We start from the raw sequence: 107,272 nt of genomic DNA, 5'->3' as shown, positions 1-107,272 counted from the left end.
GCGTCCGGCATCGAACAATGTCTCGCGCCCTGCGATGAGCATCCCCAGCGAGGAGAGCCACACCACAACTGCCATTGCAAACAGGCCACCGCCATCATTGTTGGGATCAACGCCCAGCGGCGTGAAGAGATGAAAGCTCACCGCGCCGCTCATGATGGCGGCGGCGATCAGCGCGCCGATGACCCGCAGGCGCTTCAGGCGCGGCGCAAGGCTGGCAAGCAGCAGCGCGGACGCCACAAGCTCTGCGCTGCCGATAACATACTGGCTGAAGAGACCCGTCTGCGCGAAGAGGCCCGCCGCGCCCAGGCTCGCCGCCCAGGCGTCTAGCTTGCCAAAGATGGTCTGCGTCTCCGGCGCGTTGGTAAACTTGAAGCGCAGGCTGTCGAGAAACACGCCCGCGGCGGTCAGGCTGTAGGCCGGCCCGGCAAGATTTTTAAGATGAATGGCCAAGGGCCCCTCCCCATATGTCTGGTGGCCTCATTTGCGCCCGCTTGGGTTTTTGCGGCAAAGCAAGTAGTCGTGAACAATCTACACAGCCGCGTGATGACGGCCCGTCAGTTTCCGGAGGACCGGTTTGGACAGAATTGAAGCCATGCAACTGTTCGTGCGGGTTGCCGATGCCGGCAGCTTTTCGCGCGCGGCTGCCGATCTCGAACTGGGCCAGCCGACTGTCTCGCGGCGGATCCAGGATCTGGAAGCCAGCCTTGGCACAACCCTCTTCCAGCGGACGACCCGCGCCCTCAGTCTGACCGAGGCAGGCGAACGCTTCTATCGCCGCGCGGTCGATATCCTCACCGAGTTTGATGAAGCCGAAGCCGAAGCGCGCGGGCTGGAACATTCACCGGTCGGGCTGCTTCGCGTGTCCTGCTCGCACTCCTTTGCCCGGCGGGTCGTCGCGCCTGCCGTGCCGGTCTTCCTCGCCGCCTATCCCAGCATCCGGTTCGACCTTGTCTCTGACGATTCGCTCACGGACCTTGTTGCCGAAGGGGTCGACATTGCCTTCCGCCTGGGAGAGCTGCGCGACTCGCGGCTGATGGCAAAGAAACTCGGAGAGGCGCCGCAGGTACTCTGGGCGTCACCCGATTACATTGCCCGCCACGGCGCGCCGCAGACGGTGGAAGAGGTCGTCAATCATAATGCCGTCGTCTTCCGCCACACGCGCCAGACGGTCTGGGATCTGCGGCGCGGCGAGGAACATTTCGAAGCGCGCGTCGATGGCCCTTTCCGCGCATCCTCAGGCGAGACACTGCTGGAAGCCGCCGCGGGCGGGCTTGGCATTCTGCTGGCGCCTGCCTGGCTCGCGTCTGAATGTTTCGGGGATCAGCGTCTGGTCCGTGTGCTGCCGGAATGGCAGGGCCCTTCCCTGCCGATCCATGCAGTGTGGACTTCCGGAAAGCTGCGCGGCAAGGCGCGGCTGTTCGTGGAACATATTGAACCGGCCATCGCGCATGCCTGCTCGATGGCACGGCTGGAGGCGGCTACAGCCGCGCGTTGACCGCCTTCGGGAAGACGCCGAGGATCTTCAGCGACTGAGAGAAGAAGCCAAGTTCTTCCAGAGCGAGCTGCACCGGGCGCTGGTCGGGATGGCCTTCAATCTCAGCATAGAATTGCGAAGCCTCGAACGAGCCGCCGACGAGATAGCTTTCCAGCTTCGTCATGTTGACGCCGTTGGTGGCAAACCCGCCAAGCCCTTTATAGAGCGCGGCTGGAATGTTGCGCACCTCGAAGATGAAGGCGGTCTTGGCCGGGCCATCATCGGCATCGATTTCGGCAGGCTCGCGGGACATGATGACGAAGCGCGTCGTGTTGTGGGCCGCGTCCTCGATGTTCTCCGCCAGGATTTCCAGGCCGTAGACTTCGGCAGCCAGGCGGGGGGCAATCGCGGCGATGCCGGGATCGCCGAGTTCGGAAACCTCCCGTGCCGCCCCGGCGGTGTCGGCAGCGGTCACCGGGTCAATGGCATGCTTGCGCAGGAAGTTGCGGCACTGCCCCAGCCCCATGATATGCGAACGGGCCTTCCGGACATCACCCAGTTTCGTCCCAGGCAGAGCCATCAGCTGAAACCGGATGGGCAGGTAATATTCCCCGGTGATGTGCAGCTGGGTGGTGGGCAGCAGATAGTGAATATCGCCCACCCGGCCGGCAATGGTGTTTTCCACCGGGATCATGGCAAGGTCCGCATCGCCGCGTTCCACCGCGATGAAACAGTCCTCGAACGTCCGGCAGGCCATCGGCTCGAAGCCCGGGAACGCTTCGCTGCAAGCGATATGCGAGTTCGCGCCGGGTTCGCCCTGATAGGCAATTTTGCTGGTCATGCCGGAAATCCCTGTCTGAATGACCCCCGGCATGCGTCTGATCGCCGCGACGGCGGGGGGAAGCGCCCCGAACAGGCACCCGTTATATTGTGCGCTCCCGGTTAGCGTGCCAAAAGGCGCGCGCCAAGACAGAATAACGCTACAGATTCGAAGGAATGCCTCATGGGAGAGCTCGGTCTAAACAAGATCTTCGGAGCGCTGCTCGCAAGCGCGCTCGGCATCATGTTCCTCATGCAGCTCCCGAACGTGGTGTTCGCCAGCGGCGCTGGCCATCACGGCGATGAGCACGGTGAGGCAGCCTCGCTTTCGGAGCAGATGTGCCAGAAGTTCCATTATTGCGTGGAAGTGGCCGAAGCCGCCGGTGCTGGCGCAGCTGCTGCAGAAGAAGTGTTCGACCTGGGCGCGGCCCTGGCCAGCGCGGACCTGACGCGCGGCGAGCGCCTGTTTGCCAGCCAGTGTTCGACCTGCCACACCATCAACCAAGGCGGCGCGAACGGCACTGGCCCCAATCTTTACAACACTGTAGGCGCCGACAAGGCCCACATCCCCGGCTTCGCCTATTCGGGCGCCATGAACAATGCCGAGGGCACCTGGACCTATGAGAACCTCGACGAGTGGATCAAGAACCCGGCCGCCTATCTGCGCGGTACGTCGATGTCCTTTGCCGGTATCCGCCGTGACAATGACCGCGCTGCCGTGATTGCCTATCTGGCCGCCAATACCGCAAACCCGCCTGCCTTCCCGGAGCCGCTGCCGGTGGCTGATGAAGACATCAATGCTGTTCCGAGCGATGGCGAACTGATCGACGGGGAAGCTGTTCCTGTTGAAGGCGCTGTTGTTCCGGCCGAAGGCGAAGCGGCACCGGCTGAAGAGGGCGCCGCCCCTGCCGAAGCCCCGGTGGAACCGGCTCCGGTGGAAGAAGCCCCGGCCGAGTAATCTGGCCAGCCCATACCCCATCAAACGTCAAGCCCCGGCCTCGGCCGGGGTTTTTCTTTTGGGAACAAGGGGATACACTTCAGTCTGCGAGCCAGGCCGGGCGTTTGCCGCGTTCGGCAGCCCGATCGATCCGGCGCACGCCGGTGACCGGGCCTGCGATCTTGCCAATTCGTTCAACGGCCTCGGCCAGGGGTTCTTCGGCAACGGCCATGTGATGGGCGTTGGCGTGCAGCAGCGTGTCAGGCGCGGTCAGAATACCGGCATGGCCCTCCCAAAACACGACATCGCCGCGACAGAGCCGGACATTTCCGGACACTTCGGTGCCAACCCAGGCCCCCTGCATGTCAGAATCGCGCGGCAAGAGGACACCGCACGCCTCAAACGCCTGCTGGAGGAGCCCCGAACAATCGAGCCCCAGACTTTCCCGCCCGCCCCAGAGATAGGGCGCGCCGAGAAAGCGGAGGGCGACGGCGGCGGGGTCATCCTCAAAGCTGCCGGGACTGGCAAGATGCCGCTCATGGACCCAGCCGGCCCGGGCGCACTCCACCCAGGGGCCTTCCCGGCGGCCGGTGGCGGCGACCCGGGCGCCGAGGCTGAGCATGAAATGGGGGGCAGATTTGAGATCGGCCTGCGAGAAGGCATAAGTGCGCAGGGCAGAGACCTTATGGGTGACCGGGCGGATAGGCGCCGAAAGGGCCTCCATCAGCGCCCAGCCGACATACCTGTCCCGCTGGCACTGGACGAGGCCGAACTCGCCCTCTTTCCGGAACACCTCAACGGCTTCCCCATGCAGGGCGAAGGTGGAGACGAGGCCATCCGGGGCGGGCGTTTCGCGGAGGGCGACGGCGCCGGCGGTGACCTGGAAGAGCGCCGCTTCCCCCTGGGGGCGGGCGAGGCGCTTGTCACTGAAAACCGGCATGGCGGGCGGCCTCCCTGAGGGGCAGCCCGGCCTCAGGCCACCGCAGAATTGCGGCGGGAGGGCTTGCCCGAGCCTGTTTCTTCGCCGGAAGCGGCCGCCAGCACAAGCCGGGCGAAGGCGCGCAGATAGCCCATGCCCTCAGGCGTACGCTCGACGAAGATCGAGCGCAGGTCTGTGTCGTCCGGCAGGCGGCGGATGAAATCGAGGCGCTCCAGCGCATCGAGCGCGCGGGTGACCGCCGGCTTGGCAATGCCGAGATGTTCGGCAAGGCCGCGGACGGTGTGCGGGCCGGGGGTGAGCGCGATGGTCATCAGGACCGCCTGCTGGCGCGCGGTGAGATCGGGCGCATCCGACCGGACGGAGGCCGTGACCGCTTTGCGCCAGAGTTCCAGACCATCCCGCTCCGACAATTGCATCCCGGCCATGCCTCCACGCTACGATTATTCCGCTACGAGACAGAATCTCAGGTGATTTGCCGGTAGCGTCCAGTGCCTCTTGCGGTGTTCCCCCTTCACATTCGGCACAAAACACCAGACATTAGAGCCATGGCCCAGTCACACACTCATGATCATGCTTCCGCCAACACGCCCTGCGCCCCGCAGGATGTGGACGCCTTCCTGGCCGAGGCCGAAGCACTGGTGGTCCGCAAGGGCCAGCGGATGACACGCATCCGCCGCAAGGTGCTGCGCCTGCTGCTGGAGAATGAGGGGCCGGCAAAGGCCTATGACCTCCTGGCCAATCTGGACGGGGAAGGCGCGGCCAAGCCGCCGACCATCTACCGGGCGCTGGACTTCCTTCAGGAGACGGGCCTCGTCCACAAGATCGAAAGCCTCAACGCCTATGTGGCGTGCGGCCATACGAGCCATAATCATTCGGCGGTGTTCCTGATCTGCGATATCTGCCAGAACGCCGAGGAACTTCACGCTGTGGCCACCAGCCAGGCGCTCAAAAAAGAAACCGAAGCCGCCGGCTTCCAGATGACCCGCGCCGTGATCGAAGTGCGCGGGCGGTGCAGGAGATGTCACGCATGATCCCACTCTGGCAGGGTAGCTGTAACCAGTGGGATTGCGATGAGATGGGGCACATGAATGTGCGCATCTATGTCGAAAAACAGCTGGAGGGCCTTGTGGCCCTGGCCCATGAGCTGGGCCTGCCGGAGGCTTTCCGGCAGAATGCGCCCTCGACCATCATTCCCGTGGACCAGCATATCCGCTTTGTGCGCGAGGTGCTTCCGGGCAAGCCGATTTCGATGCAGGGCTGCATCCTCGAAATCGGGGAAAGCGACGCGGTGGTGTATCAGGAACTGCGCCACTCGGACGGCGCGCTGGCGGCCTCTTTCCGCACGCGGATCCGCCATATCGATACGACCGAAGGCGAAGCCTTTCCCTGGACGCGCAAGACCCGCGCCCGGATGGAAGCCCTGAAGGGCGAGACGCCGGAAGAGGCCCTGCCCCGCAGCTTTGATCCCGATGCGCCGGGAATGCCGGTTTCGGAGATCACGCTGGATTATGCCAAATCCGTTGGCGCGCCGCGCATCGGCATGGGCGCCGTGCCGCCCGGCCATTGCGGCGTACACGGATGGATGGAACCTTCCTGGTTTATCGGGCGCCTGTCTGACATGGTGCCGAACCTGCTTTACGACTGGCGGATGCGCGTGGGCACGAGCAATGGCGGCAAGCGCATGGGCGCGGCCGTTCTGGAATACCGCCTGCGCTACCACCGCTATCCGCGCGCGGGCGACCTGTTTGTGGCGCACTCTTCCTTTGGCGGCGTGGTGGGCAAGACCCATTCCCTTGTTCACTGGGTGATGGACCCGGCCACCGGCGCTCCCTGGGCGACGAGCCAGGTGGTGGCCATCACGCTGGACCTCGACGCGCGCAAGGCCGTGGCCGCCCCGCCCGAGATGCTGGGCGAACTGGAGAAGATCGCGCCGAAGGGCCTGACGATCTGACCGCCCCAACGGCAGGGATTTACAAGCCCCGCCCTCTCCGCCGATGGTGCCGCCTGCACCAAAACGGGAGAGAAACGACATGGCCGCTTATGTAATCCTGATCCGCGAGAAACTGCGCGATGGCGAGGCGATGGCGCGCTATGGCAAGGCCGCCGCCGACGCGCGGGGCGATCACCAGATCACGCCGCTGGCCTTTTATGGCAAGCATGAAGTGACTGAAGGGGCCGATGCCGATGGCGTGGTGATCCTCTCCTTCCCGACCATGGCCGAAGCCAAGGCCTGGTATGAGAGCCCCGCCTATACGCAGGCGCGCGGCCACCGCTATCAGGCGGCGGACTATCGCGTGATCTTCGTCGAAGGCGTTTAAGGGCGCAGGCCCTCCCCGATCCTCACAATCTCCGTAAGCAGATGATCGAGATCGCTTTCCTGCGTGCGGTGATTGGTGAGGTTGATGCGGATGGCGAGGCGGCCCTTGAGCCGCGTAGTGGAAGGGGCTGCCACGCCGCTTTCCTGAAGGCGCAGCACGATTTCCTCGTTCAGCGCGTCCAGCGCGGCTTCCTCCAGCCCTTCCGGGCGCAGGCGGAAGCAGCAGATATTGAGCCGCGCCGGGGCGAGCAGTTCGAAGCGCGGATCAGCCGCTACCTTGCCTGAAAGATAAGCTGCCTGCGCGCAATTCGTCGCAATGGCGGCGCCAAGGCGCTCCGTGCCAAAGCCGGCAATCTGGGACCAGACCTTCAGGGCACGGAAGCCGCGCGACAGCTCCGGCCCATATTCCACCGGCCAGGGATTGCCCGCCGCAATGCCGCGCTCTGTGCCTTTCAGATAGTCTGGCCGATCCGAGAAGGCGTGGCGGTGATGGGCTTCCTCACGCACCAGAACGCAGCCGGCATCATAGTTTACATGCAGCCATTTATGGAAATCGAAGGCGATGGAATCGGCCTGGCTGATGGCGGCAAAGCGGCTGGCATGTTCGGGCGAGAGGCGGGCGAGCGCGCCGAAAGCGCCGTCAATATGGAACCAGAGACCTTCGGCCTTTGCGATGCCGGAAAGCTCCGCCAGCGGATCGGTTGAGCCGGTGTTGACGGTGCCGGCTGTGCCGATGATGAGGAAGGGCGTGAGGCCCGCGTCCCGGTCTGCCTGAATGGCGGCGCGCAGGGCGCCCGTATCCATCTCATAGGCATCGTTGACGGGAATACGGCGCAGCGCCTCTGTGCCCAGGCCCAGAATATCGAAGGCGCGCGGATTGCAGGCATGGGCCTCAGCCGAAGCATAGCCCACCAGCCTGTCGCCGCAGATACCTTCCTTCCGGCTGCGGAAGTCCAGCGCTGCGTCGCGCGCGGTCTTTACCGCGATGACCGTGGCGAGCGATGTGCCCGAAACGATGAGGCCGCTGGCGGTTTCGGGAAAGCCGAACATCTCGCGGCACCAGGCGATGACCTGCCGCTCGACATAAATGGCGCCATGATCGCGCCCGCCGGCATTGGCGTTGAGGGCGCTGGCCACGATTTCGGCCAGCAGGTTCTGCGGCGTGCCCGAGCCATGCACCCAGCCGAAGAAGCGGGGATGGGTGTTGCCCACGCCATAGGGGAGTAGCGCGGCGAGCTGGCTGGCAAGCTCGGCCTCGCCCTGCCCTTCCTGCGGGAGCGGGCGCGCGAAGGCGGCCTTCATCTCCGGCGGAAACGGCGTCCAGACGCGGCCTTCGCGATTGGCGGTCATCTTGTCGATGGCGGCGTCGAGCAGCTCGTGCGCGGTCTGGCGGAAGGCGGCCCAGTCGGCAGGGTCGAGCCCCTGGCCGGGGGCGGGTGATTTGGGGTCAGTCATGGGAGGACAGGCCTTTGGAAACTGGGCGCTTACTGACTCGCCCAGAGGATGCGCGCAATCCAGGCAATCTCGGAGGGCCTGAATTCCCTCGGGTCATAGGCCGGGTTGAGGGAGGCGAGTTCGATGGTGCGGGCGTTGCGCTTGGCCAGCACCTTGGCCATCACTTCCCCGGAGGTGGTCTTGGCGACGACCCGGTCTCCGATCTTCACCTCAGCGCCGGGGGCGACGATGATCCGGTCGCCGGCACGGTAGGCGGGCTCCATCGAATCGCCACTGATTTCAAGGGCGTAGACCGTCTCTGCGCCGAGGCCGGGGAAGCGGACTTCCTCCCAGCCGGCGCCGACGGGGAAGCCGGCATCGTCAAAGAAGCCATCCTGCCCGGCCTGGGCAAAGCCGATGAGGGGGGCCGAGCCCCCCCGGCGGCCTTCGACCAGGGCAGCGAAATCGTCAAAGCCGGCGCCGACCGCTTCGAGGGCGCGGGCGAGGCTTTCGGTGCTGGGCCAGCGGGGGCGGCCATCGGCGCCTTCGCGCTTGGACGGGTTGAAGCTGGTGGGGTCGAGCCCCGCCCGCCTGGCCAGGGCCGAGGGGGTGAGGCCGTGATGGGCGGCGAGCTGGTCAAGCCCCCGCCAGATGTCCTTGTGCTGCATCAGGATGCGCCATTTTGAAACGGTGGAATATATTCCTATTGCAGGAATTTTTCCCTATCGTCAACGGGTTGGGGGCGTCCAGTCGGACGGCGGCACATGGCGGCGGCGCAGGCGGATGGCGAGGCCGAGGGCGACGCCCACGCCAATGGCGATGGTGAGGTCAGCGGCGACCGTGAGCACCAGTGTCAGCAGCAGGAGCAGCCGGTCTTCCAGGGGGAGTTTTGCATAATCGCGCCATTTGTCCGGCTCGGACATGTTCCAGGCGGTGAGCAGCAAAAGCCCGGCCAGGGCGGGTAAAACGAGCTGCCCGGCAAGGTCAGAGAGGGACAGCATGATGATCAGCAGGGTCAAGGCATGGACAATTCCGGCCACCGGCGTCTTGCCGCCGGCCTTCACATTCGTGGCGGTGCGCGCAATCGCGCCGGTCGCGGGCAGACCGCCGAAAAGCCCCGATCCGAGATTGGCCGCGCCCTGGGCGATGAGTTCCGCATTGGGGCGATGGCGCCCGCCGATCATCCGGTCTGCCACCATGGCGGAAAGGAGCGATTCGACCCCGGCCAGGAAGGCGATGATGAAGGCCGACGGCAGCAGCTCGCGCAGGCGGGCGAGCGTGATCTCCGGCAGGCCGGGCATCGGCAGGCTGGAAGGGAGATCGCCGAAGCGGCTGGCGATGGTATCGACGGGGAGATGGGCGAAGGCGGCGACCGCCGAGGTGAGCCCGACGGCGGCGATGAGGCCTGGCCAGCGGGGCGCGAGGCGCCGGAAGAGGACGATCAGCAGGATGGTGGAAAGGCCGATGCCGAGGGCGGCGGGATTGAAGCTTTCCCTGCCCTCCCAGAGGGCGGGCAGCTTGTGCAGGAAATCCGCGGGCAGATTATCAATCTGCAGCCCGAAGAGATCTTTGAGCTGGCTGGTGGCGATGATCAGGGCGATGCCGATGGTGAAGCCGTTGACCACCGCTTCGGGGATGAACTGGATGAGGTTGCCGAGCCGCAGGGCGCCGGCCAGCAGCAGGATGAGCCCGGCCATCAGCGTGGCCAGCACCAGCCCGTCAAAGCCGTGATGGGCGATGACGCCATAGACAACCACGATGAACGCCCCGGTTGGCCCGCCGATCTGCACCCGGCTGCCGCCGAGGGCAGAGATGAGGAAGCCACCGATGATCGCCGTGACGAGGCCGACGCCGGGTTCCGCGCCCGAGGCGATGGCGATGGCGAGGCTGAGCGGGAGGGCGACCATGGCGACCGTGACACCGGCGAAGGCATCTGCCGCGAAGAGTTTAGGCGTGTAGGTCTTGAAGGTGGTAAGGAGTTTCGGGGTCACATCGCTGGCGGGCGCGAGGATTTGCGGGCGTCCGTACTTCAGGAAGATCTAAAGTAAGCCAGGGGCGCGCGCAACTGTGACGGTTATTCGCACCGAAACGGTCAGAGCCGCCAGCCGCCAGAGGCCGCGCCGCCGGGGCGGACATCCGGGATCAGATGTTTGCGGGGCAGCGAATAGACCCTTCCCTCCCCCATGGCAAAAGCCATGCAGCCTTCGGGGAAGACGGCAGAAAAGGCCGTATCCAGAATATTGAGGCCGCCGGCAAAGGCGCCCATGGCGGGCATGACGAGGCGGGCGCCATCGGCCGCGAAGCAGCGGCGGCGGACCGAGCGCCCGCGCCCGGAAACCTTCGCCACGGGGTGAAGGTGGCCGGCAACCTCGCCCGCCTCCCCTTCCGGCTCGTGCCGGAAGACGAGACCATCGAGGCGCAGCACCCTGGCCGCGCGCCCGCCGAGATGGGCCGGGGGATCGGGATCATGGTTGCCCTCGATCCACACCCAGTCATGCGCCGCCGTCAGCGCGCGGATGCGCTGGGCATAGGGCGGCGGCAGGCGATGTTCCGACTGGCGATCATGGAAACTGTCGCCCAGGGAGAGGATGGTTTCCGGCCGCAGGGCGGCGCAGAGGGCCTCCAGCCGCGTGAGGGTGGCGCCGGTATCATAGGGGGGCAGAAGCTGGCCGGCGGCCGCGTAGTTCGAGCCTTTTTCCAGATGCAGGTCTGACACCACCAGCAACCGCCGCGCGGCCCACCAGAGGCCGCCCTCCGGCAGGGGCGTCAGCAGCTCTCCGGCCAGATGGAGCAGCGTTTCACTGGGAAGGGCGCGGGCGGGCGTCATGCAGAGGAGGATTGGCGCGGCGCGGGGGCCGGGTCAACAGGGCGGCGGCAGGAGGAACAGGGCAAGAAGATGCCACCCCGGAACAGGGGGGAGGCGCTGGCGAAGCTGGGGCCGGGGCATTAGGCGCAGCGCTTTTGGCCCGAGAGGCGGGGCCTTCGGGGGGTTTTGCTTCGGCGGTTAGGTGGTCCCGGCTCAATCGGCGGCTTTGCCGCCTTTGGCCGGGATAACAGGTTAGGAGGTATCCGTCTGCCAGCGGAGGGAATCCTGGGCGGCGAGGTTCATATCCTGAAGGACATTGCGGAAGGGCGCATAGAGATGGCGCGTGTCGCCGGGGATGCGCGTGAAGGCGAGGCGGCGGGGCGCCCTGCCATCTGCCTCGGCGCGGGCGTAGCGGCGCAGATAGCGGCGTGCCTCGCGCCAGGGGTTCAGATAAGCCCGCTCCAGCGCGAAGAGGCGGCGCAGGAGACGGGTCTGGCTGGCAGTTTCAATTTCATCCGCTGACGGACGAGGCTTTGGCGCCGGGAGCGACGGCGTGGGCGTGTCCAGAAAAAGAATGCGGGGCAGCGCGGCCTCCGGCGCCGGGCGCGGGCGTCGGGCGCGCGGTTCAGCCTCCGTCAGGCAGAACACCGGATAGCGGATGCCCGGCTGCGCCTTGGGCGGAGCTTTCGGCGCTGGGCGCGCAGAAGCGGCCGGGCGCAGGACGGGCCGAGGCAGCGTGCCGGCGAGGACGAGGATCGCGCGGCGCACAGTCGCCTCGGCCGGCACCACGAACCGGCGCAGGATGAGCCGCGTATAGGCCGCCGGCGGGGGCGCGGCGCCAAACTGGGCAAGCGCCGCGCGCGCCATGGCCATGAGCCCCAGCGCCAGCCCGGTCGCGCGGCGCAGGAGGGCGGCGACGCCTGTTTCATCTTCCGTCTGCGGATCTGTCTCGCTCATGCGTGCAAGTATAGGCATGAGCGAGAGGGGGGTGGACAAGGGGTGGCCCGTTTTCTGTCAGCTCCCTGTGTTTGAAAGATTTTTCACGAGCAAACCTGCGGGATAAGCTGGCCGGGGGTTGCCTGAAGGACGGGGGCTGGCTAGGCCTTGCGGCCAATGCCCTGCCCCGGAGGCCTCCTTGCTCGCGCGCCGTAATGATCTGTCTGCCCTGAAGGACCGCTTTGCGCGGACCGGCCGCGTGCTGGTGCCGGGGATTTTTGAGCCGGATTTTGCCAGATCTGTGCTGGACACGGCGAAGCAGCATGATGGCTGGCTGCTGGTGACCCGCATTCAGGGGCAGCACCGGGAGTTTGACGCCGCGCAGATGGCGGCTCTGCCGGCCGAGCGGCTGGCGCCGTTCGAGGAACTGGTGGCGGCCGAGGCGCAGGCGGGGTTCCAGTACCGGTTTGAACGGCATCTGCTGTATGACAATCTGCGGGCCGGAAAGCTGCCCGATGGGCCCTTGCGGCAGATGGCCGAGACGCTGAACTCGGAAGCCTTCATTGCGCTGCTGCATGACATCATGGGCGCAGACTATGTGGCGGGCGAGACATTCTGCGATGGGCAGCTGACACGCTACCGCGCCGGGCATTTCCTGACTTCGCATGATGACGAGTTGCCCGAGTTCCGGCGGATCGCGGCGTTCGTGGTGAACCTGACGCCAGACTGGAACGCCGATATGGGCGGCCTGCTGATGTTTACCGGAAAGGACGGGCATGTGCAGGAGGCGTTCACGCCGATGTTCAACACGCTCTCCTTCTTCAAGGTGCCCCAACAGCATGCGGTGAGCGCGGTGGCGCCCTTTGCCAAGGGCGCGCGCCAGGCAGTGACCGGATGGCTGCGGCAGGGTCCACCGCCCGCCCCTACCCCATAGCGTCGCGGACGAGGTCTTCTTCGGCTTCGCGGAGGATGGCTTCCATGGCGGAGGCGCCGAAGACGGGCTCGCGGCCGACTTCCAGCATGACGGGCACGGCGAAGGGGCTGATCTTCGCCAGCGGCTTGTGGACGATGTGGCCATGGATGCGGGCCAGCATGTCTGACAGGCGGCGCACATCGAGGAGGCCGGTGGCGGCGTCGGCGCGGGTGGCCTGGAGCAGGATGTGATCCGGCTCATGGCTGCGCAGGACATCGAAGATGAGGTCGGTTGAAAAGGTGACCTGACGGGAGTTTTTCTCCGACCCCGGAAGGTTCCGGTGGATGAGGCCAGAGATTTGAGCGCAATGGGCGAAGGTGCGCTTCATCAGGGCGCTTTCATCGAGCCATTCTTCCAGATCATCGCCCAGCATGTCCGGATGGAAGATCGCGTCCATATCCAGGCCGCGCATATCCTCCATGCCCCAGACGGCCATGGCATATTCGCTGGCGACGAAGCCGACTGGCTTGGCCCCGGCGCGTTCGAGGCGGCGGGTGACGAGCATCCCCAGCGTTTGATGGGCGAGGCGCCCCTCGAAGGGATAGGAGACGAGATAGTGCCGGTCTGCGCGCGGGAATGTTTCCACGAGCAGATGATCCGGCGGCGGAATGACCGAGCGCAGTTCCTGGATCTCGAACCATTCGCGCACGGGGTCTGGTAGGTGTTTCCATTCCTCCGGATTGTGGATCATGTGGCGCACGCGGTCTGCCAGGAAGGTGCTCAGCGGAAACTTGCCGCCATTATAGGTGGGGATGGCGGGGCTGTCTGACTGGGCACGGGCGCAGAGGGCATCCATGCCGTCAATACCCAGCAGGCGGAGGATTTCACCGCCGAAGAGGAAGGTGTCTCCGGGCGTCAGCAGGCTGAGGAAGTATTCTTCCATTTCGCCGAGCTTGCGGCCGGGGCGTATTATCCTGTTGCTTGCGGCTGCTCCCTCGCCTGCGGATCGGGGCCGCTGCGCCTGCGCCTTGCTTGTGGGGGCGCCCACCTCCGATGTGGCATTGCCGGGCAGGCCTGCCTTACCCGCAAAACTGGCGAGGCGGACGCTCAGCATGGGGGCTTCGACGATGGCGCCGATGTTCATACGGTGGGCCTGTTTGTCGCGCGGGGTGCGGGCGACCCAGAGGCCGTCTGCGCGGCGGACGATGCGGTGGAACCGGTCATAGGTCTTGAGGGCATAGCCGCCGGTGGCGACGAAATCGGCGATGCGCTCGAAGGTTTCCCAGTCGAGATCGCGATAGGGCTGGGCGCGGCGGATTTCGTCATAGAGGGCGGCGAGGTGAAAGCCTTCGCCGCAGGCGCGGCCCATCACATGCTGGGCGAGAATGTCGAGTGCGCCGTTTCTTGGTCCTTCCCCGTCGATTTCCCCGGCCTCGACGGCGGCTTCGGCGGCGCGGCATTCGAGGACTTCAAACCGGTTTGTAGGCACAAGGATGGCCTGGCTGGCTTCGTCCATGCGGTGGTTGGAGCGGCCGATACGCTGGATGAGGCGGGCCGCGCCCTTGGGGGCGCCCATCTGGATGACGAGATCAACCTCGCCCCAGTCTATCCCCAGATCGAGGGTGGAGGTGCAGACGACCGCTTTCAATTGGCCCGCCGCCATGGCGGCCTCCACCCGCTCGCGCTGGTCACGGGCGAGCGAGCCGTGATGCAGGGCGATGGGGAGGCCGTCTTCATTGGCGGCCCACAGTTCCTGGAAGAGAAGCTCTGCCTGGCTGCGCGTGTTGACGAACACCAGCGTCATCGTGGCGTCGCGGATCGCCTCATAGACTTCCGGCACGGCGAAGCGGCCGGAATGACCCGACCAGGGGATACGCTCGCGGGAGACGAGGATGGAGATGTCGGGGGTGAGAATGGAGGGGGTCTCGATAATCCGCACACGGTTTTCTGGATTGCTCGCCGCTATTCCCTCGCCCGCGGCGAGGGGCGGCTGCGGCTGCGCTTTGCTTGTAAGCCCCCTCACCCCTTTGGCGGGAGGGGCGGAAGGTTGCGCGGCGGGGCTGCGCACGTCGAGCCAGCCGGCGAGGTGTTCGGGGTCTCGGACGGTGGCGGAGAGGCCGAGGAAGCGGCAGGTGGGGGACCATTCGGCCAGCGTGGCGAGGCCGAGGGCGAGGAGATCGCCGCGCTTGGAAGGCGCGATGGCGTGGATCTCGTCGATGATGACGCATTTGAGATCAGCGAAGAAACTGGCGGCGTGATCGGACGCGATCAACAGGGCGAGCTGTTCGGGCGTCGTCAGCAGGATGTCCGGCGGTGTCTTGCGCTGGCGCTGGCGGATATGGGGGGCGGTGTCGCCGGTGCGCGTCTCGATGCGGATGGGGAGCGCCATCTCCGACACCGGCGTCATCAGGTTGCGCTGAACGTCGGCGGCGAGGGCTTTGAGGGGCGAGATGTAGAGGGTGTGGAGGGAGGGAATGTCAGAGTTGGACTTGGGGCGCTCTGCAAGCTCAATCAGGGTGCCGAGGAAGCCTGCCAGCGTCTTGCCGCCGCCTGTGGGAGCGATGAGGAGGGCGCTGGTGCCGGACAGCGACGCCTCTGCCAAGGCAAGCTGGTGGGGCCGGGGCGACCAGCCGCGCGCAGCAAACCACGCCTCGAAGGCGGGCGGCAGGCGGAAGGGAAGCGGGGCGGTGTCGGCCATGGGAAGATTAAACTAGGGCAAGGCGCGGCGTCTGGCTCTTTCATTTTGCGGCGGAAAGGCAGAAGTTGCACATCGCCTGCAACCTGATGGAGCCAACCGATGCGAACCCGCCTGTTTCTGACCGGACTTTGCGTCATCCCCCTTGCCCTGCCCGCGAGCGCGGACGCGCTGCTGGAAAAGGCGCGCAAGGTGTCCAAGGAGGGCCCGGCTTATCTCTTTGACATGGCGTTTGATGACGGGGCGCAGCGCTTCACCATCAAGGTGGACCAGGCCCAGCCCGAAGGCGCGCGGGTGGTTGCGATGACGCCGGAGCCGGCCTCGCTGAGCGGGGACGCGGCCAAGCGCGGCGAGCGGCTGAAAAGCGAAACCAAGGGCGACATCTGGTGCAGCGGCTTTACCGAAAACATTCCGTCAGGGGCCAAGCGCGTTTCGGAGACGGGCAGCACGGCGACCTACAACTTCACCCCCCTGCCCGGCGACGACAAGAACATGCGCGCCATGGTGAAACATCTGACGGGCACGGCCGTGCTGGACAAGGCGACGGGCAATGTGCTGGCGTTTGAACTGGCCGCGCCGAAAGCCTTCAAGCCGGCGATGGCGGCGAAGATCGACACGTTCAGCATGAAGGTAGCGTGCAAGGCCGCGCCGGACGGGCGCAGCCATATCGACACGTTTACGATGCAGGTGGCGGGCAACGCCATGATGCAGGACTTCCGCCAGACCGAAACGCGCAAGGTGTCGAACCTGAGGGCAGCGCCGCAATCGGGCTACGGAGCGCCATAAGGGCGGCAGACGCCGGCCTCCGCGCGTGCGGAGACCGGCGCGGAAAGGTGTCAGCGCAGGCGGCGGGGGGCCGGGGCGTTTTCGGCTTCGGCGGCGCGGCGCAGGTCTTCGGCGGCCAGGCCGCGGTCTGCATCGGCCGCCTGGATGGCGCGGCTGACATCCAGCACGAAGCGCTCAATCTCGAACCGGGCGCCGCCGATCATGTCATAGCCCTGACGCACGATGACCGTGTTGAGGGTGGGTATGATGACGATATACTGGCCGCGATTGCCGGCGGCATAGAAGGTGCCTTCGGGCACGCCGGGCACATTGTTCATCAGCCAGAACTGGGCGCCATAGCCGCCTCTGGAGGCAGCGTCTGCCGGCTGGGCCGGGGCGGGTGTACGGACGAATTCCACCCAGCCTTCCGGCAGCAGGCGCTCACCGGCCCACATGCCATCCTGCAGGTAAAGCTGGCCGATGCGGGCAAGATCGCGCCCCGTGGCCCAAACCTGGCTGGAGGAGATGAAATCGCCGTTCCAGTCGATCTCCATCGTGGTGCGCACGGCGCCGATCTTGTGGAGGACGGCTTCATACGGGAAGCGGTGGAAGCGGGTGTCATCGGCCATCGCCTCACGCAGGGCGCGCATGGCGATGACGGTATCATTGTTGGCGTATTTGAAGCGGGAGCCGGGCTCCACTTCGAGGATGCCAGTGGCGGCCTGATCGACCACGCGGCCGCCGCCGAAATACAGGCGATCCGTGCGCGAACCGTTTTCGCCGCTGTCGAGGCCGCTGGCCATGTGCAGGAGGTGGCGGAGGGTGATCTCGCGGCGGGGATCTGCGCCCTTGTTCCAGGCGGCGATGACGGCGGGATAGTCAATGTCGATCAGGCCCTGGCGGCGGGCAGCGCCGATGAGGGTGGCGGTGAGGGATTTGCCGACCGACCAGGTGCGCTGGGGCGTTTCATGCTCGACGCCGCGGGCATAGCGCTCGGCCACGACCTGGCCATCGCGCACGACGATGACCGAACTGGTCCGCGTGCCGGCGCCATAGGTCATTTCATCAAAGGCGGAGATGACGGGCATTTCCAGGCGCTCGGCCTCTTCCAGGCGCAGCTCCAGCTTCACATTCGAGCCGATGGCGCTGCCCCGGTCCTGGGTGGTGTATTCGGGCCAGGCGGCAAAGCGGGGCAGAAAGTCGATCGCCTTTTCGGTGGCGCCGACGGGCAGCTGGGTGCAGCCGAAACCGGGACGGTAGGCCGCCATGCGGGGCGGCATCAGCGGGGAATAATCGACCGAGACGGTCTTGCGGGCCTGATCGATCCGCGCCGGGGGCAGCTGGTCGAAATAGCGGGCATAATCGGGATAGATGCCGGAAAGCTCGTTCTGGTCGAGTTCCTGCTGGGTCTGGCGGGCGACGAAGAGGCCCGAACAGGTGAATGTGGCCTTCCATCCGGCGGCCAGGGCGCGCTGCGTCTCCTCGGTGGTTCCACCTTCCTGGGCCATGGCCGGAAGGGCGAGCGGGATCGACAGGGCCAGCGCCGCAAGGGCTGCGCGGAATGTGGGCATGGGCGAGTCTCCTAGGCTGTGCGCAAGTGTAGGCAGGCGGGCGGTTCGGGCAAGCCCGGCGCGGCAGTTTCCGGGCGGTATTCACCACCAGTTGACCGGGGCTGCCCGCCGGGCGTTTATGAACCGACGCGATGCTTTCAGAGGGGACCATTGGAATGCGACGCACCCATTACGCCTATGCAGGCGCTGCCCTGACACTTGGCCTGATCCTGGCGGGCTGTGACCAGGTGAGACTGCCGGGGCTGAACCCGGCTTCCCCCGATCCGGCCAGCAAGGCAGACGGCGCCAGCGGCGGCTATACCGAAGCCGACCTGCAGCCGACGCCCGCGGAGATAGAGGCCGAACGCGCCGAGACGGCACGCAAGGCCGAAGAAGCGGCAGCGGCCGCGGCAGAAGAGATGCCTACGGCGGGGGCGAGCCGCGAGCCGGGCGAGGCCGCAGCCCCTGCCCCGGATGCGCCCTCAGAGGAGGAGGCGAGACTGGCGCCCGAAACGGCGCTGGCCGCGACGCTGGGCCTCGTCAATGCGAGCCGGTGCAGCCTGCCGGCCGGGGCCGCGCCCACGCCGACCGTGGCGATGGCCGCCGGGGCGACCGAACTGGAAGAACCGATGGCGGGCACCGAAGCGGTGAACGCGCTGGCCGCGACTCTGGGCGCGTTTCCCGGCATCGTGAAGATCGAGCCCCGCCGGGCCGAGCCGACGGGCGCGGTGGCCAGCGGCCATTGCGGGGCCGTGCGGGTGGCGCGCAACTGGTTTGTGACGGCGGCCCATTGCATCGACGAGCCGTTCGACGAGATCCGGGTGATCGGCGAGGCGGCCAATCTGCGCAGCCCGGAGGCCAAACGCGCCTCGGCCGAATATGCCGTGTGCCATGCAGGCTATCAGGGAACGGACAATGGCTATGCCAATGATATTGCCCTGGTGCATCTGAGCGAGGATCAGGTGGCAGGCCTTGGCAATGTGCCGGTGGCGCGGTTTGGCGCAACCAGCCGGCCGCTGGCGCCGGCGAATTATCCCATCGGCGAGATGGCCGGCTGGGGCCTCACCCGGTTTGACGGGCAGCTGTCCAACGACCTTCTGACCACGCGGCTGAAGATCACCCATGCCGGGCCGGCGGCGATCACCGTGGCGAGCGACAATGGCGCGGGCCCGTGCATTGGCGACAGCGGCGGGCCGCTTTATGTGACCGAGGCCGATGGCAGCAAGACGGCGGTGGGGATTCTCTCCGTTGTCGAACAGAACCGCACGACCGGGCATTTCTGCGAGGGGGAATATAACGGCCGCTATACCAACCTGCAGGGCTATGGCGACTGGATCACCTCGGTGATGGCGCTGTGTGACGCCGATCAGGGCGCCTGCCGCTGATCCGGGGATGGACGGAGGGGTGGGCCGGTCTATAGTTGGAAGACAGCGAAAGGGCCGCCCCATGCAAAGCCGGACACTTCCCCTTCTGGTCCTGATCGTGGGCATTCTGCAGCCGCTGGCCGGCGCGCTGGCACCGCTGACGGGCATCGGGATTCCTGTAGGCGACGCCAACCGCGCCGCCCAGGCGCCAGAGCAGCCCATGCCGCTCTTTTTCTCCATCTGGGGCGTGATCTTTGCCGTTTACATTGCCTTCGGCCTGGCCGGGCTGCGCAAGCCGGAGAGCTGGCCGCAGGCGATCGGTCTGCCGCTGCTGCTGGCGGGGGTGGGCAACATCATATGGATGCTGAGCGCCCAGCTGTTGAACCTGCAGCTTCTGAACTTCATTCTTCTGGGGCCGATCTTCCTGTTTGCCTGGCTGGCGGCGCGCAGCGCGCATGACCTGCGCGGCGGGGCAGCCTCTGCCAGCTATTATATCGGGGCGACGGCCAGCGGGCTGCTGGCCGGGTGGATTTCTGCGGCGACGGCGGTGTCCATCCCGCTGACAATCCGCAACCTGACCGGGCTGGGCGAAACGGACTTTCCCTGGCCGATGTTCTGGGCGACGCTGGGCAGCGCCGGGGTGTTTGCCTGGCTGTTTGCCAGCCGCATCAGCGCCAGCCTCTGGTATTTCGCCGCGCTGGGCTGGGGTATCCTGGGCATCGCCTTCCACAACTGGGTGGAGACGGGGATGCACCTTATCGGCCATATCGCCTTTGGCTGCCTCATTCTGCTGCTGCTGGTGAGGCTGACGCGCGGTGCAAAGCCGGTTAGACCGGCGCCATGACGATACCTGCCGACACCACGCGCCTGCTGGCGCAGCTGAACATCGATACGTCCACCTGGCCTGTCTGGCTGGCGGCGTCCTGGCCACATATGGTCAAATGGAGCCTCGTGCTGGCCTCCGTGGTGCTGATCTGGCTGCTGGCGACGGCGGTGAAGCATATCGTGCGGTTCACCGGCCAGCGGCTGACCCCCAAGGACAAGGAGTTTGAAGGCTCCGCCTGGGATCTGATGGCCTCTGTGGCGCGGGTGTTTGCGCTGATCCTCTTCTCGCCCCTGCCGCTGGGCCTGGCCGGTTATGACTGGCGGACGCTGGTGGAGACGCGGGGCCCGGGCGCGATGGCGGCGGTGGCGATCCTGTTCTTTGCGCTGATGGGCGCCAACATGATTGCCCGCTCGCTGCGCAAGTTCGGCGAAAAGGCCCACGCCCATGCCGGGGCCGACGACACGCTGATCGCGTTTTCCGCCTCGCTGATCAAATATGTGATCTTCGCCATCGCCATCGTGATGGCGCTGATCCAGCTCGGCTTTCCGGCCGCCTCGCTGGCCGCCGTGCTGGGCGCGGCGGGCCTTGCGATTGGCCTCGCCTTGCAGGACACGCTGAAATCGGTGGCGGCCGGGGTGATGCTGGCGGTGTTCCGCCCGTTCCGGATCGGGGATTTCGTGACGCTGGCAGGCCTGGACGGGGAAGTGACCAATATCACGCCCTTCACCACCTCGCTGAAGCAGATCGACAACAAGATCGTCTCCATCACCAATGACAAGGTGTGGGGATCGCCGCTGATCAACCACACGCTCCAGCCCTTCCGCCGGATCGATCTGATCTTCGGCATTTCCTATGATGATGACATCGACAAGGCGCTGCAGATCCTGCGCAGCGCGGCGGAGAACCATCCGCAGGTGATCGGCTATATGCCGATCTGGGCGGGCGTGCGGTCGCTGGATGACTGGTCCGTCTCGCTGACCCTGCGGGCCTGGGTGGCCACGCCCAATAATTTCCAGGTGCGCGCCGACCTGATGAAGACTGTCAAACAGGCGCTCGACCGGGCGGGCATCACCATCCCCTTCCCGACCTCGACGCAGTATCAGGTGGAAACACCGCCGCGCGAAAGACGGCCTGAAGATGAGAGCGAGACCGCGCCCTCACCGCCGGCCGGACGCGACACGAGCGGATAAGCCACGCCATAGAACCAACCCCCTTCAGACTGAAAAGGAACACCCCACCGCCCGAACAGCCGTATGCTGAACAATGACAGCAGGCTCACCTCAAAAGGAGACTGACATGGAAGACACAATGACGCCCCAGGCCATCTGGGAGAATTTAGGCCCCTATCTGCTGCCCTTTGGATTGAGGGCGATAGGCGCCCTGGTTCTGGTGATCGTGGGGCTGCGGATCGCAGGCTGGCTGGCCGGTCTGGTGCGAAAGCAGGCGGTTCGCAACCCGCAGATTGATGCGACCCTGTCGAACTTCTTTGCCTCGCTGGTTCAGTGGGCGATCATTGCGGCGGTCGGGATTGCCACGCTGCAGGTGTTCGGGGTGCAGGCCACGAGCTTTGTGGCGGTGCTGGGCGCGCTGACGCTGGCGATTGGCCTGTCGATGCAAGGGGCGCTCGGCAATATCGCTTCGGGCGTGATGATCATGGTGTTTCGCCCCTACAAGCTGGGCGACTATATCGAGGCGGCCGGCGTGGCCGGAACCGTGAAGGATATTTCCCTCTTCCAGACCATCCTGGCGACCCCGGACAATATCAAGGTGATCGTGCCCAACAGCCAGGCCATCGACGATGTGATCAAGAACTATTCCGGCTTCGACCGGCGGCGCGTGGATGTCACCTTTGGCATCGATTATGACGACGACATGGACAAGGCGATCCGCATCATCCAGTCGGTGATTGACGCGGACGCGCGTGTTCTGCGCGATCCTGAGCCATTTGTGCGGGTGGTCAATCTGGGCGACAGTTCGGTGGACATTGCCTCGCGCAGCTGGGTGAATTCGGCAGATTACTGGCCGGTGCGCCTCGACATCACACACAAGGTGAAGGCGGCGTTCGACCGGGAAGGCATTTCCATTCCGTATCCGCACCGCACTGTGGTTCAGAAGGTGGCGGCAGAATAAGGCGCCCTTCCGGGAAACGGGCGGCGGGATTAGACTGGAAACATGATGGACCCGTCTGATCCCCCGCGCCCCGCCGCCACGCCGGAACCCGAGCCGGTGACCGCAGCGCCGCCGCCCCCGCCTGCCGCGCCGCCCGAGAAGCGGCCGCTGCTGAAGCGCCTGTTCGGCATCAGCCTCTGGGGGGCGCTGAAGCTGCTGGGGCTGTGTATCCTCACCGGTTTTTTCGTGATGGCGGCGAATTTTGATCCCGGCAATCCGGACTTCAACCTGGCCGAAGCGCTGCGCGCGATCCTGCGGCAATCCTTTGCGGCGCTGGGCTGGGCGATCACGAATTTCTGGCAGCCGGCGCTGGCCGGGGCGCTGGTGGTGCTGCCGGTCTGGGTGATCTGGCGCGTCGTCAGCCTGCCCTGGAGGAAATGAGGGGGCAGCTTCCGCGACGTAGCGGCTGGCGGCGGGATCAGGGCGCCTGTACGCTCGTTAAGGACATATGAGGGAGGACCAGAAATGGACGTATCGAAACTGATGTTCCGCGACGGGCTGATGAAGGATGAGCGCATCCTGGTCACCGGCGGCGGCACCGGCCTTGGCAAGGAAATGGCCGAAGGCTTTCTGAAACTCGGCGCCGAAGTGCATATCTGCGGGCGCCGGGGCGGCGTGCTGGAAGAGACCGCGAAGGAATTGATGGACAAGCATGGCGGCAAGGTTGTGCCCCATGCGTGCGACATTCGCGTGGCCGAAGCGATCACCGAGATGAATGACGAGATCTGGTCCAAGCATGGGCCGCTGACCGGCCTGATCAACAATGCGGCGGGCAATTTCATTTCGCGTACGGAGGATCTGTCGATCCGCGGATTCGACGCGATTTCGAACATCGTGTTCCGCGGCAGTTTCTACATGACGCATGACATCGGCAAGCGCTGGATTGCCGAGAAGAGGCGCGGCAATGTCTGCTCCATCCTGACGACCTGGGTGTGGAATGGCGGGCCGTTTGTGGTGCCCTCGGCAATGTCGAAGGCGGGCGTCAATGTGATGACGCAATCCCTGGCGGTGGAGTGGGGCCATTACGGGCTGCGCTTCAACGCGATTGCGCCGGGCCCCTTCCCGACCGAGGGCATGTCGAAACGCCTTTCACCCGACGCTGAGGGCGCCGAGCGGATGGACCGGGGCGTGGCCAATCCGATGGGCCGGGTGGGCGAGATGCACGAACTGGTGAACCTTGCCGTATTCCTGATGGCACCGGGCGCCGAATATGTGAACGGCCAGACGATTGCCATCGACGGGGCGATGTATAACGCTTCGGGCGGCAATTTCAGCATGCTGACGGCCTGGGGCGACGAACAATGGTCCGCCGCCCGCGAAGCCATCGAAGCCACCAACGCCAAGGACCGCGCCAAGCGCACGGTTTGAGGGTTTTTCCGGTGGGCTGTGCGTCAGCCCACCGCTTCCTTCATGGCGGCTTCATAGGCGTCCAGCGCGGTCAGCCATTCGGTTTCGGCTTTGGCGGCTTCGGCTTCGAGTTTGCCGCGCTCGATGGAGAGTTCGGTCATCTTCTGCGGGCTGAGGCCGGTTTTTGAAAGCTCGGCATCGATCATCTTTATACGGGCGTTTGCCTTCTCGAAGGCTTTTTCGGCGGCGTCTGCCTTTTTCTTCAGCGGGGCGGCCGCTTCGCGGGCCTGGGAAGCGCGGCGGCGCTGCTCGGCCTTGTCGGCGGGGGCCTCTTCGATGACCGCAGCCTTGGCGGGGGCAGCTTTTTCGCGGTCTGAACTCATCACCAGAACGCGGTAGTCGGCGAGGTCTCCGTCATACGGGGCGACCTTGCCGGCTTTGACGAGCCACAGTTGATCGGCGGTGGCCTCGGCGAGATAGACATCGTGCGTGATGAGCAGGACGGCGCCGGCGAAATCGTTGAGCGCGTAGATCAGCGCTTCGCGGCTGTCGATATCAAGGTGGGAAGTCGGCTCGTCGAGGATCAGGATCTGCGGTTTCTGCAGGCCGATGAGGCCAAGGATGAGACGCACTTTTTCGCCGCCCGAGAGCTTCTCGACCTTGGTTTCGACCTTCTCATGGGAAAAGCCGAGCTGGGCGGCGACCGAGCGCTGTTTGGCGACCGGCGTGTCTGCGGGCAGCGCGCGCATGACGTGTTCGAGGACGGTATCCCCGATGGTCAACTCGTCGAGCTGGTCCTGCGAGAAGTAGCCGATCTCGACTTTCTTGGGCATCCGGCGCTTGCCGGCCAAGAGGGGCAGGCGTTCGGCGATGGATTTGACCAGCGTGGTCTTGCCCTGCCCGTTGGTGCCGATGATGGCGACGCGGTCATCCGGATCAATGCGCAGGCGCACGCCGCGCAGAATGACCGCCTGCGGACCATAGCCCATATCGGCGTCTTCGATCTCCAGCAGCGGCGGAGCGAGCACGGTTTCCGAAGCGGGAAAGTTGAAGGGCGCGGTGCGCTCTTCCAGGGGAATGGAAATCTCCTGCATCTTTTCCAGCATCTTGATGCGGGATTGGGCCTGACGGGCCTTGGACGCCTTGGCGCGGAACCGGTCGACGAAGGATTGCAGGTGGGCGCGGTCCTTGTCCTGCTTGGTTTTCTGGCTTTCAAGCTGGGCAAGCTTTGCCGCGCGCAGCTTCAGCCAGTCATCATATCCGCCCGGCGTGATCGTCAGCTTACGGTGTTCCAGCGCCATCGTGTGGGTGACCGAGCGGTTGAGCATTTCGCGGTCGTGGGAGACGATCAGGACGGTGTTGGGGTAGCGGCGCAGATAGCCTTCGAGCCAGGCGGCGCCTTCCAGGTCAAGATAGTTGGTCGGCTCGTCCAGCAGCAGCAGGTCTGGCTGGGCGAAGAGGGCGCCGGCGATGGCCGCGCGCATGCGCCAGCCGCCCGAAAACTCGCGCGTGGCGCGGGAGAGATCGGCATGGGTGAAGCCAAGGCCCATCAGGATTTCCGAAGCGCGCGCCTCGGCAGACCAGGCGTCGATGTCCAGAAGGCGGGCGTGGATGTCGCCGATCCGGTCCGGATCGGTGGCGGTTTCGGCCTCCATCATCAGCGCGTGGCGTTCGGCATCTGCCTCCAGCACGACATCCAGGATGGTCTGATCGGTGGGGGCGACCTCCTGGGCGACCCAGCCGAGGCGGGCGCCGTTCTGCAGGCGGATGGCACTGTCCTTGGCGGGGGCGGCGATTTCCTCGCGGATGAGGCGCAGGAGCGTGGATTTGCCCGTGCCATTGCGGCCGATGAGGCCGACTTTCCAGCCGGCGGAGATCCGCGCGGAGGCCGCGTCAAACAGCGGGCGGGCCTCAACCCGGTAATCAAGGTTCCTGATCTCAAGCATGCGGCGGGCTTTACCCTGCTGCGGCGCAAAAGGCACCCCGTTTTTGCAACGCAGCCATATCGTCGCATACGTGCATTTACGCCCTTCCATTGGCGTTGTGCAGTGCACAAATTCCCCTCATGAATACGCACACCTTCTCGACCCGCCTGAAATCCGGGGATGCGGTGTATCTGCGGCCCATCGGGCCGCGTGACCGTGCCCGTGAAGTGGCGCTGATTGCCGGATTTTCCGATCATTCGCGGTATCTGCGCTTCTTTACCGGGGCCAAAACTGTGCCGGAGGCCGTGATTGACCAGCTGGTCAATGTAGATGGCTATCATCACATTGCCTGGGGCGCGCTGGACCTGGAGACGGCGGGGGCGCCGCTGATGGGCGTGGTGCGCGCGATCCGCCGGGATGGCAGCGATGTGGCCGATCTGGCGATGGGAGTGCTGGACGCCCACCATGGCAAGGGGCTTGCCCGGCTGCTTATGGCGGCAGTGGTGCATGACGCCATTGACGCGGGCATTACGCGCTTTGCCGCCGATACGCTGGCGGAAAACAATGCGGCGCGCGCGCTGTTCCGGGCGATGGGCGGCCATGCTGCCGGGCGCGACGGGCTGGTGGTGACGTTCGAGTTTGATGCGGCAACGGCCGCAGAGCGCCTGGACGCGATGGTAGCGCCCGAAGCACTGGCCGATCTGCGCGAGGCTCTGGGGCCGAGGCGCCCTGCCCCGGCCCACGCGCCGTCAGATCAGAGCGCCTGAGCCTCAGGCAGCGCCGTCGAGAATATCCTTGAAGCCGCTGGGCGCGTGCTTGCCGAGGAAGAGCTGTTCATAGGCGGCGACACCGACCGAGGATTTTCCATCGGGGCCCTTATGGGTGGCCCGGACGATTTCCTGGATGTGCAGGTTTTCGATCTCGTGCCAGGGGGATTTGGCGACGTCATAGTCCTCACGCGCGGTCATCAGCTGGTCACCATGGAAGACGCCGTGACGGTATTTGGCATGGTTGTAGCCGATGCCTTTCATCAGGAAGGTGCCCATCGGCTCGTAATCCACCGTATGCTGACGGCCTTCATGATCCTTCGCGGTGAGCGTGGCCGAGGCCATGCGGCGGGTGCCCTTGGCGTAGCGCACATCCATGTTCACGTCGCCCATATGCATGCCTGCCCCCTGGGGCGCGCCATCCATGACGATGGAGGTGCGCGTGTTCCAGGGCTCGCCATGCTCGTCATGGTTCACATGGTAGAACATCGAGAGGTTCTGGAAGTTTGTCGGCACCCAGATCCAGTAGAATTGCGGCGGCACGGGCGGGTGCATCGGCTGGGGATCGGGCGCGCCGATGGGGCGCACGCCCCAGCTGCGATCCCGCGTGCCGGTGAAGCTATCCGGCGTGACGGCGATTTCCTGGCCATCGATGCGCAGCTTGCCCGACCATGTGCCGTTCTGCGTCATGCGGGTGAGGTCCATCATCATGCGCGGGCCGATGCGGCGGGTGAAGCGCGGCTCCTCGATCGGGAAAGCGCGGCCGGTGAACTCGACATCCAGCGCGATGCCTTCGGTCTCTTCCAGCTTCAGGCGGATACGTTTCAGCGGCTCCAGCACGGTGACCGAGAGGCCGCCGACATAGGTGTCCATCCGCTCCATGTTGAGCGGGCGGGAGAAGAAGACCGAGGATTGCTTGCCATCGCGCAGCACGGAGACGGCGCCATCGATGACATTGAGATGCGGGTAGACGCCCATGGCGGCGGCGAAGAAGGTTTTGCCATCGGCGCTGTAGCCGTTGAAGAAATACCGGTCATAGAAGTTGCGGTCCGAGCCCGAGAAGGCCACCGGCTCCGGCGTCTGGTGGATGGGGTATTCGTCTCCGGCAGTCAGCATGGGGCGTTCCTTCCTCTGGGTGACCTCTTGGCGGGTGGGTCTCAGCGGGTAGGTTTGCAAGGCGGCGCGCGCGGATCAAGCGGTGCCGCGACGGGAGGGGCCCATGACAAAGTTCACCGCCGAAGAGGCCAACGCATTTCTGAGCCAGGCGTTTCCGGGCCGCGGGCACCAGAACCAGGTGCTGGTGATGGAGACGGGCCGAGCCGTGATCCGGCTGGAAGCGGACGAGACGCATCTGCGTCCGGGCGGCTATATCTCCGGCCCGACGCAGATGAGCCTGTGCGACACCGCCGCCTATATGGCGATCATGACGGTGACGGGCCTGGAGCCGATGACCGTGACCAGCAATCTCAACATCAATTTCCTGCGCCCCTGCATCGGCAAGGTGGTGATTGCCGAAGGCAAGCTGATGAAGATTGGCCAGGCGCTGGCGATCATTGAGGTGGATGTGCGGATTGAGCACGCTGACAAGCCGGCGAGCCACGCTATCGTGACCTATGCCCTTCCCCGGAAGGGCTGACCGTTCCTGATCCCGTGCGAAGGTTTGCGATGAACCGGCTTATCCCTGCTGCGGCGCTTGTTGGTTTCCTCTCCGTCGCCTTGGGCGCGTTTGGCGCCCATGCGCTGGATGGCCGGCTGACGGCGCAGGGCGCCGAGTGGTGGCACACCGCAACGCTTTACGGGCTGACGCATGCGGGCGCGGCGCTGGCGGCCGGGCTATCCGGCCGGGGCGGCAAGATTGCCGCAGGCGGATGGATGATCGTGGCAGGCGCGGTGATCTTTGCCGGGACGCTCTATGCCATGGCGCTGGACGCGCCGCGCTGGCTGGGGGCTGTCACGCCGGTAGGCGGGATCAGTCTGCTGGCAGGCTGGGTGATGATCGGGCTGGGCGGGCTGAGCGCCGCCCGCACGGCTCAGGACGTTGTGCCGTAAGAGCCGGTATAGCGTTCGGCCAGATCATCGGCGACGCGGCGGGCATCATCGATGGCATCGGAGAAATTTCCAAGCTCGGCCTCGATGGGGCTGACATCCAGATCGGCGCGGGCCGAAACAATGTCCAGCGCCTCACGGAAATTGCGGTGGGCCATCTGCGCACGGACGAGTGCGCGCTCATAGGCGATCACATCATTGCGGTTAGAGGCATCGCTGCGCGAATTGTCGAGCACTTCGCGCGCTTCCAGGGTGACGCCTTCCAGACCCTTGCGGGCTGATTCGCTGTCAGCGGAAATCTTGGCGAGCACCAGAACCGGGGCACGCGTCCCTGCCCCGATATCGGACGCATAGGCCGGGGGCATCTGCTCCGAAGCGCTCCGTCCCCGGATCAGCAGGTCTGCAAAGCCGGCCAGGCCCTTGTCGGGCTCTGCCCAGCCCTTGGCGGCAAGATGGTCGCAATAGGCATCGGATGATTTGCGCAGCTGCGACTGGCTCTTGGTTAATGCGGTTTCAACCGTGGTTTCGCCGGGCACAACCGAAACAGTTGCGCATCCCGCCAGAAACCCTAGGGATACACAAACAAGAACGATACGCATCAATTCGCCAACCGCCAAAAGCCAGTTTCCCCAAGTGTTGTTAACACTATGGGTGTGAATAAGATAAGTCCAGTCACGAGCGTCATTGTGGCAGACCATAAGTGAAGAGCGCATGAACAGACGCCAGTCTCGCCGTATATTGTATCACCGGCATGAACCTCATGCCTCCGGACGGCTTCGCGTCTCGGATCTGCATGAAATCTACTGGGAAGAATCAGGGAATCCGAAGGGCATTCCCGTGGTCGCCCTGCATGGCGGGCCCGGCGGGGGCTCCAGCCCGGAAATGCGCCGCTTCTTCGATCCGGACCGCTACCGCATCTTCCTGTTCGACCAGCGCGGATGTGGCCGCTCGACGCCGCATTCGGAGCTTCGGGAGAACACGACCTGGGATCTGGTGGCCGATATCGAGGCGCTGCGCGAACATGTGGGGGTGTCAAACTGGCTGGTATTTGGCGGCTCCTGGGGCTCAACCCTGGCGCTGGCCTACGCGGTGACGCACACCAGCCGCGTGCTGGGCCTCGTGCTGCGCGGGATTTTCCTGGTGACCAAGGCCGAGATCGACTGGTTCTACCAGTCCGGGGCGAGCCGTCTGTTCCCGGATGCTTACGATATTTATGTCGCCCCCATCCCGCATGAGGAACGGGGCGATCTTCTGCATGCGTTCCATAAGCGGCTGACGGGCAGCGACCCGCGCGCCCGGATCGATGCGGCCCGCGCCTGGGCACAATGGGAGGGCCATACCCTCTCAATCAAGGGCCCGCTGACGACGCCACCGCGCTTCAATGAGGATGATTTCGTTGACGCCTTTGCCCGGATCGAATGCCATTATTTCGTCAATGGCGGCTTCTTCGAGAAGGATGGCTGGCTGCTGGAACAGGCGAGGCTGAAGCTCGGCCGGGTGCCCGGCGTGATCGTGCATGGCCGGTATGATGTGGTCACCCCGCTCTCAACCGCCTGGGAGCTGACCAAGGCCTGGCCGGCGGCGCAGCTGCATGTGGTGCCCGATGCCGGGCATTCCTCCATGGAGCCCGGCATCATCGACCGCCTGGTGCAGGCGACCGATGATTTTGCGGACAAGCTGAGCGCGCGAACGAAGGCTTAGGGGCTGAAGGGCGAGTTCCAGCGGCCCACAGATCAGAGGGCGCTTTCCATATTCTGTTTCAGGGCAAGCGCCCCTGCCCTCATCAAGGGGCCGACGTCATCGATGGCGGCGTGCGGTAACAGGTCGGCCGTCCACACGAAGCGGCAGGTGCCATCATCTGCCGCCACGACCTGCATCGACGCGTTGTGATGGACAAACGCGCTCTCAATCACGGCATAGGCGATCCGCATGCGGTCTGCATCGACGTCAATGATCCGTTCCTTGACGACCATACCGTTGGCAAAAGTTGCGATGCGCACATCGGCCGACTCCAGCCGGCAACCGGACAGGACGGGCGCAAAGATCTTGTGCGCCTCTCCAGTTGAAGCCAGCGCGGACCAGACGGCATCAGCCGGCGCGTTAATCCCGATATCCAGGTGAACCGAAGCCATCAGCGACCCTCCCCCATACATACGGCTTCGACATTGTTGCCGTCCGGATCGATGAGGAAGGCCGCGAAATAGCCGGAGCCATAGTCTGGCCTCAGGCCGGGCGCGCCATTATCGCGGCCACCGGCGTCGAGCCCGGCCTTGTAAAACGCGCTGACGGCGTCGCGGCTGGCGCTCTTCAGGGCGATATGGGCCGCGCTTTGACCTGGGCCTGCCGAAAGCCACAGACAGGGTTTGCCGGGTGGGCCGAGACCCGCGCTGGACGCGTCCTGCGCACAGATTTCCACGCCCAGCGGAGCGAGGGCTGCAGAATAGAACCTGACACTTGCACCAATATCCCTGACCTTCAGGCCAATATGATCAAACATGAGCACTCCCTTTCAGAAGGGCTCACCCTAGCGCTGACGCTGCCTGCCAGACTTGGAGAATCTTGCGGTCGCCTTCGGACATCCTTCGGAATGCGCCGGGCGTTACGCCGGCCGCACGCTTGAAGGATCGCTGAAAATTGGAGAGGTCTCCGAAACCGGCACTGAGCGCGATCTCTGTTACAGACTGATCCGTGCCAAGGAGCATCTCTGCCGCATGACGCAGCCGGCAGCTCACCCAGAACTGGTTGGGCGTTGCGCCCACGACCTTCGAGAAGATGCGCAGGAAATGAAACGGGCTGAGCCCCGCCTGCTGTGCGGCGGCGTCCAGGCTGAGTTGGCCTTCGTGATTGGCCTCTATCCACTCCGTCGCCCTGATGACGCGGACCCGGTCAAGGCTGGACGGGGAAAGACGGGCCCGCGCATCGCCGCGCATAACATCGACGAAGCGGGCGGCGAGCAGCATGCCCGTCTCGGCCAGCGACAAATCGGTGGTGCGGGCCGCTGTCGCCTGCGCCAGCGCGCCAAGTGTGCTGAGCGCAGAGATGGGGGGCACCGAAACCCGGCTCCATACTGCCCGGTCGCCGCCGATTTCCTCTGCGAGCGCGGCCGAGAACTGGAAGGACAAGCATTCGTCCCCGCCATGATGGTGATCATGAGTGCAGGCAAACACGTCGCCGGGCGCGCCTACAAAGAACCCGCCCGCAAAAAGCTCGTGGCGCTGTCCCCGGGCCTGGCAACCGAAACTCCCCCGGCGGACAAAAGACAGCGAATACCGCTCGTGCACTTCCTCGAACGGCGCATCGCCGGAAGAGGCCGTGCACACATAGTCTATGACCCTGAGGTTCTGGTCTTCAGAAAGCGTAGTCATTGTTGAAGCGGCGCGGCCAAAAGCTGATGTGGCAGCTGAGACTGCCACTCGCTTTTTATGAATTCGCCGCGCCCGAATGGCAATGACCGGTGGATTTCCCGCCGTCACTCCGTGTCTCAATGCGCGACGTGCCTACTCCTGCAGCGTCAGATCGTAGTTCGGGCCGAGGAGCAGCTCGAGCGCGCCGGGGAGCTGGACGTGGTACTGGTCCTGGATCTTGTCGAGGAAGCCGAAGATCAGGACGAGGCCGATGAAGGGCGGCACGAACCAGCGCATCAGGAAGCGCCAGAGGTTCATGATCGTGCCCTCCCCCAGTTCCGAGGTGAGCATGTCGCGGCTGAGAATCCAGCCCGCGAAGATCGCCGCCAGAAGTCCGCCGAGCGGCAGCAGCAGGCCCTCGGTCATGAAGTCCATGAAGTCGAGATATTCCAGCGAGAAGACGTAGGCCGCGCCGACCATGAAGAGGACGAAGCCGACGCCGATGGCCGCGCCGAAACGGGTGACGCCCTGGCGTTCCTCAAGCCACGACACCGACACTTCCATCAGCGAGATGGACGAGGTGAAGGCGGCAAAGAGGGCAAGGGCGAAGAAGACGATGGCGAAGATTGCCCCGCCGGGGATTGCCTCGAACGCCACCGGCATGGAGACGAAGAAGAGGCTGGGGCCGGCATTCTCAGGCAGGCCAGCGGCAAAGACGATCGGGAAAATGGCAAAGCCCGCGATCAGCGAGACGAACGTATCCGAGCCAGCCACGATGGCGGAGGATTTCGGAATGTTGGTCTCGCGGTCGAGATAGGCGCCATAGGTGATCATCAGGCCGACGCCGACACCGATGGAGAAGAAGGCCTGGCCGAGGGCGGCGAGGAAAGTCTTGAAGCCGACATCTTCCCATTTGGGCTCGAAGATGAAGGCGACCGTGCGGGCAGTATCGCCGGTGGCGACGGCAAAGCCGACGACGACAATGAGCATGACGAAGAAGGCCGGCATCAGGATGGTGGCGGCCCGTTCGATGCCGCCCTTCACCCCGCGCCCGACGATGAAGACGTTGGCGGCCAGGAAGACGCCCAGAAGAGCGAGGATGTACCATTTGGAGGGCATGGGATCTTCGCCCTGCCCGATGGTGTTGGCGAAATTCTGGCCCGATTCGGCCGCTGTGGTGCCGTGCAGATCTCCGCCGATGGCCTGGATCAGATAGGCCAGAAGCCAGGCAGAAATGACGACATAGAAGCTGAGGATAAAGAAGGCCGTCAGCGAGCCGATCCAGGTGACGAGGCCCCAGTTCTGGCTGCGGCTTTCGGCGCGGGCGAGCGACTGGACGCCCTCAATGGCCGACATGCCGGACTTCCGGCCCATCGAATATTCCGCCATCAGCAGCGGCAGCGCGATGAGCAGGACGCAGAGGATATAGATGAGAATGAAGGCGCCGCCGCCATTCTCGCCGGCCGTATAGGGAAACCGCCAGAAGTTCCCCAGCCCGACGGCAGATCCGACCGAAGCCATGATGAAGCCGAATCGCGAGCTGAAAGTGTCTGACTTGCGGCCAATATCTGCCATGAATCCCGCTCCCCGTGGAAATGTTTGGCGGGACCGTAGCGTCAAGCGGTGAGAAATCAACGCAATTGGCGCATCAGGGGGTCAAATGGGGCCGTGGGTGGTCATCTTCTCATCCCGGTGAAGATGGGCCGACAGGATCAGGCCGAAACAGGCCATGACCGTGATCAGCGCCGTGCCGCCATAAGAGATGAGCGGCAGGGGCATACCCAGCACCGGCAACAGGCCCAGAACCATGCCGCTGTTGAAGATGGTGAAAAAGGCGATGGTGGAGGTGGCCCCGATGGTGGCGAGGCGGCCAAACCAGCTGCGATTGCGCGCCGCGACCCGGAAGGACCAGACAAACAGGAAGGCAAAGACCGTGAGCAGGCCCACCGTGCCGATGAAGCCGAACTCTTCGGCGATCACGGTGAGGATGAAGTCTGTATGCTGTTCGGGCACATATTCCTGCTGGGACTGGATGCCCTGCAGATATCCCCTGCCGCTGATCCCGCCTGCCCCGATGGCGATCTTGGCCTGCTCAATCTGGTAGCTTTCGCCGAGGCCGTTTGTGGTCTGGCCGGTGATGCCGGCGATCAGCGTATCGACGCGCTGGCGCTGATAGGGCTCCAGCACGAAGGCGTAGATGGCGGGGACGGCAGCGATCCCGGCGAGGATGGCGCTGACCACATAGCGGTAACCAATGCCGGCGAAGAAGACGATCATCATGCCGGAGGCTGTCAGCGCCAGGGCGGTGGAGAGGTTGGGCTGTTTGAAGACCAGCGCGGCGGGAATGAGGATGATGGCGAGGGCGCCCAGATGCACCCAGAGCGGCAGGCTGCGCCCGTTGAGCGGCATCATGCGCTGGTAATAGCTGGCGACCGCCAGGGTGACGGCGAGCTTTGCCGGCTCTGATGGCTGCAGCACGATCGGCCCGACCTTGAGCCAGCGCGCCGCGCCCCCGCCCATGATGCCGAAGAAATCGACCAGCACCAGCAGCACGACAACGCCGAGATAGGCGAGCCAGGAGAGCCGCGCCCAGACGCCGAGCGGCAAGAGCGCCAGGAGAACCATCAGTACCCCGCCGATGGAGAGGCGCGTCAGCTGCTCACGCCAGAGGCCCGCCTCCTTGGCCGAGGGGGCCTGGACGACAGGATCCCAGCCAACCGAAAACAGCATGGCGACGCCGACAAGGCCGACGCCGAAAATCAGAAGGACAATGCCCCAGGGCATCCGCGCCAGCTTGCTGAAGGGGCCAAGCTCTGCGAACTGCAGGGTTGAGGCGGCCGTGCGCACGCGCGCTTCGCCCCTGGTAAAACCGGTGAAACCGTCACGGCTCATGCAGGGTCACCCGGCTCCGGTTCCGGCGTGGTGGAGGCGCGCTGGGCATAGGTAGGAGTGCGCCCGCTATTCATCCGGATGGCGGCGGCGAGGATATCGCGCGCCACAGGGGCCGCCGTGCGCGAGCCGCCCTCGCCATGTTCGACGATGACGGAGATCGCGTATTTGGGATTGTCCGCCGGGGCATAGGCCACGAACAGGGCATGGTCGCGCAGCTCGCGCGCGATGGCGTCGCCGCCCCGCACGACCCCGCTTGCGCGTTCTGCAGCCGTGATGCGCCGCACCTGCGCCGTGCCCGTCTTGCCTGCGAGGCGCGGCCCGCCAAGGCCAAGATCCCCCGAGCGCGTGGCCGTGCCGCCGCCTTCGGAGGTGACGCCATACATGCCCGCCTTCATCCGCTCCATGACAGCCGGATCGAGCGGCTCGTCCAGCAGGGCATCATCTTCATCATTGGGGCCAAGGCCGATCATCCGGGGACGTATCGGTGCGCCGGTGGCCGCGATCCGGGCCGTCATCAGGGCAAGCTGCAGCGGCGTGGTGCCGAGCTGCCCCTGACCGATACCGAAGTTCAGCGTTTCGCCTTCAAACCAGGGCTCACCCCGTGCCTTCTGTTTCCAGGCAGGATCGGGCACAAGGCCGCCCCGCGCGCCGGTCATGCCGAGCACCCAGGTGTGGCCGAAGCCGAACTTGCGGGAGACTTCGGCGATCTTTTCCACGCCCGCGCGCCGCGCGATTTCGTAGAAATACACGTCGCACGACTGTTTGATGGCGTCGTGCATGTTCATGGCGCCGTGCCCGCCCCGCTTCCAGCAGTGCCAGGTGCGGTTGCCGAACCGGTAATGGCCGGAGCAGCGGATACGTTCTTCCGGCTTGATCACACCGGCTTCGAGGGCGGCGGTGGCCACGACCATCTTGAAGGTCGACCCCGGCGGATAGACCCCGCCATGGGCGCGCGGATAGAGCGGCGAACGCGGATCATCCCGCAACACGGCATAATCGGCGCCGGAAATGCCGTTGACGAAGCTGTTGGGATCAAAGGCGGGTGTGGAAACCATGGCGAGGACATCGCCATTCTCGATGTCGATCACCACGGCTGCGCCGCTTTCGCCCTCGAACCGGTCAATTGCCGTGCGCTGAAGCTCGGCATCGATGGTGATGTAAAGATCCTTACCCGGAACAGCGGCCTGTTTGGGATCCTGCTCCAGTTCCCAGAGCGGGCGGCCATGAGCGTTGGCCACGACGCGGCGGCGACCGGGGCGGCCCCGCAGCCAGTCTTCGGCAAAGCGTTCCATGCCCTGGCGGCCGGTGCGCATGTCCGGATGGCGGAACATTTCCTGATAGATGCGCCGGTCTTCGGGCACGAGGCCGTCTGTCATCCGCTCAAGATCCTCGGCGCTGGCGCGGGCAACATAGCCCAGCACATGGCCGAAATCGCGCCCGCGCGGATAGGACCGGGTGGACGCCATCTGCACGTCGACACCCGCCATCTCCACGGCATGCACCTGCATGCGGGAAAATTCCTCGAAGGTCAGCTCCTGCGCAACAATCACCGGCAGGAAGGCTGCGTTGCGGCGGCGGGCGTTGCGGATTTCCTCGACCAGCCTTTCGCGGCGGGCATCGGGCAGGTCAATCAGGTTGGAAATGCGATTGAGGACCGTTTCGGGATCGCTCATCTGCTCGGGAATGACGGAGACGCGGCCTGCCTGGCGCTGGGACGCGAGGGGGCGCCCGAACCGGTCGAGGATCTGGCCACGCTCGGGCGGGGCCATCACCAGTTTCACATGGTTGGCCTCGGCCAGATCCTGATAGCGCTCTGCCTCCAGGAACTGCAGCTGGAACAGGCGGCCCACCAGCGTGGCCCAGACAATTCCTCCGACCCCGGCCGCCATGAACATGCGGCGGTCGAACATCTCATCGGCATTCTTGCTCTTGCGGCTCATGTCGTCTGCCCCGGTGGTTCACCTGGCCTGCGCCCGAGATCGAACATGCGATATCCCACGAGATACACAAGCCCTGTCGTGATGATGGAAGCCAGGATCGGCGTGGAACGCACAAGATGATCGCTTGTGACGCTGGCGAATATCCAGATCAGCACCAGCGCCACGAGCAGCATGACCACGGGGCCCAGCACCGCCACGAAGGCATCGCGCATGCCGTCTGTCTGCTGCGTAAAGCCCGCGCTCAGTCCGTACACGGCCAGATTGATGACCGCAAAGCATCCCAGCGGCGCGTTGGATACGATGTCCTGCATCAGGCCGAACAGCAGCAAGAGGATCATCGGGCGAATGGCGAGCCCCACCTTGCCCCAGCCCATCGCGCCCCAAAGGGCAGCAAAGGGCCAGGCAATGGCAATGCCGAAAATTTCACGCGGCAGCATGCCGATGGCGCCGGTCAGCACGATGAAGAAAGCGCCGAAGGCGAGCCGGGCACTTGGCGCTGTCTGGCTCCACAGGGACTTCTTCCGCCGTCTGAGCTTTCCGCTGGCCATGTCTATTGCCCCCCGGGTGTGGGGCTGGCCTCGGGAGGCGCGGCCTGGGCGGCGCCGTCATCCGGCGGGCTGGCAGCGGCGGAGGGCTCAGGCTGCGGCGCGGGCGCCGGCTGGGTTTGCGGGGCGCGCGCCGGGGCGGTCTGCGCGGAGGGCTCTGCAGGCGTTTCCTGCGGCGGCGGCGCTTCGGTGATGGGCGCCAGGATGACCGGCGGCTGGATCATGCGGACATAGGTGCCGCCATGATCACGCATGGCGAGGCGGACACGCCAGCCACTGGTATCCTTGCGGGCCGAGCCGACCACCAGTCCGCGCGGATAGGCGCCGCCATCCCCGGAGGTGAGGATGCGCTCGCCTTCCACGAAATCGGCGTCTTCGGGCAGGTCGCTGAGGCGGCCGCCTTCCCGGTCCTGGCCATACATGATGGCGCGTACGCCGGAGACCTCGCCCAGCACCGGCAGGCGGCTGGAGTAATCGCTGATCAGCAGGATGCGCGAGGACCGCTCGCCCAGATGCACGACGCGGCCGACCAGCCCGCCTTCATTGACAGCCACCGCGCCCGGCTCAACCCCCTGAAGGCGCCCGGCATTGGCCAGCAGCGTCTGGGAGAACGGCCCGTCGACTTCGGTGGTCACCCGCGCGGTGACCCCCTTCTCCGGGGGCTCGCCCATCAGGTTGAGGATGCGCTCATAGGCTTCGAGGCGATCAGCCATGGAGATGGCGGCGGCCTTGTAGCGGGCGAGATCGCGGACTTCGTTTTCAAGCTCGCGGATGCGGCGCTCGCGCTCGGCCTGGCCGGTGATGCGGGCCCAGAGGCTGATCTCGCTGGGCGCGCGCAGCCGGTCGCTGACCGTGGTGCGGGCGGGGACGAAGAAGGCGGAAATCTGCGGCGCGGTCTGGGCGAGCACCAGCGCAAACGCGGCCGCCATCAGCACGCCAAGCGTCAGCCGGCGCGCCCCGCGAGCCGCAGTTTTCTGACCTGATGGTCCGAAGCGCGCCATCTATTCTGGCTCCCTCGCCGTCCGCGCTGCCCGCGACTCAGACTTCCGGGCAGAGGACGCTTTTCATTTTTGAATAATTTTCGAGGACATGGCCACAGCCATTGACCACACATTTCAGCGGATCGTCCGCGATCATCACAGGCAATTGGGCCTGGTTGCGGATCACCGCGTCGAGATTGCGCAGGAGCGCGCCCCCGCCGGTCAGCACGATGCCCCGGTCCACAATGTCAGCGGCGAGTTCGGGTGGCATGGCTTCGAGCGCGATCTTCACAGCGTCCACAATGTCGGTGACGGGCTCTTTCAGCGCTTCGGCGATCATCGCTTCGGTGATCTCGGTTTCCTTCGGAACGCCGTCCAGCGTGCCGCGGCCACGAACGGTGAGGGCCATGCCGGTGCCGTTTTCCGGCGGCATGGCGGTGCCGATCTCTTTCTTGATCCGCTCGGCCGACATTTCGCCGATGAGGATTTTCTGCTCGCGGCGCAGATAGTTGACGATGGCCTGGTCCATCTTGTCACCGCCGACGCGCACCGAGCGCGAATAGACGATGCCGCCAAGGGAGAGGACCGCAACTTCCGAGGTGCCGCCGCCGATATCGACGACCATCGAGCCCGCCGGATCGTCGATCGGCAGGCCGGCGCCGATGGCAGCGGCCATCGGTTCCTCGATCAGCTCGACATGGCGGGCGCCGGCGGCGAGCGCGGACTGGTGGATGGCGCGGCGCTCAACGCTGGTGGCGGAGCTGGGCACGCAGATGATGATGAGGGGCGACACGAACGCCCGGCGGTTATGAACCTTCCGGATGAAGTGCTTGATCATTTCCTCGGCGACTTCGAAGTCTGCAATCACCCCGTCGCGCATGGGGCGGATCGCCTCCATGTTAACAGGTGTCTTGCCGAGCATGTTTTTCGCCTGCTCGCCGACCGCATAGACGATCTTGCGGCCGCCCTGCGTCATGTAGGCGACGACGGAGGGCTCATCGAGCTGAACGCCCTGACCCTTCACATAGACGAGTGTGTTTGCGGTCCCGAGGTCAATGGCCATGTCTGTGGACAACAGGCCGAGGAGGCTACCGATCATGCTGTTCTCAAGCTCTTTCTGAAACGGTCCGGATCGTTCCGTCCGACAACGCGCGCATTCCTGATATCAGCCCCATACATCATGTGCCGTTAACGCCGCTTTAAAGCAAGGTCCGCTCATCACATAATCGGAACGAACCGTTCTTATATTGGGGATGCACTGATTCCAAAGGCCGTGAGCGCTGCCTTGGCCGTTGCCTGCGCAGCAGGCATGGAACGCAGCGTACACTAAATGTAAACAGTTTGCGGAATTTTGTTAACCTTTGGCCTCCCGGCGGAGGAGGTCTCGTGAGCCTGAGCGGAAGATGAACGGTTCGTTCGGATGGCGTTTGCCTGGCATGTGGGAAGGTGATCCTGCAGCGCCGGAGAAGGCAAGCGCACCACGCTTCAACCCCTCTCCCAGCCGTAATGCGAGTGTTCGCCGGACGCCCCCTGCCCCTGAACCGGGCTCCGGCTTCAGCCTCCCGGCGCTGCAAACCTCCCCGGCTTGAGATCAGGCCTTGGTAACGAAGGTGGCGATCACCTTCTTGCGGCCGGTCTTGTCGAAATCCACCGTCAGCTTGTTACCCTCGGTGAAAGCAACTCGGCCATAGCCGAACTTGTCATGGAAGACGCGGGCGCCGGTGATGAAGCCGGAGGTGCCCGACGCCGTGGCAGTGAGCCCGGCGGCGTCGCGGGGGGGCGTGCCTGTGGGTTTGCCGGCGTTTTCCTTCAGGCGTTTCCAGCCGGGGCTCTGATAATCGGAGCGTTCGCCCAGATCCTCGATCGTGCCGGTGAAGGCATCTGAGCCTGCCGGGAGACCGGAATAGCCGGTTTCGGAGACGGCATCGACATGTTCGGGCGGCAGCTCGTCAATGAACCGGCTGGGCATGACGGCCTGCCAGCGGCCATAGATCTGCCGGTTGGCGACGAAGGAGATGTAGCAGCGCTGCCGGGCGCGCGTGATGCCGACATAAGCGAGGCGGCGCTCTTCCTCGAGGCCCTTGAGACCGCTTTCATCCAGGCTGCGGCGGGAGGGGAAGACCTCTTCCTCCCAGCCGGGCAGGAACACCATCGGCCATTCGAGGCCCTTGGCGCCATGGAGGGTGAGGATCTGCACCTGGTCTTCGCCGCTGCCGCCGGCGGCGGCATCCATCACCAGTTCGATGTGTTCGAGAAAGCCTGCGAGCGAGTCGAACTCGCCCATGGCGCGGACGAGTTCCTTGAGGTTATCGAGCCTTCCCTGCGCCTGCGGGCTGCGGTCTTTCTGCAGCATGTCGGTATAGCCGGACTCTTCCAGGATCATCTCGGCGAGTTCGGTATGGGGCATGCCGCCGGCGAGCTTGCCGCGCCACATGTTGATCTGGTCGATGAACTGGGTGAGGCCGCGTTTGGCGGCGCCTTTGATCTCGTCAGTCTGCAGGACCATGGGCGTCAGCACGAAAAGGCTGCGGCCATCGGCGCGGGCATAGGATTGCAGCTTGGCGAGGCTGGCGTCCCCCACCCCGCGCTTGGGTTCGTTCACGACGCGCTCGAAGGCAAGGTCGTCGTCTGGTGAGCGGATGAGGCGCAGATAGGCGAGCGCGTCCCGGATCTCGGCGCGCTCGAAGAAGCGCGGGCCGCCGATCACGCGGTAAGGGATGCCCAGAAGGATGAAGCGTTCCTCGAAGGCGCGCATCTGCCAGGAGGCGCGCACCAGCACGGCGCAGTCATCATGCTTGCCGCCCGAGCGGACCCAGCTTTCAATGTCATCCGCGATCAGGCGGCTTTCCGCCTCGCCGTCCCAGAGGCCGCGCACCTTGACCTTGGGCGCGTCGGCGTCCTCGTTCACTGCGCTGTCATTGCCGACATAGAGCGCCTTGCCGAGGCGGCCCTTGTTATGGGCGATGATGCTGGAGGCGGCGGCCAGGATATGCCGGGTGGAGCGGTAGTTGCGTTCCAGCCGGACCACCTTGGCGCCGGGAAAATCCTTCTCGAAGCGCAGGATGTTATCCACCTCCGCCCCGCGCCAGCCATAGATGGACTGGTCGTCATCGCCCACGCAGCAGATGTTGCGGGAGCCCTGCGCCAAGAGGCGCAGCCAGAGATACTGGGCGACGTTGGTATCCTGATACTCGTCGACCAGAATGTAACGGAAGCGCTGGTGGTATTCCCGCAGGATGTCCGGATTTTCCTGGAAGATCGTGATATTGTGGATGAGCAGGTCGCCGAAATCGCAGGCGTTCAGCACTTTCAGGCGCGCCTGGTAGATCTCGTAGCATTTGATCGCCTTGCCATTGCCGAAGAGCTCCGCCTCTTCCGGCGGCACACGGTCCGGTGTCAGCGCGCGGTTTTTCCAGCCATCGATGAGGCCGGCGAGATAGCGCGGTGTCCAGCGCTTGGGGTCAAGGTTTTCGGCCTGGACGATCTGTTTGCAGAGGCGGATCTGATCGTCGGTATCGAGGATGGTGAAGCTGGATTTGAGACCCACGAGCTCGGCATGTTTGCGCAGTATCTGGGCGGAGATGGAGTGGAACGTTCCGAGCCATCTCAGCCCCTCGCCGGCGTCTCCCAGGAGGTGCAGCGCCCGCTCGCGCATTTCGCGGGCGGCCTTGTTGGTGAAGGTCACCGTCAGTGTCTGAGAGGGAAAGGCAAGCCGGGTGGCGATGATATGGGCGAGGCGCGTGGTCAGCACGCGGGTCTTGCCGGTGCCCGCGCCTGCGAGCACGAGCAGCGGGCCATCGGTGTGCAGCACAGCCTCGCGCTGCTCCGGGTTCAGCCCCTTGAGATAGGCGGCGCCCTCCCCCGCTGCGGCAGGCGGACGGGCGGCGGCCATCTGGCTGATCGAAAGACGATTCGGATTGGAACTCATCAGGAACATATAGCAGGCCCTGACATAATGGGCAGGCCGGACTGCATTTTGTGAACCCGATTGTATGTGATGCGTTAGGTAAGAATGCCGGACCTCAAGCTCCCCCGCGCCGTTACCGTTGCGTTTTCCGTGATCGTTACCCTGATAGGGGCGCTGGTGCTGCTGCTGGCATTGATGACCTTTCCGCCCATCGGCACGCCGGTGACCAATATGGCCCTGGGCGTTGCCGGACCTGACGGGGCCTCCGTGAGCCGCGCCCATACAAGATTTTCGTCGCTGAACACGGTTGTTTTTCAGGGACTTGAGGCGGACCGGGCCGAGATTTCTTCGGGATCCGTGCGGCTGAATTTCTTGGGGTTTCTGCCTGGTGTGGCATGGATTTCCCGCGCCGAGGCACGCGACGGGTTCATTGCGGTGGAGCGGGGACAGGACCGGGATGAAGGCATCACGATCCCGCAGGTGCGGCGGCTGATCGACGAAGTGGCGCTGACTGATATTGACGTGCGTTATACCCGCCGCGGCGAAACCAACGTGATCAGCATCAGTGAGGCGTCCGGCTCCCTTCGCGCGGGCTCTGTGCAGCTGAAAGCGGCTGGTGGGCGCTCGGAACTGGAGTTTGCGGGCAGCGCCGAGGCCTCCACCCTGAACGCTCTGGCTGGCCAGTTGCGCCTGCGCGGCGAGAATTTTGCCGATTTCGCCTGGGTGGCCGGCTTTGCTGCGCCGAACACGCCGCCTTATGACGCGGTGGCCGACATCCGAATTGAGCGGAACCTCTGGACCATCGATTTCCAGCCGGACACGAGGATCGGGGATAGCGACCTTGCCGGGCCACTGACCATACGCACGGGCCAGGACACCCCGGTGATCGAGGCGGACCTGCGCTCAGCCAATCTCGACTTTGACGATCTGGGCATCCTCTTCGGCATCCCGATCGGCGTGGGGGCAGATGAAACCGCCAATGAAGAACAGGCCGAAGCCCGCGCCGCACTCGACGCCAGCGGGCGGCTGATCCCCGACGCAACCATCGATTTCACGCGGTTGGATGCCGTTGATGGCACGATCCGTTTCGCAGCCGATGAGGTGAGCGATGCGATCTTTGATATCCGGGGCCTGAAGCTCGAATTCGAGATCGAAGGCCGGGTGGTGCGCGCGCCGGTTCTGGAGCTGAGTTTCGCCGAAGGGCAGCTGGCCGCCTATGTGACGCTGGACGGGTCGCAATCGCCGGCCATGACGACCGCCGAGGGCGAGCTTACCGGCGTGCCGTTCAACAATCTTGCCGCCGATCCCTATGTGCGCGGCACCGCCTATGGGGAGTTCAAGCTGGAGGGGCGCGGCGATGGCTTCCGTGATACGGCGGCCACCCTGGACGGACGGGTCTCACTCTGGTCGCAGAACGCGCAGTTGCTGGCGCTGGTGGCCGAGGCCTCCGCGCTCGACATTCCCAACACGCTTGCGCTGCTGGACGAAAACGAAGGCGAGCAGACCTATGCGCCGACAAGCTGCGCGGTCGCCTCCCTCGCGCTTCAGGAGGGTGTCGGGCGGGCCGATCCCGTTCTCTTTGATACCGAGAAGCGGCTGGTGGTGGTGACGGGGGACGTAAATCTCGGCAATGAAACCATCGATCTCAGCGTTCAGTCTGACTCCAAGGATCCGTCCTTCGCGACGCTTGCAGTGGACGTTAAGGTGGGGGGCACGTTCCGGTCGCCGGAGCTGTCTGCTCTCGGCCCGGAAACGGTTCTGCAGATCGGGGCGGCGGCCGTGCTCGGCAGTATTACCGGTGGCCTCGCCGCCCTGCCCTTCATCGAACTGGGCGAAGCCTCGGATGCGCCGTGCGCGGATATTGTCGCCCGCGCAGAACAGACACGGGAGTAAGTGTTCCGTTTGCCCGCCCCCTCGTTCGGGGGAATTGACCTGTTTGCGGCGATTGTGACGCCTGTAGAGGTAACACACCCGGGCGGCGCCATGCACTCTTCCCCTTCCAGGACAGACTTCCGCTTCAGCCTGGCCGACCGGCTGGGCATTGCCCTTGCCACGGCACTGATCTGGCTGATGCTGGTGGGCATGGCGTGGGCGGCAACTGTCCTCCTGCTCAGCGGCGAAGGAGCGGCAGCGCTGGCGCTCGGCGGGGCCGCCCTCCTGTTCTTGCTGCTGGGCAACATCATCCTGCGGGACTGCCTGATGCGGTGGCGCTGGCGGATGCTGCTCGGCGACGCGCAGGCAGCGCTGCTTCTGCCGCCCGGACGTTTGCTGTTCGGCCCGGCCCTAGCCGTGGCGGAGACGGTGAGCTTTGCCGCCATCCGGCAGATCGAATGGCGCGAGGAAGTCACTTCCAGCCTGGGGCTGACGACCATCAACCGCGTCTACGGTGTGCGGCTCAAGGATGGGGGCGTGATCCTTCTGGGCGAAGACCGGCCGATCCCGAAGACCAGCAGCTACACAAAGCTTATGAGAGACGCCGCGGACGCGCTGGCGAAGGCGGCCGGCGTGCCAGTGCGCCAGCTTGAGACGGCCCGGGGAGACGGCGGCTTCCTGACGCTGTGGGGCGCGCGCCGGCCGGACTGGCCGGGCACCCATGCAACGCCCTGACCCACCCGGTGGCCATGCCGGAAGCCGGCGCGATCAGACCACCTCTGCGACGGCACGCGACAGCGCATCCGGCCCGAGACCGCGCCGCCTTGCCTCAGCCAACCAGTATTGCTGGCGGATTGCAGGATGCTTCAGATCGATAGTTCCTGCAGGCGTCCTGAACAGGAAAGCGAGATATTTGTAGTATCCAAAAGCCATGGCACCGCGCACGTCGATGTCTTCTTCCCGAAGCGCCGCGACACTTACCTTTCTTTCGGTGAACCGCACGCCGTCCTTGCCGACATGGGATATGCCGACAAGCACGGGCGACACCTCAGGTGTCAGGCCTAGAAGCTTCGGAAAGAGCCGCTCCTTGATATCAGCCAGCTCGCGATAGGCCCGCTTGCGCGCCGTGAGGGCGCCCAAGGGGCCAACGATGTTGGCGAGCGCGCCGGAGAACAAGGAACCGAAAATGAAGATGAAGAAAATGCTCAGAGAAAGAATGGAGCCCAAGAGAAAAAAGCCGAGGACCGCAGTGGCTATATAGAGCCATGGCAGGCGAGCCGTGGTTTCCGCGATCATGCGCCGCTTTATGTCGATGAGCTTTAGCTCGTGAGAGATGTCTTCCAGAACATCATCTATTGTGCGCACGCGCGGCGTTCTTTCAGCCCCGGCTTCCCCGCCGCTGCGATATTGTGACCGTCTCGACATACTGCCCCCTTCAGCCTCGGAAAGCAGTAGAACAGCGGCGGACCTCCCTGCAAGCCCTGAGATTGCAGAGATCAGCCCTTCCTGAACGCAATGGTTACCTGGCCGATTTCGATGCCGTAGCGGGTGACATAGGCGCGGTTGAGAAGCACATCGTCCTGCATCAGGAACATCCAGTCATTGAAGCCGACATTCCAAATGCTGCCGCCGACCTTCAGGTCGACCTTGTATTTCCAGTTGAAGGCATTGCCGGAGACTTGCCCTTCGGCGATGCCGGTGACGTCCCCTGCCGTACCGCGATACCGTCCGTCGCCGAGGACATCGATTTCCCAGATGCGGGTTTCCCGCTCACCATCATCATAGAAAAACTCTTCGGTGAGCGTCAGGCGGTCGCCTTCCAGCTCACCCACAATGTCCACCTTGAACTGGCGGCGGACCTTGCCGAACCGATCCTCGAACAGGCCGTAGGCGGTCGTCTCGCCGAGAAAGTATTCCTCCAGCACGAGCTGGCGCGGGGCGGCCTGGAATTGTTCGAGGGAGGAAGAAGAGGCGCAGGCTGTCGCCGTTGCCGAAGCAACGCCGGCAGCCAGCACATTCGCAACGCGGCGGGCATTGGGCATGGGTCAGGTCCGGTCTGCGGGTTGAACTTGTTCTCCCTTACGCAGACCGGACCCGACTGGATTTCCCGGCAGAGGCGCCGTCTCAGAAAAGCGTGGCAAGCGCCTTGCCGTTATAGTCGGCAATCTCGGTGAAACGGCCTTCCTTGACCTTCCTGGCCCATTCGGGGTCTTGAAGGATGGCGCGGCCGACGGCGACGAGATCAAATTCTCCCCGGTCGAGGCGTTCTTCGAGGTCGCCCAGCGAACGCTGCGATGCGCCCTCGCCGGCGAAGGCCTTCTCGAAATCGCCATTGAGGCCGACCGAGCCGACCGTGATGGTGGGCAGGCCGGTCAGCTTCTTCGCCCAGCCGGCGCCATTGAGGCCGTTTTCGCCGTCAACGTCCGGGAATTCCGGTTCCCAGTAGCGGCGCTGGGACACGTGGAGACAGTCAACGCCCGCGTCCACGAACACTTTCAGGAAGGCTTCCAGCTCCTGCGGGGTGGGGGCGAGGCGTGCGGTATAATCCTGCTGCTTCCACTGCGAATAGCGCAGGATGATCGGATAATCCGGGCCGACTTTCTTGCGGATCTCGCGGATGATGTCGCCGCCAAAGCTGGCGCGGTCGGCCAGGCTGCCGCCGTATCTGTCGGAGCGCTTGTTCATCGCGTCCCAGAAGAACTGGTCGATCAGATAACCATGGGCGCCGTGGATTTCGAGCGTGTCAAAGCCCAGACGCTTGGCGTCTGCCGCGGCATCGGCATAGGCCATCACCATATCGTCGACCTCGGCGGTCGTGGGCTCGGGCAGGATCTGCTTGCCGGTATGGGTGATGCCGGAGGGGCTGTCGGTCGGCGCGTCCGGCTCTGGCCCTGTGCCGGTCTTGCGCACCATGCCCTGGTGCCAGATCTGCGGAGCGATCTTGCCGCCTTCGGCATGCACTCTGGAGACGACGCGGGCCCAGCCATCAAGGGCGTCGGCCTTGTAGAAGTTGGGAACGTTGGGGTCGTTGGAGGAGCCGCCGCGGCGCACGGTGGTGCCCTCGGTGACGATCAGGCCGACATCGGCCGCCGCCCGGCGCGCATAGTAATCCGCCACATTGTCCCCCGGCACACCGCCCGGCGAATAGGAGCGCGTCATTGGCGCCATCACGATACGGTTGGGCAGTTCCAGGTTTTTCAGCCGGAAGGGCGTGAACAGGGTCCGGGTCATCAGCTATTTCCTTGCGCTTTTGCAGGCGATGAGTTGGGCAAGTGTCCGGTCTGCGTCAACCATTGACGTTAAAGGAATGCAGGGGCACGCCTGAACGGACGCTTTAGTGGGGATAATAATGCGACATCTGTTTGTTCTGCTCGGAGTTCTGAGCGCTGCGGCCGCCTGCCAGACGCCGGGATATGATTATGCCGCCCGCGCCGCGCCAAACTATGCCGAAGCGCTGAATTATACCGATGTCGGCGTGGGCCGGTTCCGGGGGCCGGCGGGCGATGTGGCCGAGGCAGAGTTCCAGGCGCTGATCGACAATACCCGGCTGGAGGGCGCGCCCTGGTTTACCGTGATCGACCCCGGCCGCCCCCAGGGCATCTATGAAGGCGAAGTGCTGATCGCCGGCTTCAACCGCGAGACCAGCTTCAAGCGGGAGCGGCGCTGCGACAAATACAAGGGGCTGTTCGACTGCGAGCGGCATGTCGTGATCGAGATGCGCTGCCCGAAAGACATTGTGGATGTGACCGTGAGTGCCACGCTGGTTGATTTCCACACGGGCCGGGCCGTGTTCACCTCCACCCAGGGCGGCGCCACCGAGCGCGAAGACTGCTATGATGTGGCCGAATATCCCGACACGGATCAATCCACAGGGCCGTTCGGAGAGGTCATCCGCGAACCCCTTCCCCAGTGGGATGCGCCGATCGGCATGATCGCCGACGCTGTGGCCGCGGCCATCCCCGGCTTCCGCCGCGACATTGCCCCCTACATGACAACATTGCGGGCAGAGATCGTGGAGAAGCCGCTGGTGCCCGAGGAGGCGGGCGATCCGCGCTTTGCCGCTGCCGTGAAGGCCACGCGCCGCGGCGAATACATCGGCGCCTGCGCGCAGTGGCAGGAACTGGCCACTGCCTATCCCAAGGCGCCCGGTATCCTGCATAATCTTGCCGCCTGCACCGAGGCGCGCGGCGATCTGGCCGGGGCGCACCTGCTCTACGCGCAGGCAGCCGAAATCGCGCGCGGCATTCCCCTGCTCAAGGACAAGGATGCCCAGCCGATCTTCGACGCGCTCGGGCGCATCTCACAGGGACGGTATGAAAACAGCCTGATTGATCAGGTTCAGAACCCGCGCAGGTATTGATTTGTCCCGGAAGGGATCAGCCCTGAAAGAGGCCAATCAGAGGGATGCCTGCGGCGCTTGCTTCAGCCGCGATGCCCCAGATGACGCCTGAGCCAAAGGCCGTAAGGGCAAAGACCGTCTTGAGCATGACACGCTTGAACATGGACGGCCCTCCCGCACTGATACAGCCGGTGATTTCAGTGCAAGTTCCGGGCCTGTCAACGCTTTTTTAACCTTCCTTGCCAGGATCTTGATGGCGGTGCGCATCCGTTAACTTTTTGAGCTTCTCTGTGCGGGCCTGGTCCAGCGTTTTCTCAGCCTTGGTGCGGCCGAATTTGGCGCGGTTTTCCTTCGCGCGCTGTTCCTTGCCAGCCTTCTCTTTAGCCTTGCGGAACTTGTTAAGATTGACCGGATCGCTCATGCGCGCGCTGCCACGTCAGCCGGGAGGCGCGCGTCCAGCCTGGCTTTCACCTCTGGCCACTCCGTATCCAGAATGGAGAAGAAAGCCGTATCGCGCACAAATCCGTCGGGCAGCGTCTTGTGATTGCGCAGCACCCCTTCCAGCTTCGCGCCAAGTTTCAGCACAGCCGCCTTGGAGCGCTCATTCCGGTTATCGACCTGATATTGAACCCGCCGCGCGCCCCAATCCTCGAAAGCATGACCCATCAGCAGCCGTTTGCAGGACGGATTGATCACCGTACCCTGAGCTTCCGGGGCATAGCAGGTCATGCCGACCTCGACGCTCTTGTTCCCCTCGCTGGGGTCCAGAAAGCTGGTGATGCCGAGGAAGGCGCCGTCTTCTGGCCGCGTCACGGCGAAGGGGATCATTGTGCCCGATTCTGTCCGCTTGCGGATGGCTTCAATCCATTCGCCCACCCAGTCTCCAGGGCCTCGATGTGACCACAGCCGGAAGATTTCGGGCGCGCGCTCAGCCAGCGCGTAAAGTTCCGGCCGATCCGCCCCGGCCACAAAAGGCCGCAGGCGGACAAACCGGTTTTCCAGCGTCAGCGCGCCGAGGCTCATTCCTTGTGGCTTTCCCGCCATTGTTCCATGGCCAGCGAGATGGCGAAGGTTTCCCGGTATTTCGGGCTGGAAGCCGGGCGCGGCGGGCGCACTGCCGTCATCGCCATGATCTCGGCCAGCTTGTTGTGCGCCGCGCCGGACTGCCCTGCCCCGATATAGGCGTGCAGTTCCACCAGCGCGGACGAGAGGGGGTCATGCGCGCGGATGACGAAATAGGGCTCATCCTCTGCCAGCTTGCCCAGCACATCGAACTGAGAGGGATTGGACTTCGAGCCGACGGGCGACTTGGACATGGGGCCTGACCTTTCTGGACGCAGGTGATTCTATTCCCGCATCCTACTCCCGGCCCGGCGCCCCGTCAGCCCGGACATACCGCCGCCTCAGCGGCCAGACCGGTCCACGCGCACGACGGCGCCGGTCATTCCGTCCACTTCGACGGTCATTTTCTGTCCCTCGGAGCTGCGGCCTTCGACGCGCCAGACGCCCCGGCGGGCTTCCACACGGAGCACCTCCTGGACGCCCTGTGCCCGGGCGATGTCCACCGCCGTCGCGCGGGAAACCTGAAATCCGGCAAATGAGCGGTCATCGCCCCCGCGCTGGGCAATCGCGGGGGCGGCTGAGCCGGACGCAATGAGAAGGGCTGCAAAAAGTATACGGAGCCGGGACATGACAGAGTCCTCCCAAGTTTCAGTCCCTCTTATCAGCGCGGGGCCAAACGGCGGATGAACAAAGGGCAGTCTGACTGCAAGAAGTCAGATGCCGAAGAAGAGGCGATTGATGGCCTTGGCGATGGGGTATTCATAGGCAGCCAGACTCGTTTCGGCTGCCCCGAGATCGCCCCGATGCACGGCCGCCATCAGATGGGTTGCCACGAGAAACGCTTCACCGCCGATTTCGACCCTGGGCGTAACGACTTCGAGTTCCAGCTTTGCCTCTGCCGGATAAAGCGGCGCGACCATCAGGACCGGCCCCGTATCGAGTCCCGGATATTGCAGCACGACAACGCGCTGAGCCGTTTGCCTGATCCGATGAACGCTAAAGACCGCCATACCCTCAGAACAGCCTGAGCCCGTCAGACCAGAGGCCTTCTTCCTCGATCTTCCGGTGCCATGCTTCGATGGCGGCGCTGTTGCGTTCACGCCAGAGGCGCATTTCCTCGGCGCGGGTGGCAAGGCGGATCGCCTCTTCCGCCACGGCCGAAAGGTTGATGCCCACCGCCTTCGCCTCGGCCACGAGAATTTCGTCGACCGTGATGCTGACACGGGCCTTGGAGCGGTTGGGCGGGCGATAGGGGGAGTTCATGCGCACAACTTATACGCATAAATGATGCGCAGGACTACCCCCCGCCCGCCTCCGGCGCCTTATGCCGGGTCGGGCCCGATCATTTTTTCCGGGCGCACGATGGCGTCGAAGTCTTCCTCGGAGATGCCGAGGGCAAGGGCTTCGATTTTCAGGGTGGTGCCGTTCTTGTGCGCTGTCTTGGCGACCTTGGCGGCCAGATCGTAGCCGTATTTCTCCTTCAGCGGCGTCACCAGCATCAGCGAGTTTTCAAGGCCGCGCTGGATATTGTCGAGGCGCGGCTCGATGCCGACGACGCAGTTCTCGGTGAAGGACACCGCCGCATCGGCCAAGAGGCGGACGGACTGGAGGAAGTTGTAGGCCATCATCGGGTTGAACACGTTGAGCTCGAAATGGCCCTGGCTGCCGGCGAAGGCGATGGCGGTGTTGTTACCGGCGATATGGGCGGCCACCTGGGTGATCGCTTCGCACTGGGTGGGGTTCACCTTGCCCGGCATGATCGACGACCCCGGCTCATTCTCCGGCAGCGCCAGCTCGCCAAGGCCCGAGCGCGGGCCCGAACCGAGGAAGCGGATATCGTTGGCGATCTTGAAGCAGCTCATGGCGACCGTCGTGATCGCGCCATGGGTGAACACCATCGCGTCATGGGCGGCCAGCGCCTCAAACTTGTTGGGGGCGGAGGTGAATTTCAGACCCGTGATCTGCGCGATCTTCTGCGCAACTGCTTCGGCAAAGCCTGCGGGCGAGGCCAGGCCGGTGCCGACTGCCGTGCCGCCCTGGGCGAGTTCCATCAGCATCGGCAGCGTCATCTCAATGCGCTTGATGCCGTTCTCGATCTGCTGGGCGTAGCCGGAGAATTCCTGGCCGAGGGTAACCGGGGTGGCGTCCTGCGTATGCGTGCGGCCAATCTTGATGATGTCTTTCCAGGCGTTTGCCTTGTCGTTCAGCGCGTTGCGCAGCACCTGCAGCGCCGGGATCAGCCGGTGGACGACCTCTTCGGCGCAGGCGATGTGCATCGCGGTCGGGAAGGTGTCGTTGGACGACTGGGACATGTTCACATGGTCGTTCGGGTGAACCGGCTTTTTCGAGCCCATCTCCCCGCCCAGCATCTCGATGGCGCGGTTGGAGATCACCTCATTGGCGTTCATGTTCGACTGCGTGCCCGAGCCGGTCTGCCAGACGACGAGGGGGAAATGCGCGTCGAGCTTGCCCTCGATCACTTCCTCGGCGGCCCTGACGATCACCTTGCCCAGTTCGGGGTCCATCTTGCCGAGCGCCATGTTGGCTTCGGCGGCGGCTTTCTTGACGATGCCGAGGGCGCGGATGATCGGGGCGGGCTGCTTCTCCCAGCCGATCTTGAAGTTCCCCAGCGACCGCTGCGCCTGCGCGCCCCAATACTTGTCCGCCTCGACCTCGATGGGGCCGAAAGTGTCCGATTCTGTCCGGGTATTGGTCATGGGGTGGCTCCTGAAGCTCAGCTGAAGCAATGTCGCCGGGCGGTTTAGCCCCCCAATCCCCTGCCATCAAGCGGTGAGCCCGCCTCTTTCCCTCGGAGAATGGACGAGGCACGGCAGGTCTAGGCATCGCCACCGATCAAAGCTATCTTTGGTCTATGGCCGACACAGCTTCTCCGTCGAATGATCCGCTGGATGCCTTCCGGGCGCTGGAAGCAGATTTCACCGTCACGCCCGAGCATGATGCCTGGATGCAGGCAGAGATCCGCAAGACATTGAAGGCCAAGACAGATAGCCAGATGACGTACCGGCCTCTGGAAGCCGTGGCGCGCAGGTTCCTCCCCGATGCACATTAGGCTTTCGGCCGATGCCGAAGCCGATCTGGAACAGCTTGCTGAATGGCTCCAACCCCGCAGCGCGCAAGGCTTGGACCGCCTTCTAACCGCCGTCTTTACAACACTTGCGCAACTGGAGGGCTTTCCCCTGCTGGGCAGGGAAGGCCGTGTTGAAGGCACACGCGAACTTGTGGTGCCTCGAACCTCGCTGATCGTGATCTATACCCTGCCTGACGCCTACCATTTGGACGTCGAGCGCATTCTCGACGCCCGCCAGAAATATCCTCCGGAAGAGGATGGTTCTTTGAAATGATTTCAGACTGGATTTCCTCCGGCAAAGTCCGCGCGCGCATCACCGAGGATGGCGCGCTGGAAGTTTCGTGCACCGGCCTGACGACGCAGACGAAATACTATAAAACCCTGCTGAAGGAGTTCTTCCGCAAGGACTTCCCGCGCCTGCGGCCGGGCTATGGCGATTACAGCGTGCATATCGTGATGGAATATGCCGGCACGGCGCCCTGGATGGACCTCGACAATCTGGCCAAGGCCCTGCTCGACAGCCTCTGCGGCAATGTGTTCGAGGACGACCATCAGGTTGCCCGCCTGCTGGTCGAGCGGCGGCAGGCGGAGCGCGACGGGATCTGGATGCTGGCCGAAGCGATGGACGGCTAGAGCGCCCTCACGCCTCCACGATCAGCGTCTCCAGACCCCGGAAGAAGGGCAGCGGCCGCCACACCAGATCCTGCTCCGGCAGGCGCAGGTTAGGATACCGCGACAGCAATTTGAGATACACCTGCCTTGCCTCGATCCGCGCCAGCGGCGCCCCGATGCAGATATGCGACCCGCCACCGAAGGCGACATGGCCCGTGCGCTTGACGGCAATGTCAAACACTTCCGGCGCCTCGAAGATTTCCGGATCGCGATTGGCCGCCGGCAGCATCATCCAGACCGGCTGCCCCTGGCTCATCGGGCAGCCGCCCACCGTGCGTGCATCCGGCACAATGCGGGACGACATGGTGACCGGCGCCTCATAGCGCAGCACTTCCTCCACCGCCTGCGAGGCAAGCTGGGGCTGGGCACGGAGCAGAGCCGCCTGGTCCGGATGGGTGAGGAACAGCCAGATGCCATTGCCGATCAGGTCTGTGGTCGTCAGGTTTCCGCCAACGAGCAGCCCCAACAGATTGGAGCGGAGTTCCTCGTCGCGCAGGTCTGCTTCGCCGCTCCCCTGCATCTGGACAAGGTCCGTAACCAGATCATCCTTCGGCGCGGCGCGGCGGGCTTCCATCAGTTCGGTAAAGTAGGCCATCAGCGCCATGCCGCCGGAGAACAGCTGCATGTCTTCTTCCGGCGTCCGCGTGGGTTTCAGACCGAGAATCACCTGTTCAGACCATTTTCGGAATTCAACCAACCGGTCTTCATCCACGCCCAGAATGCGCGAAATAACGAGAATGGGGATCGGCACCGCGATCAGCTCCATCAGGTCAAACCGGCCAGCCAAAGGCGCCGCATCGATCACCGAATCGATCATCGCCTCGATGTCCGGACGCATGCGGTGAATGCGGGCATAAAACGCTTTGGCAATCGGCAGGCGGACGCGGGAATGATCTGGATCGTCCAGGAACAACATGCTCAACGGGGCTTCCTGGGGAGGTTCCTGATCCTCGCGGGCGGCGCCCCCACCCGCCAGCGTGCCCCGCTCCGCCTTTGAGGGATGGCGCACAAAGCTGCGATCGTTCGAGGTCTCGCGGATGTCGCGATACCGCGTCAGCAACCAGGTCTTGATCGTCTCATCCCGCATCACGGGGCAGCTTTCCCGCAAGGCCTTGAGCAGAGGATGTGGATTGTCCCGCGCTGCCGGATTATCCGGCATCAGTTCCAGAATGGTTTGTGTCACGCCTTCCGGCGGCCGGTTCCCGTCAGCCATGGCCGGTTTCCTCCCAATGACTCTATGGGACTAGTGTAACCGATATCCGGAAGGTTGGCGCCCCATCACGCGGGGGCAGGCCCTATGGCTGGTGATTCCTGGCGTCTGCATCGCCCAGCGGCACCGCGCGCGGGATGCAGCTGGCGGTGGCCTGAGCCAGCAGCGTGCCATCTTCAAGACGCAACCAGCCTTCGGTAAAGATCGCCTGACGCCCCCGGCGGATGACCTCTCCCCGGCCGAGAATGCGCCGGCCGACCGGAACCGGGCGGATGAAGCTGATCGTCATCTGCAGCGTCGGCGCCATGGCTGGCCCATCCTGCACCATGGAGCCGGCAAGGCTCATCACCTCATCGAGCGCGGCGGTGACCATACCGCCCTGAGCGTCGCCTGCCGGATTGGAAGCCTCACGCGGCAGGAGGAATGCAGCCTCGCACCATCCGGCATCAACGTCCCAGCCAAGGGGCTCAAAGCCGAGAAACTGCGTGGCCGGCGGCATGTGGGAGGGATTGGAAAAAATCGCCTGCCAGTAGGCTGCCTTGTCGAAAGCCATGGACACTCAGAGCCGCTTGAAGGCCATCGGGATCGCGGTGGCCGTGGCGCGCGCAACGAGTTCGCCGTCTGCATCGAAACAGTCTGCCTCCATGAAGGCAGCGGATTTGCCGAGCTTCAGGATGCGCGCCTCGACGCTCGCCTTGCCGGGCATCAGGCGCTTCAGGTAGCTGGTCTTCATTTCCAGCGTCGGCGCCGTCATGGTGACATTGGACGCGATGATCACTGCCGTGCTCATGGCTTCGTCCAGCATGGCCGCGATGAAGCCGCCCTGCACCGCGCCGGTGGGGTTGGCAAAGCTCGGCGAAACGTCGAACTCCATCTTCACCCATTGCCTGTCCTGATTCAGGTCCGCCAGGCGCATACCGAGCGTCTCCGAACAGGGCGGGCGTTTCTTGGAATTCTGGAACCGCGCCAGCATTTCGGCGTCGGTAACGCGGGGTTTCTCTTCGGTGCTCAATGTGCCTGTCCGGGCTTACTTGCGCCGGAACGCATCGAGACTGACCACCGTTTCGCCAGCGGCCTTCTGCGTCGGCGCAGGCTCCTCAACCGGCGCAGCCGTTGCCGGGGCAATGACGCCGGCATCCTTGGACTGGGCTTCAAACGCGATACCGAAATTCACCGAAGGATCCACAAAGCGCGTGATCGCCGCCAGCGGGATCGACAGGTGCTGGGGCACGCCGGAGAATTTCAGCACGACTTCAAAATGCCCGTCATGCACTTCCAGATCCCAATACTGGTGCTGGATCACGATGGTCATCTCTTCCGGGAAGCGCTGCACGAGCTGGGGCGGAATCTTCACGCCGGGCGCCCGCGTGCGGAAGGAAATGTAGAAATGGTGCTCGCCCGGCAGGCCGCCATTGGTCTTCCCGCGGCGCAGCGCTTCGCGCACGACACCGCGCATGGCTGCCTGGGAAAGCGCTTCGTAACCGATATAGTCCGTCATGCTGGCGCTCTGCATCCCCGTTAATTTTTCGTTTCAGGTACAAACTAAGGCGGTGGCTTTAGCCTCGCAACGGGCTTCGCACAACGGGCGAGGTTTTTCTTTTCCCCAGCGCTTTTCGGGTGACAAGAACAGGTAACCTGCAGCGGGTGGCCAGTGGGGGAGTTCGCCTCTACTCTCCTGCGCAAACAGAGCCTGAAAACGGAGGAGGACCGCCATGCAGATGCCCAAAGAGGGCCGCCCCTGGGACGAGGTGCGCGCAGAAATGCTGAGCCGCGGCGCAGGCGATGTGGCCTGGCGGGAAGGCAAGACGGCGGTTTATGTCTTCAATGCGGGGGAGGATGTACACGCCCTCCAGCATGAGGCTTATGGCCTGTTCATGGCGGAGAATGGCCTTGGCCCCCTCGCCTTCCCCTCGCTGGCACAGATGGAGAAGGATGTGATCTCCATGGCGCTCGGCCTGCTGCACGGCCCGGAGGGCGCGGCGGGCGCCATCACCTCCGGCGGCACCGATTCGATCACCATGGCGATCAAGACCGCGCGGGATTATGCCCGCGCCAATGGCAAGCCTAAGGACCGCGCCAATATCGTTATTCCCCGTTCCGGCCACCTGGCCTTCCACAAGGCCGCGCTGCTGATGGACATCGAAATCCGCAGCGTGCCCCTGAAAACCGATGGCAGCTATGAAGCCGACCCCGCCGCTATGGCGGAGGCCATCGACGAGGCCACGATCATGATGGTCGGCTCGGCCCCGAACTTTCCCCACGGCATCATAGACCCCATCGCCGAGCTCGGCAAAGTCGCCGAGGAGAAAGGCGTGTGGCTGCATGTGGATGCCTGCGTCGGCGGATACTTTGCCCCCTTCGCGCGGATGAACGGCGTGCCCGTGCCGGACTTCGACTTTGCCGTGCCTGCGGTGAAATCGATGAGCGCGGACCTGCACAAATATGGCTACTGCGCCAAGGGCGCCTCGACGGTCCTCTTCCGGTCAGCCGACCTCTACAAGCACATGCCGTTCACCCTGCATGACTGGTCCGGCGCGCCGATGAAAACGCCCACACTGGCAGGCACGCGGCCGGGCGGCGCCATCTCCGCGGCTTGGGCGGTGATGAATGTGCTTGGCGTCTCCGGCTACCGCGAGAAGCAGAGCCTTGTCTGCCAGACGCGGGAGCGAATCGAGGACGGCGTGCGCGCGCTCGGCTTTGAAGTGCTCGGGCGCCCGCTGCTCGGCCTCGTCGCCTTCCGCCATCCGGAAGCAGACACGCTCGCCCTCTACAGCGCGATGCGCCAGCGCGGCTGGTTCACCTCCTTCACGGTGGAGCCGCCAAGTTTGCACCTGATGCTCTCGCCCAAACATGCCGAAGTGGCCGATGATTACCTCGCCGACCTCGGCGCGTGTCTGGCGGCAGTGAAGGCCGGCAATACCCCGCCGAAGGTGGAAGCGCGTTATTCCTGACCCCGCAAATGTCCGGATTTGACCGTGAATGGGGTTAGAGAGGGTGCAAGCGGAATTCTGGCTTGCGACTTCTTGAGGGATACAAGGCCATGACACGCACCTTCCTAGCTGCCGCTCTTTTCGCGGCTACGCTTTCACTCTCCGGCTGCGGCGGACAGACAGGAGAGACTGACGGTCAGAGCATCACCCGGGCGTCGTCAGGCAAGGACATGGCGTCTGCCTATGTCAAGGAAATGACCCGCGTGGCCGACGCGCTGGACGGTGTGACCGATGAGGCCAGCGCGCGCGCCGCAGCCGCGGAGATTCGCACCGCGGCGCTGGGCATGAAAAACCTGACGGAGGCCCTGGAAGGGTCGGGCATGAAACAGGTGGAAGCCGCTGCGGCCCTCAGCGCCCGCGCGCAGGATATCGGCGCCGCGCAGATGCGGATCATGGCGCGGATGAATGAGCTGCAGCAGAACAATCCTGAACTGGCGGGCCTCGTCGGCGAGGAAATCGACCGGCTGTCGGACTGATACGCCCCTATCGCGCCGCCGGGCAGCGCCCGCCGGTCACCTGCTCCACCACCGCCGGGTCGCCATCGGTTTCTGCCGGCTCGATGCCGAGCGCGCAGGCGATCATCAGATAGACGTTCACATTCTCGAACGGGGCGGTCATCTCCCCTTCCGGGAAGACCGGGCCAGCGGCGATGAAGGTGGCCGCCATGGTGGGATGGAGATTGTCATAGCCGTGCTGGCCGGGGATCGGCGCGCGCCAGCCGCCGAGATTGGCATTGCGCACCGACCAGCCCGGATCGGCCACGAGGAAGAGATCCGGCCCGCGCGTCGGGTGGTCGAAATGATAGTGCGCGGGCATCTCGCCGCGCTTGTAGACATGGATATGCTCGTCGAAATTCTTCAGGCCCTGATAGGCTTTCTCCAGCGCTTCGCCCTCGCCATAGATGTGCAGGAAGGGATGGTTGGAGCCGCCATAGGGGCCGTTGAACTGCGGCACGTTCAGCGCGGTGAGGTCCAGGAACTGGCCGATGTCCAGCACCTTGGCCGGATCCACCCACACCATGCCATGGTCTGACACCACGAACACGGTGGTGCGTTCCAGCAGGCCGCGCGCGCCCAGCCCTTCGACGAGCTGGCCAACATAGCCATCCACCTCGGCAACCGCTTCCTTTGCCTTGTCAGACCCCGGCCCGAAATAATGCGCGGCTGTGTCCACCCGGTCGAAATAGATCGCAGCGAAACGGGGCCGCTCAGCTTCGGGCGCATCATACCAGCCGAGCACTTCGTCCACCCGGTCCTGATAGGGCTTGTTGTGTTCATAGGGCGTCCAGCGCGTGGGGCGCACACCATCATGAGCCACTTCCGAGCCCAGCCAGAACATGATGGAGGTGGGCAGGCCCTGCTTTTCAGCGGTGATCCAGATCGGCTCGCCCTGCCACCAGCGCTCCTCCTGCGGGCCGGTGGCGCGGTCGAACTGCTCATCGGCGGCTTTGTCATAGGGATAGTTCTCCACCATCCCGTGATGCTTGGGGTAAAGGCCGGTCGCCAGCGAATAGAAGTTCACGAAGGTCACGCTCGGCATCACCGGGCGCATGGCTTCGGCCCGCACGCCGCGCGCGGCCAGCGCCTTGAGATTTGGCGCGTCCCAGCGGTCGATCATCGGCGGGTTGAGCCCGTCCAGCCCGATCATCAGCACCAGAGGCGCCTCGGCAACCGGCGGGGCCGCGTCTGTCTCGGTGATCTGCGGCGAGAGAAGCGATGCGGGCGGGGGCACTTCATTTTGCGCGGACTGGCATGCGGCCATCAAGACCGCTGCCACTGCCGAAATCATCCCTGCCCTGAACCGACCCATGCCCTGCTCCTCCGTGCCATCGGCAAACATGTTTCAGCCTTAGACCCTGAATGTAGCGGCGATGTGAAGCCCAGGAACTGAAAAAGGCGTGACGGCGAGGCTGAAAGCACTAAACAAAACGTCATGAAAAACTTCTGATGGGGAAACCGCCATGAAACGACGCAGCCTTCGCCTCGTGTCTATTGCAGTGCTTGCCGCTGCTCTTGCCGCCTGCGCCCAGACCGCTACGGCGCCTGCCGCCACACTCACTGAAGCTGCCGCCCCAACGGTCGCCGCCGAGCGCGTGACCCGGGGCAATCTCGTCCTCGAATCGATTCCGGAAATCCCCGCTGCCGTTTCCGAACGTCTCTCTGCTTATGAGAATGTCCGCAGCCATGGCTTCCTGGACTGGACCGGCGATGGCAGCATCCTGATCACCACACGGTTTGGCGACACCAATCAGATCCATGAAGTGAAGGCGCCCGGCGGGGCGCGCCGGCAGCTCACCTTCTTCAACGAAACGGTCAGCAACGCCGCGATGAGCCCGAAAGGCGGCGCCTTCCTCTTCGCCCGCGACAAGGGCGGGGATGAATATTACCAGGGCTACCGCTTCGACCTGCAGACCGGCACAATCACGGGCTTCACCGAGCCGGGCACGCGCAATGGCTCGCCCCTCTGGGCCGATGACGGCCAGCTTGCCGCCTGGGCCCGCACCAATCCGGGCGACCCGAACAATGACATCATCGTGGGCAACCCGGCCGACCCCGCCAGTGTGCGCGTGGCGCTGGAAGGCGAAGGCGCCATTGGCCCGGTCGACTGGTCCGATGACGGATCAAAACTGCTGCTGCAGCGCTATATTTCCATTGCCGAAAGCCGTCTCTTCGTGCTGGATTTGACATCCGGCGAGCTGACGCAGATCAATCCTGGCGAAACGGTCTCCTATTCCGGCGGCGCGCTGCTTGCCGATGGCTCGATCCTCACGGCTACTGACAAGGACAGCGAGTTCACCAACCTCGTTCGTATCGCGCCCGATGGCACTTTCACCAACTATACCGGAGATATCGACTGGGGCGTGTCCGACTGGACGCTCTCGCCCGATGGCAATACGGTGGCCTTCACGCTGAATGAAGGCGGCCTTGGCACGATCCATCTGCTGGAGGTCGAAAGTGGCCATGTGCGCCCTGGCCCCACCCTGCCTGTGGGCATTGCCTCCAGCTTGGTCTTCTCCCGCAGCGGCAGCCATGTCGGCTTCACCTTCAATGCCGCCACCAGCCCGGCTGACGCCTGGTCGTTCGATGTGGCAACGCTGAACCTCACCCGCTGGACCGAAGCGGAAACCGGAGGCCTCAACCCCGACGCCTTCATTGAGCCGGTTCTCTTCGATTATCCGAATGCGGACGGCATGGATATTCCCGCCTTCATCTACCGGCCGAAAGGCGAAGGCCCGCATCCGGTGATCATCTCCATCCATGGCGGGCCGGAAGGCCAGTCGCGCCCCGGCTTTGCCTCCTCCTACCAATATTGGGCCAATGAGCTTGGCATCGCGGTTGTAGTGCCCAATGTCCGCGGGTCCTCCGGCTATGGCAAAACCTATGTCTCGCTCGATAACGGCCTCAACCGGAAAAAGTCTGTCGAAGATATCGGCGCCCTGCTGGATTGGATCGAAGCACAGCCCGATCTCAACAGTGATAAGGTGATCGTCCATGGAGGCTCCTATGGCGGCTACATGGTTCTCGCCTCGATGATCGATTACGCAGACCGGCTTGCCGGCGGCATCGACATTGTTGGTATCTCGGACTTCAAGACGTTCCTCGAGAATACCGAAGGCTACCGCGCAGACCTTCGCCGGGCCGAATATGGCGATGAACGGGACCCTGTCATTGCCGCCTTCTTTGACGAAATTTCGCCGCTGAAGAATGCCTCGAAGATCACCAAGCCCCTCTTCGTCATTCAGGGCTATAACGACCCCCGCGTTCCGTATACGGAGGCTGAGCAGATCCTTGAAGCGGTCAAGGCCAATGGCGTGAAAGCCTGGTTCCTGATGGCGATGGATGAAGGGCACGGCTTCCGCAAGAAATCGAACCGCGAAGCCCAGCGCGAGGCAGAAACCATGTTCCTCCAGGAAGTTCTGGCGGAAGAATAAGGCGCGTCCTGCCGCTCTTTCCTGGTCCTTCCCGGGAAAGAGCGGCGTTCGCCGCCGGAAACTGATTTTCCTCTCGACCGCGCGGGGCGGCGCGCTAAGTGTAGGCGGGCGCCGCCCCGGCCGAGAGGACACGCCATGATCACCCTGCACCATCTTGAGAAATCCCAGTCCATCCGCATTCTCTGGCTGCTGGAGGAATTGGGCGTTCCCTATGAGATCAAGCTTTACGACCGCGACCCGCAGACGCGCCTTGCCCCGGCGGCCTACAAGGCCATCTCCCCGCTCGGCACCGCGCCGGTGATCACCGATGGGCCCGTCACGCTGGCCGAAACCAACGCCATCGTCGATTATATCTGCGACAAGCATGACACCGGCCGCCTGCGCCCGGCGCCCGGCGCGCCGGAGCGTGTAAAATACCTCTTCTGGTTCCACACCTCGCAAGGCAGCCTGCAGCCGCTGCTGACCAACAAGTTCGTAATGATGGCAATGCAGGCGCGCGCGCCCTTCCTCGTCCGCCCGGTTGCCAAGTCGCTCGTCGGCGCGCTCGATCAGGCCTTCTTCGGTCCGCGCCTGGCCGCCCTCTTCCGCGAGATCGAGAAAGCCCTTGGGGAAAGCAAATGGTTTGCGGGCGATGACCTCACCGCAGCAGACATGGTGATGGGTTATTCGATGGAGCTTTGCGTTCACCGCGCCGGCATGGACGAGAAAACCTATCCCAACGCCTACCGTTTCCTGAAACAGATGCGCGAATACCCCTCCTACATCCGCGCGATGGAGAAGGATGGCAAAGGCACCATCCTTCTCTGATCTGATCAGCCTGCGGAGCGGCGTCTAGTCGAGCACATCCTTCACGGCCGGGCCCCAGGGTGAATTGCCGAGCATTGCCAGCTGTGTCTCGCGGGAGACCGCGTTGATCGCTTCCTGCGGCTTGTTGCCGGGGTGAACCGGGCGGCGCAGCGGGCGGGTGCCGCGCGGCATGGCAATGATTTCGGCAATCGCGCGGGGAATATCCATCGGATCTGTGGTTCCGCCGCCGCTGCTTGGCTGGCCCATGCCAGCGGTCATCTCCGGATAGGCATCCAGCAATTCCTGCGGCGTGCGCGCTTTGAGGGCGGCGGCGCGCGCGGTGCTCTTTTCCCAGATCTTCGTGGGATAGCCGCCCGGCTGGATGATCGTCACCTCGATGCCCTGTGCGGCCACCTCATAGGCGAGCGCCTCCGACAATGCCTCCAGCGCAAACTTCGTCGGCGAATAGTGGCCGATGCCCGGCACGATCACGCGGCCGAGTTGCGAAGATAGCTGGAAAATCTGTCCCTTCCCCGCCGCGCGCATGGCCGGCAGAACGGCCCGCGCCATCCGGTGGGGTCCGAACACATTCGTTTCGAAGAGCAGCTTGGTGGCTTCCATGTCCTGCACCTCGGCAGGCCCGCCAAGGCCAATTCCGGCATTGTTGATCAGCACGTCCAGCGTGCCGCCCGTCTTCTCCAGAACGGTGGCCACGCCGCTGGCGGCGCTTTCATCCGACATCACATCGATCTCGACCACCTCGATGGCGAGCCCTTCATCGCGGGCAAGCTGCGTCAATTCCTCAGCTTCTGGCCGGGGCAGGTTCCGCATTGTGGCGAACACGCGCGCGCCAAGGCGGGCATAATGCTCCGCCCCAAGACGGCCAAAGCCGGAGGCCGCTCCGGTGATCAGGATGGACTTGCCTTCCAGTGCGCCGGGTGGCGGGGTCTGCGGTCCCGTCTCGCCCAGCGCTTTGGGCGCCCCGCTCATCGCCCCCAGCACAGCGGCTGAGCCGCCGATCATCTGCCGCCGCGTTGCGCCCATCTTGCCCATGGCTCTCTCCCTGCCTGCTTGCTTGCTTGCTTGCTTGCTTGCTGACAGAAACAATAGGCAGAAAATCCGGGGAGACAAACGAAACCGGCCTGCGGCCCCGGCAAGGCCTCACCCTTCTCAGAGATTTGAAGCGTGGGCGCGCAAGGCGAGATCTGCCCCCACACGGCAAGGCTGTGGCAGGTCAGGCTCGCGGCAAAAATCCGGCCAGCGATTGGTTTCACGCCAATAATTCACAAGGCCCATGTCCGCGACCAGCGGCCAGAACCGGGCATCGTTCCGGAACGGGGCCATATCCGGATAGAAGAATACGATTTCATGATAGCTCCGCCCCTTTCTGAAGCTGCGCACTTCGGCAAATGCCCGGTCAAGATCACCCAGCTGGGTGAACATCCGGATCCGCCAGTCAATCTGGGTCCGGACGCAGACGCTGTCGACGCGCGCTACATCGGGCTCACTTGCAAGCTTCTCTTCAAGAAAGGCAATCTGGCAGCGTTCGCGGTTATCAGGGGGCCGGCCAGCGGCAGCGATCGCTGCACGTTTCTTTTCCAGCGCAATCGCCGGCTCTTCATGAAAGAGGGCGAACTGATCGGTGCGTTGGGCAAGTTCCTCAAAACCTGGATCGCCGCGCTCGACGATATCAAATTCCCGGCGCGCTTCCGCAAGGTTGCCCATTGAGGCTTCCAGCCACCCTCGGCGCGTACGCCAGACGCTGGAGGAAGGATGCGAACGGAGTGTATCACGCAGGCCGAAACTTGCCTCTTCCACACGCCCGGTCCGGCGAAGAAACGCGACCATGTCCGAGGTTACCAGATTGCGGGCATCCGCCTGGCGCGCTGCCCGCAAAAGCCAGGCTTCTTCGGCGAGCCAATCGCCGTTGTGCGCCTCAAGAGCAGCCATTGCCAGGCTGGCAAAGAGGTTGTGGGGATCTTCGCTCAGCACTTCCTCGGCAAGACGCTGGCTCTCCTCGCGCAATTGCCGGGCAGCAGGGTTCTCCGCTTCTCCGCCTTCGCTGCTTCCCGCCGCAGCCATGGCAAAAGCTGAAAGTCCCTTTGCTCCGGGCAGGGATGGGTCGTTGACGTATAACGCCCGAATGGCGGACGATGTCTCCAGCGACTTGGACCGGGCATTCTCGCAGATCTCGCGCAGGAGGATCAGCCCTTCGGTATTTCGGACGGGTATCTGTGTGCGCAGATCGTGCAGACAGCGCAGCATCTGAGCAGCCTTCACCGCCGTAAACTCCGGCAGCCGCACCGCCTTCTCTTCATGCGCTACCATGCCCAATGACCAGACCACGTAGTCCGAGGCCGGATCGGTGAGATGCAGGTCGGCGCGCACGGCGCTACCCCGGCGGCTGATGGATCCTGTCAGCCTGTACTGTGCATCCGGCCGGGCTTCTGCGCTCTCCGCCATCGGACGCAAACCATTGCCGCTGAGGCCCGTCGACACGGCAATCGGAAGGGCATCGGCAATGTCGCGCAGGGAAGGATCGTCCCCCGCGATGGTGAACTCGCCGACAGAGACCACGCCCGGCAGCGGCTCAAGCACGTTCTTTTCCCCGGACATCCACGCTGTGCTGCCCATCAGGAAGGCCAGAGCAAGCGTGCTGCCAGCGGCCAGCGGCCATATCCGGTGCAGCAGTCTTTTCTGCGGCGGCAGCGCGGGGGATGGCGCATCAGGGACGGCCAGAGGGACTGGCGCAGCAGGCTGAGGTTCCAGCAGAAGCCGGTATCCCCGTCGCGGAACGGTTTCGATCAGCGTGCGCTGGCCATGCACATCTCCCAGCGCCTTGCGCAGAATGGATATGGCCCGGGTCAGGCTTTCATCGCCGCCATGCTCGACCGCCCAGACTGCCTCGATCAGCTCCTGACGAAGCACAACCTCGCCCCGCCGGGCAGCCAGCACAAGCAGGACATCCATGACCTTTGGCTCGAGCGTTACAGTACCGGCAGGTCCGGCAATGGTCAGAGCAGTAGGCTCGACGCGAAACGGACCGATCATGAGTGTGCAGAGTGTCCCGCCGTGCGGCCCCGCCTTGTTCATGCCTTCCTCACTACGGCTCAAGGCGCAGTTCCTCTCTGTCTCGATGCCCTCCCCTACATCTGAACTCTAGCATAAGGCGAGCGGCTGGAAACATTCTTGGTATTCAATTTTTTCCTTTTGATTCTGAGGCTTCATAAATCCATCAGGAAAAAATCCGCTAGTCCTCAGGACTTGCGCCAGCTTCTGCAGGGCAGGGTCATTCTGCAGCCCGCAACTGCACACACCCCCTGCCCCCCGGAGACAGTCATGACCCTATCGTTCAAAAGTGCCGCCGCTTTCCTCGCTGCCAGTGTTGCCTGGGGCGCCGCCTCAGCCGCCGGCCCAACCGCAACCTTCCGCTATGATCCCGCCCTTCCCGCCGAAGCGACCTATGCCAGCTTCGAGAAGCAGGCCCGCAGCGCCTGCAGAAGCGATTCCAAGATGCTGCTGGTCAAGGCGCGTGAAGAAGCCGCCTGCCAGAGCGACATGATGGAACGGATCGTCAAGAAGGCCGGCAATAAGGAAATCGCCGCACTTCACCACGCAAAGTCTGGAGATCGTCAGCCCACCCGGCAATTCGCCGCGATGGATTGATCCTGGAAAGGTGGGGCTGTCCTTTTACTTACGCCCTCGGGGCCAGCCTCATCGCCGGCGGTGACTCCAAACCGCCGGCATTTCCCCTTTTTTCCGGATCACCCGATGCCGGCTGAATAGTCGATATCAAAACAGTGTTCGCCCGCCGTATCCCGCCGCTCGCCGAGCGCGGGCAGCGCGGTTAGGGAGGCGTATGTCAACGGCCCGTTGTCTTGTTTTCGTTTGGTGGCGAAGTTGGCGCAGATCTGTATGACGCGGCCATTCTCACGCATCAGCGCAAACGGCGCCTCCGTTACAGGGTCGGCGCGCAGGTCGCTATTGAAGCATTTCTCCTGGCCCGTAGACCGGTATTCCTTCCATACCGCCTCCTGCTGAGCCCGATCCTCGGGAAACGCCACCCCAGCCCTCTCCAGACAGACAAGCGCATTGGCCGTCGAAAGCAGCGCCGCTTCCCGCAACTGATCTTCCTTCTGCCGCCGTGCTTCGGCAGGTCCGCCCGTCACAAACAGGCCGGCAATGATCGCCGCCACCACGATCGCCCCCAGCCCGGTTCCGATGGCCGTATCCCGGCTAAATGCCATTGGCCTCATCCCGCTCCGCATTGGTGATGAAATAGCTGAAGATCGCCCCGGCAATTGCCGCCACCACAAGCGATTTCAAGGCAAAGCGCAGGGTCAGCTCGCCGCTGAGGAAATTGTAGACGACCGAGATCGCATCGGCGACGAGGATCGTGCCAGCGATCACGAGGCTGACATAGATCAGCCATTTGCGGATGCGCGAGCGTTGCAGGGCGGGATTGCTCCGCCGGGCCTTCAGCAGGATCCGCGCCAGCCAGAAGAAGATCGGCGTACCTACGACCAGCCCGGCAATCGCCGAGCGCATCTGCGTATCCGGTCCGCCCCAGTAACGGTACGGCTGCTCGATCTTGTCCGGCACGGCCGTATCGATCAGCGCAAACAGCAGCGAGCCGAGATTATAGGCCACCACGCTGAGCACGATGAAGAACAGCAGATAGAAGAAGGCCTCCCGGGCCGAAAGATAGGATTGCGGCCGGGGCACGGCGATTGGGAAGACTGTCTCAGCAAAGGCGGAGAGGGATTCATCCACCTCCTCTGCCCGCCATCCCGCATCCAGCAGGACCGCTCGGATTGCGGGCCGCGCCTGCCCCCGTTCGAGCGCTTCCTTGACGAAATCTGTCAGTATGCTGTTGGCCATAGGTTCCCCCGGATCGCCATCGCTGCTGACGCGCAGAGTGGACGCCAATCACGGCGTTCACAAGGCAATTTCCAGGAGGAAAAGGTGGAGGCTTCTGTTGCCAGGCGCCTCCGGGCCCCGCCTAGGGGTCTGATACCCTAGGAGTTAAGGTCGGAAAACATCCGGCCGCTTACGCAGCCATCAGTTCGCCTTCAGCAAAGTTGTCGTTTGCAACTATTTGCTTGTGAGCTTCTAACGCAGCTCATGCGAGCGAAAGCCTCGTCTTTACACGTCCGTCGACACTATTTCGGCCCCGTCAGAAACAGACCTGCGGGGAGGTCTGCTTGTGGTGGAGCCGCCGGGTACCGCCCCCGGGTCCGAGCCGCTTATTACACGCGCGTTTATCGCCATAGTCCGAAGACCGGGCCAATATAGGGGATCGCGGGCGCAAAGGTAAGCCCCCACAATCCCCTATAGGCCCCTCGGGCAGCCATCACCCGGCCTGCCCTGCCGCGCCGGCCGGGAGAGCCGGGCGGTATGCCTCCGCATTTGTTGTGAATTCGGCATGGCCATAGCGTTTGAGCAGCCTGTGGATTTTCGCCACCAGCCGCCGGTCGGCCATTTCCCGCAGGCCCGGCACCTTCGCCGCAACGCCATAGAGCGCCATCTTCACCCCGATCATCGGCAACACCAGCCCGGCGACCAGGTAATCGAGGAAGCCCACCTCCACACCCATGTCGCGGGCGGCCTTGACGCTGCCGCCCAGGAAACTCTGGACCAGCACCATCCGCCCCACCCGGCGCTCCAGCGAATTGTGGATACGGTTGCCCAGCGACTTGTCGGGCGGCAGGTAGGCGGCCAGCGTTGCACGCACCAGCTCGCCGCAGGTCGCATCATCAAAGCCTTCGCGGATGGAGGCGCTGCGGGCGTTCATGATGTCGATGATGCCTTGAGGCGTATCCATCAGCAGGTCTTCCGGCAGGCCCAGGAGGTAGCAGCGATAGCGGCTGAACTCGACACGGGCGCGCTCCTCCGGCGTGAACTCCGCGCGCCCCTGCTCCACCATCTTGAACGCCAGCAGGAACACGTCAATCAGCCCGGCGGGCATCTGGTCCACCTGCGGGATCGGAATGCCGTAGACGGACTTGTCCCAGCTCTTGCTCATCCCGCGCAGCACATTGAACCGCACCATCGAGTGCATCAGGCGCACCATGGCGGCCGCCTTGAACCCCTCTCCGCGCGGCTCCAGCGCGTTCGGCAGGGTCGTCACGGTGAAGAAGGTCGCCGTCTCGTTCACGCGTTTGGCGGCCGTGGTGTTGGAAAGCGTGCCGGTCAGCGCCATCGGCAGGGCGGTATATTTGTTCATGAAGGTCGCCAGGAATGCGCCCCGGATCGTCCAGGGCGCAAATACCGCCATCGGCAGGCGGTTCAGTTCGGCGCCCTTGCGCACCAGGTCCATGTCCAGCCAGGCGGGCCTGACTTCCATCTCGGCAATCAGTGCGGCAAGTTCCGGCGGCGCATCCGGCACCGCGCCGATGCCCTCATCGCAGGCGGTCTGCAGCATGCTGACCAGCCGCTTGAACCCGTATTTCGGCATCAGCGCCGCATAGGCATCCGCCGTCACATCGCCCAGCATCGTGTAGGCGCGCACACGCGCCACCATATCTGCCGGCGGGGCCGCAAACTTGTCCGCATAAGCGGCCATCGAGCTGACGGAAATATCGTCGGTGTAGCGCTCCGGCGTCGCCGAGAAATCCACGCCGCCATACATCACCGGCAAAACAGTCTTCTGGAGCTGGATGCGCTGGTGAACAGCGTCGAGGGATACGGTCATCGAGACAAGTCCTTGGCTACCTTCGAGAAATAATGTAAGCAATTCTCAGATTTTCCACTCGCATCAGAAAAACGCTGAGCGACGGAAGGTTGGGGGACGCAAATGACTGAAAAGACGCGGAGAAATCCGAAACAAGCGCGTGCGCAGGCCACTGTGGACGCAATTCTGGCGGCAACCTTTCAGCTTCTTGAGAGCGAAGGCGAAAGCCGGCTGACCACAAATCGCATAGCTGAGCGGGCCGGTGTCAGCATCGGCACGCTCTACCAATACTTCCGGGACCGGGACGACATTCTTGCGGCCATGGGCGAACGCCAGGCCGAAGCGCTGCGCCAGAAGGTCACCGAGATCGTGCTTGCCGCGCCGGAACAGGATGCTATCCGCACCATCATCCAGGCGATCATGGGGGGCATTGAGGGCTCACCTGAAACGCGCATCGTGCTGATGGACGCCCTGTTCAAGGCGCGCGGCGAAAGCATCATGAGCGAGCACCACCTCGCCTTTGTCGAGGCGATCAGCTCACGGAGCGATCTCAATCTTGTGCTGGGCCGGGAGTCTGCCTTTGTGCTGACCCATGCCGTGATCTGCCTGCTGAGGGCTGCGGCGGCCGAACCGGAACTGGAACTTGATCCCAAGGCACTGGAAGACGAGCTGGTGCTGCTGATCGAGAGCTATCTCATCGCCCTGGGCGCGCGCGCCGAGAAGGCATCGAGCAAAACCTAACCGCCGTGGAAATGGCCGTAGATGCGGATGGCCAGGGCTTCGTTGACGCCGTCCACCTCCATCAGGTCGGCCACCTTGGCGCGGGAAACACCGCGAGCAGACCCGAAATGGTGCAACAGGGCCTTCTTGCGGGCCGGGCCGATGCCTTCGATTTCATCGAGCGGTGACCGGGCCGCTTCGGCGGCGCGCTTCTGGCGGTGCGCGCCGATAGCCCAGCGGTGGGCCTCATCCCGCAATCGCTGAAGATAATAGAGAACCGGCGCATTCTCCGGCAGCTTGAACGGAGCTTTGCCGGGGCGGAAGAATTGTTCGCGGCCAGCATTGCGATCAACACCCTTGGCGATGGACACAAGGGTGACATCCTCCGGGGTCAAACCAAGCTCCGCCAGCGTTTCCAGAGTGGCATTCAGCTGGCCAAGGCCACCATCGATCAGCACCAGATCCGGCCATTCCTGGACATTTCCGGACTCTTTCTCCTTCAATGCGCGGGCAAAGCGGCGGCGCATGACTTCCCGCATCATTCCGTAATCATCGCCGGGGGTGAGCTCTGTGTCCTTGATGTTGAACTTCCGGTAGGCCTGTTTGCGGAAGCCTTCGGGGCCAGCAACGATCATGCCGCCGACGGCGTTGGTGCCCTGAATGTGGGAGTTGTCGTAAACCTCGATCCGCTCCGGCGGACGGGGAAGATCAAACACCTTCTGCACTTCCGTCAGCAGCCGCTCCTGGCTGGCGCTTTCAGCCAGCTTGCGGGAGAGCGCTTCGCTGGCATTGCGCTCGGCCTGGGTCAGCAGATCACGCTTGGCGCCGCGTTCGGGACGGCGCAGCTCGATCTTGCGGCCAGCCTTCAGGGCGAGGGCTTCCTCGATGAGCTCGGCCTGTTCGGGCAACTCGTTGACGAGGATCAGACGTGGCGGCGGGCGCTTATCATAGAACTGTACCAGGAAGGCGGCGAGGATCTCGGCCACGGACTGATCGCGCTCATGGCGGGGAAAGTGGGCGCTCGCGCCCCAGTTCTGCCCGGCCCGGATGAAGAAGACCTGCACGCAGGAGACCCCGCCCTCCATCGAGATGGCAAACACATCGGCTTCCTCGATCCCGTCGGGGTTCACGTCCTGGGTGGAGCGGACATGGGCGATGGCGCGGATGCGGTCGCGCAGGCGCGCGGCGGTTTCGAACTCCATCGCCTCGGACGCGGCTTCCATCTCTGCGGCGAGCCGCTTCTGAAGGTCAGCCCCCTTCCCGCGCAGGAAGTCGGCCGCCTCATTGGCAAGCTCGGTATAGTCTTCCTTCGAGACGAGGCCGACGCATGGCCCGGCGCAGCGCTTGATCTGGTAGAGCATGCAGGGCCGTGTGCGGGCCGAATAGACGCTGTCCTCACAGGTGCGCAGCAGGAACGCCTTCTGCAGCGTGTCGAGCGTGCGCATCACCGCGCCGGCATTGGCGAAGGGACCGAAATAATCGCCCTCATCCTGCTTGCTGCCGCGATACTTCTTGATCTGCGGCGCTTCATGATTGCGGCGGATAAGGATGTAAGGAAACGACTTGTCATCGCGCAGCAGCACGTTGAAACGGGGTTTGAGCGATTTGACGAGGCTGGCTTCCAGCAGAAGCGCCTCGGTTTCGCTTTCGGTGACGACGAATTCCATCGCCCGCGTCATCGAGATCATCCGGGCGATGCGCTGGGTGTGGCCGCCCATACGGGTATAGTTGGAGACCCGCGCCTTCAGGTCGCGCGCCTTGCCGACATACAGCACCTCCCCCGCCTCACCGAACATGCGGTAGACGCCGGGCTTGGCCGGGAGGTGTTTCAAATTCTCTCTGATGACGTCCACCCCGCGGATCGGGGCAGCGCCGGGGCTCGTATCGGTCATGGGGCAGAGATAGTCGAGACCGGCGGGGCGGGAAAGCTTGTGCGCTGCGCGTGAACTGTCAGAGGGAAATGTCGCCGGACATCACCAGCCCGGCAAACACGCCAGTGGCAACGAACAACAGGAGGATACCGGCGAAATATCTGCCGCTGGGATCGCCCGCGCCATCGCCCCGGCCACCTGGCATGAACATGTAGCATAACGTCAGCACCCCCAGAGCGCCCAGCAGGATCTTCTCGACCAGACTCAGCCCGCCGAGAAACTCTGAAAGGGCATCAGTCAGCCCCGAAAGCTCGTAGCTGGCGCGGGTAAGGGCGGCGTCAAATTTCTGGGTCCAGCTATCCATACTCATGGCACTGCTCGGGATGTGGTACTCTGCTTTCAGGCAGTTTTATCCGCAACAGCGCTCATTATGGGCCAGTTGCGTTATCGGCTCGCGAAAAAGCCGGTAAAATTTCATCGATCTGGTTCACCCGCCGGGCATCCCTGCCCGCACCTTGCCTCTGGCGGGATGGGGCAGCGCCAATTCAGCGCCTTGAAGGCCTGCCGGGCCTCCAGTAAGCGTGCGCCGCAACCGCCCCTCCAGAAAAAAGGACCGCCCCAATGGCCGCCGACCTCCGCCTGTCCGATGCAATCGACCGCGTGAAACCCTCCGCCACGATTGCCGTTACGACCAAGGCCAACGAGATGAAGCGTCAGGGGCTGGACGTGATTGGCCTTGGTGCGGGCGAGCCGGACTTCGATACACCGGAAAACATCAAGGAAGCCGCCATCCGCGCCATCCGCGAAGGCAAGACGAAATACACCCCTTCGGACGGCATTCCGGAGCTGAAGGAAGCGATCGTGGCGAAGTTCGCCCGCGAGAACGGCCTCACCTACAAGACCTCTCAGGTGAACGTATCGCCCGGCGGCAAGGCCGTGCTGTTCAACGCCTTCATGGCCACGCTGAATGCGGGCGACGAAGTGGTCATCCCGGCGCCCTACTGGGTGAGCTATCCAGAGATGGTGCTGCTGTGCGGCGGCACGCCGGTGGCGGTGACCTGCGGCGCAGAGACAGCCTACAAGCTGACGCCGGCTGCCCTGGAAGCGGCGATCACGCCGAAAACCAAATGGCTGATCCTCAACTCGCCCTCCAACCCGACCGGCGCCGCCTATACCGGCGCGGAGCTGAAAGCCCTCGCCGCCGTACTGCTGCGCCACCCACAGGTCTGGGTGCTGACCGACGATATGTACGAGCACCTTGTCTATGACGGGTTTGAATACAAGACGATCGCGCAGGTCGAGCCTTCGCTCTATGACCGCACCCTGACGATGAACGGTGTTTCCAAGGCGTATGCCATGACCGGCTGGCGTATCGGCTATGCCGCCGGGCCGGAGAAACTGATTGGCGCGATGCGCAAGGTGATGGACCAGTCCACCTCCAACCCCTGTTCGATCAGCCAATGGGCAAGCGTCGAGGCGCTCAACGGCCCGCAGGACTTCCTGCCCGGCTTCCGCGCCGCCTATGCCGGCCGCCGCAACCTGATGGTCGAAGGCCTGAACCAGGCCGCCGGGATCGTCTGCCCGAAGCCGGAAGGCGCGTTCTATGTCTATCCCTCCTGCGAGGGGTTGATCGGGAAAAAAACCGCTGCCGGCACGGTGATCGACAGCGACAAGACCTTCGCTGCCGAACTGTTGGAAGCGGAAAAGGTCGCCCTCGTCTTCGGCGAAGCGTTTGGCCTCCCCGGCACCTTCCGGATTTCCTACGCCACATCTGACGCGATCCTTAAGGAAGCACTGGTCCGCATCCAGCGCTTCTGCGGCAGTCTGTCCTGATCAGCCGCCATAGGCGGAACCTATAGCCGCAGGGCGGGTTTCGGATTGGAAAATCAGTCTCACAGTCCCAATATGCATTGGGCACGGGGAGCTGTTCCCCATTCTGTTTCAAAAGGAGAAATTTCATGTCCATCGACATCGGAATGTCTGACGAAGCCCGCAAATCCTCAGCTGACGCCCTGAAGACCCTACTGGGCGAGACCTATGCGCTCTATATCAAGACCCACGGTTATCACTGGAACGTCACGGGCCCGCGCTTCAATTCGCTGCACAGCCTGTTCATGACCCAGTACACCGAGCTGTGGGCGGCCCTCGACGAGATCGCTGAGCGAATCCGGGCGCTTGGCCATTTCGCGCCGGGCTCCTCGGGCGAAATGATGAAACATGCCACGATCAAGCCAGACAACGACGTGCCCGACGCCGACACGATGGTGAAGAACCTTGCGGCGGGCCATGAAGCCGTCAGCCGCGCAGCGAAGTATGGCATCACCATCGCCGAGAAGAATGCCGACCCGGTGTCGGTCGACCTCTTCACCCAGCGCGCGCAGATTGCCGAGAAGACAGCCTGGATGCTGCGGGCTTCAGTCTGATACGCTCCTTGCCATCCTTCCGTACAACGCTCATCCTGAGCGAAGTCGAAGGATGGCCACAAGCGTTGCCGCCAAGCCCCGGCTCGCCCTTCGACTTTGCTCAGGATGAGCCGAGGCGCGCCCCCTACCCCTCAAACGCTACCCCCAGGCCGCGGGCCATGCCAGCCAGCGCGTCGCGCATATAGGTGCGTGAGACTTTGGCGCGCATATCGCGCATATAAGCATGGGGCGCGCCGGGATAGACGTGCAGTTCCACCGGCACGCCCTCGGCCATCAGGCGGCGGGCATATTCCAGATTTTCCTCCGTAAAGAGATCAAGTGCGCCGGTTGAAATGAAGGTGGGCGGCAGACCGGCAAGGCTTTCTGCGCGGGCGGCCGCCGCATAGGGCGAGACATCCGGGCTGCCCGGCGGCTGGCCCAGCAGCGAGGCCCAGCCGAAATGGTTTGATCCATTCGTCCAGATGAACTCGCCATACATTGGCGAGAGATCGGCGCGCACCGCCGTGCGATCGTCCAGCATCGGGAATATCAGCTGCTGATGGCAGAAACGGTATTCGCCCCGGTCACGCACCAAGAGGGCGAGCGCGGCGGAAAGCCCGCCGCCGGCGCTTTCCCCCGTCACCGCGATACGGGCCGGGTCGAGACCGAGGCTGGCCGCTTCCCGGTTCATCCAGGCGGTGGCGGCGTAAGCATCTTCGACATTTCCGGGATAGCTCGTCTCCGGCGCGAGACGGTAAGCCGGCGAGACGACGACCGCATCGAAGAGGTCTGCCCAGAGCGCGCATTGCGGGCCCATGAACTCCGGATTGCCGGAGATATAGCCTCCGCCATGCAGGTGGAGGATCGCCGGGCGCGGGCCCTTGGCGCCGTCTTTCTTGCGGTAGAGTTTCACGCGCACATCGGGGGCGCCCGCCGGGCCGGGGATGAAGCGCTCCTCCATCACCGCCGTCTCGGGCAGCGGCGGCAGCAGCGCGAGCCCCGCCCGGTTCATCTCGCGCACCGCAGGCAGATTTTCAGCATTGATGTTGATCGTCGGGAAGCTCTCCAGGAAGGGCAGCAGTTCAGGATCAACAAGATGGCGGGATGACATGGGTTTCCTCCGGATAGTTTATCGCCACCAGCATTCCCGATCCTGAAGGGAGCGTCGAGCCCTTGCGGCGGGGCAGCCAGAGAGAATCCCGTTGACAGAAGCCGCTGACATGCGACCACTCAAACCGCATGACGATAACCTCCCTGCCCGGACGCGAGCGTAGCGACGCCCTCGAAGGCGGCGTGATTGCCCATTACATCACGCGGCCTGATGATCCTCATCTCCTGCGCTTCTATGCGGCCTATGACGCCGCCTTCATCCTGCCCGATGAAAAAGAAGACCTGGATGGCTTTCGTGCCTGCCTCGCCCTGAATGAGGGCGAGGCGTATGAGCGTCTCTCGGCGCTTTACGGGCCCTACCGGGAGATGGCGATCCTGCTGACGGAAGGGGCCAATGGCCCGGTGCTGGGCGCGGCCAATTTCATCGCCTTCGCTGGCGATGGAACAGACCCGACCGTCTCTCTCTCTTACATTTTTGTGGACGCAAACCAGCGCCGCCGCGGCCTGTTTGGCCTCCTGATGCACCTCGTCCGCGAGGAAGCGCGCGAGGCTTTTGCCTGGCCCGAGGGCGAAATACCCACGCCGCTGATCTTCATCGAGATCAACAATCCGGTGAAGATGAGCCCGGAAGACTACGCCCTCGACAGCCAGCATGCCGGGCTCGACCAGGTTGACCGGCTGAAAATCTGGGAGCGCCGCGGGGCCCGGCTTGTCGGGATGGAGTATCGCCAACCACCCCTGTCAAATGATCAGGGATCGGAGGATGAGTTGCTGCTCGGCGTGCTCGGCTCTGGCGGCGCGGAGTCTCTGCCCGCCTGCCGGATGCTGGCGCATATGCGGCGCTTTTTCGGTGTGACCGTGCTTAAGGGGCGCGATCCTGCCTCCTCGCCGGTGGCTGCCGCCCAGCTGGAGGTGCTGGAAGCGGCCTGCCAGCGCGGCGATCACATTTCCCTGACAGGGTTTGACACGGTTTTTGCCGCCGCCGCACAGGTGTCCCGGGACCGAAGCTAGCCGGCGGGGGGCCGGCGACCGATACTGCAGGAGAGGCCCGGATGACCGAGATGGCGAGCATCACGCACGACTTTGAGGAATGCGAGGACAAGTCGGTCTACTTCACCCTCTCGCTCTACGTCAGTGAAAAGAAGGTCACTGCTGCGCTTGGCGCGCCTCTGGGCGCTGAAACGGTACGGGATTTTCAGCGCGGCTATCGCGGCAGCAAGCGCCTGCGCGACGCGGTAGAGCCCCTTTTCAATGATATTGCCGACCGCGAACGGCTGGGCGCAGTGGATGATTTCCTGCTGGACACCCTCTGCCCGCAGAATGGCGAGTTCATCGAGATCACGGCGCCGGACGAGATTGCCTGGTCAACCGAGGGGCGCCGCTTCATCGCCACACCGCCTGGCCTTGGCAAGGCGCGCACCCTCCGGATACGTCGCTTCTGGTACACCCATGCCAATGGCGCGATCGGATATCATCTTTCCTTCCGCTACAATTACGACCACACGCCAGGGGAGTTCTACTTTCTCTCCCTGCTCCAAAAAGCGGCCGCGCCGAAGGAATTTGAAGCCGCACCCCGCCCGCACGGCGCCCCGCCCTTCCGCGCCACCGATGACCGCACCGGCATTGCCCCGCTGGACCTCCTGCGCGTCAAAAGCCCGCGCGGAGAAGACCTGAGCTTCTGGCAATATGTGCGCGCCTCCTTCGATCTGGATGCGGAAGACCTGTTTGGAAAGCTGCCGCGCGATCCCGGCAAGGGTCAGGCCCCTCCGCTGGCGCCAACCTTTGACGCGCTGGTGGCCGAAGCGCCCTTCATCGAGGTGCCCGGCCTTGTGATGCCGGTGTCCCGTCTTCTCTTCTTCTTCGAGGATGCCACCTTCTTCCGCCGCCTGCTGCCAGAACCGGACAAGGTGACCGGTGTGCCTCCGCCGCGCACGCTGATGGTGCAGGAGGAGTGCTATCTGCCCTATCAGCGGAAGCTGGACGGGTTGAACCCGCGCGGGCTGGTGGATGTGCCCGAAATCCGCATGGGGCCGGACTATTGGCACTGGGTGATCAACCGGCCGGACTATGACCAGTTCACGGACGCGCAGATCGACGCGGCCCGCAAGACCCGGCCCGGCATGGATGACCGCCGGCGGCAGGACTGTCTGCAATATCTGTTCATCGCCGGCTTCAACCAGAACATCATCGATTTCATGAACCAGGACCCGTCAGAGATCCTGGATTCGACCGACCCGATCTATCCAGCCACCGAGGAACAGGCGACCGAGCGGAAATTCGTGCGCTTCGCCAATCCGCGCGCGCTGACCACCTATGTCGAGAAGGCCCGCAGCCTGGAAGCGGCCAATGACTATATCGGCACCTGCCCCTACGCCTTCATGATCCATGTCGTCTCGATGCATAACGAGTTCATGACGCGGGAATATGAAGCCTCCGCCTTCGAGCTGATCGACGAGGTGGAAAAGCTCGGCAACAAGGGCAGGCTGAAACGCGCAGCCGAAGCCTTCTACGCCTTCCGCACCGGGCAGTATGCCAATTATTACCGCGACCGGTACATGAACGTGTTCCGCTATGACACCGAGAGCGAAGTATTCGAGAAGATGACCCAGCTGCGCGGGATCGGCCGGCGGAATGATTATATCGAACGCCTGATCTCCAACATGGAAAGCCAGACCCGGGACCGGGAGGCGCGCCTCGCCAAGAAGGACGAGAGCGCGATGAACCTGCTGCTGGGTGCACTAGGCGTGTTCGGCTTCTTCCAGTTGGCGATGATGTGGGCCGACAAGCTGCGCGATCTCAGCCGGAATGACGAGGTTTCTGTCAGCCTCAGCTGGGTGCCACCCTTCCTGGACCTGTCCGGCGGGAATCTCGATCAACCCTGGAACGAGTTTTCCGTATTCGTGCTCTACGCCTCGATGACCTTCACGATCGCCCTCGTGATTTTCCTGGTCTGGCGCCTTATTCGTGGCTTCTTGCGGTAAAGTGTGTTTTGTAAATTCTGTAAATTCAGAAACCCGGCTTTTCAGACCTTACAAGCGGGAGCAGCGGGCCGGAAAAAAGAAAGCCCGGCAGCATCATAAGACGCGCCGGGCATAAAGTGGGGTCCTGAAGGGGGGAGGAAACGCCCAATCGGAGGAATGATCGGGTTATGCCCAGGACCCTTGGCATGACGCCTAGATAGGGCATTTTCGCTGCATTGCAACATGCGACACAGCAGCTCACTCATGCAATTCTGCATGTGTTACCTAGAATTCACGAACCTTGACGCATAGAAACCCGGCGCAGGGGCTCCGTCTCGGCCGTCAGGAACTCCCGGAACGCAGCCACGCGCTTAGACCGGCGCAAGTCGCTGGGGTAAATAAAGTAAAGATCGAAAACCGGCCCGGTTACTTCAGGAAGGACCCGCACCAGACGGGGCAACGTAGCGGCCATATAGTCCGGCACATCGGCAATCCCAAGACCAGCATCAACCGCCCGGAGCATCGCGAACACATTGTTCACCTTCAGGGTCGCGTTGCGCGGGGGTGCGTCATCACGCCCTACCCGGCAGGCAAAGGCCATCTCGAACAGCGGCGTGGACTCGTCGCCATAGGCGATGATCCGGTGGTTATCGAGATCCTGAGGCTCCTTGGGCACGCCATGGGTCTTCAGATATTCGGGCGAGGCATAGAGGTTTGTGCCCAGCGTGCCGAGCTTGCGCTGGATCAAATCTGCCTTGTCCGCCGGCCAGAGGCGCACGGCGCATTCGGCCTCCAGCTTGAGCAAATCATACTCAAATTGGTCATCCAGGCGCAGATCGAGCCGCAAATCAGGGTGGCGGCGGACGAAATTGCCCAGCCGCGGCACCATCCAGATCGACCCGAACGCCACCGGGGCGGCCACGATCAGCTCCCCCTGCGGGGTTTCCTGCTGGTCGCGCAGGGCTGTGTTGGCTGATTGGGCGGCCGAGGCCATCTCCATCGTCGAGCGGTAGAGGGTGTGGCCGCTATCGGTCAGCACCAGGCCGCGGGCATGGCGCTGGAACAGCGAGACGCCAAGCTGTTCCTCCAGCGCCGCAATCTGGCGGGAGACGGCTGATTGGGAAATGCCAAGGCGCTCGCCCGCAAGGGTGAGGCTGCCGGATTCGGCGGCGGCGTGGAATGATCTGAGCTTACCCCAATCCATGGAAAGGGTTTGTGACGGGAGTTTGAACCTGCGGCAAGAGGAATGACGCGCCGGGTTGCTTTTTGGAACGCATTATCCTTCGCGCTGCGTCACCATTTGCAACCCGCCCGCCCCTGCCTAAACAGGAATAAAGACAGCCAGACAGGGAAGGAAACCGTCCATGCAAATCACCAAAGAGACCGCCGCCGTCGTCACCGGGGGTGCCTCGGGCCTCGGCCAGGCCACTGCCCGCGCCCTGGCAAAGGCTGGCGCCAAGGTTGCCATTTTCGACATCAATGCCGAAGCCGGCGAAGCCACCGCCAAGGAAATCGGCGGCATCTTCTGCAATGTGAACATCATGGATGAAGCTTCCGTGGTCGCCGGCTTCGAGAAAGCCCGCGCCGCCCATGGCCAGGAGCGGATCACGGTGCACTGCGCCATGGCCTCGAAAGGTGGCAAGACGCTTTCCTGGGACAAGGAAAACGCCCGCTACAAACGCCTTTCCACCGAGGACTATGAGTTCGGCGCGAAGGGCGTGCTGGTGGCTTCCTACCGTATTGCCTCGCTGTCGGCCGAGGGCATGGCAAACCTGCCCGAGCTGGAAGATGGCGAGCGCGGCTGCATCACACTGACAGCCTCTGTCGCCGCCCAGGATGGCCAGATCGGACAGGTCGTCTACGGATCATGCAAGGCGGGCGTCAATGGCCTCGTCCTGCCGATGGCGCGCGACCTGATGGATATCGGCATTCGCGTCAATTCGATCATGCCGGGCATCTTCGCTACCCCGCTGATGCTGCGCGCGTCGGACAAGGTGCTCAACAGCCTCGCCTCGTCAGTCCCCTTCCCCAAACGCCTCGGCAAGCCGGAAGAATATGGCTCGCTGGTTCTGGAACTGGTGCGCAACACCTATTTCAACGCCCAGTGCCTCCGTCTCGATGGCGGCATCCGCATGGCGCCGCGCTGACCGTATACTCCGCCCACCCCCGTTTTTGACGGGGGTGGGCTGGATACTCCGGCCTACCTCGCTCAGCCAGCGAAGCCGCGCTGGGCCATGGCGTCATACCAGCGGCCGAGATTGGGAAGCTCCTTGTGCGGCGCCCATTTCATCACACGGCAGAAGCCGCAGGTGATGAAGAGGGTGATGTCGGCAATCGAGAAGCGATCAGCGGCAACGAACTCGTTATTCGCCAGGTGTTCGTTAAGGCGTTCGGCCATCTTGCGGGCGGCCTTCTCGCTCTTCGCGGCCGCTTCAGCGCTCTGGGGCACTTCGAGCGGGGCCATCATCGGGTGGGCATTTCGGAACCAGCCGGCGAACTGGATAAAGAACATCAGCTCGATGCGGCGATCCCACATCTCGATCAGGGCTTTCTCCTTGGGGTCTGCGCCCATCAGGTTCGGCTCCGGAAAGATGCCTTCGAAATAGGTGCAGATGGCGCGGCTCTCGGTGAGCTTGGTGCCATCATCGAGAACGAGCGCGGGCACCTGCGAGAAAGGCGAAACCTCACGGTATTCGGGCTTTTTGTGATCCTGCTGCATGATCGAGACTTCCTGCAGGTCGACCGCGTCGAGCTTGCCCTTGGCGCGCAGGAAATAGACGACGCGGTCCGGATTGGGCGCCATCGGGCTGTGATAGAGTTTCATTGCTTCCTCCTAGAATTTTTTCGTTAGCCCGAAGGCCGCATTGACGGGCTCTCCGGGGAAATAGCGTTCATTGCCGAATCCGACATCGGCGCGGTCGGCATATTTTTTATCCGTCAGGTTGCGGACGATTATGTAGCCCTCAAGACCGTCCGTAAACACATAGCCGGCGCGGGCGCCGAGGACCGTGTGGCCGGGATAGGTGACGGTGTTGGCCGGGTCCATGAAATACTCGCCTACATGATCGAGCGTCAGGGAGAGTTTCAGGGCGGGGCTTGCCTGCCAGTCCAGCCGTGCATTGCCCAGCCATTCGGGGGCGGTGTCGATCAGGTTTCCGTCCACGATGCGTTCTTGGGCGGCGACGACCGGGCGGTTGAAGGTGTAGGTCTGGTCGCTCCAGGCAAGATTGCCGGTGGCGGAGAGCGTGTCCGTAAGCCGGAAGGTGGCTTCGGCGTCGATACCGAAATGACGGGTGGCGCCATCGGTGACATTGAGACCATCGGAATCGCGGAAGAAGAAGTTTTTCTTCTCCATCCACCAGGCGGCAACATCGAAGGTGAGGTGGCCGTAGAGCAGCGCGCCGCGCGCGCCGATTTCGAGGCTATCGAGCGTTTCGGTGTCGATCTCTCCGGGGAGTTGGAGGCTTTGCAGGCGATAAAGATCCGACACCTGCGGAGCACGGGCGCCGCGGGCATAGTTGGCATAGAGCGCGCCCCAGGACTGATCCCAGACGAGGCCGAGCTTGGGCGTGAGGAAGGTGAAATCATCCGTGCGGTCCGGCGTGACATTGAAGCGGCCACTAAGGCCGGTGGGCGCGCGGGTGGTGTAGTCGTAGTCATGGGTCTCCCCGCGCAGGCCGGCGAGGAGGCGGAGATTATCCGTAAACTGCCAATCGGCTTCGCCCCAGAGCGCGAAGACGGCGGTATCCACCGTGTAGTCGTAATGGATGCCCTGGGGGAAATTCGGGCTGGGGTTTGGGTCGGGCTGGATTTCGCGCAGGTAGCCCGTGGCGAAATCGGTATCCGCGCCCAGGCGCCACTGGATGGGGCCGGTGGGGGTAAACTCGTAGCGAGCGAGGACGCTGCCGCCGGTATGGGCGTTCTTCTCCACCCCGCCATAGGGCAGGAAATGCTGGGAGAAGATCATTGCCTGGCTGTGCAGATTTGGCAGGAGCGTCAGCGTGCCGGGGCCGACATCGCGGACAAGGCGCGCGCCGAGGCGGGCTGACCAGGCATCGCGGAAGGCTTCAGGGTTCGGATTGGTTTCGGCAAGGCTGCGGTTCTTGTAGGCGTCCGGGCCCTGGATGAAGCTGGCCGTTTCCTGATTGAGGCTGGAGGCGGCGAGCCAGAAGGACGCGTCCCATCCGGCGAGGTCTGCCTGCGTCACGAGGGAGAGCTTCTGCTGCTGGCTGCCGGTGTCGTCGCGCCAGCCATCGTCATCCATCAGGGAGAGGTTGAGGCGTGTGCTGGCAGAGAGATTGACCGAAGCATCGCCCCGCAGGCGGCCGAGGGTGGAGTAGCTGAGGCGCGCACTTTGCGGGCTGCCGGCATCCGGCAGGATAAAGTTCAGCAGGCCGTGAACAGCATTGGAGCCATATTTGGCGCTTCCCGGTCCGCGGACGATCTCGATGGCATCGGCGACTTCATGATGGGGCTCGATCAGCGCGTTGACGTTGCCGAAGGCCGGCGAGCGGATGGGCACGCCATTCTCAAGGATGAGGAAGCTGCCCTGCCCTGCCCCGCCCGTGAGCACAGGCGAGCGGATAGAGATCAGATGCTCCTGACCGGAATTCATCTGGATGTTGACGGCGGGGGCCTGGTTCAGAATTTCGGCGGGGCGGTCTGCGGCGGTCTCACTGATCAGGGTGGCATCGAGCACGGAGCGCGCGCCGGCGGCCTGCTGGGGCCGGTCAGAATAGACTTCCACCGGCTCGAGGCGCTGGGGCAGCTCTGCAAGGGCAGCGGGCGCCATCAGCAGCGCGGTAAGGGCGGCAAGTCCGGTCCGATGATACAAGCGGGGCCTCCTGTCAGCCTGGCCGCAGGAAGGGGCGGCCCGCGCACCATTTAGAGGCTTGGCGCGCCGATGGCGACCCCGGCGCGGTTCAGAAGCGCGATGCCGTGGCGTCAGCGGAGCCTAGCTGAAGGCGCGCCACAGATTGTAGACGCTGACGAGGCAGATGGCGGCCCCGACGATAAGGGTGAGCGCCTTGCGGGGCACGCGGCTGGCTGTCCACGCCGCGATGGGGGCAGCGGCAAGGCCGCCGATTAGCAGCGCGAGCGCCGCCTTGCCAAAATTCGGCCCGAGGGCAACCAGAAAGGCAGCGCTGGCCGAAACGGTGACGACGAATTCGGCAATGTTGACCGTGCCAACCATCTTCCGCGCCTCCCCGCCCCGCGCGATGAGGTTTGAGGTGACAACCGGCCCCCAGCCACCCCCGCCGATGGCATCTGCGATGCCGCCGCAGAAGCCGAGGAGGCCGACCTTGCGGATCTGCGGCGGGGCGCTTGGCGGGCGCAGGGCCTTCCAGATGACGATGAGGCCCATCAACAAAAGATAGGCAGCGATGAAGGGGCGGATGAAGCTGGTATCGGCATGGCTGAGGAAGGTGGCCCCGATGACGGCGCCGATGGAGCCGAAGAGGGCAAGGCGCCAGAATATGCTCCAGTCGACATTGCGGGCGATGGCGTGGGAGGTGCCCGAGGCAGCGGTGGTGAAGATTTCAGCGGTGTGGACGTTGGCGCTGGCGATGGCGGGCGGAATGCCGAGGGCGAGCATGGCCGAGGTGGAAACCACGCCATAGGCCATGCCGAGGGCACCATCGATCATCTGAGCGAGGAACCCCACCAGCACCAGCCAGAGAAACAGCTCATCAATTGCAAACGGCATCGGCGGCCCCGAGGAATACCCAACTTAGCCTACCTAATGACTAGAGTTTCGGATTCAGGGCCATGGGCATTTGCTCAAGGCAAATGTCAGGAAAGCTCTATCCGGAGGCGCCGGGCCTGCTGCGCACAGGCCCTGACGGCCATCAGCCTGCGGCGAACAGGCCGTACGGCAAAGCGGCCACCACAGCGCCGGAGAGGCAGGTGGCGAGCGTGCCCGCCAGCAGCGTGCGCCAGGCGAGGGCCAGGAAATCTTCCCGCCGTTCCGGCTCAACGATGGAGAGACCGCCGATCAGGATGCCCATCGAGCCGAAGTTGGCAAAGCCGCAGATGGCGTGAGCGGTGATCATCCGCGTGCGCGGATCCATCGCCTCGACGGGCACTTCTGCCAGCTGAAGGAAGGCGACGAATTCGGTCAGCACCGTTTTGACGCCCATCAGGGAGCCGGACTGGGACGCTTCGCTCCACGGCACGCCGATCATGTACATCAGGGGCGCGAAAATCCAGCCGAGGATGCGCTCAATGGAGAGCGGGCTGCCGTTCACATCCGGGAAGAGGCCGAGGCCAGCATTGACCAGCCAGAGCAGCGCAAGGGCGGCGATCAGCATGGTCGCGATGTTGAAGACGATCTTCAGGCCATCGGTGGCGCCGGTGGAGAAGGCATCCATGGTGGAGGCGTATTTGAAATCGGGGTCTTTCATCCGCTCCGATGCCGGGGTGGTTTCCGGGATCATGGCGAGGGCGACACCGACAGCGGCAGGGGCAGCGATGATCGAGGCGGCCAGAAGCTGGGGCAGCGGATTGGCCATCTTCCCTTCCAGGAACGCGCCGTAAACGACGAGGACCGAGCCAGCGATGGTGGCAAAACCGGCGGTCATCATGATAAGCAGCTCAGACCGGGTCATGCCTTTGATGTAGGGCCGGATGAGGACGGGGGCTTCGGTCATGCCCATGAAGACGTTGGCCGAGACGGCAAGCGAGGTGGCCCCGCCCAGGCCCATGCCGCGCCGGAAGACGAAGGCAAAGCCATTGGTGATCCAGCGCAGGATATGCCAGTGCCAGAGGATGGCCGAGAGGGCGGCCACCACGATGATGATGGGCAGGATCTGGAAGAAGAACAGCGGCGGCGGAGCGCCCCCGATCAGCTCACCGGCGGCGACGTTGTCGCCGACATAGCCGAAGACGAAACTGGTGCCCGCGCGCGTGGCGTTCTGCAGGCCATCTACCAGCGCATTGGCCTTGAGCAGGATTTCCTTGATGAAGGGAATGCCGAAGAGGATGAGCGCGAAGGCAAACTGCATCGCCGTGGCGCCGAGCACGATCTTCCAGGGAAAGAGCTTGCGCTTTTCCGAAAGCACCCAGCACAGGCCGTAGATCAGAACGATCCCGATCAGCGCGCGGGCATTGTCCCAGCCCCATTCAAATCCTGCCGGCATGTTGCGATAGCCCTCCCGCAAATCAGACCCAAGCCTTCAGACTTAACGGGCACGGAAAGGCTTGGAAAGCGGCAATGGCAATTGCGAGCCGGTGGGGACGCCGATGGAAAAAAGCCCTCACGGCGAACAACCGGAGGGCTCCATTCTGTTACAGCATCTGAAGCGGGCTTAGCCGAGCTTGCAGACGCAGATCTTGTTGCCGTCGGGATCACGGAAATAGGCGCCATAGAAGGTGGGCATACGGTTGCCGGGGGCGCCTTCGCAGGCGGCGCCGAGTTCGCGGGCCTTGTTGTAGACGCGGTCGACGGTTTCCTTGTCGGCCACGGCGATGGCCGGCATCACGCCATTGCCAGCGGTGGCAGCGCCTTCATAGGGCGTGCCGATCGCGAACATCGGCTGGCCGGGCGCGACGCCATAGAACTGGAGCCGGTCATTAGCGTAGAAGCGCTTGGCGCCCATTTCGCCGAGCACAGCGTCATAAAAGGCGAAGGCCTTTTCCTTGTCATTGGTTCCGAGGGTCAGGTAAGCGAGCATGGTGTCCTCCCTATTCGCGCCGCGACAGCAATCATGCCGCAGCCCCTGCGGCAAGGGGTGACGCAGCGGACATGCTTGACGTTGACGTGAACGTCTGGTGTGACACCGGCCATACAAACCCACCGTTTGAGGGAGATACCCATGTCCGACATCCGTTTTGACGGCCGCGTTGCCATCGTGACCGGCGCAGGCGGCGGCCTTGGCCGCGCTCACGCACTTGAACTCGCCCGCCGCGGCGCAAAGGTCGTGGTCAACGATCTCGGCGGCTCGCGCGATGGCTCGGGTGGCGGCTCGGATGCGGCGCAGGCCGTGGTCAAGGAAATCGAAGCCCTCGGCGGCGAAGCGATCGCCAACGGCTCGTCGGTGTCCGACGTTGATGGCGTGAAGCGCATGATCGACGACACGATGGCCAAATGGGGCCGGATCGACATCATCATCGCGAACGCCGGTATCCTGCGCGACCGCTCCTTCTCCAAGATGAGCGTGGAAGACATCGACCTGGTTCTGGCGGTTCACCTGCGCGGCACCTTCCTGCCCGTGCACGCCGCCTGGGACATCATGAAAGCCCAGAATTACGGCCGGATCGTCGTCACCACCTCCTCCACCGGCCTTTATGGCAACTTCGGCCAGGCCAACTACGGCGCCGCCAAGCTCGGCGTGGTCGGCATGATGAACACGCTGAAAATCGAAGGCGCGAAGAACGACATCAAGATCAACGCCGTCTGCCCGATCGCCGCGACGCGGATGACCGAGGACATCATGTCCGAGCAGATGCTGGCTGCGCTGAAGCCGGAATTCGTGACGCCGGGCGTCATCAACCTCGTCAAGGAAGATGCCCCCACCGGCATGATCCTGTCGGCGGGCGCAGGCGCCTTCTCGATGGCGCGCATCGTGGAGACCGCCGGCGTGTTCGTTGGCCAGGGCGACGCGCTGACCGCCGAAGCCGTTGCCGCTAAATGGGACCAGATCACGGATGTGAACACCACCCGCCCCGCCTTCAAGGCTGGTGGTGAGCATGGCCAGAACATCTTCTCCGCCGTGGCCGCTGCCGCCGCGAAATAAGCCTGCAAGGCTTGCCAAACAGAATGATTGAGGCGCAGGCTGGCCTCCGGAAACGGAGATTCAGCCATGCGCCTCTTTCTTTTTGCCGCCGCCTTTGTCCTGCTGGCCGCCTGCGCTGCGCCGGGAACGACAGACACTCCTGACATGAGCGCTCCGGAGCCTGCACCCGTGAGCCGGCCGTTGGCCGAGGCGGGCGGCATGTGTGGCGGGATTGCCGGCATCCAGTGCGCGGGCGGCCTTAGCTGCTTCTATGAAGATGGCGCCTGCCGGACGGTTGCCGACGCAGCCGGCATCTGCCTGCCCCGCCCACAGATGTGTACGTATGAATATGCCCCGGTCTGCGGCTGCGACGGGCAGACCTACGGCAACAAATGCGCCGCCCAGGCCGCCGGTGTCAGCGTCGATACGCCCGGCGAATGCGCACCTGCCGAAGAAGGCTGAGGCTGCGCGTCAGCCGCCTTTGAAGTCATCGTCTGCGCCGGCCGTCTCGCGCGGGCGGGATGCATTATCCGTGTCCGGAGTACTTTCCTGCGGCAGTCCGAGACGGCGGCCGGGCGGGCCGCCTGGCCCGTTGCCCTCATCGTCATCATCACGCCGCCAGTCGCCCGGCGGGCGGCGGTTTACCCAGTTGAAAAAGTAGATGACGGCCAGCAGAAGCGCCGCGAGAACGAGGAGTTTCAGCATGGCCGCCCTTTCAAGCTATTCTTCGGTCTTGCGGAGATACATCGAGTTCTTCGGCCTTGAGAAGACGCGCTCCACCATTGGCACGAAGAAGTCCAGCGGCTCGCTCTGATAGTCTGGATCGAAGGCAGACTGGTCATAAAGGTGGCAGAACTGGGCGCAGTATTCAAAGTGCGGATGATCGCGGAACTGGTCGCGCATGTTCCGGTCGAGCCCCAGATGGTGGAAGAAATAATAGCCCTGGAACATGCCGTGATTGGCGACCATCCAGTGATTGGCTTCCGACACGAAGGGCTTGAGGATCGCGGCGGCAACATCGGGATGGTTGAAGCTGCCGAGCGTATCGCCGATGTCGTGCAGCAGGGCGCAGACGACATATTCCTCATCCCGGCCATCGCGGTGGGCGCGGGTGGCGGTCTGCAGGGAATGAGTGAGCCGGTCGACCGGGAAGCCGCCAAAATCGCCATCCAGCAGTTTCAGATGGTCGATGACGCGCTTGGCCAGCCCCTTGTTGAAGTGGCGCGAATGCTCCGCGATGATGTCCCAATCATCTTTCGAGCCTTCCAGCATCTCGCGGAATTTTGCGCGGGTTTCTGCTTCCTGTCCGTCGGCCATGATGTTTCCTCCTTTTCCCGGCGCGCAGCCTAACCCGGAAAGCGCCCGCTGCAAAGCAAGGCGCCCCCGGACGCAAGGTCAGGGGGCGCCCGCGATGTGCACGGCCTAGTCCCAGAGGTAGCCGAGATAGAGCCGCTGACGCATGCTGGCCGCCGGGCGTGTCGCGCCCTGCAGATCCTGGGCCTTGTGGACCTGATCGGTCAGCTGGCTGCGCAGCAGGTGCCAGGGCTCGCCCGCGCGGATACCCACCTGCCTCAGGACCGGGAGGATCTCGTGGAGAACCTCGTCAGGCACGTCGGCATTGTCCTGCCCGAGCGCTTCGGCCAGGCGCCAGCCGCCCGTATCCCGCCAGAGCGCGACGGCCACCGGGCCGCCTCCCCCCTGCCAGATCCACAGCGCCATCCGGCCGGAGGCAAGAGCGGGCGCGTAATCCCTCAAGCAGTTGCGCATTTCCAGCGCGACGGCCTGAAGATGCTCCATCCGGCGGACCGGCGAGAACGGCGCCGGAAGGGTGGGCACCGCAGTCGTCTCGCCGAACGCTGGCGGCTGGATCGCCGAGAGCGCCATTTCGAACAGGGCCGTTGCATCCTTCGCCCGGGCGAACTGGCGGGCAATGTCTGCGCCTGCCCCCTCACCGCGGATATGCAGGGCCATGTTCCAGGCTGCAACGAGGCAACGCGCCGCCTCCATATCCGGCCCGAGGGCCGCAACAATGGACGGGCGGCGGAGCAGCGCGGGAAGCGCGGCGACCACCGAAAGAACCGCAGACTGAATATCCGCCATATGACGGATAAGCTGGCGCGCGGCCTCATCGCGAAACAGACCGAAGAACTGGGCGTAGGCCGCCTCCGTCCAGAGCGCCTCGCCCATCCGCCCAAGCGCTTTCATCACGCCGCCGGGCGGGTGACTGCCGAAAAGCTCGACCGCCAGCTCACCATCCCGCGCGCGGCTCGCGAGCCATTGAACGCGCTGCGCGGTGTAGCCATCCCGCAGGGCGAGAATGGCTGCGGCATGGCGGCGCGCCGACGGCAGCATGAGGAAATCCTCATGCGGCGCAGGCCAGATGCGCGCGATTGTTTCCGCATGCGGACCGGCAAGGAAAACTATAAGCGGCGTGACCGGCAACGCCCGGCTATCGGCCAGGAGCACCGGCAGGCTCATGGGCGTTCCCATGATCACCTCCAACTGATTATGCGCAGGCGCCGACTAGGCGCGCTCGGCAGGGTCAGATCAATTCTGCGAGGGTCAGCCAGCCACCGGCAAACGCGCGGGGGCCGCAGACGGCGCTCCCCGGTAAAGCGAGGAGCAGGTATGGACTTCAATACACTGCTTCATGGGTGTTTCCGTTTCTGAGGCGGCGCCATCAAATCCTTTGACGGATCATTTTATGCGCCAGGATGTGCGTCATGCCAATGGCGCGACAATCTGTCAATGAGCCTTCTCGAAAATAAATTCCGTCTAGAGATTATTTTCAGCAGAAGCCGCGGAAGGCTGAAGCGCTGGCGCGCCTCAGCCCTTTACACAGACGACCTGTTTGAGGGTGTGGACCACTTCCACCAGATCAGACTGCGCCGCCATGACGGCATCGATGTCCTTGTAGGCCATCGGCGTTTCGTCGATCACGCCGGCATCCTTGCGGCATTCCACGCCGGCGGTTGCGGCAAGGTGGTCCTCAAGGGTGAAGCGGCGCTTGGCTTCGGCACGGCTCATCGTGCGCCCTGCCCCATGCGAGCAGGAGCAGAAGGAATCCGCATTGCCTTTGCCGCGCACGATGAAGGATTTCGCCCCCATCGAGCCCGGAATAATACCCAGCTCATCCTTGCGGGCGCGCACGGCGCCCTTGCGGGTGACCCAGACATCTGCGCCGAAATGGTGTTCCCGCTCCACATAATTGTGGTGGCAGTTCACCGCCGACTTCTCCAGCGTGAAGGCCGGAAGTACCTCCCGCATGGCCATCAGCACACGGTCCATCATCACTTCGCGGTTGAGGCGCGCATAGTCCTGCGCCCAGCCGACGGCTTCGATATAGTCGCCGAACAGGGGCTCTCCTTCCATGAAGAAGGCGAGATCCTTGTCCGGCACGTGATAGCCGAGCACCCGTTTCTCCAGCGCCTCGCGAGCTTCCTGGATAAAGTAGGTGCCGAGGATGTTGCCCGTTCCGCGCGAACCCGAATGCAGCATCACCCACACGCGGGCCTCTTCATCAAGGCAAAGCTCGATGAAATGGTTACCGCCGCCGAGCGTTCCGAGCTGCCTGGCAAGCATCGTGCGCTGGATGCGCCGGTGTTTGGCAAGCACCTTATCGAGCCGCTCGGGCAGCCCCGAATTGCGCAGCGCAGTCGCCGCACGCGCCGGAGCATCCTTGTGATTGCCACCAGGGCCATTGCCGACCGGGATCTTGCGTTCGATCTGACTACGGACGGCCGCAAGGCTATCGGGCAGATCATTCGCGGTGAGGCTGGTGCGGATCGCCATCATGCCACAGCCGATGTCGACGCCCACAGCCGCCGGAATGATGGCGCCTTTGGTCGGGATGACGGAGCCCACGGTCGCGCCACGCCCGAAATGAACGTCCGGCATCACGGCGAGATGCGAATGCACGAAGGGCAGACCGGCAACGTTTTCCAGCTGCTCGCGCGCTTCAGGCTCCACCTCAACACCTTTCACCCAGGCCTTGATGCGGCCCGCAGCGTAGGTTTCGAAGACTTCAAACTCACTCATCGTCTTTACAGCTTCCTCCCGGAAGCGCCTCCTTTTCAAGCCCTCCACGCGGCCCCTTCGGATTTCAGACAAGAAAAAACCCTCCGGGCGAAACGCGCGGAGGGCGGGCATAAGACCCTTTCGGGCCTTCGGGACTGATCGTCAGCCCCTATCCAGCAACCTCCATGCGGAAACGCGCCGCGACCTGTTCCAGGCCCGCGTCCGTCCTTGGCTGAGTTAAGGGCCGATACGTCATCGGGCACTCCGTTGCTGAATGGAGGCGCCCTATGATGGAGACGGATGAAACCGTCAAGCAGAAAATGAAAGGCTCCGAGCAAAACTGCCCAGAGCCTTTTGATCTTCTTCGGAAAAATAATTCCCGGATAATCAGTTTACGGCGCGGCCGGATTGGTCAAACCGTATACGGAAGTCTTCCAGCGTGATGGTGTAATCATCCGCGTCGTGGAATTCAGCATCGGTCATTTCCGGCTGCTCATGGCCGCGATACCAGGCGGCATATTCGGGCATTTCGCGGCTGAACTTCTTGTAGTGCGTGGAGTAGCTGGAGACCTTCACGCTGGGCACATCGGTGCTGAAATCGAAGGTCATCAGGCGCAGCCAGCCATCACCGATGCCAACCGGCCAGGCAGACCGGAGGCCAGCATCCTTGGCGGTCTGGCCGCGATCCTGAAAGTCGGCAAGGATCTGCCAGACCTTCTGGCCCGAAGCGTTGTCATCCACGCGCATCGACTGGCCATGCTGGTGACCGGCCAGCACAAGGAAGATCTGGTCGTTCTGGCTGATGAACTTGTCCCACACCATCTGGGGTGTGTTGTGGGCGTCGGGATCGGCAGCATGGCTGTCGACAACGGGGCTCGGCACGCGCTCGCCCTTGCGGTTGAGGAAGTCGTGGGTGGTGACGATGGTGGGCAGGCCCTCATACTGATCGATCACCGAAGACGCCCAGACAAGGGATGTATCCGGCGGATCGAACTGCAGGCCGATATGCAGGAAGCGATAGCCGCCCGCTTCGAAGATCTGGGCGCTGTCCGTGCCGCCATCATGGGAGGCAACATACCAGGGCTGGTCTTTGAAAAAGGCAGAGTCCGGATTGAACACTTCGCGGAAATTATCGAGCCCGCCAGCATGCAGCATGCCGAGGGAGGTGAGGTCGTTGGGATCGACTTCGGCGGGGCTGGTAACGCGCGGGGGGAATTTGGAATCGGTCCAGGTGGCGTCATAGTCATGATTGCCTGGAACGACGGAGAACGGCGTCTTGCCGGCGATCAGCTCGAAGCCTTCCCGGGCCTTGGGCATCTCGACGGTTTTCACCTTGTCGCTGGGCGAGAGATGGGCGTCGAAAATCGGATTGGGGACGGCCTTGAAGCCGCGCGCCTCATGCTCGGGATCGATCTTGACGGTGCCGTGCTGCCAGACATCGCCGACATGCGTAACGAAGGCGATATCCCCGCCCTGGCTTTCGAGATTATCGGCGATCCAGCCCATCTGCTCGATGAAGAGATCGGCCGCATCAAACGGGAAGCCTTCTGCGGTCTGGTGCGTGTAGTCGGTATAGTTCTGCGTGTCGGGGATCACCGCGATGGTGAAGCGGGCATCGGCCGTGGTGGCTGCGGTGGGCATTTCAGGGGCGAGGGCAGCGGGCTGCACCGGTGTGGCGGCGCAGGCGGCGAACAGGCCAAGCGCGGCCAGCATCGCCGTCGCTGACAAGAGGTGAGGGCGTTTCATCGGACTGTCTCCAGGAGGGTGGCCCTCTGCGCCTAACGCGCATGGATGACAGTTTTTACAGCGGCCCGCCCCCTTCCCCGGCCGGAAGACGGCAAAAAGCAAAACGCCCCGGAGCGGGGCTCCAGGGCGTCATGAAATCGATCTGGAAAGATCCAGCGAAAGACTAGTCTTCTGCAGCTTCCAGCTCAGCGGCGTGACGGGCTTTGTCAGCAGCGCCCTTGGCCGATTCGTCACGGTCCACGAGTTCGAGGACGGCGATCGGGGCGTTGTCGCCCGGGCGGAAGCCGGCTTTCAGAACGCGGGTGTAGCCGCCGTTGCGGTCCTTGTAACGCTCGCCGAAGACTTCGAAGAGCTTGCGGACAGCCGTTTCATTGCGGACTTGCGACAGCGCGGCGCGGCGGGCAGCAAGGTCGCCCTTCTTTGCGAGGCTGACGAGCTTGTCCATGATCGGGGCCATTTCCTTGGCCTTCGGCAGGGTGGTGATGATCTGCTCGTGCTCGATCAGGCTGGCAGCCATGTTCGCGAACATCGCCTTGCGGTGCGAGGTCGTCTTGTTGAGCTTGCGGTGGGCAATCTGGTGGCGCATGGCTACATTCCTTCCGAGGTGGTCAGGCCCCGGTCATTCCTGGGCTAGATGTGATCGTCGTATTTCTTGGCGAGACCTTCGATGTCCTCCGGCGGCCAATCCGGCACTTCCATGCCAAGATGCAGGCCCATGCCGGCGAGAACTTCCTTGATCTCGTTCAGCGACTTGCGGCCGAAGTTCGGCGTGCGGAGCATTTCCGCCTCGGACTTCTGGATCAGGTCGCCGATGTAAACGATGTTGTCGTTCTTGAGGCAGTTGGCCGAGCGAACAGAGAGTTCGAGCTCGTCGACTTTCTTGAGCAGAACCGGGTTGAAGCCCAGATCCGTTTCGTCTGCCGAGCCGCCGGTTTCGAGCGTGGGCTCTTCGAAGTTGATGAAGAGCTGGAGCTGGTCCTGAAGGATGCGGGCAGCATAGGCGACAGAATCTTCCGGCGACAGCGAACCATCGGTTTCCACGTCAAGGGTCAGCTTGTCATAATCGAGGACGGTGCCTTCACGGGTGTCTTCAACCTGATAGCCAACGCGGCGAACCGGCGAATAGATGGCATCAATCGGAATATAGCCGATCGGCGCGTCTTCCGGGCGGTGGCCTTCGGCGGCGACATAGCCCTTGCCGGTGGCAACGGTGAATTCCATGCGGACTTCAGAACCGCCGTCCAGCGTACAGATGACAAGATCCGGGTTGAGGATCTTCACATCGCCGGGGGTTTCGATCTGGCCAGCCTTGACTTCGCCGGGCCCCTTGGCGCGCAGAACCATGCGCTTGGGCGTATCGGATTCCATGAAGATCGCGACCTGCTTGAGGTTCAGCACGATCGTCGTGACATCTTCACGCACGCCAGGGATGGCGGAGAATTCGTGGACAACGCCGTCGATCTGGACGCCGATGATGGCGGCGCCTTGCAGCGACGAGAGAAGTACGCGGCGCAGGGCGTTGCCGAGCGTCGTGCCGTAGCCGCGCTCCAGAGGCTCGACCACGAGCTTTGCTTTGCGCTTGGCGTCGTATCCGGCCTGGACGACAGGACGGTTCGGACGGATCAGCACTTTCCAGTTACGGTCATTCACAGTGGTCATTCAGGGTTCCTCGAAAAGGACAGCAGCGCCGGAGAGGCGCTGCCGGAGAGTATTCGTCAGACGCGGCGGCGCTTGGGCGGGCGGCACCCGTTGTGCGGGATCGGCGTCGTATCGTTGATGGCCGTCACGGTGAGGCCAGCGGCCTGGAGGGCGCGCAGGGCGCTCTCACGGCCCGAACCCGGACCACGCACGCGCACTTCAACCGTCTGCAGGCCATGCTCTTTCGCCTTCTTGGCGGCGTCTTCAGCAGCCATCTGAGCGGCATAAGGCGTCGACTTGCGCGAGCCTTTGAAGTTCATCACGCCCGAGGACGACCAGGAGATGGTGTTGCCCTGTGCGTCGGTGATGGTGACCATCGTGTTGTTGAAGCTCGAGTTCACGTGAACAATACCAGAGGTAATGTTCTTGCGTTCCCGGCGGCGGATACGAGTAGCTTCGCGGGCCATGGGGCGTCAGTCCTATTATTTCTTCTTGCCGGCGATCGGCTTGGCCGGGCCCTTGCGGGTCCGTGCGTTCGTGTGGGTACGCTGACCGCGCACCGGGAGCTTCTTGCGGTGACGCAGGCCACGATAGCAACCAAGGTCCATCAGACGCTTGATGTTCATCGAGGTGTCACGGCGGAGGTCACCCTCAACGAGATAACCGGCGTCGATGGTTTCGCGGATCTTGATGACCTCAGCGTCCGTCAGCTGGTTCACGCGGCGCGACGGCTCAACACCAACCTTCTCGCAAATCTCTTTGGAGAAAGCCGGGCCGATCCCGTGAATATAGCGCAGCGCGATTTCGACGCGCTTGTTGGTCGGAATATTTACGCCTGCAATACGGGCCAAGGCCGTTTCTCCTCAAGCGGATGTCAAAACATGAAATGCGCGCCAAGCGGGAGTATCACGCCCGTCGCGCGCACCGGCGGTTAAGCCTGAAGCTAAGTTTCGAGGCTTATAGCCACGGTTTTCTCCCCGTCAACAGCAGAACTGCGCCGTTCACGCGGATTGTTTCAGAGCCGCATCGATTTCGCCTGACACGGTATCAATCGTGCCCATTCCATCGATCTCGGTCAGCACGCCCCGCTCGGCATAAAGGGGAACCAGCGGTGCGGTGTCTTCGTAATAGCGCTCCAGGCGGCGGGAGAAGGTGGCTGGATTGTCGTCCGCCCTTCCCTGCTCCTCAAAACGCTTGGTCACCCGCTCAAGCAGCTTGGTATCGTCCACGATCATGCGGATCACCAGATCCACCTGTGAACCGCGCGATTCCAGCAACCTGTCGAGCGCTTCGGCCTGTCCAATCGTGCGGGGGAAGCCATCAAAGATGAATCCCGGCGCGCCGGCCTGGACGGTTAATTGTTCGTCAATCAGGGCAATCACGATCTCGTCGGAGACCAGGCCGCCTTCATCCATGATCTTTGCCACGCGCTGACCAAGTTCGGACCCGGAAGCCCGAGCGGCGCGAAGCATGTCGCCTGTAGAAAGCTGCACAAAGCCGCGCTGCTCAACGAGTCGCTTGGCTTGAGTGCCCTTGCCCGCAGCAGGCGGACCAAACAGAATCAGGTTCACTTCTTCTTGCCCCCGAGTTTCGATTTCTTGATCATCCCCTCATACTGGTGGGCGATCAGGTGCGACTGGATCTGTGTGACAGTGTCCATAGTCACCGAAACGACAATGAGCAGAGACGTACCCCCAATGTAAAACGGAATCTGAGGGAAATATCGCCGCAGGAGCTCAGGCAGAATACAGATGAAGACCAGGTAGAGGGCGCCGATGGTGGTCAGGCGGGTCAGCACATAGTCGATATAGGCGGCCGTGTTGGAGCCCGGACGGATGCCCGGAATGAAGCCGCCATACTTGCGCAGATTGTCCGCCGTTTCCTGCGGATTGAACATGATCGACGTGTAGAAGAAGGCAAAGAACGCCACCAGGACCGCATAGGTGATAATGTAGGTCCAGGAGCCGGGCGCGAAATTCGTCGCGAGCCAGCCCAGAACGCCTGTCATCCCCGTCGTTTCCGGGTCGGCGGCATTGCCACCAAGGAAGCCAACGGCCGTCAGCGGCAGCATCAGCAGCGCTGTGGCGAAGATGGCGGGGATAACGCCCGAGGTGTTGATCTTCAGCGGCAGGAAGCTTTTCTGCCCCTGGGCAAAGCCCTGGGCCTGCTGGCGCTTCGGATAATGGATGATCAGGCGGCGCTGCGAACGCTCCACAAAGACGATGAAGACGACGAGTGCCAGCACCATCACCACGATGGCCAGGACGAAGCCGATATCCACCGAGGTGGTGCGGGCCTGGGCCACGAGGTTGTAGATTGCCCGTGGCAGCTCTGCCACGATGCCGGCAAAGATGATCAGCGAGATGCCGTTGCCGATGCCGCGCGCGGTGATCTGTTCACCCATCCACATCAGCAGCATGGTGCCGCCCGTCAGCGTGACAACGCCCGTGAGGATGAAGAACCAGGACGCGATTCCATCAAGGCGCACGGCCACGAGACCGCCGGTGATGGCGAAGGCCTGCACCAAGGCAAAGCCGAGTGTCAGATAACGCGTATACTGGTTGATCTGCTTGCGGCCCGCCTCCCCTTCTTTCTTGAGCTTCTCAAGCGAAGGAGACACCGAGGTCATCATCTGGATGATGATCGAGGCGGTGATGTAGGGCATGACGTTGAGCGCGAAGACGCCCATCCGCTCGACGGCGCCGCCGGCGAACATGTTCATCGAGCCCAGAATGCCGCTCGACTGGCTTTCGAACAGCGCCGCATATTGTGACGGGTCAAGGCCGGGGATCGGAATGAAGGTCCCTAGCCGGTAGAGGACCAGAATACCGAGCGTGAAGAGGATCCGCGCCTGTAGGTCTTTGGCTTTTGCAAAGGTCGCAAAATTAAGGTTGCGAGCCATTTGTTCCGCAGCATTCGCCATCGGCTGCACGAGCCTCCCTGAAAAGCGTTCGCCGCCAAGATCGGCGGCGACACGGGATTTGTGAAGAGGGGTTAAGCAAGAACCCCAGATTATTCCTCAGCAGCGTCTTTCGCTGTGCCGGTCAGGGTGACCGATCCGCCAGCCTTTTCAACGGCTTCCACGGCAGCCTTCGAGGCTCCGGTAACCGTGATGTTCAGCTTCTTGGGCGCGTCGCCCTTGGCCAGCAGACGGATGCCGTCGCGGGCGTTGCGGACCACACCGGAAGCCACGAGGGTTTCTTCGGTGACGTTGGAAGCGTCCAGCGTGCCAGCTTCGACAGCCTTGGCGATGCGGCCCAGGTTGACCCAGGACATGGTCTTGGCGCCCGGCGCTTTGAAGCCGCGCTTGGGCAGACGCATGTAGATCGGCATCTGACCGCCTTCGAAGCCGTTCACAGCAACGCCCGAACGAGCCTTCTGGCCTTTCACACCGCGACCAGCCGTCTTGCCCTTGCCCGAGCCAACGCCGCGACCAACGCGCATGCGCTTCTTGGTGGAGCCATCGGCGGGAGAAAGTTCATTGAGTTTCATGGCAGTAACTTTCGAATAAGCGAAGGAAACGGCCGGCAGGCTGCAGGAGCCTTATTCGCCGACCACTTCCACGAGATGCGAGACCGTGCGGATCATGCCGCGGACTTCCGGCGTGTCGACCAGCTCACGCGTGCGACCGACCTTGTTGAGGCCGAGGCCGATCAGCGTCTGACGCTGGTTCGGCTTGCGCGCGATCGGGCTGCCGATCTGACGGACGGTGACTTTCTTCTGGGACATAGAGGTCTCCTATCAGTTCACCGAATCGGCCATGCCGGCTTCGGAGGCGCCATCGGTACGGCGGCCAACGATATCCTGGACTTTGAGGCCGCGCTTGGAGGCAACCGTACGCGGGTTGGCCTGACCTTTCAGGGCATCAAAGGTGGCACGCACCATGTTGTACGGGTTGGACGAGCCGAGCGACTTGCCGACGACGTCCTGGACGCCGAGGACTTCCATCACGGCACGCATCGGACCGCCGGCGATCACGCCGGTACCCGGAGGGGCTGCGCGAAGCACGACCTTGCCGGCGCCGTGACGGCCATTGCCGTCATGGTGCAGCGTGCGGCCTTCGCGAAGCGGAATGCGAACCATGTTGCGCTTGGCTTCTTCAGTCGCCTTGCGGATGGCTTCAGGAACCTCACGGGCCTTGCCCTTGCCGAAGCCGGCACGGCCCTTCTGGTCGCCCACAACGACGAGCGCAGCGAAACCGAAGTTCTTGCCGCCTTTCACCGTCTTCGCAACGCGGTTGATGCCAACCAGCTTGTCGACGAGTTCAGAGCCTTCCTCCTCACGATCGCGCGGTTGCTCGCGGTCGCGGCGGCGGCCCCTTTTCTCACCTCTTTCCTCAGCCATCAGGCAGACTCCTTCAGAATTTCAGGCCGCCCTCGCGGGCAGCATCTGCCAGGGCTTTCACCCGGCCGTGGAACATGTAACCACCGCGGTCGAAGACAACATCCTCGACGCCAGCCTTCTTCGCGCGCTCGGCGATTGCCTTGCCCACGAGTGCGGCGGCTTCGACGTTGCCGCCGGTTTTCGCGCTACCGATAACTTCCTTCTCGAGCGTCGATGCCGAGGCGAGCGTGATGCCCTTCTCGTCGTCGATGATCTGCACCGAGATGTTCTTGTGGCTGCGCGACACCGAAAGGCGCGGACGGCCTTCAGCGACCCGGCGGAGCTTGGTGCGGACGCGCTGGGCGCGGCGCTGCATCTTTTCGCGTGACGTCTTCATGGCGTTACTTCTTCTTGCCTTCCTTGCGGCGGACATATTCGCCCTGCAGGCGGATACCCTTGCCTTTGTACGGCTCCGGCGGACGGAACTTCTTGATCTCGGCAGCAACCTGACCAACGGTTTGTTTGTCAGCGCCCGAGATGATGATCTCAGTCGGCTTGGGCGTTTCGAGCTTGATGCCCTGCGGCGCCTTGAAGATCACATCGTGCGAGTAGCCGAGCGCCAGCTTCAGGTCAGTGCCCTGCATCTGGGCACGGTAACCGACGCCGACGAGTTCGAGCGTCTTGGTGTACCCCTTCGTGACCCCTTCCACCAGGTTGGCGGCACGGGCACGAGCGGTTCCCCACTGGGTACGCGCGTCCTGCGTGAGAGACTGAGCCAGCGTCGGCGGACGCTTGCCTTTCGCCTTCTCTGCTTCGATCGCGTCGTTCGCAGCCTTCATCAGGTCAGCGCGCGGAGCAACCAGAAGCTCGTTGTTTTCGAGCTTCGGCGTGATGACTTCCGGCAGGACAAGCTCAAGCTCGCCTTTCGGACCTCTGGCCTTGATCGTCTGGCCGGCGACGGTGACAGTTGCACCTGCCGGAACCGGGATCGCAAGCTTACCAATACGGGACATGGAACCTGCCTCCTAGAATACGCGGCAAAGCACTTCGCCGCCGACATTCTTGGCGCGCGCGGCATTATCCGACATCACACCCTGCGAAGTCGACAGGATGGAAATGCCGAGGCCGTTACGCACCAGCGGAATGTCCGAGACGGACGAATAGACACGGCGGCCAGGCTTCGAGACACGTTTGATCTCGGAGATGACCGGCTGGCCTTCATAATATTTGAGTTCGATTTCGAGGGTCTTGTGACCGCTCTTTTCGATCTCGGCGTAACCCCGGATGTATCCCTCGTCCGTGAGGACGTCGAGAACACGTGCACGCAGCTTCGATGCCGGCGACGTCACTTTGGACATGCCGCGCATCTGCGCGTTGCGGATCCGGGTGAGCATATCGCCGAGGGGATCGGAAATGTTCATGTGCTTCCCTCCTCTCTTACCAGCTGGACTTTACAAGGCCGGGGACCTGGCCACGCGAGCCAAGCTCACGAAGCGCGATACGCGACATTTTGAGTTTACGATAGAATGCACGCGGACGGCCGGTGACTTCGCAACGGTTGCGAACACGGTTCTGAGCCGAGTTGCGCGGCAGTTCGGCAAGCTTGAGACGCGCCTTGAAGCGCTCCTCCAGCGACAGATTTTCGTCCATCGCAGCTGCCTTGAGCTGGGCGCGCTTGGCCGCGTAGCGGGCGGCCAGAGCCTTCCGCTTGTTGTTCTTCTCGATTGCGCTCTTCTTTGCCATATCAGCAGATCTCCTGGCGCTAGTTCCGGAACGGGAAGCCACACTCGGCGAGGAGTGCTTTGGCTTCTTCGTTCGTTTCGGCAGTGGTGCAGACGATGATATCCATGCCGCGCACCTCTTCGACCTCGTCATAGTTGATCTCAGGGAACACGATGTGCTCCTTGATACCCATGGCGTAGTTGCCGCGGCCGTCGAAGCTCTTGCCGTTCAGACCACGGAAGTCTTTCACGCGCGGCAGAGCGATCGTCGTCAGACGGTCAAGGAATTCGTACATCTGGTCGCGGCGCAGGGTAACCTTTGCGCCGATCAGCATGCCTTCACGGACCTTGAAGCCGGCGATCGACTTGCGAGCCTTGGTGGCAACGGGTTTCTGCCCGGCGATACGCTCCAGCTCAGCCAGGGCCGCCTTGATCTTCTTGGAGTCGTTGACGGCTTCGCCAACACCCATGTTGATCACGACCTTGTCGAGCTTCGGAACCTTCATCGGGTTCGAATAGTTGAACTGCTCTTGCAGTTTCGTCCGGATCTCTTCCCGGTATTTCCGCTTGAGGCGGGGTTCATATGCCTCAGACATCGATCGATTCCCCTGAGCGTTTCGCAAAGCGCGTCTTGCGGCCATGCTGGTCAATCTTGAAGCCAACGCGAACGGCCTTGCCATCACGCGGATCTGCAAGGGCAACGTTGGAAACGTGCACCGGTGCCTCGAAGGTCTTCAGACCACCGGGGTCCATCTGGCTCGGCTTCTGGTGACGTTTTACCAGGTTCACGCCGCGCACGACCACCCGGCTCTCGTCCGGGATCACCTTCAGGACTTCGCCCTTGGTGCCCTTGTCCTTGCCGGCGATCACGATGACCGTGTCACCTTTTTTGATCTTTGCAGCCATGACTACAGGACCTCCGGCGCCATGTTAGCGATCTTGACCTGGTTCTTGCCGCGCAGTTCGCGCGGAACAGGGCCAAAGACGCGCGTGCCAATCGGCTCGCCATTGTTATTGATCAGAACGGCAGCGTTGCTGTCGAAGCGGATCGTGGAGCCATCCGGACGGTTGATGTCCTTGGCGACGCGAACGACGACGGCCTTGCGGACGTCCCCTTTCTTCACGCGGCCCGTCGGGATCGCTTCCTTGATCGAGACGACGATCACGTCGCCCACCGAGGCGTAACGGCGGCCTGCGCCACCGAGCACCTTGATGCACATCACGCGGCGTGCGCCAGAGTTATCGGCGACCCGCAGGTGGGTTTGCATCTGGATCATGCCTCACTCCCTTCATCGGTAACGAGTTCCCAGCGCTTCAGTTTGGACTTCGGCGCGCACTCGCGAATCGCAACAGTCTGGCCCTCGACCGCGACGTTGTTCTCGTCATGGGCGTGGTACTTGTTCGTTTTCCGGACGATCTTCTTCAGCATCGGGTGCGTGAAGGTACGCTCGACACGGACAATAGCGGTCTTGTCCTGCTTCGCGGAGACAACAACGCCTTTCATAATACGTTTTGGCATCTCAGTCTCCTTACTTGCCTGCCTGGGCTTTCTCGCGCAGGACCGTCTTGATCCGAGCGATGTCGCGACGAACCTCGGTAACGCGGCCCGTCTTCTCCAGCTGGCCCGTGGCTGCCTGGAAGCGCAGATTGAACTGTTCTTTCTTGAGCTTCACCAGCTCGTCATTGAGCTGATCGACGCTCTTGGCTCTTACATCGGCGGCCTTCATGATCAGATCCCCTCGATACGCTTGACGACTTTGGTCTTGATCGGGAGCTTCGCAGCGCCGAGGGCAAGAGCCTGGCGGGCGACCTCTTCCGGGACACCGTCGATTTCGAACAGGATACGGCCAGGCGCAACGCGCGCGACCCAGCGGTCAACGCCGCCCTTACCCTTACCCATGCGGACCTCGATCGGCTTGGCGGTAACCGGAACATCCGGGAACACGCGGATCCAGACCTTGCCCTGACGCTTCATCTCACGCGTGATGGCACGGCGGGTGGCTTCGATCTGGCGCGCGGTAACGCGCTCCGGCTCGAGAGCCTTGAGGCCAAACTGGCCGAAAGCCAGCGTGAAGCCGCCTTTCGACTGTCCGCTGATCTGGCCCTTGAAGGCCTTGCGGAACTTGGTGCGTTTCGGTTGCAGCATGAATTAAGCTCCTGCAGCCTGGGCGCCCGATGCCGGGCCGCGCTGGTTGGCGTTGGCGCGAGCGCGCGACTGGCCAGACGTCTCAAGACGCTTGTCCTGAGCCATCGGATCGTGCTCGAGGATCTCACCCTTGTAGACCCACACCTTCACACCGATGATGCCGTAGGTGGTTTCCGCTTCGGCCGTACCGTAGTCGATGTCGGCGCGCAGCGTGTGCAGCGGCACCGAACCTTCGGCATACTTCTCGGTACGGGCGATCTCTGCGCCGCCGAGACGGCCGGAGACAACCACTTTCACACCTTCAGCGCCGAGGCGCATGGCGGACTGGATCGAACGCTTCATCGCGCGGCGGAACGAAGCCCGGCGCTCGAGCTGGCGGGCGATGTCGTCGGCGATCAGCGTGGCGTCGATTTCCGGCTTGCGGATTTCAACGAGGTTCACGCGGACTTCGTCCGAGGTCATCTTCGCAAGCTCTTTGCGGAGCACTTCGATGTCCCCGCCCTTCTTGCCGATCACCAGGCCCGGACGGGCCGTGTGGATCGTGATAAGGCATTTCTTGTGCGGACGCTCGATGATGATCTTCGAGATACCGGCTTGCTTCAGCTTCTCACGGATCGCTTTGCGGATCGCGAGGTCTTCGTGCAGCAGGCGGCCAAAGTCGGCGCTATCAGCGTACCAGCGGCTGTCCGAGGTACGGTTGATGCCGAGGCGCAGGCCAATCGGATTGACTTTCTGACCCATTATGCGGCCTCCGCAGTCTGGCTATTGTCCCGCAGGACGATCGTGAGTTGCGAGAACGGCTTCATGATCCGGGCAGCACGGCCGCGGGCGCGGGCGCGGATGCGCTTCATGACCAGGTTCTTGCCGACATGTGCTTCAGCAACCACCAGGCTGTCGATGTCGAGGCCGTGATTGTTCTCGGCGTTCGCGACAGCGGACTGAAGGAGCTTGTAGACATCCTTTGCAGGGCGCTTGGGCGAGAACTTCATCTCGTTGAGCGCGCGCTGGATCGGCATGCCACGGATCTGCTGAGCCAGAAGGTTCAGCTTCTGCGGGCTCGAGCGGTACATGCGCAGCACGGCGCGCGATTCATTCGCTGCCTGCTTCGGAGGATTCTTGGCCTTTGCCATGACTACTTCCTCTTCGCTTTCTTGTCGGCGCCGTGACCGTAATAGGTCCGCGTCGGCGCGAACTCGCCGAACTTGTGGCCGACCATCTCGTCGGTCACCGTGACCGGGATGAACTTGTTGCCATTGTGGACCTGAAAGTTCAGGCCGACGAATTGCGGCAGGATCGTCGAGCGGCGCGACCAGGTCTTGATCACAGCGCGTTTTTCCGAAGAGCGGGCGTCTTCAGCCTTCTTCAGGAGGTAGCCGTCGACGAACGGGCCTTTCCAGACAGAACGGGACATGTCTCTCGGGCTCCCTGATTAGCGTTTAGCGTTACGGCGACGGATGATGAGACGATCCGTTGCCTTGTTGTTGCGAGTTTTCGGACCGCGGGTTTTCTTACCCCACGGCGTGACCGGGTGACGGCCGCCCGAAGATTTGCCTTCACCACCACCGTGCGGGTGGTCGACCGGGTTCATGACGACGCCGCGGACGGTCGGGCGCTTGCCCAGGTGACGGTTACGGCCAGCCTTGGAACTGACTTCGTTCATCTTGTCCGGGTTCGACACAGCGCCGATCGTGGCCAGGCAGTTGTCGAGCACCATGCGGAGCTCGCCGGAGGCCAGCTTGATCTGAGCGTAACCAGCGTCACGGCCAACCAGCTGAGCATAGGTGCCGGCGGAACGGACCATCTGCGCGCCCTTCTGGGGCTTCAGCTCGATATTGTGGATGATCGTACCAACCGGGATGGACTTCAGCGGCAGCACGTTGCCCGGCTTGATGTCAGCCGTGGCGGAGGTGATGACGGTGTCCCCTACTTCAAGGCGCTGCGGCGCGATGATGTAGGCCAGCTCGCCGTCCTCATACTTGATGAGGGCGATGAAAGCCGTGCGGTTGGGATCGTATTCGAGACGCTCGACAACAGCCGGGATGTCCCAGCGGTTACGCTTGAAATCGATCTTGCGATAAAGGCGCTTCACGCCGCCGCCCTGGTGGCGGACGGTCACGCGGCCCTGGTTGTTGCGGCCACCTTTGGAGCTGATGCCCTCGGTGAGCGCCTTGACCGGCTTGCCTTTGTGCAGACCCGTGCGGTCCACCAGCACGAGCTGGCGGCGGCCGGGAGAGGTCGGATTGAATGTCTTCAGTGCCATGAGCTTCGTCCTTCTCCCTTAGAGGCCCGTCGAAATGTCGACCGACTGGCCTTCAGCGAGCGTAACGATGGCTTTCTTCACGTCGGAACGGCGGCCTTCAAAGCCACGAAAGCGTTTCGTCTTGCCCTTCTGGGTCAGGGTGTTGACCTTCGTGACGCTCACTTTGAACAGGGCTTCGACAGCCTCTTTGATCGCTTTCTTGTCAGCGCCCGGAGCAACTTCGAAGATGATCTTGTTCTGCTCGGAAACGAGCGTTGACTTTTCGGTGATCAGCGGACGGCGGATCACGTCATAATGGTGGGGTTTCACTTCGGCCATTATTCAGCCTCCGCTTTGGCGCCATCGAAGCGGGCTTTGATACCCTCGGCGGCTTCCTTGGTGATGACGAGCGTGCGGCGGCGCAGGATGTCATAGACGTTCAGGCCGGCAACCGGCAGCACGTCGATGTTCGGGATGTTGCGCGCAGCGCGGGCGAAGTTCTCATTCACTTCCGTGCCCGAGATGATCAGAGCGTTCTCGATGCCGAGACCTTTGAACGATTCCAGCAGCGCCTTGGTCTTGGGCGAGTCGAGCTCGGCCTTGTCGAGAACCAGGATCGAGCTTTCTTTCGCTTTGGACGACAGGGCGTGCGCCAAAGCCATCTTGCGGATCTTTTTCGGCAGGTCGTGCGCATGGCTGCGAACACGCGGGCCGTGAGCTGCGCCGCCGCCAACGAAGATCGGCGCATTGCGCGAACCGTGACGGGCGCCGCCCGAGCCTTTTTGCTTGATCGACTTCTTCGTCGTGCGGTTCACTTCCGAACGCGATTTTGCCTTGTGCGTACCGGCCTGACGGCGAGCGAGCTGCCAGCGCACGGTGCGCTGCAGGATGTCGCCACGGATTTCGTCAATACCGAAAATCGCGTCGTCGAGATCAATCTTGCCGGCGGCGTCGCCAGCGAGGGTTTTAACTGCGAGTTCCATTAGCCTTCACCCCCGGCGGAGAGCTTTTCCGGAGCCTTGAAGGAACCAGCAGCAGGCGCGTTCGCCGGCAGGGCCTTCTTCACAGCATCGCGGATTTCAACGAAAGTCCCGTCATGGCCCGGAACCGAACCCTTGACGAGGATAAGGCCGCGCTCGACGTCAGTGCGCACAACAACCAGGTTCTGGGTCGTGACGCGCTCATCACCAAGGTGACCGGCCATTTTCTTGTTCTTGAACACGCGGCCCGGATCCTGGCGCATACCAGTCGAACCATGCGAACGGTGCGAGATCGAGACGCCGTGCGTGGCGCGCAGACCGCCGAAGTTCCAGCGCTTCATGGCGCCGGCAAAACCTTTACCGATGGTCAGAGCCGAAACGTCAACCATCTGGCCTTCAGCGAAATGGTCGGCCTGAACGGTCGAGCCAACTTCCGGCAGATCGCCGCTGACGCGGAACTCTTTCAGTTTCGCCTTGGGCGCAACACCGGCTTTGGCGAACTGGCCGCGCTGAGCCTTGGTGGTGTTCTTCGCCTTCTTCTCGCCGGCACCCATGATCACGGCCTTGTAGCCGTCGGTGCGGGTAACTTCCCCGCCCTTCTTGGTGGTGACGGCGCGCTCGTCTTCGGTGCGCACGCCAACAACCTGGCAGCCATCGAGCGACAGAACGGTGACGGGCACATGGCGGCCGTCTTCAGCGAAGATGCGTGTCATGCCGACTTTGCGGGCAAGAACGCCGGTACGGGCAGCAGGAAGCGTCATTAGCGGGCTCCCTCGAGCTTGATCTCGATGCCGACACCCGAAGACAGGTCGAGCTTCATCAGCGCGTCCACGGTCTGGGGGGTGGGATCGACGATGTCGAGAATACGGGTGTGCGTGCGGATTTCGAACTGCTCACGCGACTTCTTGTCGATGTGGGGCGACCGGTTCACCGTGAAGCGCTCGATACGGGTCGGGAGCGGAACCGGGCCACGAACTTCAGCGCCAGTGCGCTTCGCCGTGTTCACGATTTCCTTCGCCGACATGTCGAGCGCGCGGTGATCAAAGGCCTTCAGCCTGATCCGGATATTTTGTCGTTCCATCGTTTGGTCCGTCCGCGCAAAACACTTTAACCCAAGGCGCGATGGCTCGTCAGCATCGAGCGCCCGGGTGGGGGTGTGGATTAATTGTCAGTTTCGAGGGAGCGTTCGCTGTTAAAGAAGCGCAGCCATCCCGGCGAAGTGCGGCTTCTATGCCAGAGAATCGGGTGCGTCAACAGCTGGTTTAGATGAATCTGCAGGCGAACTGACCCGGATTGACGCATCCCCTGCCCTGTCTGCGCTCAAGACCGCAAAGATGCTCTCCTCAAGCGCATTCTGCAGCAAAAAGGCCGCCCTTGCGGGGCGGCCTTCTCGATTACGGACTTCCCGGAGCGAGAAGCTTATTTCTTGATTTCGGACACGACGCCGGCGCCGACGGTGCGGCCGCCTTCGCGGATGGCGAAGCGCAGGCCTTTGTCCATGGCGATCGGGCTGATCAGCTCGACGTCCATTTTCACGTTATCGCCCGGCAGGACCATCTCTTTGTCAGCCGGCAGCTTGACGATGCCGGTCACGTCCGTGGTGCGGAAGTAGAACTGCGGACGGTAGTTGGTGAAGAACGGCGTGTGACGGCCACCCTCTTCCTTCGTCAGGATGTAGGCTTCAGCTTCGAACAGCGTGTGCGGCGTGATCGAACCCGGCTTGCAGAGAACCTGGCCGCGCTCAACGCCTTCACGGTCAACACCGCGCAGCAGCGCGCCGATGTTGTCGCCGGCCTGGCCCTGGTCGAGCAGCTTGCGGAACATCTCGACGCCCGTGCAGGTCGTCTTCACCGTCGGGCGGATGCCGACGATCTCGATTTCCTCACCGACCTTCACGATGCCCTGCTCAACCCGGCCGGTCACAACCGTACCGCGGCCAGAGATCGAGAACACGTCTTCCACCGGCATCAGGAACGGCTTGTCCAGCGGACGCTCCGGGGTCGGGATGTACTCGTCGACAGCNTTCATCAGCTCGAGGATCGCGTTCTGGCCGATTTCGGCGTCGCGGTCTTCAACGGCGGCCAGAGCCGAACCCTTGATGATCGGAATGTCGTCGCCCGGGAAGTTGTAGGACGACAAGAGGTCGCGCACTTCCATCTCGACGAGTTCGAGCAGCTCGGCATCGTCAACCATGTCGACCTTGTTCAGGAACACGACGAGCGCCGGCACGCCGACCTGACGGGCCAGCAGGATGTGCTCGCGGGTCTGCGGCATCGGGCCGTCAGCAGCCGAGCACACCAGGATCGCGCCGTCCATCTGGGCCGCGCCGGTGATCATGTTCTTCACATAGTCAGCGTGGCCGGGGCAGTCGACGTGCGCATAGTGACGGTTGGCCGTCTCATATTCCACGTGCGCGGTGTTGAT

123 protein-coding genes, 1 other RNA gene and 1 pseudogene (1 of these 125 only partly in view) are annotated in these 107,272 nt (G+C 63.5%); 36 read left to right on the top strand and 89 right to left on the bottom strand.

The genetic code is table 11. The features are described from left to right. Positions 1 to 450 carry the 5' portion of a hypothetical protein gene (locus BBF93_RS02830; RefSeq protein WP_233349246.1) on the bottom strand. It extends 84 nt beyond the left edge of the window, so only the first 450 of its 534 coding nucleotides appear in the window; its start codon is at positions 448 to 450; the stop codon falls past the left edge of the window. Between the two features lie 142 nt (positions 451 to 592). Between BBF93_RS02830 and BBF93_RS02825 the strand changes: the two genes are divergently transcribed. Beyond that, positions 593 to 1,495, top strand: a complete 903-nt coding sequence (locus BBF93_RS02825; RefSeq protein WP_233349245.1) for a LysR family transcriptional regulator — start codon at positions 593 to 595, stop codon at positions 1,493 to 1,495. On the opposite strand, the gene BBF93_RS02820 is transcribed toward BBF93_RS02825, so the two are convergent. Next, positions 1,479 to 2,315, bottom strand: coding sequence for a prephenate dehydratase (locus BBF93_RS02820; RefSeq protein WP_114106976.1), 837 nt, complete (start codon positions 2,313 to 2,315; stop codon positions 1,479 to 1,481). The two genes, BBF93_RS02825 and BBF93_RS02820, sit on opposite strands and share 17 nt — an antisense overlap. Before the next feature lie 162 nt (positions 2,316 to 2,477). Between BBF93_RS02820 and BBF93_RS02815 the strand changes: the two genes are divergently transcribed. Beyond that, positions 2,478 to 3,251 carry a cytochrome c family protein gene (locus BBF93_RS02815; protein WP_114104885.1) on the top strand — a complete coding sequence of 258 codons (774 nt, stop codon included), beginning with the start codon at positions 2,478 to 2,480 and terminating at the stop codon, positions 3,249 to 3,251. Positions 3,252 to 3,330: 79 nt separating this feature from the next. Here BBF93_RS02815 and BBF93_RS02810 read toward each other — a convergent pair whose 3' ends face one another. Together BBF93_RS02810 and BBF93_RS02805 are read right to left on the bottom strand one after the other, a co-directional pair. Then, the gene (locus BBF93_RS02810; protein WP_114104884.1) at positions 3,331 to 4,170 is read right to left on the bottom strand and encodes an NlpC/P60 family protein; all 840 of its coding nucleotides are present in this window, start codon (positions 4,168 to 4,170) and stop codon (positions 3,331 to 3,333) included. 32 nt (positions 4,171 to 4,202) lie between these two features. Beyond that, positions 4,203 to 4,595: a MarR family transcriptional regulator gene (locus BBF93_RS02805; RefSeq protein WP_233349244.1), complete on the bottom strand. Its 393-nt coding sequence runs from the start codon at positions 4,593 to 4,595 to the stop codon at positions 4,203 to 4,205. Positions 4,596 to 4,715: 120 nt separating this feature from the next. On the opposite strand from BBF93_RS02805, the gene BBF93_RS02800 reads away from it, so the two are divergent. The 3 genes from BBF93_RS02800 to BBF93_RS02790 all read left to right on the top strand — a co-directional run bounded on the left by BBF93_RS02800 (position 4,716) and on the right by BBF93_RS02790 (position 6,488). Continuing rightward, positions 4,716 to 5,201 carry a transcriptional repressor gene (locus BBF93_RS02800; RefSeq protein ID WP_035593197.1) on the top strand — a complete coding sequence of 162 codons (486 nt, stop codon included), beginning with the start codon at positions 4,716 to 4,718 and terminating at the stop codon, positions 5,199 to 5,201. Then, positions 5,198 to 6,121: a thioesterase family protein gene (locus tag BBF93_RS02795; protein ID WP_114104883.1), complete on the top strand. Its 924-nt coding sequence runs from the start codon at positions 5,198 to 5,200 to the stop codon at positions 6,119 to 6,121. Before BBF93_RS02800 ends, BBF93_RS02795 begins: the two co-directional genes overlap by 4 nt. A 79-nt stretch (positions 6,122 to 6,200) precedes the next feature. Continuing rightward, on the top strand, positions 6,201 to 6,488 hold the full coding sequence (locus tag BBF93_RS02790; RefSeq protein WP_035593193.1) for a DUF1330 domain-containing protein: 288 nt from the start codon (positions 6,201 to 6,203) through the stop codon (positions 6,486 to 6,488). On the opposite strand, the gene BBF93_RS02785 is transcribed toward BBF93_RS02790, so the two are convergent. The 5 genes from BBF93_RS02785 to BBF93_RS02765 all read right to left on the bottom strand — a co-directional run bounded on the left by BBF93_RS02785 (position 6,485) and on the right by BBF93_RS02765 (position 11,684). Further along, complete coding sequence (locus tag BBF93_RS02785; RefSeq protein ID WP_114104882.1) at positions 6,485 to 7,942, bottom strand: pyridoxal-dependent decarboxylase; 1,458 nt, start codon at positions 7,940 to 7,942, stop codon at positions 6,485 to 6,487. The two genes, BBF93_RS02790 and BBF93_RS02785, sit on opposite strands and share 4 nt — an antisense overlap. A 29-nt stretch (positions 7,943 to 7,971) precedes the next feature. Beyond that, positions 7,972 to 8,589 carry a helix-turn-helix transcriptional regulator gene (locus BBF93_RS02780; protein WP_035593177.1) on the bottom strand — a complete coding sequence of 206 codons (618 nt, stop codon included), beginning with the start codon at positions 8,587 to 8,589 and terminating at the stop codon, positions 7,972 to 7,974. A gap of 60 nt (positions 8,590 to 8,649) precedes the next feature. Further along, positions 8,650 to 9,912 (bottom strand): SulP family inorganic anion transporter, encoded by a 1,263-nt coding sequence (locus BBF93_RS02775; RefSeq protein ID WP_114104881.1) that lies wholly within the window; start codon positions 9,910 to 9,912, stop codon positions 8,650 to 8,652. Between the two features lie 101 nt (positions 9,913 to 10,013). Then, positions 10,014 to 10,748, bottom strand: a complete 735-nt coding sequence (pdeM, locus tag BBF93_RS02770) for a ligase-associated DNA damage response endonuclease PdeM (protein ID WP_114104880.1) — start codon at positions 10,746 to 10,748, stop codon at positions 10,014 to 10,016. Positions 10,749 to 10,979: 231 nt separating this feature from the next. Next, entirely contained in the window at positions 10,980 to 11,684 is a 705-nt protein-coding gene (locus BBF93_RS02765; RefSeq protein ID WP_114104879.1) for a hypothetical protein, read from the bottom strand. Between the two features lie 178 nt (positions 11,685 to 11,862). On the opposite strand from BBF93_RS02765, the gene BBF93_RS02760 reads away from it, so the two are divergent. Next, positions 11,863 to 12,597, top strand: a complete 735-nt coding sequence (locus BBF93_RS02760; protein WP_114104878.1) for a 2OG-Fe(II) oxygenase family protein — start codon at positions 11,863 to 11,865, stop codon at positions 12,595 to 12,597. Here BBF93_RS02760 and BBF93_RS02755 read toward each other — a convergent pair. Then, a complete protein-coding gene (locus tag BBF93_RS02755) occupies positions 12,587 to 15,274 on the bottom strand; it encodes a ligase-associated DNA damage response DEXH box helicase (RefSeq protein WP_114104877.1) in 2,688 nt (895 codons plus the stop codon). The two genes, BBF93_RS02760 and BBF93_RS02755, sit on opposite strands and share 11 nt — an antisense overlap. A 99-nt stretch (positions 15,275 to 15,373) precedes the next feature. Here BBF93_RS02755 and BBF93_RS02750 point away from each other — a divergent pair, with 99 nt between their 5' ends. After that, on the top strand, positions 15,374 to 16,057 hold the full coding sequence (locus tag BBF93_RS02750) for a hypothetical protein (protein WP_114104876.1): 684 nt from the start codon (positions 15,374 to 15,376) through the stop codon (positions 16,055 to 16,057). Positions 16,058 to 16,107: 50 nt separating this feature from the next. Here the strand turns inward: BBF93_RS02750 and BBF93_RS02745 are convergent, their stop codons facing one another. After that, the gene (locus tag BBF93_RS02745; protein ID WP_035593159.1) at positions 16,108 to 17,607 is read right to left on the bottom strand and encodes a serine hydrolase; all 1,500 of its coding nucleotides are present in this window, start codon (positions 17,605 to 17,607) and stop codon (positions 16,108 to 16,110) included. Positions 17,608 to 17,762: 155 nt separating this feature from the next. Between BBF93_RS02745 and BBF93_RS02740 the strand changes: the two genes are divergently transcribed. From BBF93_RS02740 to BBF93_RS02715, 6 genes are all read left to right on the top strand, one after another. After that, the gene (locus tag BBF93_RS02740) at positions 17,763 to 18,971 is read left to right on the top strand and encodes a trypsin-like serine protease (RefSeq protein WP_114104875.1); all 1,209 of its coding nucleotides are present in this window, start codon (positions 17,763 to 17,765) and stop codon (positions 18,969 to 18,971) included. 61 nt (positions 18,972 to 19,032) lie between these two features. After that, positions 19,033 to 19,794 (top strand): hypothetical protein, encoded by a 762-nt coding sequence (locus tag BBF93_RS02735; protein WP_035593154.1) that lies wholly within the window; start codon positions 19,033 to 19,035, stop codon positions 19,792 to 19,794. Beyond that, a complete protein-coding gene (locus BBF93_RS02730) occupies positions 19,791 to 20,966 on the top strand; it encodes a mechanosensitive ion channel family protein (protein ID WP_051612116.1) in 1,176 nt (391 codons plus the stop codon). Before BBF93_RS02735 ends, BBF93_RS02730 begins: the two co-directional genes overlap by 4 nt. Positions 20,967 to 21,072: 106 nt before the next feature. Beyond that, complete coding sequence (locus BBF93_RS02725; protein ID WP_035593152.1) at positions 21,073 to 21,906, top strand: mechanosensitive ion channel family protein; 834 nt, start codon at positions 21,073 to 21,075, stop codon at positions 21,904 to 21,906. Between the two features lie 42 nt (positions 21,907 to 21,948). Continuing rightward, entirely contained in the window at positions 21,949 to 22,326 is a 378-nt protein-coding gene (locus BBF93_RS02720; protein ID WP_114104874.1) for a hypothetical protein, read from the top strand. An 84-nt stretch (positions 22,327 to 22,410) separates the two neighbouring features. Next, positions 22,411 to 23,313 carry an SDR family oxidoreductase gene (locus BBF93_RS02715; protein WP_035593150.1) on the top strand — a complete coding sequence of 301 codons (903 nt, stop codon included), beginning with the start codon at positions 22,411 to 22,413 and terminating at the stop codon, positions 23,311 to 23,313. 23 nt (positions 23,314 to 23,336) lie between these two features. On the opposite strand, the gene BBF93_RS02710 is transcribed toward BBF93_RS02715, so the two are convergent. Then, positions 23,337 to 25,238 carry an ABC-F family ATP-binding cassette domain-containing protein gene (locus BBF93_RS02710; protein WP_114104873.1) on the bottom strand — a complete coding sequence of 634 codons (1,902 nt, stop codon included), beginning with the start codon at positions 25,236 to 25,238 and terminating at the stop codon, positions 23,337 to 23,339. Between the two features lie 119 nt (positions 25,239 to 25,357). Here BBF93_RS02710 and BBF93_RS02705 point away from each other — a divergent pair, with 119 nt between their 5' ends. After that, positions 25,358 to 25,984 (top strand): GNAT family N-acetyltransferase, encoded by a 627-nt coding sequence (locus tag BBF93_RS02705; RefSeq protein WP_114104872.1) that lies wholly within the window; start codon positions 25,358 to 25,360, stop codon positions 25,982 to 25,984. Between the two features lie 3 nt (positions 25,985 to 25,987). Here BBF93_RS02705 and BBF93_RS02700 read toward each other — a convergent pair whose 3' ends face one another. Continuing rightward, positions 25,988 to 27,100, bottom strand: coding sequence for a hypothetical protein (locus BBF93_RS02700; protein ID WP_114104871.1), 1,113 nt, complete (start codon positions 27,098 to 27,100; stop codon positions 25,988 to 25,990). 103 nt (positions 27,101 to 27,203) lie between these two features. On the opposite strand from BBF93_RS02700, the gene BBF93_RS02695 reads away from it, so the two are divergent. Continuing rightward, positions 27,204 to 27,620, top strand: a complete 417-nt coding sequence (locus BBF93_RS02695) for a PaaI family thioesterase (RefSeq protein ID WP_114104870.1) — start codon at positions 27,204 to 27,206, stop codon at positions 27,618 to 27,620. A 29-nt stretch (positions 27,621 to 27,649) separates the two neighbouring features. Continuing rightward, entirely contained in the window at positions 27,650 to 28,033 is a 384-nt protein-coding gene (locus tag BBF93_RS02690) for a DUF423 domain-containing protein (protein ID WP_035593143.1), read from the top strand. Here the strand turns inward: BBF93_RS02690 and BBF93_RS02685 are convergent. Next, positions 28,015 to 28,629, bottom strand: a complete 615-nt coding sequence (locus BBF93_RS02685) for a hypothetical protein (RefSeq protein ID WP_162786376.1) — start codon at positions 28,627 to 28,629, stop codon at positions 28,015 to 28,017. The genes BBF93_RS02690 and BBF93_RS02685 overlap by 19 nt on opposite strands. Before the next feature lie 112 nt (positions 28,630 to 28,741). On the opposite strand from BBF93_RS02685, the gene pip reads away from it, so the two are divergent. Continuing rightward, positions 28,742 to 29,731 (top strand): prolyl aminopeptidase, encoded by a 990-nt coding sequence (gene pip, locus BBF93_RS02680; RefSeq protein WP_035593138.1) that lies wholly within the window; start codon positions 28,742 to 28,744, stop codon positions 29,729 to 29,731. Positions 29,732 to 29,763: 32 nt separating this feature from the next. Here pip and BBF93_RS02675 read toward each other — a convergent pair whose 3' ends face one another. From BBF93_RS02675 to BBF93_RS02630, 10 genes are all read right to left on the bottom strand, one after another. After that, complete coding sequence (locus BBF93_RS02675; RefSeq protein ID WP_035593136.1) at positions 29,764 to 30,162, bottom strand: SRPBCC family protein; 399 nt, start codon at positions 30,160 to 30,162, stop codon at positions 29,764 to 29,766. Further along, positions 30,162 to 30,527 carry a VOC family protein gene (locus BBF93_RS02670; protein WP_035593135.1) on the bottom strand — a complete coding sequence of 122 codons (366 nt, stop codon included), beginning with the start codon at positions 30,525 to 30,527 and terminating at the stop codon, positions 30,162 to 30,164. Before BBF93_RS02670 ends, BBF93_RS02675 begins: the two co-directional genes overlap by 1 nt. Positions 30,528 to 30,549: 22 nt before the next feature. After that, positions 30,550 to 31,395: a helix-turn-helix domain-containing protein gene (locus tag BBF93_RS02665; RefSeq protein WP_035593133.1), complete on the bottom strand. Its 846-nt coding sequence runs from the start codon at positions 31,393 to 31,395 to the stop codon at positions 30,550 to 30,552. A gap of 132 nt (positions 31,396 to 31,527) precedes the next feature. Then, the gene (locus BBF93_RS02660; protein WP_114104868.1) at positions 31,528 to 32,949 is read right to left on the bottom strand and encodes a sodium-dependent transporter; all 1,422 of its coding nucleotides are present in this window, start codon (positions 32,947 to 32,949) and stop codon (positions 31,528 to 31,530) included. Between the two features lie 81 nt (positions 32,950 to 33,030). Then, on the bottom strand, positions 33,031 to 34,266 hold the full coding sequence (gene rodA / locus BBF93_RS02655) for a rod shape-determining protein RodA (protein ID WP_233349243.1): 1,236 nt from the start codon (positions 34,264 to 34,266) through the stop codon (positions 33,031 to 33,033). Next, complete coding sequence (gene mrdA, locus BBF93_RS02650; RefSeq protein ID WP_035593128.1) at positions 34,263 to 36,206, bottom strand: penicillin-binding protein 2; 1,944 nt, start codon at positions 36,204 to 36,206, stop codon at positions 34,263 to 34,265. The genes rodA and mrdA overlap by 4 nt, the downstream gene beginning before the upstream one ends. Further along, the gene (locus tag BBF93_RS02645) at positions 36,203 to 36,754 is read right to left on the bottom strand and encodes a hypothetical protein (RefSeq protein ID WP_035593126.1); all 552 of its coding nucleotides are present in this window, start codon (positions 36,752 to 36,754) and stop codon (positions 36,203 to 36,205) included. Before BBF93_RS02645 ends, mrdA begins: the two co-directional genes overlap by 4 nt. A gap of 2 nt (positions 36,755 to 36,756) precedes the next feature. Beyond that, on the bottom strand, positions 36,757 to 37,752 hold the full coding sequence (locus BBF93_RS02640) for a rod shape-determining protein MreC (protein WP_114104867.1): 996 nt from the start codon (positions 37,750 to 37,752) through the stop codon (positions 36,757 to 36,759). Between the two features lie 37 nt (positions 37,753 to 37,789). After that, on the bottom strand, positions 37,790 to 38,830 hold the full coding sequence (locus BBF93_RS02635) for a rod shape-determining protein (protein ID WP_035593124.1): 1,041 nt from the start codon (positions 38,828 to 38,830) through the stop codon (positions 37,790 to 37,792). Between the two features lie 492 nt (positions 38,831 to 39,322). Further along, positions 39,323 to 41,668 carry an ATP-dependent helicase gene (locus BBF93_RS02630; RefSeq protein ID WP_035593122.1) on the bottom strand — a complete coding sequence of 782 codons (2,346 nt, stop codon included), beginning with the start codon at positions 41,666 to 41,668 and terminating at the stop codon, positions 39,323 to 39,325. Positions 41,669 to 41,743: 75 nt separating this feature from the next. Between BBF93_RS02630 and BBF93_RS02625 the strand changes: the two genes are divergently transcribed. Beyond that, positions 41,744 to 43,531 carry an AsmA-like C-terminal region-containing protein gene (locus BBF93_RS02625; protein ID WP_233349242.1) on the top strand — a complete coding sequence of 596 codons (1,788 nt, stop codon included), beginning with the start codon at positions 41,744 to 41,746 and terminating at the stop codon, positions 43,529 to 43,531. Between the two features lie 90 nt (positions 43,532 to 43,621). Then, positions 43,622 to 44,245, top strand: a complete 624-nt coding sequence (locus tag BBF93_RS02620; protein WP_162786375.1) for a hypothetical protein — start codon at positions 43,622 to 43,624, stop codon at positions 44,243 to 44,245. Positions 44,246 to 44,278: 33 nt separating this feature from the next. Here the strand turns inward: BBF93_RS02620 and BBF93_RS02615 are convergent, their stop codons facing one another. The 3 genes from BBF93_RS02615 to BBF93_RS02605 form a co-directional block, all read right to left on the bottom strand. Further along, complete coding sequence (locus BBF93_RS02615) at positions 44,279 to 44,806, bottom strand: hypothetical protein (protein WP_162786374.1); 528 nt, start codon at positions 44,804 to 44,806, stop codon at positions 44,279 to 44,281. Positions 44,807 to 45,006: 200 nt separating this feature from the next. Beyond that, positions 45,007 to 45,552 carry a DUF3833 domain-containing protein gene (locus BBF93_RS02610; RefSeq protein ID WP_035593116.1) on the bottom strand — a complete coding sequence of 182 codons (546 nt, stop codon included), beginning with the start codon at positions 45,550 to 45,552 and terminating at the stop codon, positions 45,007 to 45,009. Between the two features lie 82 nt (positions 45,553 to 45,634). Further along, positions 45,635 to 46,741 carry an NADH:flavin oxidoreductase gene (locus tag BBF93_RS02605; protein WP_114104864.1) on the bottom strand — a complete coding sequence of 369 codons (1,107 nt, stop codon included), beginning with the start codon at positions 46,739 to 46,741 and terminating at the stop codon, positions 45,635 to 45,637. Between the two features lie 118 nt (positions 46,742 to 46,859). On the opposite strand from BBF93_RS02605, the gene BBF93_RS02600 reads away from it, so the two are divergent. Then, positions 46,860 to 47,870: a hypothetical protein gene (locus BBF93_RS02600; protein ID WP_035593113.1), complete on the top strand. Its 1,011-nt coding sequence runs from the start codon at positions 46,860 to 46,862 to the stop codon at positions 47,868 to 47,870. A gap of 16 nt (positions 47,871 to 47,886) precedes the next feature. Here BBF93_RS02600 and BBF93_RS19915 read toward each other — a convergent pair whose 3' ends face one another. The 8 genes from BBF93_RS19915 to fumC form a co-directional block, all read right to left on the bottom strand. Continuing rightward, entirely contained in the window at positions 47,887 to 48,012 is a 126-nt protein-coding gene (locus BBF93_RS19915) for a hypothetical protein (protein WP_255417580.1), read from the bottom strand. A gap of 66 nt (positions 48,013 to 48,078) precedes the next feature. Next, a complete protein-coding gene (locus BBF93_RS02595) occupies positions 48,079 to 48,270 on the bottom strand; it encodes a DUF4169 family protein (RefSeq protein ID WP_114104863.1) in 192 nt (63 codons plus the stop codon). Beyond that, complete coding sequence (locus tag BBF93_RS02590; RefSeq protein ID WP_051612112.1) at positions 48,267 to 48,872, bottom strand: GNAT family N-acetyltransferase; 606 nt, start codon at positions 48,870 to 48,872, stop codon at positions 48,267 to 48,269. Before BBF93_RS02590 ends, BBF93_RS02595 begins: the two co-directional genes overlap by 4 nt. Continuing rightward, positions 48,869 to 49,165: a hypothetical protein gene (locus BBF93_RS02585; RefSeq protein ID WP_035593107.1), complete on the bottom strand. Its 297-nt coding sequence runs from the start codon at positions 49,163 to 49,165 to the stop codon at positions 48,869 to 48,871. Before BBF93_RS02585 ends, BBF93_RS02590 begins: the two co-directional genes overlap by 4 nt. Before the next feature lie 87 nt (positions 49,166 to 49,252). After that, positions 49,253 to 49,540, bottom strand: coding sequence for a PepSY domain-containing protein (locus tag BBF93_RS02580; protein ID WP_035593105.1), 288 nt, complete (start codon positions 49,538 to 49,540; stop codon positions 49,253 to 49,255). Between the two features lie 84 nt (positions 49,541 to 49,624). Beyond that, positions 49,625 to 49,921, bottom strand: coding sequence for a CcdB family protein (locus tag BBF93_RS02575; protein ID WP_114104862.1), 297 nt, complete (start codon positions 49,919 to 49,921; stop codon positions 49,625 to 49,627). Positions 49,922 to 49,925: 4 nt separating this feature from the next. Continuing rightward, positions 49,926 to 50,174 (bottom strand): type II toxin-antitoxin system CcdA family antitoxin, encoded by a 249-nt coding sequence (locus BBF93_RS02570; protein ID WP_035593102.1) that lies wholly within the window; start codon positions 50,172 to 50,174, stop codon positions 49,926 to 49,928. A 59-nt stretch (positions 50,175 to 50,233) separates the two neighbouring features. Beyond that, the gene (fumC, locus tag BBF93_RS02565) at positions 50,234 to 51,628 is read right to left on the bottom strand and encodes a class II fumarate hydratase (RefSeq protein WP_035593100.1); all 1,395 of its coding nucleotides are present in this window, start codon (positions 51,626 to 51,628) and stop codon (positions 50,234 to 50,236) included. 155 nt (positions 51,629 to 51,783) lie between these two features. On the opposite strand from fumC, the gene BBF93_RS02560 reads away from it, so the two are divergent. From BBF93_RS02560 to BBF93_RS02550, 3 genes are read left to right on the top strand one after another with little or no spacing between them, the layout of a single operon-like run. Then, complete coding sequence (locus BBF93_RS02560) at positions 51,784 to 51,981, top strand: hypothetical protein (protein ID WP_035593098.1); 198 nt, start codon at positions 51,784 to 51,786, stop codon at positions 51,979 to 51,981. Then, positions 51,971 to 52,273 (top strand): type II toxin-antitoxin system RelE/ParE family toxin, encoded by a 303-nt coding sequence (locus tag BBF93_RS02555; RefSeq protein WP_035593096.1) that lies wholly within the window; start codon positions 51,971 to 51,973, stop codon positions 52,271 to 52,273. Before BBF93_RS02560 ends, BBF93_RS02555 begins: the two co-directional genes overlap by 11 nt. Beyond that, positions 52,270 to 52,632, top strand: coding sequence for a RusA family crossover junction endodeoxyribonuclease (locus BBF93_RS02550; protein ID WP_035593094.1), 363 nt, complete (start codon positions 52,270 to 52,272; stop codon positions 52,630 to 52,632). Before BBF93_RS02555 ends, BBF93_RS02550 begins: the two co-directional genes overlap by 4 nt. Before the next feature lie 7 nt (positions 52,633 to 52,639). Here the strand turns inward: BBF93_RS02550 and BBF93_RS02545 are convergent, their stop codons facing one another. The 4 genes from BBF93_RS02545 to BBF93_RS02530 all read right to left on the bottom strand — a co-directional run bounded on the left by BBF93_RS02545 (position 52,640) and on the right by BBF93_RS02530 (position 55,379). After that, on the bottom strand, positions 52,640 to 53,884 hold the full coding sequence (locus BBF93_RS02545; protein WP_114104861.1) for a cytochrome P450: 1,245 nt from the start codon (positions 53,882 to 53,884) through the stop codon (positions 52,640 to 52,642). An 82-nt stretch (positions 53,885 to 53,966) separates the two neighbouring features. Then, a complete protein-coding gene (locus BBF93_RS02540) occupies positions 53,967 to 54,434 on the bottom strand; it encodes a PaaI family thioesterase (protein WP_051612109.1) in 468 nt (155 codons plus the stop codon). 6 nt (positions 54,435 to 54,440) lie between these two features. Beyond that, positions 54,441 to 54,893, bottom strand: a complete 453-nt coding sequence (locus BBF93_RS02535) for a PaaI family thioesterase (protein WP_035593092.1) — start codon at positions 54,891 to 54,893, stop codon at positions 54,441 to 54,443. 15 nt (positions 54,894 to 54,908) lie between these two features. After that, entirely contained in the window at positions 54,909 to 55,379 is a 471-nt protein-coding gene (locus BBF93_RS02530; RefSeq protein WP_114106973.1) for an SspB family protein, read from the bottom strand. A 214-nt stretch (positions 55,380 to 55,593) separates the two neighbouring features. Between BBF93_RS02530 and BBF93_RS02525 the strand changes: the two genes are divergently transcribed. Next, a complete protein-coding gene (locus BBF93_RS02525) occupies positions 55,594 to 56,832 on the top strand; it encodes an aspartate aminotransferase family protein (protein ID WP_114104860.1) in 1,239 nt (412 codons plus the stop codon). Between the two features lie 89 nt (positions 56,833 to 56,921). Further along, complete coding sequence (locus BBF93_RS02520) at positions 56,922 to 57,347, top strand: hypothetical protein (RefSeq protein WP_162786373.1); 426 nt, start codon at positions 56,922 to 56,924, stop codon at positions 57,345 to 57,347. A gap of 7 nt (positions 57,348 to 57,354) precedes the next feature. Here the strand turns inward: BBF93_RS02520 and BBF93_RS02515 are convergent, their stop codons facing one another. Next, positions 57,355 to 58,680 carry an ectonucleotide pyrophosphatase/phosphodiesterase gene (locus BBF93_RS02515; protein WP_114106972.1) on the bottom strand — a complete coding sequence of 442 codons (1,326 nt, stop codon included), beginning with the start codon at positions 58,678 to 58,680 and terminating at the stop codon, positions 57,355 to 57,357. Positions 58,681 to 58,831: 151 nt separating this feature from the next. On the opposite strand from BBF93_RS02515, the gene BBF93_RS02510 reads away from it, so the two are divergent. Continuing rightward, positions 58,832 to 60,802, top strand: coding sequence for a prolyl oligopeptidase family serine peptidase (locus tag BBF93_RS02510; RefSeq protein ID WP_114104858.1), 1,971 nt, complete (start codon positions 58,832 to 58,834; stop codon positions 60,800 to 60,802). Between the two features lie 135 nt (positions 60,803 to 60,937). Beyond that, positions 60,938 to 61,609, top strand: a complete 672-nt coding sequence (locus BBF93_RS02505) for a glutathione S-transferase family protein (RefSeq protein WP_114104857.1) — start codon at positions 60,938 to 60,940, stop codon at positions 61,607 to 61,609. A gap of 24 nt (positions 61,610 to 61,633) precedes the next feature. Here the strand turns inward: BBF93_RS02505 and BBF93_RS02500 are convergent, their stop codons facing one another. Both BBF93_RS02500 and BBF93_RS02495 read right to left on the bottom strand, forming a co-directional pair. After that, entirely contained in the window at positions 61,634 to 62,641 is a 1,008-nt protein-coding gene (locus BBF93_RS02500) for an SDR family oxidoreductase (RefSeq protein ID WP_114104856.1), read from the bottom strand. Between the two features lie 117 nt (positions 62,642 to 62,758). Next, positions 62,759 to 64,702: a winged helix-turn-helix domain-containing protein gene (locus tag BBF93_RS02495; RefSeq protein WP_157532576.1), complete on the bottom strand. Its 1,944-nt coding sequence runs from the start codon at positions 64,700 to 64,702 to the stop codon at positions 62,759 to 62,761. 225 nt (positions 64,703 to 64,927) lie between these two features. On the opposite strand from BBF93_RS02495, the gene BBF93_RS02490 reads away from it, so the two are divergent. After that, the gene (locus tag BBF93_RS02490; RefSeq protein WP_114104855.1) at positions 64,928 to 65,254 is read left to right on the top strand and encodes a hypothetical protein; all 327 of its coding nucleotides are present in this window, start codon (positions 64,928 to 64,930) and stop codon (positions 65,252 to 65,254) included. A 98-nt stretch (positions 65,255 to 65,352) separates the two neighbouring features. Here BBF93_RS02490 and BBF93_RS02485 read toward each other — a convergent pair whose 3' ends face one another. The 4 genes from BBF93_RS02485 to BBF93_RS02470 form a co-directional block, all read right to left on the bottom strand. After that, positions 65,353 to 65,835 (bottom strand): hypothetical protein, encoded by a 483-nt coding sequence (locus BBF93_RS02485; RefSeq protein WP_035593080.1) that lies wholly within the window; start codon positions 65,833 to 65,835, stop codon positions 65,353 to 65,355. Continuing rightward, entirely contained in the window at positions 65,825 to 66,469 is a 645-nt protein-coding gene (locus tag BBF93_RS02480) for a DUF5671 domain-containing protein (protein ID WP_035593078.1), read from the bottom strand. The genes BBF93_RS02485 and BBF93_RS02480 overlap by 11 nt, the downstream gene beginning before the upstream one ends. Before the next feature lie 83 nt (positions 66,470 to 66,552). After that, positions 66,553 to 66,909: a transfer-messenger RNA gene (gene ssrA, locus BBF93_RS02475) on the bottom strand. Between the two features lie 32 nt (positions 66,910 to 66,941). Continuing rightward, entirely contained in the window at positions 66,942 to 68,282 is a 1,341-nt protein-coding gene (locus tag BBF93_RS02470) for an oxygenase MpaB family protein (RefSeq protein ID WP_114104854.1), read from the bottom strand. 102 nt (positions 68,283 to 68,384) lie between these two features. Here BBF93_RS02470 and BBF93_RS02465 point away from each other — a divergent pair, with 102 nt between their 5' ends. Next, on the top strand, positions 68,385 to 69,002 hold the full coding sequence (locus tag BBF93_RS02465; protein WP_114104853.1) for a TetR/AcrR family transcriptional regulator: 618 nt from the start codon (positions 68,385 to 68,387) through the stop codon (positions 69,000 to 69,002). On the opposite strand, the gene uvrC is transcribed toward BBF93_RS02465, so the two are convergent. Together uvrC and BBF93_RS02455 are read right to left on the bottom strand one after the other, a co-directional pair. After that, the gene (gene uvrC / locus BBF93_RS02460) at positions 68,999 to 70,873 is read right to left on the bottom strand and encodes an excinuclease ABC subunit UvrC (RefSeq protein WP_199288432.1); all 1,875 of its coding nucleotides are present in this window, start codon (positions 70,871 to 70,873) and stop codon (positions 68,999 to 69,001) included. The two genes, BBF93_RS02465 and uvrC, sit on opposite strands and share 4 nt — an antisense overlap. Positions 70,874 to 70,931: 58 nt before the next feature. After that, complete coding sequence (locus BBF93_RS02455; protein ID WP_162786372.1) at positions 70,932 to 71,222, bottom strand: hypothetical protein; 291 nt, start codon at positions 71,220 to 71,222, stop codon at positions 70,932 to 70,934. A 251-nt stretch (positions 71,223 to 71,473) separates the two neighbouring features. Between BBF93_RS02455 and BBF93_RS02450 the strand changes: the two genes are divergently transcribed. Together BBF93_RS02450 and BBF93_RS02445 are read left to right on the top strand one after the other, a co-directional pair. Next, a complete protein-coding gene (locus tag BBF93_RS02450; RefSeq protein WP_114104851.1) occupies positions 71,474 to 72,685 on the top strand; it encodes a pyridoxal phosphate-dependent aminotransferase in 1,212 nt (403 codons plus the stop codon). Between the two features lie 125 nt (positions 72,686 to 72,810). Further along, positions 72,811 to 73,275: a Dps family protein gene (locus BBF93_RS02445; RefSeq protein ID WP_035593067.1), complete on the top strand. Its 465-nt coding sequence runs from the start codon at positions 72,811 to 72,813 to the stop codon at positions 73,273 to 73,275. A 124-nt stretch (positions 73,276 to 73,399) separates the two neighbouring features. Here the strand turns inward: BBF93_RS02445 and BBF93_RS02440 are convergent, their stop codons facing one another. Beyond that, entirely contained in the window at positions 73,400 to 74,365 is a 966-nt protein-coding gene (locus tag BBF93_RS02440) for an alpha/beta hydrolase (protein ID WP_114104850.1), read from the bottom strand. A gap of 128 nt (positions 74,366 to 74,493) precedes the next feature. On the opposite strand from BBF93_RS02440, the gene BBF93_RS02435 reads away from it, so the two are divergent. Continuing rightward, complete coding sequence (locus tag BBF93_RS02435) at positions 74,494 to 75,375, top strand: hypothetical protein (RefSeq protein ID WP_114104849.1); 882 nt, start codon at positions 74,494 to 74,496, stop codon at positions 75,373 to 75,375. A gap of 41 nt (positions 75,376 to 75,416) precedes the next feature. After that, positions 75,417 to 77,345 (top strand): hypothetical protein, encoded by a 1,929-nt coding sequence (locus tag BBF93_RS02430; protein ID WP_114104848.1) that lies wholly within the window; start codon positions 75,417 to 75,419, stop codon positions 77,343 to 77,345. 271 nt (positions 77,346 to 77,616) lie between these two features. On the opposite strand, the gene BBF93_RS02425 is transcribed toward BBF93_RS02430, so the two are convergent. Next, on the bottom strand, positions 77,617 to 78,528 hold the full coding sequence (locus BBF93_RS02425) for a LysR family transcriptional regulator (protein WP_035593060.1): 912 nt from the start codon (positions 78,526 to 78,528) through the stop codon (positions 77,617 to 77,619). Between the two features lie 160 nt (positions 78,529 to 78,688). Between BBF93_RS02425 and BBF93_RS02420 the strand changes: the two genes are divergently transcribed. After that, positions 78,689 to 79,471: an SDR family NAD(P)-dependent oxidoreductase gene (locus tag BBF93_RS02420; protein WP_035593058.1), complete on the top strand. Its 783-nt coding sequence runs from the start codon at positions 78,689 to 78,691 to the stop codon at positions 79,469 to 79,471. 62 nt (positions 79,472 to 79,533) lie between these two features. Here BBF93_RS02420 and BBF93_RS02415 read toward each other — a convergent pair whose 3' ends face one another. The 5 genes from BBF93_RS02415 to BBF93_RS02395 all read right to left on the bottom strand — a co-directional run bounded on the left by BBF93_RS02415 (position 79,534) and on the right by BBF93_RS02395 (position 84,997). Then, entirely contained in the window at positions 79,534 to 80,148 is a 615-nt protein-coding gene (locus BBF93_RS02415; protein WP_114104847.1) for a glutathione S-transferase family protein, read from the bottom strand. A 9-nt stretch (positions 80,149 to 80,157) separates the two neighbouring features. Continuing rightward, positions 80,158 to 82,158 carry a TonB-dependent receptor gene (locus BBF93_RS02410; protein WP_233349241.1) on the bottom strand — a complete coding sequence of 667 codons (2,001 nt, stop codon included), beginning with the start codon at positions 82,156 to 82,158 and terminating at the stop codon, positions 80,158 to 80,160. A gap of 120 nt (positions 82,159 to 82,278) precedes the next feature. Further along, positions 82,279 to 83,031, bottom strand: coding sequence for a sulfite exporter TauE/SafE family protein (locus BBF93_RS02405; RefSeq protein WP_114104846.1), 753 nt, complete (start codon positions 83,029 to 83,031; stop codon positions 82,279 to 82,281). Positions 83,032 to 83,173: 142 nt separating this feature from the next. Beyond that, positions 83,174 to 84,463: a NupC/NupG family nucleoside CNT transporter gene (locus BBF93_RS02400; RefSeq protein ID WP_114104845.1), complete on the bottom strand. Its 1,290-nt coding sequence runs from the start codon at positions 84,461 to 84,463 to the stop codon at positions 83,174 to 83,176. A 168-nt stretch (positions 84,464 to 84,631) separates the two neighbouring features. Then, positions 84,632 to 84,997 (bottom strand): VOC family protein, encoded by a 366-nt coding sequence (locus tag BBF93_RS02395; protein ID WP_035593050.1) that lies wholly within the window; start codon positions 84,995 to 84,997, stop codon positions 84,632 to 84,634. Between the two features lie 141 nt (positions 84,998 to 85,138). Between BBF93_RS02395 and BBF93_RS02390 the strand changes: the two genes are divergently transcribed. Then, on the top strand, positions 85,139 to 86,059 hold the full coding sequence (locus BBF93_RS02390) for an SDR family NAD(P)-dependent oxidoreductase (protein WP_035593049.1): 921 nt from the start codon (positions 85,139 to 85,141) through the stop codon (positions 86,057 to 86,059). A 66-nt stretch (positions 86,060 to 86,125) separates the two neighbouring features. After that, complete coding sequence (locus tag BBF93_RS02385) at positions 86,126 to 86,500, top strand: Kazal-type serine protease inhibitor family protein (protein ID WP_114104844.1); 375 nt, start codon at positions 86,126 to 86,128, stop codon at positions 86,498 to 86,500. Positions 86,501 to 86,509: 9 nt separating this feature from the next. Here the strand turns inward: BBF93_RS02385 and BBF93_RS02380 are convergent, their stop codons facing one another. The 34 genes and pseudogenes from BBF93_RS02380 to BBF93_RS19730 all read right to left on the bottom strand — a co-directional run. Then, positions 86,510 to 86,743 carry a hypothetical protein gene (locus tag BBF93_RS02380; protein WP_114104843.1) on the bottom strand — a complete coding sequence of 78 codons (234 nt, stop codon included), beginning with the start codon at positions 86,741 to 86,743 and terminating at the stop codon, positions 86,510 to 86,512. Between the two features lie 15 nt (positions 86,744 to 86,758). Further along, positions 86,759 to 87,355 (bottom strand): HD domain-containing protein, encoded by a 597-nt coding sequence (locus BBF93_RS02375; protein ID WP_114104842.1) that lies wholly within the window; start codon positions 87,353 to 87,355, stop codon positions 86,759 to 86,761. Between the two features lie 105 nt (positions 87,356 to 87,460). Next, a complete protein-coding gene (locus BBF93_RS02370; RefSeq protein ID WP_162786371.1) occupies positions 87,461 to 88,528 on the bottom strand; it encodes a hypothetical protein in 1,068 nt (355 codons plus the stop codon). Between the two features lie 336 nt (positions 88,529 to 88,864). Beyond that, positions 88,865 to 90,076, bottom strand: coding sequence for an RtcB family protein (locus BBF93_RS02365; protein WP_114104840.1), 1,212 nt, complete (start codon positions 90,074 to 90,076; stop codon positions 88,865 to 88,867). 366 nt (positions 90,077 to 90,442) lie between these two features. Further along, entirely contained in the window at positions 90,443 to 91,801 is a 1,359-nt protein-coding gene (locus tag BBF93_RS02360; protein WP_233349240.1) for a metallophosphoesterase, read from the bottom strand. 163 nt (positions 91,802 to 91,964) lie between these two features. Further along, positions 91,965 to 92,387, bottom strand: coding sequence for a 50S ribosomal protein L17 (gene rplQ / locus BBF93_RS02355; RefSeq protein ID WP_035593036.1), 423 nt, complete (start codon positions 92,385 to 92,387; stop codon positions 91,965 to 91,967). A gap of 44 nt (positions 92,388 to 92,431) precedes the next feature. Next, positions 92,432 to 93,451: a DNA-directed RNA polymerase subunit alpha gene (locus tag BBF93_RS02350; RefSeq protein ID WP_035593568.1), complete on the bottom strand. Its 1,020-nt coding sequence runs from the start codon at positions 93,449 to 93,451 to the stop codon at positions 92,432 to 92,434. Positions 93,452 to 93,516: 65 nt separating this feature from the next. Further along, positions 93,517 to 93,906, bottom strand: a complete 390-nt coding sequence (gene rpsK / locus BBF93_RS02345) for a 30S ribosomal protein S11 (protein ID WP_011647803.1) — start codon at positions 93,904 to 93,906, stop codon at positions 93,517 to 93,519. Between the two features lie 15 nt (positions 93,907 to 93,921). Continuing rightward, on the bottom strand, positions 93,922 to 94,290 hold the full coding sequence (gene rpsM / locus BBF93_RS02340; RefSeq protein WP_035593034.1) for a 30S ribosomal protein S13: 369 nt from the start codon (positions 94,288 to 94,290) through the stop codon (positions 93,922 to 93,924). Positions 94,291 to 94,440: 150 nt separating this feature from the next. Next, on the bottom strand, positions 94,441 to 95,010 hold the full coding sequence (locus BBF93_RS02335; protein WP_035593032.1) for an adenylate kinase: 570 nt from the start codon (positions 95,008 to 95,010) through the stop codon (positions 94,441 to 94,443). Next, complete coding sequence (gene secY, locus BBF93_RS02330; protein ID WP_035593029.1) at positions 95,007 to 96,362, bottom strand: preprotein translocase subunit SecY; 1,356 nt, start codon at positions 96,360 to 96,362, stop codon at positions 95,007 to 95,009. Before secY ends, BBF93_RS02335 begins: the two co-directional genes overlap by 4 nt. Before the next feature lie 89 nt (positions 96,363 to 96,451). Continuing rightward, positions 96,452 to 96,931, bottom strand: coding sequence for a 50S ribosomal protein L15 (rplO, locus tag BBF93_RS02325; RefSeq protein ID WP_114104838.1), 480 nt, complete (start codon positions 96,929 to 96,931; stop codon positions 96,452 to 96,454). A gap of 51 nt (positions 96,932 to 96,982) precedes the next feature. Beyond that, the gene (gene rpmD, locus BBF93_RS02320; protein WP_035593025.1) at positions 96,983 to 97,168 is read right to left on the bottom strand and encodes a 50S ribosomal protein L30; all 186 of its coding nucleotides are present in this window, start codon (positions 97,166 to 97,168) and stop codon (positions 96,983 to 96,985) included. 12 nt (positions 97,169 to 97,180) lie between these two features. Then, on the bottom strand, positions 97,181 to 97,783 hold the full coding sequence (gene rpsE, locus BBF93_RS02315) for a 30S ribosomal protein S5 (protein ID WP_035593022.1): 603 nt from the start codon (positions 97,781 to 97,783) through the stop codon (positions 97,181 to 97,183). A 13-nt stretch (positions 97,784 to 97,796) separates the two neighbouring features. Next, the gene (rplR, locus tag BBF93_RS02310) at positions 97,797 to 98,159 is read right to left on the bottom strand and encodes a 50S ribosomal protein L18 (RefSeq protein WP_035593020.1); all 363 of its coding nucleotides are present in this window, start codon (positions 98,157 to 98,159) and stop codon (positions 97,797 to 97,799) included. Between the two features lie 4 nt (positions 98,160 to 98,163). Further along, positions 98,164 to 98,775 carry a 50S ribosomal protein L6 gene (rplF, locus tag BBF93_RS02305; protein WP_114104837.1) on the bottom strand — a complete coding sequence of 204 codons (612 nt, stop codon included), beginning with the start codon at positions 98,773 to 98,775 and terminating at the stop codon, positions 98,164 to 98,166. A 12-nt stretch (positions 98,776 to 98,787) separates the two neighbouring features. Continuing rightward, complete coding sequence (gene rpsH, locus BBF93_RS02300; protein ID WP_035593016.1) at positions 98,788 to 99,183, bottom strand: 30S ribosomal protein S8; 396 nt, start codon at positions 99,181 to 99,183, stop codon at positions 98,788 to 98,790. A 16-nt stretch (positions 99,184 to 99,199) separates the two neighbouring features. Further along, a complete protein-coding gene (gene rpsN, locus BBF93_RS02295) occupies positions 99,200 to 99,505 on the bottom strand; it encodes a 30S ribosomal protein S14 (protein WP_035593014.1) in 306 nt (101 codons plus the stop codon). A 19-nt stretch (positions 99,506 to 99,524) separates the two neighbouring features. Beyond that, positions 99,525 to 100,079 carry a 50S ribosomal protein L5 gene (gene rplE, locus BBF93_RS02290; RefSeq protein WP_035593012.1) on the bottom strand — a complete coding sequence of 185 codons (555 nt, stop codon included), beginning with the start codon at positions 100,077 to 100,079 and terminating at the stop codon, positions 99,525 to 99,527. Beyond that, positions 100,072 to 100,389 (bottom strand): 50S ribosomal protein L24, encoded by a 318-nt coding sequence (rplX, locus tag BBF93_RS02285; RefSeq protein ID WP_035593010.1) that lies wholly within the window; start codon positions 100,387 to 100,389, stop codon positions 100,072 to 100,074. Before rplX ends, rplE begins: the two co-directional genes overlap by 8 nt. Positions 100,390 to 100,391: 2 nt before the next feature. Then, positions 100,392 to 100,760: a 50S ribosomal protein L14 gene (gene rplN / locus BBF93_RS02280; protein WP_035593008.1), complete on the bottom strand. Its 369-nt coding sequence runs from the start codon at positions 100,758 to 100,760 to the stop codon at positions 100,392 to 100,394. Continuing rightward, positions 100,757 to 101,002 (bottom strand): 30S ribosomal protein S17, encoded by a 246-nt coding sequence (gene rpsQ / locus BBF93_RS02275; protein ID WP_035593006.1) that lies wholly within the window; start codon positions 101,000 to 101,002, stop codon positions 100,757 to 100,759. Before rpsQ ends, rplN begins: the two co-directional genes overlap by 4 nt. 10 nt (positions 101,003 to 101,012) lie before the next feature. Then, entirely contained in the window at positions 101,013 to 101,210 is a 198-nt protein-coding gene (gene rpmC, locus BBF93_RS02270) for a 50S ribosomal protein L29 (protein ID WP_035593004.1), read from the bottom strand. A gap of 2 nt (positions 101,211 to 101,212) precedes the next feature. Continuing rightward, positions 101,213 to 101,629 carry a 50S ribosomal protein L16 gene (gene rplP, locus BBF93_RS02265; protein WP_035593002.1) on the bottom strand — a complete coding sequence of 139 codons (417 nt, stop codon included), beginning with the start codon at positions 101,627 to 101,629 and terminating at the stop codon, positions 101,213 to 101,215. A gap of 3 nt (positions 101,630 to 101,632) precedes the next feature. After that, entirely contained in the window at positions 101,633 to 102,370 is a 738-nt protein-coding gene (rpsC, locus tag BBF93_RS02260; RefSeq protein ID WP_035593000.1) for a 30S ribosomal protein S3, read from the bottom strand. Beyond that, entirely contained in the window at positions 102,370 to 102,759 is a 390-nt protein-coding gene (gene rplV, locus BBF93_RS02255; RefSeq protein ID WP_035592998.1) for a 50S ribosomal protein L22, read from the bottom strand. The genes rpsC and rplV overlap by 1 nt, the downstream gene beginning before the upstream one ends. 2 nt (positions 102,760 to 102,761) lie before the next feature. Then, positions 102,762 to 103,040 (bottom strand): 30S ribosomal protein S19, encoded by a 279-nt coding sequence (gene rpsS / locus BBF93_RS02250; RefSeq protein ID WP_035592996.1) that lies wholly within the window; start codon positions 103,038 to 103,040, stop codon positions 102,762 to 102,764. Positions 103,041 to 103,058: 18 nt separating this feature from the next. Then, positions 103,059 to 103,889, bottom strand: coding sequence for a 50S ribosomal protein L2 (gene rplB / locus BBF93_RS02245; protein ID WP_035592994.1), 831 nt, complete (start codon positions 103,887 to 103,889; stop codon positions 103,059 to 103,061). An 18-nt stretch (positions 103,890 to 103,907) separates the two neighbouring features. Next, entirely contained in the window at positions 103,908 to 104,207 is a 300-nt protein-coding gene (locus BBF93_RS02240) for a 50S ribosomal protein L23 (RefSeq protein ID WP_035592992.1), read from the bottom strand. Further along, positions 104,207 to 104,851, bottom strand: a complete 645-nt coding sequence (gene rplD, locus BBF93_RS02235; RefSeq protein WP_114104836.1) for a 50S ribosomal protein L4 — start codon at positions 104,849 to 104,851, stop codon at positions 104,207 to 104,209. Before rplD ends, BBF93_RS02240 begins: the two co-directional genes overlap by 1 nt. Continuing rightward, positions 104,851 to 105,609 (bottom strand): 50S ribosomal protein L3, encoded by a 759-nt coding sequence (rplC, locus tag BBF93_RS02230; RefSeq protein WP_035592989.1) that lies wholly within the window; start codon positions 105,607 to 105,609, stop codon positions 104,851 to 104,853. Before rplC ends, rplD begins: the two co-directional genes overlap by 1 nt. Further along, positions 105,609 to 105,929 carry a 30S ribosomal protein S10 gene (gene rpsJ / locus BBF93_RS02225; protein ID WP_011647827.1) on the bottom strand — a complete coding sequence of 107 codons (321 nt, stop codon included), beginning with the start codon at positions 105,927 to 105,929 and terminating at the stop codon, positions 105,609 to 105,611. The genes rplC and rpsJ overlap by 1 nt, the downstream gene beginning before the upstream one ends. Positions 105,930 to 106,267: 338 nt before the next feature. Then, positions 106,268 to 106,870, bottom strand: a pseudogene (locus tag BBF93_RS19735) (EF-Tu/IF-2/RF-3 family GTPase); the annotation flags it as partial. A 1-nt stretch (position 106,871) separates the two neighbouring features. Continuing rightward, positions 106,872 to 107,272, bottom strand: a 401-nt coding sequence (locus tag BBF93_RS19730; RefSeq protein WP_233349238.1) for a GTP-binding protein, incomplete at both ends; no start/stop codon positions are given.

The organism is Hyphomonas sp. CACIAM 19H1 (assembly GCF_003325995.1).
GTDB lineage: Bacteria > Pseudomonadota > Alphaproteobacteria > Caulobacterales > Hyphomonadaceae > Hyphomonas > Hyphomonas polymorpha.
Note: the sequence above shows the minus strand (reverse complement) of the source record. Positions and strands in the feature narration are given on the sequence as shown.

Excerpts from the sequence above, each read along its gene's own strand:
- BBF93_RS02825 (WP_233349245.1), top strand. The coding sequence starts at position 593 with ATGCAACTGTTCGTGCGGGTTGCCGATGCCGGCAGCTTTTCGCGCGCG.
- BBF93_RS02820 (WP_114106976.1), bottom strand. The coding sequence starts at position 2,315 with ATGACCAGCAAAATTGCCTATCAGGGCGAACCCGGCGCGAACTCGCAT.
- BBF93_RS02815 (WP_114104885.1), top strand. The coding sequence starts at position 2,478 with ATGGGAGAGCTCGGTCTAAACAAGATCTTCGGAGCGCTGCTCGCAAGC.
- BBF93_RS02810 (WP_114104884.1), bottom strand. The coding sequence starts at position 4,170 with ATGCCGGTTTTCAGTGACAAGCGCCTCGCCCGCCCCCAGGGGGAAGCG.
- BBF93_RS02805 (WP_233349244.1), bottom strand. The coding sequence starts at position 4,595 with ATGGCCGGGATGCAATTGTCGGAGCGGGATGGTCTGGAACTCTGGCGC.
- BBF93_RS02800 (WP_035593197.1), top strand. The coding sequence starts at position 4,716 with ATGGCCCAGTCACACACTCATGATCATGCTTCCGCCAACACGCCCTGC.
- BBF93_RS02795 (WP_114104883.1), top strand. The coding sequence starts at position 5,198 with ATGATCCCACTCTGGCAGGGTAGCTGTAACCAGTGGGATTGCGATGAG.
- BBF93_RS02790 (WP_035593193.1), top strand. The coding sequence starts at position 6,201 with ATGGCCGCTTATGTAATCCTGATCCGCGAGAAACTGCGCGATGGCGAG.
- BBF93_RS02785 (WP_114104882.1), bottom strand. The coding sequence starts at position 7,942 with ATGACTGACCCCAAATCACCCGCCCCCGGCCAGGGGCTCGACCCTGCC.
- BBF93_RS02780 (WP_035593177.1), bottom strand. The coding sequence starts at position 8,589 with ATGCAGCACAAGGACATCTGGCGGGGGCTTGACCAGCTCGCCGCCCAT.
- pdeM (WP_114104880.1), bottom strand. The coding sequence starts at position 10,748 with ATGACGCCCGCCCGCGCCCTTCCCAGTGAAACGCTGCTCCATCTGGCC.
- BBF93_RS02765 (WP_114104879.1), bottom strand. The coding sequence starts at position 11,684 with ATGAGCGAGACAGATCCGCAGACGGAAGATGAAACAGGCGTCGCCGCC.
- BBF93_RS02755 (WP_114104877.1), bottom strand. The coding sequence starts at position 15,274 with ATGGCCGACACCGCCCCGCTTCCCTTCCGCCTGCCGCCCGCCTTCGAG.
- BBF93_RS02750 (WP_114104876.1), top strand. The coding sequence starts at position 15,374 with ATGCGAACCCGCCTGTTTCTGACCGGACTTTGCGTCATCCCCCTTGCC.
- BBF93_RS02745 (WP_035593159.1), bottom strand. The coding sequence starts at position 17,607 with ATGCCCACATTCCGCGCAGCCCTTGCGGCGCTGGCCCTGTCGATCCCG.
- BBF93_RS02740 (WP_114104875.1), top strand. The coding sequence starts at position 17,763 with ATGCGACGCACCCATTACGCCTATGCAGGCGCTGCCCTGACACTTGGC.
- BBF93_RS02735 (WP_035593154.1), top strand. The coding sequence starts at position 19,033 with ATGCAAAGCCGGACACTTCCCCTTCTGGTCCTGATCGTGGGCATTCTG.
- BBF93_RS02730 (WP_051612116.1), top strand. The coding sequence starts at position 19,791 with ATGACGATACCTGCCGACACCACGCGCCTGCTGGCGCAGCTGAACATC.
- BBF93_RS02725 (WP_035593152.1), top strand. The coding sequence starts at position 21,073 with ATGGAAGACACAATGACGCCCCAGGCCATCTGGGAGAATTTAGGCCCC.
- BBF93_RS02720 (WP_114104874.1), top strand. The coding sequence starts at position 21,949 with ATGATGGACCCGTCTGATCCCCCGCGCCCCGCCGCCACGCCGGAACCC.
- BBF93_RS02715 (WP_035593150.1), top strand. The coding sequence starts at position 22,411 with ATGGACGTATCGAAACTGATGTTCCGCGACGGGCTGATGAAGGATGAG.
- BBF93_RS02710 (WP_114104873.1), bottom strand. The coding sequence starts at position 25,238 with ATGCTTGAGATCAGGAACCTTGATTACCGGGTTGAGGCCCGCCCGCTG.
- BBF93_RS02705 (WP_114104872.1), top strand. The coding sequence starts at position 25,358 with ATGAATACGCACACCTTCTCGACCCGCCTGAAATCCGGGGATGCGGTG.
- BBF93_RS02700 (WP_114104871.1), bottom strand. The coding sequence starts at position 27,100 with ATGCTGACTGCCGGAGACGAATACCCCATCCACCAGACGCCGGAGCCG.
- BBF93_RS02695 (WP_114104870.1), top strand. The coding sequence starts at position 27,204 with ATGACAAAGTTCACCGCCGAAGAGGCCAACGCATTTCTGAGCCAGGCG.
- BBF93_RS02690 (WP_035593143.1), top strand. The coding sequence starts at position 27,650 with ATGAACCGGCTTATCCCTGCTGCGGCGCTTGTTGGTTTCCTCTCCGTC.
- BBF93_RS02685 (WP_162786376.1), bottom strand. The coding sequence starts at position 28,629 with ATGCGTATCGTTCTTGTTTGTGTATCCCTAGGGTTTCTGGCGGGATGC.
- pip (WP_035593138.1), top strand. The coding sequence starts at position 28,742 with ATGAACAGACGCCAGTCTCGCCGTATATTGTATCACCGGCATGAACCT.
- BBF93_RS02675 (WP_035593136.1), bottom strand. The coding sequence starts at position 30,162 with ATGGCTTCGGTTCACCTGGATATCGGGATTAACGCGCCGGCTGATGCC.
- BBF93_RS02670 (WP_035593135.1), bottom strand. The coding sequence starts at position 30,527 with ATGTTTGATCATATTGGCCTGAAGGTCAGGGATATTGGTGCAAGTGTC.
- BBF93_RS02665 (WP_035593133.1), bottom strand. The coding sequence starts at position 31,395 with ATGACTACGCTTTCTGAAGACCAGAACCTCAGGGTCATAGACTATGTG.
- BBF93_RS02660 (WP_114104868.1), bottom strand. The coding sequence starts at position 32,949 with ATGGCAGATATTGGCCGCAAGTCAGACACTTTCAGCTCGCGATTCGGC.
- rodA (WP_233349243.1), bottom strand. The coding sequence starts at position 34,266 with ATGAGCCGTGACGGTTTCACCGGTTTTACCAGGGGCGAAGCGCGCGTG.
- mrdA (WP_035593128.1), bottom strand. The coding sequence starts at position 36,206 with ATGAGCCGCAAGAGCAAGAATGCCGATGAGATGTTCGACCGCCGCATG.
- BBF93_RS02645 (WP_035593126.1), bottom strand. The coding sequence starts at position 36,754 with ATGGCCAGCGGAAAGCTCAGACGGCGGAAGAAGTCCCTGTGGAGCCAG.
- BBF93_RS02640 (WP_114104867.1), bottom strand. The coding sequence starts at position 37,752 with ATGGCGCGCTTCGGACCATCAGGTCAGAAAACTGCGGCTCGCGGGGCG.
- BBF93_RS02635 (WP_035593124.1), bottom strand. The coding sequence starts at position 38,830 with ATGATCGGTAGCCTCCTCGGCCTGTTGTCCACAGACATGGCCATTGAC.
- BBF93_RS02630 (WP_035593122.1), bottom strand. The coding sequence starts at position 41,668 with ATGTTCCTGATGAGTTCCAATCCGAATCGTCTTTCGATCAGCCAGATG.
- BBF93_RS02625 (WP_233349242.1), top strand. The coding sequence starts at position 41,744 with ATGCCGGACCTCAAGCTCCCCCGCGCCGTTACCGTTGCGTTTTCCGTG.
- BBF93_RS02620 (WP_162786375.1), top strand. The coding sequence starts at position 43,622 with ATGCACTCTTCCCCTTCCAGGACAGACTTCCGCTTCAGCCTGGCCGAC.
- BBF93_RS02615 (WP_162786374.1), bottom strand. The coding sequence starts at position 44,806 with ATGATCGCGGAAACCACGGCTCGCCTGCCATGGCTCTATATAGCCACT.
- BBF93_RS02610 (WP_035593116.1), bottom strand. The coding sequence starts at position 45,552 with ATGCCCAATGCCCGCCGCGTTGCGAATGTGCTGGCTGCCGGCGTTGCT.
- BBF93_RS02605 (WP_114104864.1), bottom strand. The coding sequence starts at position 46,741 with ATGACCCGGACCCTGTTCACGCCCTTCCGGCTGAAAAACCTGGAACTG.
- BBF93_RS02600 (WP_035593113.1), top strand. The coding sequence starts at position 46,860 with ATGCGACATCTGTTTGTTCTGCTCGGAGTTCTGAGCGCTGCGGCCGCC.
- BBF93_RS19915 (WP_255417580.1), bottom strand. The coding sequence starts at position 48,012 with ATGTTCAAGCGTGTCATGCTCAAGACGGTCTTTGCCCTTACGGCCTTT.
- BBF93_RS02595 (WP_114104863.1), bottom strand. The coding sequence starts at position 48,270 with ATGAGCGATCCGGTCAATCTTAACAAGTTCCGCAAGGCTAAAGAGAAG.
- BBF93_RS02590 (WP_051612112.1), bottom strand. The coding sequence starts at position 48,872 with ATGAGCCTCGGCGCGCTGACGCTGGAAAACCGGTTTGTCCGCCTGCGG.
- BBF93_RS02585 (WP_035593107.1), bottom strand. The coding sequence starts at position 49,165 with ATGTCCAAGTCGCCCGTCGGCTCGAAGTCCAATCCCTCTCAGTTCGAT.
- BBF93_RS02580 (WP_035593105.1), bottom strand. The coding sequence starts at position 49,540 with ATGTCCCGGCTCCGTATACTTTTTGCAGCCCTTCTCATTGCGTCCGGC.
- BBF93_RS02575 (WP_114104862.1), bottom strand. The coding sequence starts at position 49,921 with ATGGCGGTCTTTAGCGTTCATCGGATCAGGCAAACGGCTCAGCGCGTT.
- BBF93_RS02570 (WP_035593102.1), bottom strand. The coding sequence starts at position 50,174 with ATGAACTCCCCCTATCGCCCGCCCAACCGCTCCAAGGCCCGTGTCAGC.
- fumC (WP_035593100.1), bottom strand. The coding sequence starts at position 51,628 with ATGACCAATACCCGGACAGAATCGGACACTTTCGGCCCCATCGAGGTC.
- BBF93_RS02560 (WP_035593098.1), top strand. The coding sequence starts at position 51,784 with ATGGCCGACACAGCTTCTCCGTCGAATGATCCGCTGGATGCCTTCCGG.
- BBF93_RS02555 (WP_035593096.1), top strand. The coding sequence starts at position 51,971 with ATGCACATTAGGCTTTCGGCCGATGCCGAAGCCGATCTGGAACAGCTT.
- BBF93_RS02550 (WP_035593094.1), top strand. The coding sequence starts at position 52,270 with ATGATTTCAGACTGGATTTCCTCCGGCAAAGTCCGCGCGCGCATCACC.
- BBF93_RS02545 (WP_114104861.1), bottom strand. The coding sequence starts at position 53,884 with ATGGCTGACGGGAACCGGCCGCCGGAAGGCGTGACACAAACCATTCTG.
- BBF93_RS02540 (WP_051612109.1), bottom strand. The coding sequence starts at position 54,434 with ATGGCTTTCGACAAGGCAGCCTACTGGCAGGCGATTTTTTCCAATCCC.
- BBF93_RS02530 (WP_114106973.1), bottom strand. The coding sequence starts at position 55,379 with ATGACGGACTATATCGGTTACGAAGCGCTTTCCCAGGCAGCCATGCGC.
- BBF93_RS02525 (WP_114104860.1), top strand. The coding sequence starts at position 55,594 with ATGCAGATGCCCAAAGAGGGCCGCCCCTGGGACGAGGTGCGCGCAGAA.
- BBF93_RS02520 (WP_162786373.1), top strand. The coding sequence starts at position 56,922 with ATGACACGCACCTTCCTAGCTGCCGCTCTTTTCGCGGCTACGCTTTCA.
- BBF93_RS02515 (WP_114106972.1), bottom strand. The coding sequence starts at position 58,680 with ATGGGTCGGTTCAGGGCAGGGATGATTTCGGCAGTGGCAGCGGTCTTG.
- BBF93_RS02510 (WP_114104858.1), top strand. The coding sequence starts at position 58,832 with ATGAAACGACGCAGCCTTCGCCTCGTGTCTATTGCAGTGCTTGCCGCT.
- BBF93_RS02505 (WP_114104857.1), top strand. The coding sequence starts at position 60,938 with ATGATCACCCTGCACCATCTTGAGAAATCCCAGTCCATCCGCATTCTC.
- BBF93_RS02500 (WP_114104856.1), bottom strand. The coding sequence starts at position 62,641 with ATGGGCAAGATGGGCGCAACGCGGCGGCAGATGATCGGCGGCTCAGCC.
- BBF93_RS02490 (WP_114104855.1), top strand. The coding sequence starts at position 64,928 with ATGACCCTATCGTTCAAAAGTGCCGCCGCTTTCCTCGCTGCCAGTGTT.
- BBF93_RS02485 (WP_035593080.1), bottom strand. The coding sequence starts at position 65,835 with ATGGCATTTAGCCGGGATACGGCCATCGGAACCGGGCTGGGGGCGATC.
- BBF93_RS02480 (WP_035593078.1), bottom strand. The coding sequence starts at position 66,469 with ATGGCCAACAGCATACTGACAGATTTCGTCAAGGAAGCGCTCGAACGG.
- BBF93_RS02470 (WP_114104854.1), bottom strand. The coding sequence starts at position 68,282 with ATGACCGTATCCCTCGACGCTGTTCACCAGCGCATCCAGCTCCAGAAG.
- BBF93_RS02465 (WP_114104853.1), top strand. The coding sequence starts at position 68,385 with ATGACTGAAAAGACGCGGAGAAATCCGAAACAAGCGCGTGCGCAGGCC.
- uvrC (WP_199288432.1), bottom strand. The coding sequence starts at position 70,873 with ATGACCGATACGAGCCCCGGCGCTGCCCCGATCCGCGGGGTGGACGTC.
- BBF93_RS02455 (WP_162786372.1), bottom strand. The coding sequence starts at position 71,222 with ATGAGTATGGATAGCTGGACCCAGAAATTTGACGCCGCCCTTACCCGC.
- BBF93_RS02450 (WP_114104851.1), top strand. The coding sequence starts at position 71,474 with ATGGCCGCCGACCTCCGCCTGTCCGATGCAATCGACCGCGTGAAACCC.
- BBF93_RS02445 (WP_035593067.1), top strand. The coding sequence starts at position 72,811 with ATGTCCATCGACATCGGAATGTCTGACGAAGCCCGCAAATCCTCAGCT.
- BBF93_RS02440 (WP_114104850.1), bottom strand. The coding sequence starts at position 74,365 with ATGTCATCCCGCCATCTTGTTGATCCTGAACTGCTGCCCTTCCTGGAG.
- BBF93_RS02435 (WP_114104849.1), top strand. The coding sequence starts at position 74,494 with ATGACGATAACCTCCCTGCCCGGACGCGAGCGTAGCGACGCCCTCGAA.
- BBF93_RS02430 (WP_114104848.1), top strand. The coding sequence starts at position 75,417 with ATGACCGAGATGGCGAGCATCACGCACGACTTTGAGGAATGCGAGGAC.
- BBF93_RS02425 (WP_035593060.1), bottom strand. The coding sequence starts at position 78,528 with ATGGATTGGGGTAAGCTCAGATCATTCCACGCCGCCGCCGAATCCGGC.
- BBF93_RS02420 (WP_035593058.1), top strand. The coding sequence starts at position 78,689 with ATGCAAATCACCAAAGAGACCGCCGCCGTCGTCACCGGGGGTGCCTCG.
- BBF93_RS02415 (WP_114104847.1), bottom strand. The coding sequence starts at position 80,148 with ATGAAACTCTATCACAGCCCGATGGCGCCCAATCCGGACCGCGTCGTC.
- BBF93_RS02405 (WP_114104846.1), bottom strand. The coding sequence starts at position 83,031 with ATGCCGTTTGCAATTGATGAGCTGTTTCTCTGGCTGGTGCTGGTGGGG.
- BBF93_RS02400 (WP_114104845.1), bottom strand. The coding sequence starts at position 84,463 with ATGCCGGCAGGATTTGAATGGGGCTGGGACAATGCCCGCGCGCTGATC.
- BBF93_RS02395 (WP_035593050.1), bottom strand. The coding sequence starts at position 84,997 with ATGCTCGCTTACCTGACCCTCGGAACCAATGACAAGGAAAAGGCCTTC.
- BBF93_RS02390 (WP_035593049.1), top strand. The coding sequence starts at position 85,139 with ATGTCCGACATCCGTTTTGACGGCCGCGTTGCCATCGTGACCGGCGCA.
- BBF93_RS02385 (WP_114104844.1), top strand. The coding sequence starts at position 86,126 with ATGCGCCTCTTTCTTTTTGCCGCCGCCTTTGTCCTGCTGGCCGCCTGC.
- BBF93_RS02380 (WP_114104843.1), bottom strand. The coding sequence starts at position 86,743 with ATGCTGAAACTCCTCGTTCTCGCGGCGCTTCTGCTGGCCGTCATCTAC.
- BBF93_RS02375 (WP_114104842.1), bottom strand. The coding sequence starts at position 87,355 with ATGGCCGACGGACAGGAAGCAGAAACCCGCGCAAAATTCCGCGAGATG.
- BBF93_RS02370 (WP_162786371.1), bottom strand. The coding sequence starts at position 88,528 with ATGGGAACGCCCATGAGCCTGCCGGTGCTCCTGGCCGATAGCCGGGCG.
- BBF93_RS02365 (WP_114104840.1), bottom strand. The coding sequence starts at position 90,076 with ATGAGTGAGTTTGAAGTCTTCGAAACCTACGCTGCGGGCCGCATCAAG.
- BBF93_RS02360 (WP_233349240.1), bottom strand. The coding sequence starts at position 91,801 with ATGAAACGCCCTCACCTCTTGTCAGCGACGGCGATGCTGGCCGCGCTT.
- rplQ (WP_035593036.1), bottom strand. The coding sequence starts at position 92,387 with ATGCGCCACCAGATTGCCCACCGCAAGCTCAACAAGACGACCTCGCAC.
- rpsK (WP_011647803.1), bottom strand. The coding sequence starts at position 93,906 with ATGGCCCGCGAAGCTACTCGTATCCGCCGCCGGGAACGCAAGAACATT.
- secY (WP_035593029.1), bottom strand. The coding sequence starts at position 96,362 with ATGGCGAATGCTGCGGAACAAATGGCTCGCAACCTTAATTTTGCGACC.
- rplO (WP_114104838.1), bottom strand. The coding sequence starts at position 96,931 with ATGAAACTCAATGAACTTTCTCCCGCCGATGGCTCCACCAAGAAGCGC.
- rpmD (WP_035593025.1), bottom strand. The coding sequence starts at position 97,168 with ATGTCCCAGAAGAAAGTCACCGTCCGTCAGATCGGCAGCCCGATCGCG.
- rpsE (WP_035593022.1), bottom strand. The coding sequence starts at position 97,783 with ATGGCTGAGGAAAGAGGTGAGAAAAGGGGCCGCCGCCGCGACCGCGAG.
- rplR (WP_035593020.1), bottom strand. The coding sequence starts at position 98,159 with ATGAAGACGTCACGCGAAAAGATGCAGCGCCGCGCCCAGCGCGTCCGC.
- rplF (WP_114104837.1), bottom strand. The coding sequence starts at position 98,775 with ATGTCCCGTATTGGTAAGCTTGCGATCCCGGTTCCGGCAGGTGCAACT.
- rpsH (WP_035593016.1), bottom strand. The coding sequence starts at position 99,183 with ATGAACATTTCCGATCCCCTCGGCGATATGCTCACCCGGATCCGCAAC.
- rpsN (WP_035593014.1), bottom strand. The coding sequence starts at position 99,505 with ATGGCAAAGAAGAGCGCAATCGAGAAGAACAACAAGCGGAAGGCTCTG.
- rplE (WP_035593012.1), bottom strand. The coding sequence starts at position 100,079 with ATGTCTGAGGCATATGAACCCCGCCTCAAGCGGAAATACCGGGAAGAG.
- rplX (WP_035593010.1), bottom strand. The coding sequence starts at position 100,389 with ATGGCTGCAAAGATCAAAAAAGGTGACACGGTCATCGTGATCGCCGGC.
- rplN (WP_035593008.1), bottom strand. The coding sequence starts at position 100,760 with ATGATCCAGATGCAAACCCACCTGCGGGTCGCCGATAACTCTGGCGCA.
- rpsQ (WP_035593006.1), bottom strand. The coding sequence starts at position 101,002 with ATGCCAAAACGTATTATGAAAGGCGTTGTTGTCTCCGCGAAGCAGGAC.
- rpmC (WP_035593004.1), bottom strand. The coding sequence starts at position 101,210 with ATGAAGGCCGCCGATGTAAGAGCCAAGAGCGTCGATCAGCTCAATGAC.
- rplP (WP_035593002.1), bottom strand. The coding sequence starts at position 101,629 with ATGCTGCAACCGAAACGCACCAAGTTCCGCAAGGCCTTCAAGGGCCAG.
- rpsC (WP_035593000.1), bottom strand. The coding sequence starts at position 102,370 with ATGGGTCAGAAAGTCAATCCGATTGGCCTGCGCCTCGGCATCAACCGT.
- rplV (WP_035592998.1), bottom strand. The coding sequence starts at position 102,759 with ATGGCAAAGGCCAAGAATCCTCCGAAGCAGGCAGCGAATGAATCGCGC.
- rpsS (WP_035592996.1), bottom strand. The coding sequence starts at position 103,040 with ATGTCCCGTTCTGTCTGGAAAGGCCCGTTCGTCGACGGCTACCTCCTG.
- rplB (WP_035592994.1), bottom strand. The coding sequence starts at position 103,889 with ATGGCACTGAAGACATTCAATCCGACCTCTCCCGGCCGCCGCCAGCTC.
- BBF93_RS02240 (WP_035592992.1), bottom strand. The coding sequence starts at position 104,207 with ATGGCCGAAGTGAAACCCCACCATTATGACGTGATCCGCCGTCCGCTG.
- rplD (WP_114104836.1), bottom strand. The coding sequence starts at position 104,851 with ATGGAACTCGCAGTTAAAACCCTCGCTGGCGACGCCGCCGGCAAGATT.
- rplC (WP_035592989.1), bottom strand. The coding sequence starts at position 105,609 with ATGACGCTTCCTGCTGCCCGTACCGGCGTTCTTGCCCGCAAAGTCGGC.
- rpsJ (WP_011647827.1), bottom strand. The coding sequence starts at position 105,929 with ATGGAACGACAAAATATCCGGATCAGGCTGAAGGCCTTTGATCACCGC.